98 protein-coding genes (1 of these 98 running past the window's edge) are annotated in these 115,343 nt (G+C 67.9%); 44 read left to right on the forward strand and 54 right to left on the reverse strand.

The window, feature by feature from the left end; translation table 11 throughout:
• From FZ983_RS13505 to FZ983_RS13525, 5 genes are all read right to left on the reverse strand, one after another.
• The coding region (locus FZ983_RS13505; protein ID WP_247883743.1) for an aldolase/citrate lyase family protein at positions 1-205 on the reverse strand (205 nt) is incomplete at its 3' end.
• A 17-nt stretch (positions 206-222) separates the two neighbouring features.
• Positions 223-1,503 carry a glycerate kinase gene (locus FZ983_RS13510; RefSeq protein WP_149224055.1) on the reverse strand — a complete coding sequence of 427 codons (1,281 nt, stop codon included), beginning with the start codon at positions 1,501-1,503 and terminating at the stop codon, positions 223-225.
• A 28-nt stretch (positions 1,504-1,531) separates the two neighbouring features.
• Complete coding sequence (gene glxR, locus FZ983_RS13515; RefSeq protein WP_149224056.1) at positions 1,532-2,422, reverse strand: 2-hydroxy-3-oxopropionate reductase; 891 nt, start codon at positions 2,420-2,422, stop codon at positions 1,532-1,534.
• 59 nt (positions 2,423-2,481) lie between these two features.
• Positions 2,482-3,540, reverse strand: a complete 1,059-nt coding sequence (locus tag FZ983_RS13520; protein WP_149224057.1) for a mannonate dehydratase — start codon at positions 3,538-3,540, stop codon at positions 2,482-2,484.
• A 47-nt stretch (positions 3,541-3,587) separates the two neighbouring features.
• Positions 3,588-4,949, reverse strand: a complete 1,362-nt coding sequence (locus FZ983_RS13525; protein WP_149224058.1) for an MFS transporter — start codon at positions 4,947-4,949, stop codon at positions 3,588-3,590.
• Between the two features lie 365 nt (positions 4,950-5,314).
• On the opposite strand from FZ983_RS13525, the gene FZ983_RS13530 reads away from it, so the two are divergent.
• Positions 5,315-6,400 (forward strand): LacI family DNA-binding transcriptional regulator, encoded by a 1,086-nt coding sequence (locus FZ983_RS13530; protein WP_149224059.1) that lies wholly within the window; start codon positions 5,315-5,317, stop codon positions 6,398-6,400.
• 57 nt (positions 6,401-6,457) lie between these two features.
• On the opposite strand, the gene FZ983_RS13535 is transcribed toward FZ983_RS13530, so the two are convergent.
• The 4 genes from FZ983_RS13535 to FZ983_RS13550 are packed head-to-tail and all read right to left on the reverse strand — an operon-like array spanning position 6,458 to position 10,268.
• Positions 6,458-7,222 carry an HpcH/HpaI aldolase/citrate lyase family protein gene (locus tag FZ983_RS13535; RefSeq protein ID WP_149224060.1) on the reverse strand — a complete coding sequence of 255 codons (765 nt, stop codon included), beginning with the start codon at positions 7,220-7,222 and terminating at the stop codon, positions 6,458-6,460.
• Between the two features lie 44 nt (positions 7,223-7,266).
• Positions 7,267-8,766, reverse strand: coding sequence for a tripartite tricarboxylate transporter permease (locus FZ983_RS13540; protein ID WP_149224061.1), 1,500 nt, complete (start codon positions 8,764-8,766; stop codon positions 7,267-7,269).
• Between the two features lie 16 nt (positions 8,767-8,782).
• Positions 8,783-9,268, reverse strand: a complete 486-nt coding sequence (locus FZ983_RS13545; protein ID WP_211102899.1) for a tripartite tricarboxylate transporter TctB family protein — start codon at positions 9,266-9,268, stop codon at positions 8,783-8,785.
• 22 nt (positions 9,269-9,290) lie between these two features.
• Positions 9,291-10,268, reverse strand: a complete 978-nt coding sequence (locus FZ983_RS13550; protein WP_149224062.1) for a tripartite tricarboxylate transporter substrate binding protein — start codon at positions 10,266-10,268, stop codon at positions 9,291-9,293.
• Positions 10,269-10,283: 15 nt separating this feature from the next.
• On the opposite strand from FZ983_RS13550, the gene FZ983_RS13555 reads away from it, so the two are divergent.
• Positions 10,284-11,354: a LysR substrate-binding domain-containing protein gene (locus FZ983_RS13555; RefSeq protein WP_247883744.1), complete on the forward strand. Its 1,071-nt coding sequence runs from the start codon at positions 10,284-10,286 to the stop codon at positions 11,352-11,354.
• A gap of 22 nt (positions 11,355-11,376) precedes the next feature.
• On the opposite strand, the gene FZ983_RS13560 is transcribed toward FZ983_RS13555, so the two are convergent.
• The 10 genes from FZ983_RS13560 to FZ983_RS13610 form a co-directional block, all read right to left on the reverse strand.
• The gene (locus FZ983_RS13560) at positions 11,377-11,955 is read right to left on the reverse strand and encodes a hemerythrin domain-containing protein (RefSeq protein ID WP_149224063.1); all 579 of its coding nucleotides are present in this window, start codon (positions 11,953-11,955) and stop codon (positions 11,377-11,379) included.
• A 34-nt stretch (positions 11,956-11,989) separates the two neighbouring features.
• The gene (locus FZ983_RS13565) at positions 11,990-12,508 is read right to left on the reverse strand and encodes a flavin reductase (RefSeq protein WP_149224064.1); all 519 of its coding nucleotides are present in this window, start codon (positions 12,506-12,508) and stop codon (positions 11,990-11,992) included.
• A gap of 17 nt (positions 12,509-12,525) precedes the next feature.
• Complete coding sequence (locus FZ983_RS13570; RefSeq protein WP_149224065.1) at positions 12,526-13,488, reverse strand: PDR/VanB family oxidoreductase; 963 nt, start codon at positions 13,486-13,488, stop codon at positions 12,526-12,528.
• 12 nt (positions 13,489-13,500) lie between these two features.
• Positions 13,501-14,241, reverse strand: coding sequence for an SDR family NAD(P)-dependent oxidoreductase (locus FZ983_RS13575; RefSeq protein WP_149224066.1), 741 nt, complete (start codon positions 14,239-14,241; stop codon positions 13,501-13,503).
• Positions 14,242-14,256: 15 nt separating this feature from the next.
• Entirely contained in the window at positions 14,257-14,733 is a 477-nt protein-coding gene (locus tag FZ983_RS13580) for an aromatic-ring-hydroxylating dioxygenase subunit beta (RefSeq protein ID WP_149224067.1), read from the reverse strand.
• A gap of 186 nt (positions 14,734-14,919) precedes the next feature.
• A complete protein-coding gene (locus tag FZ983_RS13590) occupies positions 14,920-16,197 on the reverse strand; it encodes a Rieske 2Fe-2S domain-containing protein (protein ID WP_149224069.1) in 1,278 nt (425 codons plus the stop codon).
• A gap of 53 nt (positions 16,198-16,250) precedes the next feature.
• Entirely contained in the window at positions 16,251-16,778 is a 528-nt protein-coding gene (locus FZ983_RS13595) for a nuclear transport factor 2 family protein (protein WP_149224070.1), read from the reverse strand.
• Complete coding sequence (locus tag FZ983_RS13600; RefSeq protein ID WP_149224071.1) at positions 16,775-17,134, reverse strand: IacB protein; 360 nt, start codon at positions 17,132-17,134, stop codon at positions 16,775-16,777. Before FZ983_RS13600 ends, FZ983_RS13595 begins: the two co-directional genes overlap by 4 nt.
• 21 nt (positions 17,135-17,155) lie before the next feature.
• Complete coding sequence (locus tag FZ983_RS13605) at positions 17,156-18,322, reverse strand: acyl-CoA dehydrogenase family protein (protein WP_149224072.1); 1,167 nt, start codon at positions 18,320-18,322, stop codon at positions 17,156-17,158.
• Positions 18,323-18,436: 114 nt separating this feature from the next.
• Positions 18,437-19,573: an amidase gene (locus tag FZ983_RS13610; protein WP_149224073.1), complete on the reverse strand. Its 1,137-nt coding sequence runs from the start codon at positions 19,571-19,573 to the stop codon at positions 18,437-18,439.
• An 830-nt stretch (positions 19,574-20,403) separates the two neighbouring features.
• On the opposite strand from FZ983_RS13610, the gene FZ983_RS13615 reads away from it, so the two are divergent.
• The 8 genes from FZ983_RS13615 (at position 20,404) to FZ983_RS13650 (ending at position 28,945) form a co-directional block, all read left to right on the forward strand.
• Entirely contained in the window at positions 20,404-21,558 is a 1,155-nt protein-coding gene (locus FZ983_RS13615; RefSeq protein ID WP_211102900.1) for an ABC transporter substrate-binding protein, read from the forward strand.
• A 103-nt stretch (positions 21,559-21,661) separates the two neighbouring features.
• The gene (locus FZ983_RS13620; protein WP_149224075.1) at positions 21,662-22,699 is read left to right on the forward strand and encodes a branched-chain amino acid ABC transporter permease; all 1,038 of its coding nucleotides are present in this window, start codon (positions 21,662-21,664) and stop codon (positions 22,697-22,699) included.
• Positions 22,696-24,573, forward strand: a complete 1,878-nt coding sequence (locus tag FZ983_RS13625; protein WP_149224076.1) for a branched-chain amino acid ABC transporter ATP-binding protein/permease — start codon at positions 22,696-22,698, stop codon at positions 24,571-24,573. The genes FZ983_RS13620 and FZ983_RS13625 overlap by 4 nt, the downstream gene beginning before the upstream one ends.
• Positions 24,570-25,319: an ABC transporter ATP-binding protein gene (locus tag FZ983_RS13630; protein ID WP_149224077.1), complete on the forward strand. Its 750-nt coding sequence runs from the start codon at positions 24,570-24,572 to the stop codon at positions 25,317-25,319. Before FZ983_RS13625 ends, FZ983_RS13630 begins: the two co-directional genes overlap by 4 nt.
• A complete protein-coding gene (locus tag FZ983_RS13635; protein ID WP_149224078.1) occupies positions 25,316-26,341 on the forward strand; it encodes a 2-dehydropantoate 2-reductase in 1,026 nt (341 codons plus the stop codon). The genes FZ983_RS13630 and FZ983_RS13635 overlap by 4 nt, the downstream gene beginning before the upstream one ends.
• Before the next feature lie 26 nt (positions 26,342-26,367).
• Complete coding sequence (locus FZ983_RS13640) at positions 26,368-27,156, forward strand: class II aldolase/adducin family protein (protein ID WP_247883745.1); 789 nt, start codon at positions 26,368-26,370, stop codon at positions 27,154-27,156.
• A 94-nt stretch (positions 27,157-27,250) separates the two neighbouring features.
• Positions 27,251-27,724, forward strand: a complete 474-nt coding sequence (locus FZ983_RS13645) for a MarR family transcriptional regulator (RefSeq protein WP_149224079.1) — start codon at positions 27,251-27,253, stop codon at positions 27,722-27,724.
• A gap of 183 nt (positions 27,725-27,907) precedes the next feature.
• Entirely contained in the window at positions 27,908-28,945 is a 1,038-nt protein-coding gene (locus FZ983_RS13650) for an aliphatic amidase (protein WP_149224080.1), read from the forward strand.
• Between the two features lie 55 nt (positions 28,946-29,000).
• Here the strand turns inward: FZ983_RS13650 and FZ983_RS13655 are convergent, their stop codons facing one another.
• Together FZ983_RS13655 and FZ983_RS13660 are read right to left on the reverse strand one after the other, a co-directional pair.
• Positions 29,001-29,966, reverse strand: a complete 966-nt coding sequence (locus FZ983_RS13655; protein WP_149224081.1) for a response regulator transcription factor — start codon at positions 29,964-29,966, stop codon at positions 29,001-29,003.
• Positions 29,935-33,363, reverse strand: coding sequence for an ATP-binding protein (locus FZ983_RS13660; protein WP_149224082.1), 3,429 nt, complete (start codon positions 33,361-33,363; stop codon positions 29,935-29,937). Before FZ983_RS13660 ends, FZ983_RS13655 begins: the two co-directional genes overlap by 32 nt.
• Positions 33,364-33,781: 418 nt before the next feature.
• Here FZ983_RS13660 and urtA point away from each other — a divergent pair, with 418 nt between their 5' ends.
• The 7 genes from urtA to FZ983_RS13695 all read left to right on the forward strand — a co-directional run bounded on the left by urtA (position 33,782) and on the right by FZ983_RS13695 (position 40,420).
• Positions 33,782-35,056, forward strand: a complete 1,275-nt coding sequence (gene urtA, locus FZ983_RS13665) for an urea ABC transporter substrate-binding protein (RefSeq protein ID WP_247883746.1) — start codon at positions 33,782-33,784, stop codon at positions 35,054-35,056.
• 142 nt (positions 35,057-35,198) lie between these two features.
• A complete protein-coding gene (gene urtB, locus FZ983_RS13670) occupies positions 35,199-36,125 on the forward strand; it encodes an urea ABC transporter permease subunit UrtB (RefSeq protein WP_149224083.1) in 927 nt (308 codons plus the stop codon).
• Between the two features lie 13 nt (positions 36,126-36,138).
• On the forward strand, positions 36,139-37,293 hold the full coding sequence (gene urtC, locus FZ983_RS13675) for an urea ABC transporter permease subunit UrtC (RefSeq protein ID WP_149224084.1): 1,155 nt from the start codon (positions 36,139-36,141) through the stop codon (positions 37,291-37,293).
• Positions 37,294-37,308: 15 nt separating this feature from the next.
• A complete protein-coding gene (gene urtD, locus FZ983_RS13680) occupies positions 37,309-38,055 on the forward strand; it encodes an urea ABC transporter ATP-binding protein UrtD (RefSeq protein ID WP_149224085.1) in 747 nt (248 codons plus the stop codon).
• Positions 38,056-38,070: 15 nt separating this feature from the next.
• Positions 38,071-38,760, forward strand: a complete 690-nt coding sequence (urtE, locus tag FZ983_RS13685) for an urea ABC transporter ATP-binding subunit UrtE (protein WP_149224086.1) — start codon at positions 38,071-38,073, stop codon at positions 38,758-38,760.
• A 55-nt stretch (positions 38,761-38,815) separates the two neighbouring features.
• On the forward strand, positions 38,816-40,048 hold the full coding sequence (gene fmdA, locus FZ983_RS13690; protein WP_149224087.1) for a formamidase: 1,233 nt from the start codon (positions 38,816-38,818) through the stop codon (positions 40,046-40,048).
• Positions 40,049-40,072: 24 nt separating this feature from the next.
• On the forward strand, positions 40,073-40,420 hold the full coding sequence (locus FZ983_RS13695; protein WP_149224088.1) for a zinc ribbon domain-containing protein: 348 nt from the start codon (positions 40,073-40,075) through the stop codon (positions 40,418-40,420).
• A 120-nt stretch (positions 40,421-40,540) separates the two neighbouring features.
• On the opposite strand, the gene FZ983_RS13700 is transcribed toward FZ983_RS13695, so the two are convergent.
• The 9 genes from FZ983_RS13700 to FZ983_RS13740 all read right to left on the reverse strand — a co-directional run bounded on the left by FZ983_RS13700 (position 40,541) and on the right by FZ983_RS13740 (position 53,263).
• Entirely contained in the window at positions 40,541-42,229 is a 1,689-nt protein-coding gene (locus tag FZ983_RS13700; RefSeq protein ID WP_149224399.1) for an AMP-binding protein, read from the reverse strand.
• A gap of 282 nt (positions 42,230-42,511) precedes the next feature.
• Positions 42,512-43,402: a sugar phosphate isomerase/epimerase family protein gene (locus tag FZ983_RS13705; protein WP_149224400.1), complete on the reverse strand. Its 891-nt coding sequence runs from the start codon at positions 43,400-43,402 to the stop codon at positions 42,512-42,514.
• A complete protein-coding gene (locus FZ983_RS13710) occupies positions 43,402-44,697 on the reverse strand; it encodes a DUF6005 family protein (protein WP_149224401.1) in 1,296 nt (431 codons plus the stop codon). Before FZ983_RS13710 ends, FZ983_RS13705 begins: the two co-directional genes overlap by 1 nt.
• An 8-nt stretch (positions 44,698-44,705) precedes the next feature.
• On the reverse strand, positions 44,706-45,953 hold the full coding sequence (locus tag FZ983_RS13715; RefSeq protein WP_149224089.1) for an AMP-binding protein: 1,248 nt from the start codon (positions 45,951-45,953) through the stop codon (positions 44,706-44,708).
• Entirely contained in the window at positions 45,950-47,695 is a 1,746-nt protein-coding gene (locus tag FZ983_RS13720; RefSeq protein ID WP_247883748.1) for an IucA/IucC family protein, read from the reverse strand. Before FZ983_RS13720 ends, FZ983_RS13715 begins: the two co-directional genes overlap by 4 nt.
• Positions 47,679-49,466, reverse strand: coding sequence for an IucA/IucC family protein (locus FZ983_RS13725; RefSeq protein WP_149224090.1), 1,788 nt, complete (start codon positions 49,464-49,466; stop codon positions 47,679-47,681). Before FZ983_RS13725 ends, FZ983_RS13720 begins: the two co-directional genes overlap by 17 nt.
• Positions 49,467-49,518: 52 nt before the next feature.
• Positions 49,519-49,803, reverse strand: a complete 285-nt coding sequence (locus FZ983_RS13730) for a DUF2218 domain-containing protein (RefSeq protein ID WP_149224091.1) — start codon at positions 49,801-49,803, stop codon at positions 49,519-49,521.
• Between the two features lie 30 nt (positions 49,804-49,833).
• Entirely contained in the window at positions 49,834-52,053 is a 2,220-nt protein-coding gene (locus FZ983_RS13735; RefSeq protein ID WP_149224092.1) for a TonB-dependent receptor, read from the reverse strand.
• 217 nt (positions 52,054-52,270) lie between these two features.
• A complete protein-coding gene (locus FZ983_RS13740) occupies positions 52,271-53,263 on the reverse strand; it encodes a FecR family protein (protein WP_149224093.1) in 993 nt (330 codons plus the stop codon).
• Between the two features lie 241 nt (positions 53,264-53,504).
• On the opposite strand from FZ983_RS13740, the gene FZ983_RS13745 reads away from it, so the two are divergent.
• The 5 genes from FZ983_RS13745 (at position 53,505) to FZ983_RS13765 (ending at position 61,780) form a co-directional block, all read left to right on the forward strand.
• Positions 53,505-54,020: a sigma-70 family RNA polymerase sigma factor gene (locus FZ983_RS13745; RefSeq protein WP_149224094.1), complete on the forward strand. Its 516-nt coding sequence runs from the start codon at positions 53,505-53,507 to the stop codon at positions 54,018-54,020.
• A gap of 148 nt (positions 54,021-54,168) precedes the next feature.
• Positions 54,169-54,543, forward strand: a complete 375-nt coding sequence (locus FZ983_RS13750; RefSeq protein WP_149224095.1) for a response regulator — start codon at positions 54,169-54,171, stop codon at positions 54,541-54,543.
• Positions 54,544-54,582: 39 nt separating this feature from the next.
• Positions 54,583-59,631 carry an AAA family ATPase gene (locus FZ983_RS13755; protein ID WP_149224096.1) on the forward strand — a complete coding sequence of 1,683 codons (5,049 nt, stop codon included), beginning with the start codon at positions 54,583-54,585 and terminating at the stop codon, positions 59,629-59,631.
• On the forward strand, positions 59,628-61,139 hold the full coding sequence (locus tag FZ983_RS13760; protein WP_149224097.1) for a response regulator: 1,512 nt from the start codon (positions 59,628-59,630) through the stop codon (positions 61,137-61,139). The genes FZ983_RS13755 and FZ983_RS13760 overlap by 4 nt, the downstream gene beginning before the upstream one ends.
• Entirely contained in the window at positions 61,139-61,780 is a 642-nt protein-coding gene (locus tag FZ983_RS13765) for a response regulator (protein WP_149224098.1), read from the forward strand. Before FZ983_RS13760 ends, FZ983_RS13765 begins: the two co-directional genes overlap by 1 nt.
• 33 nt (positions 61,781-61,813) lie before the next feature.
• Here the strand turns inward: FZ983_RS13765 and FZ983_RS13770 are convergent, their stop codons facing one another.
• From FZ983_RS13770 to FZ983_RS13815, 10 genes are all read right to left on the reverse strand, one after another.
• Positions 61,814-62,245 carry a DoxX family protein gene (locus FZ983_RS13770; RefSeq protein ID WP_149224099.1) on the reverse strand — a complete coding sequence of 144 codons (432 nt, stop codon included), beginning with the start codon at positions 62,243-62,245 and terminating at the stop codon, positions 61,814-61,816.
• A 197-nt stretch (positions 62,246-62,442) separates the two neighbouring features.
• Positions 62,443-64,440, reverse strand: coding sequence for an amidohydrolase (locus tag FZ983_RS13775; protein WP_149224100.1), 1,998 nt, complete (start codon positions 64,438-64,440; stop codon positions 62,443-62,445).
• On the reverse strand, positions 64,437-64,712 hold the full coding sequence (locus FZ983_RS13780; protein ID WP_149224101.1) for a XapX domain-containing protein: 276 nt from the start codon (positions 64,710-64,712) through the stop codon (positions 64,437-64,439). Before FZ983_RS13780 ends, FZ983_RS13775 begins: the two co-directional genes overlap by 4 nt.
• Positions 64,713-64,806: 94 nt before the next feature.
• Complete coding sequence (locus FZ983_RS13785) at positions 64,807-65,493, reverse strand: hydrolase (protein WP_149224102.1); 687 nt, start codon at positions 65,491-65,493, stop codon at positions 64,807-64,809.
• A 156-nt stretch (positions 65,494-65,649) separates the two neighbouring features.
• Positions 65,650-66,486, reverse strand: coding sequence for an alpha/beta hydrolase (locus tag FZ983_RS13790; protein WP_348771053.1), 837 nt, complete (start codon positions 66,484-66,486; stop codon positions 65,650-65,652).
• Positions 66,487-66,863: 377 nt separating this feature from the next.
• Positions 66,864-68,036 (reverse strand): Gfo/Idh/MocA family oxidoreductase, encoded by a 1,173-nt coding sequence (locus FZ983_RS13795; protein ID WP_188092321.1) that lies wholly within the window; start codon positions 68,034-68,036, stop codon positions 66,864-66,866.
• The gene (locus FZ983_RS13800; RefSeq protein WP_149224104.1) at positions 68,033-69,100 is read right to left on the reverse strand and encodes a sugar phosphate isomerase/epimerase; all 1,068 of its coding nucleotides are present in this window, start codon (positions 69,098-69,100) and stop codon (positions 68,033-68,035) included. Before FZ983_RS13800 ends, FZ983_RS13795 begins: the two co-directional genes overlap by 4 nt.
• A 185-nt stretch (positions 69,101-69,285) precedes the next feature.
• Positions 69,286-70,278 carry a substrate-binding domain-containing protein gene (locus tag FZ983_RS13805; protein WP_211102902.1) on the reverse strand — a complete coding sequence of 331 codons (993 nt, stop codon included), beginning with the start codon at positions 70,276-70,278 and terminating at the stop codon, positions 69,286-69,288.
• A 23-nt stretch (positions 70,279-70,301) separates the two neighbouring features.
• Positions 70,302-71,321, reverse strand: coding sequence for an ABC transporter permease (locus tag FZ983_RS13810; RefSeq protein WP_149224105.1), 1,020 nt, complete (start codon positions 71,319-71,321; stop codon positions 70,302-70,304).
• Entirely contained in the window at positions 71,293-72,783 is a 1,491-nt protein-coding gene (locus tag FZ983_RS13815) for a sugar ABC transporter ATP-binding protein (RefSeq protein ID WP_149224106.1), read from the reverse strand. Before FZ983_RS13815 ends, FZ983_RS13810 begins: the two co-directional genes overlap by 29 nt.
• A gap of 373 nt (positions 72,784-73,156) precedes the next feature.
• Between FZ983_RS13815 and FZ983_RS13820 the strand changes: the two genes are divergently transcribed.
• On the forward strand, positions 73,157-74,374 hold the full coding sequence (locus FZ983_RS13820; RefSeq protein ID WP_149224107.1) for an ROK family protein: 1,218 nt from the start codon (positions 73,157-73,159) through the stop codon (positions 74,372-74,374).
• 55 nt (positions 74,375-74,429) lie between these two features.
• On the opposite strand, the gene FZ983_RS13825 is transcribed toward FZ983_RS13820, so the two are convergent.
• The 3 genes from FZ983_RS13825 to ptsP all read right to left on the reverse strand — a co-directional run bounded on the left by FZ983_RS13825 (position 74,430) and on the right by ptsP (position 79,672).
• Positions 74,430-76,532 (reverse strand): methyl-accepting chemotaxis protein, encoded by a 2,103-nt coding sequence (locus FZ983_RS13825; protein WP_149224108.1) that lies wholly within the window; start codon positions 76,530-76,532, stop codon positions 74,430-74,432.
• A 280-nt stretch (positions 76,533-76,812) separates the two neighbouring features.
• Positions 76,813-76,977 carry a hypothetical protein gene (locus FZ983_RS34065; protein WP_188092322.1) on the reverse strand — a complete coding sequence of 55 codons (165 nt, stop codon included), beginning with the start codon at positions 76,975-76,977 and terminating at the stop codon, positions 76,813-76,815.
• A gap of 115 nt (positions 76,978-77,092) precedes the next feature.
• Positions 77,093-79,672 carry a phosphoenolpyruvate--protein phosphotransferase gene (gene ptsP, locus FZ983_RS13830; RefSeq protein ID WP_149224109.1) on the reverse strand — a complete coding sequence of 860 codons (2,580 nt, stop codon included), beginning with the start codon at positions 79,670-79,672 and terminating at the stop codon, positions 77,093-77,095.
• A 333-nt stretch (positions 79,673-80,005) separates the two neighbouring features.
• Here ptsP and ptsG point away from each other — a divergent pair, with 333 nt between their 5' ends.
• The 3 genes from ptsG to nagA all read left to right on the forward strand — a co-directional run bounded on the left by ptsG (position 80,006) and on the right by nagA (position 84,182).
• Positions 80,006-81,796 carry a PTS glucose transporter subunit IIBC gene (gene ptsG, locus FZ983_RS13835; protein WP_149224110.1) on the forward strand — a complete coding sequence of 597 codons (1,791 nt, stop codon included), beginning with the start codon at positions 80,006-80,008 and terminating at the stop codon, positions 81,794-81,796.
• A 179-nt stretch (positions 81,797-81,975) separates the two neighbouring features.
• A complete protein-coding gene (locus FZ983_RS13840; protein WP_149224111.1) occupies positions 81,976-83,022 on the forward strand; it encodes an SIS domain-containing protein in 1,047 nt (348 codons plus the stop codon).
• A complete protein-coding gene (nagA, locus tag FZ983_RS13845) occupies positions 83,022-84,182 on the forward strand; it encodes an N-acetylglucosamine-6-phosphate deacetylase (RefSeq protein WP_149224112.1) in 1,161 nt (386 codons plus the stop codon). The genes FZ983_RS13840 and nagA overlap by 1 nt, the downstream gene beginning before the upstream one ends.
• Positions 84,183-84,206: 24 nt before the next feature.
• On the opposite strand, the gene FZ983_RS13850 is transcribed toward nagA, so the two are convergent.
• Positions 84,207-84,875 (reverse strand): HAD family hydrolase, encoded by a 669-nt coding sequence (locus FZ983_RS13850; protein WP_149224113.1) that lies wholly within the window; start codon positions 84,873-84,875, stop codon positions 84,207-84,209.
• A 343-nt stretch (positions 84,876-85,218) separates the two neighbouring features.
• Positions 85,219-85,971 carry a GntR family transcriptional regulator gene (locus tag FZ983_RS13860; RefSeq protein ID WP_149224114.1) on the reverse strand — a complete coding sequence of 251 codons (753 nt, stop codon included), beginning with the start codon at positions 85,969-85,971 and terminating at the stop codon, positions 85,219-85,221.
• A gap of 292 nt (positions 85,972-86,263) precedes the next feature.
• Here FZ983_RS13860 and FZ983_RS13865 point away from each other — a divergent pair, with 292 nt between their 5' ends.
• From FZ983_RS13865 to FZ983_RS13885, 5 genes are all read left to right on the forward strand, one after another.
• On the forward strand, positions 86,264-87,268 hold the full coding sequence (locus FZ983_RS13865) for an ABC transporter ATP-binding protein (protein WP_149224115.1): 1,005 nt from the start codon (positions 86,264-86,266) through the stop codon (positions 87,266-87,268).
• 56 nt (positions 87,269-87,324) lie between these two features.
• Entirely contained in the window at positions 87,325-88,629 is a 1,305-nt protein-coding gene (locus FZ983_RS13870; protein WP_149224116.1) for a PotD/PotF family extracellular solute-binding protein, read from the forward strand.
• 161 nt (positions 88,630-88,790) lie between these two features.
• Complete coding sequence (locus FZ983_RS13875) at positions 88,791-89,708, forward strand: ABC transporter permease (RefSeq protein ID WP_149224117.1); 918 nt, start codon at positions 88,791-88,793, stop codon at positions 89,706-89,708.
• A gap of 3 nt (positions 89,709-89,711) precedes the next feature.
• Complete coding sequence (locus FZ983_RS13880; RefSeq protein WP_149224118.1) at positions 89,712-90,539, forward strand: ABC transporter permease; 828 nt, start codon at positions 89,712-89,714, stop codon at positions 90,537-90,539.
• Between the two features lie 14 nt (positions 90,540-90,553).
• Positions 90,554-91,258 carry an aspartate/glutamate racemase family protein gene (locus FZ983_RS13885; RefSeq protein WP_149224119.1) on the forward strand — a complete coding sequence of 235 codons (705 nt, stop codon included), beginning with the start codon at positions 90,554-90,556 and terminating at the stop codon, positions 91,256-91,258.
• An 11-nt stretch (positions 91,259-91,269) separates the two neighbouring features.
• Here FZ983_RS13885 and FZ983_RS13890 read toward each other — a convergent pair whose 3' ends face one another.
• Entirely contained in the window at positions 91,270-92,811 is a 1,542-nt protein-coding gene (locus FZ983_RS13890) for an FAD/NAD(P)-binding protein (RefSeq protein WP_149224120.1), read from the reverse strand.
• 580 nt (positions 92,812-93,391) lie between these two features.
• Here FZ983_RS13890 and FZ983_RS13895 point away from each other — a divergent pair.
• On the forward strand, positions 93,392-94,495 hold the full coding sequence (locus FZ983_RS13895; RefSeq protein ID WP_247883771.1) for an amidase family protein: 1,104 nt from the start codon (positions 93,392-93,394) through the stop codon (positions 94,493-94,495).
• A 23-nt stretch (positions 94,496-94,518) separates the two neighbouring features.
• Here the strand turns inward: FZ983_RS13895 and FZ983_RS13900 are convergent, their stop codons facing one another.
• Positions 94,519-94,899, reverse strand: a complete 381-nt coding sequence (locus tag FZ983_RS13900; RefSeq protein WP_149224121.1) for a hypothetical protein — start codon at positions 94,897-94,899, stop codon at positions 94,519-94,521.
• A gap of 260 nt (positions 94,900-95,159) precedes the next feature.
• Here FZ983_RS13900 and FZ983_RS13905 point away from each other — a divergent pair, with 260 nt between their 5' ends.
• Positions 95,160-95,543, forward strand: coding sequence for a nuclear transport factor 2 family protein (locus tag FZ983_RS13905; RefSeq protein WP_149224122.1), 384 nt, complete (start codon positions 95,160-95,162; stop codon positions 95,541-95,543).
• Positions 95,544-95,560: 17 nt separating this feature from the next.
• On the opposite strand, the gene FZ983_RS13910 is transcribed toward FZ983_RS13905, so the two are convergent.
• The gene (locus tag FZ983_RS13910; protein ID WP_149224405.1) at positions 95,561-96,040 is read right to left on the reverse strand and encodes an Lrp/AsnC family transcriptional regulator; all 480 of its coding nucleotides are present in this window, start codon (positions 96,038-96,040) and stop codon (positions 95,561-95,563) included.
• Between the two features lie 141 nt (positions 96,041-96,181).
• On the opposite strand from FZ983_RS13910, the gene FZ983_RS13915 reads away from it, so the two are divergent.
• Positions 96,182-97,198, forward strand: coding sequence for a 1-aminocyclopropane-1-carboxylate deaminase (locus tag FZ983_RS13915; RefSeq protein WP_149224123.1), 1,017 nt, complete (start codon positions 96,182-96,184; stop codon positions 97,196-97,198).
• Positions 97,199-97,339: 141 nt separating this feature from the next.
• Positions 97,340-98,113: a 2-oxo-tetronate isomerase gene (gene otnI, locus FZ983_RS13920; protein WP_149224124.1), complete on the forward strand. Its 774-nt coding sequence runs from the start codon at positions 97,340-97,342 to the stop codon at positions 98,111-98,113.
• Between the two features lie 7 nt (positions 98,114-98,120).
• Here the strand turns inward: otnI and FZ983_RS13925 are convergent, their stop codons facing one another.
• A complete protein-coding gene (locus FZ983_RS13925) occupies positions 98,121-99,479 on the reverse strand; it encodes an Nramp family divalent metal transporter (protein WP_149224125.1) in 1,359 nt (452 codons plus the stop codon).
• A gap of 244 nt (positions 99,480-99,723) precedes the next feature.
• Between FZ983_RS13925 and mntR the strand changes: the two genes are divergently transcribed.
• On the forward strand, positions 99,724-100,203 hold the full coding sequence (gene mntR, locus FZ983_RS13930; RefSeq protein ID WP_211102903.1) for a manganese-binding transcriptional regulator MntR: 480 nt from the start codon (positions 99,724-99,726) through the stop codon (positions 100,201-100,203).
• A gap of 13 nt (positions 100,204-100,216) precedes the next feature.
• Here mntR and FZ983_RS13935 read toward each other — a convergent pair whose 3' ends face one another.
• Genes FZ983_RS13935 through FZ983_RS13945 form a run of 3 tightly spaced genes read right to left on the reverse strand, consistent with a single transcriptional unit; the run spans position 100,217 to position 102,766 of the window.
• Positions 100,217-100,438 carry a hypothetical protein gene (locus FZ983_RS13935; protein WP_149224126.1) on the reverse strand — a complete coding sequence of 74 codons (222 nt, stop codon included), beginning with the start codon at positions 100,436-100,438 and terminating at the stop codon, positions 100,217-100,219.
• A gap of 3 nt (positions 100,439-100,441) precedes the next feature.
• Positions 100,442-102,352 (reverse strand): ferrous iron transporter B, encoded by a 1,911-nt coding sequence (locus tag FZ983_RS13940; RefSeq protein WP_149224127.1) that lies wholly within the window; start codon positions 102,350-102,352, stop codon positions 100,442-100,444.
• Between the two features lie 36 nt (positions 102,353-102,388).
• Positions 102,389-102,766, reverse strand: coding sequence for a FeoA family protein (locus FZ983_RS13945; RefSeq protein WP_149224128.1), 378 nt, complete (start codon positions 102,764-102,766; stop codon positions 102,389-102,391).
• Between the two features lie 772 nt (positions 102,767-103,538).
• Here FZ983_RS13945 and FZ983_RS13950 point away from each other — a divergent pair.
• The 8 genes from FZ983_RS13950 to kduD all read left to right on the forward strand — a co-directional run bounded on the left by FZ983_RS13950 (position 103,539) and on the right by kduD (position 113,150).
• Positions 103,539-105,074, forward strand: coding sequence for an MFS transporter (locus FZ983_RS13950; RefSeq protein WP_149224129.1), 1,536 nt, complete (start codon positions 103,539-103,541; stop codon positions 105,072-105,074).
• Positions 105,075-105,145: 71 nt separating this feature from the next.
• A complete protein-coding gene (locus FZ983_RS13955; RefSeq protein WP_149224130.1) occupies positions 105,146-106,303 on the forward strand; it encodes an alpha/beta hydrolase in 1,158 nt (385 codons plus the stop codon).
• 11 nt (positions 106,304-106,314) lie between these two features.
• Entirely contained in the window at positions 106,315-106,917 is a 603-nt protein-coding gene (locus FZ983_RS13960; protein ID WP_149224131.1) for a histidine phosphatase family protein, read from the forward strand.
• Between the two features lie 87 nt (positions 106,918-107,004).
• Positions 107,005-108,681 carry a methyl-accepting chemotaxis protein gene (locus FZ983_RS13965; protein ID WP_149224132.1) on the forward strand — a complete coding sequence of 559 codons (1,677 nt, stop codon included), beginning with the start codon at positions 107,005-107,007 and terminating at the stop codon, positions 108,679-108,681.
• A gap of 385 nt (positions 108,682-109,066) precedes the next feature.
• Positions 109,067-110,191, forward strand: coding sequence for a malate/lactate/ureidoglycolate dehydrogenase (locus FZ983_RS13970; RefSeq protein ID WP_149224133.1), 1,125 nt, complete (start codon positions 109,067-109,069; stop codon positions 110,189-110,191).
• Positions 110,192-110,421: 230 nt separating this feature from the next.
• A complete protein-coding gene (gene kdgT, locus FZ983_RS13975; RefSeq protein ID WP_149224134.1) occupies positions 110,422-111,438 on the forward strand; it encodes a 2-keto-3-deoxygluconate transporter in 1,017 nt (338 codons plus the stop codon).
• A gap of 102 nt (positions 111,439-111,540) precedes the next feature.
• On the forward strand, positions 111,541-112,377 hold the full coding sequence (gene kduI / locus FZ983_RS13980; RefSeq protein WP_149224135.1) for a 5-dehydro-4-deoxy-D-glucuronate isomerase: 837 nt from the start codon (positions 111,541-111,543) through the stop codon (positions 112,375-112,377).
• A gap of 14 nt (positions 112,378-112,391) precedes the next feature.
• Complete coding sequence (kduD, locus tag FZ983_RS13985; RefSeq protein WP_149224136.1) at positions 112,392-113,150, forward strand: 2-dehydro-3-deoxy-D-gluconate 5-dehydrogenase KduD; 759 nt, start codon at positions 112,392-112,394, stop codon at positions 113,148-113,150.
• Between the two features lie 49 nt (positions 113,151-113,199).
• Here the strand turns inward: kduD and FZ983_RS13990 are convergent, their stop codons facing one another.
• On the reverse strand, positions 113,200-114,375 hold the full coding sequence (locus FZ983_RS13990) for a hypothetical protein (protein WP_149224137.1): 1,176 nt from the start codon (positions 114,373-114,375) through the stop codon (positions 113,200-113,202).
• Between the two features lie 8 nt (positions 114,376-114,383).
• Positions 114,384-115,343 carry the 3' portion of a polysaccharide pyruvyl transferase family protein gene (locus tag FZ983_RS13995; protein WP_149224138.1) on the reverse strand. Its footprint extends 282 nt past the window's final position, so only the last 960 of its 1,242 coding nucleotides appear in the window; its start codon lies off the right edge, out of view; it ends in the stop codon at positions 114,384-114,386.

Below are 115,343 nucleotides of genomic sequence, written 5' to 3' on the forward strand. Positions count from 1 at the left end.
CCCGCCCGCCGGCGGCGCCCGCCTGCAGCTGGCTGTAGACCATCGGCAGCTCGTTGGGCGAATGCTCGGTGTCCAGCACCAGCCAGTCGAAGCCGGAGCCGGCGATGATCTCCACCGTCACATGGCTCGACAGGATCGACCACAGGCCGATCTGCAGGCGGCCGGCGTCCAGCGCGCGCTTGAAGGAATTCTGGGGAATGGTCATGGCTTTACCTCGTGGCTCTACATGCGTCGATCGGGCGCGCCGATCAGGATCGCGCGGAAATCGTTGACGTTGGTCAGGGTCGGGCCGGTCACCACGCCGTCGCCCAACGCCTCGAAGAAGCCGTGGCCGTCGTTGTCGGCCAGGCTGTCGCGCGGCTTCAGCCCCAGGGTCCAGGCCCGCGCCAGCGTGTCGGGGGTGATGATGGCGCCGGCGATCTCCTCCTGCCCGTCCACCCCGTCGGTATCGCCGGCGATGGCGTGGATGGCCGCATGGCCGTCCAGCGCGATGGCGAGCGACAGCAGGAACTCCACGTTGCGCCCGCCGCGGCCCGATCCGCGCACCGTCACCGTGGTCTCGCCGCCCGACAGCAGGATGCAGGGCGCGGTGAAGGGCTGGGCGCGGTCGGCCACCTGCAGGGCGAGCCCGCCCAGCACCGTGCCGACGTCGCGCGCCTCGCCTTCGATGCGGTCGCTCAGGACGTGCACCGGGTAGCCGGCCTCGCGGGCGACGGCGGCGGCGGCCTCCAGCGCCATCTGCGGCGTGGCGATCAGGCGGGCCTCGCACCCCGCCAGCCGCGGGTCGTCCGGCTTGACGCTCTCGCCGCGTCCGCTTTCCAGCAGTTCCCGCACCGCGGGCGGCAGGTCGATGCCGTAGCGGCGGAGGATGGCGAGCGCGTCGGCGCAGCCGGTGGGATCGCCGACGGTGGGGCCCGACGCGATGTCCATCGGGTTGTCGCCCGGCACGTCGGACAGCAGCAGGGTCAGCACCCGGGCCGGAGCGCAGGCGGCGGCGAGCCGGCCGCCCTTCACCGCCGACAGGTGGCGGCGCACGCAGTTCATCTCGGAAATCGTGGCGCCGGAGGCGAGCAGGGCGCGGTTGACCGCCTGCTTGTCCTCCAGCGTCACGCCGTCGAGCGGCAGCGCCAGCAGCGCCGAGCCGCCGCCGGAGATCAGGCACAGCACCAGATCGTCCGCGCCGAGGCCGGAGACCAGGGCGCGGATGCGCTCGGCCGCCGCCAGCCCGGCGGCGTCGGGCACCGGGTGGGCGGCCTCGACGATCCCGATGCGCCCGCACGGCACCGCATAGCCGTAGCGGGTGACCACCAGCCCGGAGAGCTCTCCCGGCCAATGGTCCTCGACCGCCCGCGCCATCGCCGCCGAAGCCTTGCCGGCGCCGATCACCACCAGCCGGCCTTTGGGGGGCTCAGGCAGGTTGGCCGGCACGCACAGCGCCGGCTGGGCGGCGGCGATTGCGGCCTCGAACATCTGGCGCAGCAGGTCGCGCGGAATGGTCGACATGGAACGAGCCTCCTCAAACCTCTCGGGTTCAGGCCTTCTGGCCGATCTCGAAGTTGGCGAGCATTTCCAGCGCGCGGACCATGCCGGAATGGTCCCAGGCCTTGCCGCCGTTGGCGGCGCAGGCGTTGAACAGCTCCTGGGCGGTTGCGGTGTTGGGCAGGCTGACGCCGAGCGAGCGGGCGGTGGCGAGCGCGAGGTTGAGGTCCTTCTGGTGCAGCTCGATGCGGAAGCCCGGATCGAAGCTGCGCTTGACCATGCGCTCGCCATGGACCTCCAGGATGCGGGAGTTGGCGAAGCCGCCCATCAGGGCCTGCCGGACCTTGGCGGGATCGGCGCCGGCCTTGGCGGCGAGCAGCAGGGCCTCGCCGACCGCCTCGATGGTCAGTGCGACGATGATCTGGTTGGCGACCTTGGTGGTCTGGCCGTCGCCGTTGCCGCCGACCAGCGTGATGTTCTTGCCCATCAGCTCGAACAGCGGGTGGACGGTGCCGAAGGCCTTCTCGGGCCCGCCGACCATGATGGTGAGCGAGGCGGCCTTGGCGCCGACCTCGCCGCCGGAGACGGGCGCGTCTAGATAGTCGCAGCCGAGTTCGTTGACGCGGCGGGCGAAGTCCTTGGTGGCGACCGGGGAGATGGAGGACATGTCCACCACGATCTTGCCGGCGCTGAGCCCCTCGGCGACGCCGCCGGCGCCGAACAGGACCTTTTCGACGTCGGGGGTGTCGGGGACCATGATGAAGACGATCTCGGCCTGTTCCGCCACCTCCTTGCCGGAACCGCAGGTCACGGCGCCGCCGACGGTCAGGGCGTCGGGCACCGGGCCGACGGTGTGGACGAACAGCGCGTGGCCCGCCGCCTGCAGGTGGCCCGCCATCGGCGCGCCCATGATCCCCAACCCGATAAAGCCGATCTTGCTCATGATGTCTCCAATCCTATGTATTTGCGACTGAACGTGTTTTTCAGCTGCCGATGCCGGGATCAGGCTGCCTGGAGCAGGGCCTGCGTGTATCCCAGGCAGAAGGAGAAGAAGCGCTCGCGGTCCGGATCCACGTCGGAGAAGGGGACGTGGTCCGGACAGAGGACGCCCTTGTACCCGACCTCGCGGTAGGCGCGGATGCAGGCCGCCATGTCCACCGACCCCTCATCCGGCATCGCTTCGCGGAAGTCGAGATAGCCGCCCCGGATGTTGCGGAAATGGACCATGAAGATGCGGTTCTGCGGACCGAAGGTGCGGATGGCTTCCAGCACCGTTTCGGTCGGGTTCCGCGACATCTCGGCGATGGTTCCCTGGCAGAAGTTGAAGCCGAGCGACTTGCTTTCCGGCGCCAGTGCGATGAAGCGCCTGAGCCCATCCAGCGAGCCCAGCACATGGTGTACGCCGTTCAGGCCGCCCGGCGGATAGGCCGGGTCGTGCGGGTGGCAGGCGAGCTTGACGCCCGCCTTTTCGGCGATTGGAAGCAGCGCCTCCACCAGATACTGGATGGCCCGCCAGCCGTCCGCTTCGGAGATGCCGCCGGCCTGCGAGGCCATCACCTGACCGCAGGTTTCGGCAGCGCCGCCGGCACGCGCATCCTCGTCGTCCGGCAGCACGGTGCCCCAGTAGGAGAAGCGGGCGTCGTTCTCCGCCTTGTACTCGTCGGCCTTGAAGGTCGAGCAGCGCATGCCGCCGCGCCCCTCCACTTCGCCGGTGCGGGTGATGCCGACCATGGCGACCGTGTATTTCACCATGTCCACGCCGCCGTCCGCGGCGGCCTGGATGTTGTGGCGCAGCTCCTTCGCTTTGGCCGCTGCCTTTTCCGGCGCGCGCAGGCTGTCGAGCAGGATGGAGCCGACATCCAGCGCCATGCCTTCCAGGCGCATGCCGAGGCTTTCGATCGACCGGCGCTGCGCCGCGACCTTGCCCGCGTCCCACAGGCCGTCCTCGCCGATCACCGCGTTGTTGGGGCGGGTGTCGATGACGATGCCCTTGCAGCCGAGCTGGGCGGACAGGCGCAGGCGGCTGTCGGTCGGGTTGATCAACTGTTCGCCGATATACATCGGGAAATCCTCTCGAATGCGTCTTCAGCGGGGGATGACGGAGCCGGTCACTTCCTGAGTTCCATGCGCTTGATCTCGCCGACGACGACCAGATAGCTGACCGCGGCGATCAGGGCGTTGGCGCCGACGAACAGCAGGGCGCCGTTGAAGGAACCCGACGTCTGGATGATGTAGCCGATGATGATCGGCGTGCTGATCGACGAGATGTTGCCGCACATGTTGAAGACGCCGCCCGACAGGCCGGTGATCTCCTTGGGCGCGCAGTCCGACATGACGGCCCAGCCCAGCGCGCCGATGCCCTTGCCGAAGAAGGCCAGCGCCATGAAGCCGACCACGATCCATTGCACGTCGGTGTAGTTGCAGGCGATCATGCTCATCGACAGCAGCATGCCGAGCACGATCGGTGTCTTGCGCGCCGCGGTCAGCGAGAAGCCCTTGCGCAGCATGGCGTCCGAAAGCACGCCGCCCAGGATACCGCCGGCAAAGCCGCAGATGGCGGGGATCGAGGCGACGAAGCCGGCGCTCAGCACCGACATGCCGCGGGCCTGCACCAGATAGACCGGGAACCAGGTGATGAAGAAATAGGTGATCGCGTTGATGCAGAACTGGCCGAGGAAGATGCCGGCCATCATCCGGCTGGCGAACAACTGGCGGATGTAATCCCACTTGGCGCCGCCGGCCGCATCGGTCTTCTTCTTCGCGGCGTCGTCCATGTTGACCAGACCGCCGCCCGCGGCGATGTAGTCAATCTCCGCCTGATTGATCTTCGGGTGGTCGACCGGGCTGTAGACGGTCTTCAGCCAGATGCCGGAAACCAGGAGGCCGAGTGTGCCCATGAAGCCGAAGGCCCAGGGCCAGCCGAAGGAGTGGGTGAGCCAGCCCATCAGCGGGGCGAAGATCACCGTGGCGAAATACTGGGCCGAGTTGAAGATGGCCGAGGCCGTGGCGCGCTCATGGCCGGGGAACCAGGCGGCGACCACGCGGCTGTTGCCGGGGAAGGAAGGAGCTTCCGCAAGGCCGACTGCGAAGCGCAACGCGAACAGGGCCGTCACCGCCGCGGCGCCGGTCAGGAAGCCGACGAAGCCCTGGAACAGGGTGAACACCGACCATGTGAAAATGCTCGCCGCATACACCCACTTCGAGCCGAAGCGGTCGAGCAGCCAGCCGCCCGGCAGTTGGCCGATGACGTAGGACCAGCCGAAGGCGGAGAAGATGAAGCCCATCTGCGCGGCATTGATGCCGAGATCCTTCGACAGAACCGGGCCGGCGATGGCCAGAACGGCGCGGTCGGCGTAGTTGATTGCTGTCACGACGAACAGCATAACAACGATCGTCCACCGGATACGTGTTTTTGTTGCCGCTGCCGCGCCTGCGACAGAGCTGTGATCCATCACTGTGTTGACACTCATGTGGCGCCTCCATTCCCGATGCTGCGCTGCCGTTTGTTATTTTCTAAGGCGCGCTTATCGGAAGAAAGATTCTGGTGTGAGCGCTCTCTTATGGTTGGAAGAGCGCTTGATGTCTCTTGTTACCGCTCACAATAGCGCTGTGACTCCTAAACTCAACATCGGGCCGGCGCAAGAGCCTGCGGCGCTTTGCCACGATTTTTTCCGTTGGCCCAACCATCGAGGTAGCCGCCGGGGGGATCGGCCGAGGCAGCCGCCGGTACGTCCGCGGTCAACCCCCCGGCTCGGACACGCCGCCAATCCGCCGGACGTCCTTGCGTCGAACCGTCGCAAGCCGTATTTAACCTCTACATCCTGGGGTTTACGCCGTGTCCGACACACCAGTTATTCGCCCGCGTCAGGGTGCAGCCAAGAAAGACGCCATCCCGGCGAAGACGGCCGGAAGCCGCGGCACTCGTCCGACCAGCGGCAAGGCGACGCTGGAAACCGTGGCGACGCTGGCCGGTGTTTCCAGGATGACGGTCTCCCGCGTGATCAATCATCCCGAATCGGTGACCCCGGAGCTGCGGGAGATCGTTCTCAAGGCCATCTCCGAAACCGGCTATGTTCCCAACCTGCTGGCCGGCGGGCTGGCATCGAGCCGGACCAAGCTGGTCGCCGCGGTCGTGCCGACGCTGACGCATGTGCTGTTCTCCGGAGCGATCCAGGCCTTCACCGACCGGCTGGCGCTGGACGGCTACCAGATGCTGCTGGGCCTGTCCGGCTATCCGACCGAGCGGGAGGGCGAACTGCTGCAGGCCATCCTCAGCCGCCGTCCGGACGCCCTGTATCTCACCGGCACCAGCCATCTGGCACAGACGCGCCGTCAACTGCGCGCGGCCAACATTCCGATCGTCGAAACCTGGGACCTCTCGCACAAGGCCGTGGACATGGCCGTGGGCTTCTCCCATGAGGCGGTCGGCCGTGGAGTGGCGGAGTATTTTTATTCCAAGGGGTACCGGCAGTTTGCCGCGTTCAGCGCCGACGATGGACGCGCCCAGCTGCGCAGCAGGGAGTACGTCGCGACCCTGGCAGCGCACGGGATCGGCGACGTCACCTGCATCACCACGCCGGCCCCAAGCACGATGGCGATGGGACGCGAGGCTTTGGGCCAACTACTGGCCGATGGGAACTGGCGGGGGGCCATACAATGCAGCTCCGATGCAATGGCGCATGGGGTGGTGCTCGAGGCGCAAGCCCGTGGCTTGTCGGTGCCGGGGGACATCGCCGTGATCGGCTTCGGCGATTTGGATTTCGCCGCCTACATGTCGCCCCCGTTGAGCACCGTGCGCATCGACCGCTTCGCGATCGGCCGCTTGGCCGCCGAGGCCCTGCTGACCCGCTTGGCAGGCGGACGCGTGGCTCGGAAGGTGGTGGATGTCGGTTTTGAGATCATCGAACGGGCCACCTCCTGATCCGGTGGACTTGCTGCGGAGGCCGGAGCGAGCGTCCTGCACCGGCGCCGGCTTTCCTCAGTCCCTGAACTTCCTGGCGATCGCCTCGGTGGTGCGGGCGAGCAGGCCGGTATCGATGCCGACGGCGGTGTAGACGCAGCCGGCGGCCATGTAGCGGCGCGCCAGAGTCTCGTCGGCGGTGAGGATGCCCGCCCGGCTGCCGGCGGCGACGATCCGGCCGATGGTCTTCTCGATCAGCTCGACGATCTCCGGGTTGCCCTGGTCGCCGAGATAGCCGAGATCGGACGACAGGTCGCCCGGACCGATGAACAGCCCGTCGATGCCCGGCACCGCGGCGATGGCCTCCAGATTGTCGAGGCCCTTGCGCGTCTCGATCTGTACCAGGATGCAGATATCCTCGTGGGCGCGGCGGTGATAGTCCTTCACCCGGCCGAAGCGCGAAGCCCGGCTGGCCCCGGCGAAGCCGCGGATGCCGTTCGGGGGAAAGCGCGTGGCGGCGACCGCGGCCTCGGCCTCCTCCACCGTCTCCATCATCGGGATCAGGAAGGACTGCACGCCGATGTCGAGATAGCGCTTGATGACGATCGGATCGTTGTCCGGAATGCGGACGACCGGATGCGTCGCGTTCTCCATCATCGCCTGCAGCTGCGCCAGGATGCCCGGCACGTCGTTGGGCGCGTGTTCGGCGTCGAGCAGCAGCCAGTCGAAGCCGGAGCCCGCCAGGATCTCGGTGGCGGTGGGGCTGGCCATGCTGTTCCAGAAACCGATCTGCTTGTGGCCGGCCTGGATGGCGCGCTTGAAGGAATTGGTGCGGAGGTCCACGGGACGGCGTGCCTTTCGATGGAGGGTTGACGGGTTTGCCTGCCCTATTCCGCCAGCGCCTGGGCACGCTTGCGCAGGACGGCGGGGGAGAGCATGGCGAGCAGCAGGACCGCGACGACGGCGAGCAGCACGGCGCTGATCGGGCGGGTGAGGAAGACCGACGGGTCGCCGTCGGACAGCTGCATGGCGCGGCGGAAATTCTCCTCCAGCTGCGGGCCGAGCACGAGGCCGAGCAGCAGCGGCGCGGGCTCCACGCCCACCTTGATGAAGAAGTAGCCCACCACGGCACAGCCCAGCATGAGCCAGACGTTGAAGACGCTGTTGGAGATGCCGTAGGTGCCGATGCAGCAGAACAGGACGATGGCCGGGAACAGCAGGCGGTAGGGGATCTTCAGCATCGACACCCACAGTCCGACCAGCGGCAGGTTGATGATCAGCAGCATCAGGTTGCCGGTCCACATGCTGGCGATGACGCCCCAGACCAGCGCGGGCTGTTCGGTCATCACCTGCGGGCCGGGCTGGATGCCCTGCATCATCAAGGCACCGATCATCAGCGCCATCAGCGCGTTGGCGGGAATGCCGAGGGTCAGCAGCGGGATGAAACTGGTCTGCGCCCCGGCGTTGTTCGCCGCCTCCGGCCCGGCGACGCCTTCGATGGCGCCCTTGCCGAAACGCCGGGGATCGCGGGCGATCTTCTTCTCCAGCGCATAGGCGGTGAAGGGTGGCAGCGCCGCGCCCCCGCCCGGCAGCACGCCCAATGCGGAGCCGATGGCGGTGCCGCGAACCATGGCTGGGAAGGCGGCCTTGAGGTCGGCGCGTGTCGGCACGAGGTCGCGCAGCTTCTGGCTGACCACCTGCCGGACCTCGTTGCGCTCCAGGTTCGCCATGATCTCGGCCAGCCCGAACATGCCCATCGCCACCGGGACGAAATCGAGCCCGTCGGACAGCGCCGGGATGCCGAAGGTCATGCGCGCCGCACCGGAATTCACGTCGATCCCGACGGTGCCCAGCAGAAGGCCGAGGAACACCATCGCCAGTGACTTCGACACCGAGCCGTGCGCCAGGATCACAGCGGCGAGCAGGCCGAGGACCAGCAGGCTGAAATACTCCACCGCGGTGAATTTCAGCGCCAATGCTGCCAGCGGCAGGCTGAGGAGCGCGATGACGACAGTGGCGACGGTCCCGGCGAAGAAGGACGACACGGCGGCGATCGCCAGCGCCGGACCCGCCCGCCCGTGGCGCGCCATCGCGTGCCCGTCCAGGCAGGTGACGACCGAGGACGTCTCGCCCGGCACATTGACCAGGATGGCCGTGGTGGAGCCGCCATACTGCGCGCCGTAGAAGATGCCCGCGAGCATGATCAGCGCCGATTCCGGCGGCAGCCCGAAGGTGAAGGGCAGAAGCAGAGCCACCGTCGGGATGGGACCGATGCCGGGCAGCACGCCGATGGCCGTGCCGATGACGACGCCAATCAGGCAATAGAGCAGGTGGTTGAATTGCAGGGCCGTGGAAAGGCCGAGCAGGAGATTGTCGAACAGCTCCATGGGGCGCCTCCCCGAGCTAGATGGACCAGGGCCAGATCGGCACCGGCAGGGCGAGAGCCTTCACGAACAGAAGGACCGCCCCGGCGGTGACGGACAGGCCGAACAGGATGACTTCGAACAGGCGGCTTTCGCGGCTGGCCGCGGCGGCCAGCAGGACCGCCGAGAAGGAGGCTGCCACCAGACCGGCGTCCTCGATCAGGAGCGCGAAGGCGCCGACGGCGACGGCGATTCCCAATATCGGCCGCGTCTGCACCCGCTCGATGCCGGCATGTCCCCGCGCCAGGCCGCGGCCGGCGAAGAACAGGCCGAAGCCGAGAAGGATCAGCGCGATGGCGCGCGGCATGTAGCCGGGCCCCATATCGGCCGCGGAGCCGCCGGAGAGCCTCGACGTCGCGGCGAAGGCGCCTGCCGACACCGCGATCAGGAAAACGCCGAACAGAAGGTCGGGCCAGTCGAGCCGCCGCCCCTGCGGCCGGAGCTGGGACATGTCGAAATGGGGCATGGCGAATGTCCGGGGAAGCTGGTCAGTTGGTCTTGATGTCCGCGGCGCGGACGATGCCGCCCCAGGACTCGATGTTGGTGGCGAGCCATGCCTTGACCTCGTCCGGCGTGCCGGGGCGCACCATGCCGCCCTGTTCCGCGACCTTTTCCTTGATCTCCGGCATTGCAAGGATCTTCTGAAGCTCGGCATTCAGCTTGGAGATCACCTCCGGCGGCGCCTTGCCGGTGGTCAGAATGGCCTGCCACGTCCCGGCATCGGCCAGCGGGAGCCCGGCCTCCTTGAAGGTCTGCGCGTCCGGCAGGGTGGGCAGCCGGGCATCGCCGGTCACGGCGATGCCGACGAGCTGCTTGGATGTCACGAAGGGCAGCGTCGCGGTGGCGCCGTTGATGATCACCGTGCTTTCGCCCGACACGACCGCGCGCGACGCCGCGGCGCCGCCCTTGTAGGGCACGGCCTTCCACTCGATGCCGAGATCGTGGGCCAGCGCCACCGACGTGATGTGGTTGAGCGCGCCGACGCCGGAGTTGGCGACGGCCAGCTTGCCGGGGTTGGCCTTGGCGTAGGCCACCAGTTCCGGAACGGTCTTGGCCGGCACGGACGGATGCACCGCCATCACATAGGGGCCGAACATCACCATTCCGACCGGCGCCAGATCCTTCTGCACGTCGTAGGACAGGTCCGGGAACAGGCTGGGAGCCACCGCCAGCGAGCCGATGTCCATCAGCAGAAGCGTGTGCCCGTCCGGCCGGGCCTTCGCCACGGCATCGGCGCCAATGTTGCCCGCGGCACCCGGCTTGTTCTCCACCACCACCGGCTGGCCGACCGCTTCGGACAGCTTGGGGCCGATGAGGCGGGCGAGAATGTCGGACGTGCCGCCGGGTGCGAAGGGTACCACGATGCGCACCGGGCGGTCGAACGACTGTGCCTGCACGAGGGTGGGAATGATGGCGCTGCACAGCGCCAGGGCAGCGACAGCCGCCCCCAGACGACGAAACTTCATCGACGTTTCCTCCACTTGGCGATTTTTCGCGCGTGTCGTGCCTGTGGTCGGCGGCACATTTTTGTTCGCAGCGTTGAAGGTATGTTACACGGACTGTCGTTGCTTAATGAGTTGTTCTGCGCATCGATCGATGCCATTTTTGGATCGATGTTCGAACTCAGCCATCTTCGATGCTTCGTCGCGGTTGCCGAGGAACTGCATTTCGGCCGGGCCGCCGCGCGCCTGAACCTCACGCAATCGCCGCTCAGCCGTCAGATACAGCTGCTGGAACATGCGCTGGACGTTCGGCTTCTGGACCGCACCAGCCGTTCCGTCACCCTGACGCGGGCGGGGCATAACTTCCTGCCGGAAGCGCGCCGGCTTCTTCGCCTCGCGGAGGGCGCCGCCCTGGCCGCCCGGCGGACGGCGATCGGCGAGGAGGGCACGGTGACGCTGGGCTTTACCGCGGCCTCCGGATATGAATTCCTGCCGCGGCTGATCCAGACGCTGCGGGAGACGGCGCCGGGGATCGATCTGGACCTGAAGGAGATGGTGTCGGCCGACCAACTGGACTCGCTGACGGCCGGGCGAATCGACATCGGCCTGATCCGTCCGTCCTACAACCGCCGTGAATTCGACTCGCTGTGCGTGGTGCGCGAACCGCTGGTGCTGGCCGCACCGGAAGGCCATCCCTTGGCCACGTTTCCGGAGGTGTCGATCACCGACCTCGACCACCAGCCGATGGTGGCCTATTCACCGTATGAGGCGCGATACTTCTACGACCTGCTCGCCACCCTCTTCACCAGCGCCGGGGTCCGCCCGCGCTATGCGCAGCACATCAGCCAGATCCACACGATCCTGGGGCTGGTGAAGGCGGGAATCGGGCTGGCGCTGGTGCCGCGCGCGGCGCTCAATCTGCGTTTCCAGGGGGTGGTGCTGCGGCCGCTTGCGGGCGATGCGCATCCGATCGTGGAACTGCACGCGGTCTGGCGTCCGAGAAACGCCAATCCTGCGGTGGCGACGGTGCAGACGGTCCTGCGCGAGATCGCCGGCGAACGCCGGACGCGCGGACAATCGCCCGTTTGCTCACCATCGGCCGCCGGATGAAGTTTCCAATTCTGAGCCCGGTCTAACCGCCCTGGCGTCCGTAGCCGATCGGCGGCGGGGCCAGATCCAGAATGCGCCGGTAGAGCCGCTCCGCCTCCTCCTTCGGCTTGATGCCGAACAGGGGATTGTCGTTCTCGCGGAAGGCGTCGTCTATCCCGCGCCAATCCTCCTCCGTCAGCACCCGTTCGGCCAGCGGCAGCAGCTGTTCCTCCTCGGTCTGGAGATGGGCGTATTCCAAGGTGGCGTAGCGTTCGGCCGTGGCGAAGAAATCCTCCGCCGCGCCGTCGTCGCCGGCCTCGAAACAAACCAGCTGGCGTTTCAGCGTCTCGATCATCGGATAGCCCAGCGCGTGTTCGCGCTCCAGCTTGCCGAGCAGGGCTTCGGCTTCCGGCGCGCGGCGGCGGACGGCGGCGAAGAGGAATCGGTCCTCCTTCGGGTGGTGCCAGTGGTCGGGATAGCTGACGATGTAGTCGAGGATGGCGCGCAGCAGGGAGAAGTCGGGGGAGGCCCCGCCGCGGATGGCGCGGATCTGGTGGCGCAGGGCGTGCAGCACCGCGGCGATGGCGAAATGCTCGTCCTTGATGATGCGGATGGCGTCCATGCTGGGTCGGTCTCCCCGATCTGGGTGGTGAGGATCAGGGCAGCGCACGCGAGGCGTCGCCCAGCCGGTGGTAGGCGCGGTTGAAGTAGACGAGGCCGCCGTCGGGCCTGCCTTCGGGTCCCGCGTCGCGCTGGCGGATGTCGACGACCTGACAGTAGAAGACGCTGTGGGTGCCGACGCTGTGGGTGTCGACGATGCGGCAGTCGAAGTTGACCAGCGCGCCGGCCAGCGCCGGGCTGCCGGTCTCCAGGCTGGTCCAGTCGGCATGGGCAAAGCGTTCGTCGGCCGACAGGGCGCGGTTGGAGAAGACCTCCGACAGCGACTGCTGCGCCCCGCACAGCGGGTTGACGCACAGCACCCCATTCTCCGTGAAGGCCCGATGCACGAAGGAGGACTGGTTCAGGCAGACCAGCAGGGTCGGCGGCTGGTCGGTCACGCTGCACACCGCAGTGGCGGTGAAGCCGGCCCGGCCGCCCGGTCCGGCGGTGGTGATGATGTTCACGGCACCGGTCAGCATCGACATGCCGTTGCGGAAGCGGGAAACCTCAACCATTGGGGGAGTCCTTGGTCTCAGATGTCGAGGACGAGCGTGTCGGTGCGGGCGCGCGAACAGCAGAGCAGGATCTGGTCGTTGTCGGCCTTCTCCTCGTCGGTCAGGAAGACGTCGCGGTGGTCCGGAATGCCCTCCAGCACGGTGCACAGGCAGGTGCCGCAGACGCCCTGTTCGCAGGACATCTGCACCTTGATGCCGATGCGGCCGAGCGCCTGGACGATCGTTTCGTCCTCCGCCACCTGCACGGTCTTGCCGCTGCGCTTCGCCACCACCTCGAAGGCACCGCCGCCGGTGGCGACCTCCGCCTGGAAATATTCGCGGTGGATGTGCTCGGCGGGCAGGCCGAGGCGGGTCGCCTCGCCGATCACCCAGTCCATGAAGCCGGTCGGGCCGCAGACATAGAGGTGCGTGCCGGCGGGCGCGCTGCCGAGCAGGTCGGGCAGGTCGAGGCGCTGGCCGGCCGGGCCGTCGTCGAGATGCAGCGCGCTGCGGTCGCGGAACGCCGCTTCGGCCAGTTCGCCCAGGAAGGCGCAGGCGTCACGGCTGCGGCCGCAGTAGTGCAGCTCGAAACTGCCGCCCGCCGTCGCCAGGGCGTGGGCCATGGCGATCATCGGGGTGATGCCGATGCCGCCGCCGATCAGGATGGAATGGGCCGCCTCCGCCGCCAGCGGGAACAGGTTGCGCGGCAGGCCGACCGCGACCTCCGTCCCCTCCTGCAAGCCCTCATGCGCTGCGACCGAGCCGCCGCGCGAGGCGGGATCGCGCAGGATGCCCAGCCGGTAGCGGCTGCGGTCGGCCGGGTCGCCGCACAGCGAATATTGCCGGACCAGCCCCGGCGCCAGATGGAGGTCGACATGCGCCCCGGCCTCGAAGGGCGGCAGCGGGTTGCCGGTCCTGTCGATAAGGTCCAGCAGCAGCACCCCGTTCCCTTCGACCCGGCGGCGGGCCACCGTCAGCGTCAGCGTGTCTTGCGTCGTCATGACCGTCTTTCCTCAGCGCATGAAGATGCCGCCGTTGATGTCCCAGGCCGCACCGGTGGTGAAATCCGCATCCGGCGAGGCCAGCTCCACCGCCATCCTCGCGACGAAGGCGGGGTTGCCCAGCCGTTTCACCGGGATCATGCCGATCAGCGTTTCCAGCCGCTCCGGCGGGACGGAGGCGCGGACCGACGGCAGTTCCATCGGGCCGGGGGCGATGGCGTTAACGGTGACGTTGCTGGCCGCCAGTTCGCGGGCGAAGATCTTGGTCAGCGTCAGGATGCCGGCCTTGGAGGAGGCATAATGCGCCCCCGACGCCGTGCCGCCATTCTGCCCAGCCAGCGAGGCGATGTTGACGATGCGGCCGTAGCCGGCCTTCGCCAGATGGGCGCCGAAGACCTGACAGCCGAGGAAAGTGCCGCGCAGGTTGACGGTCAGCACCGCGTCGAATTCCTCCGGCGTGATCTGCATGACCGGGGTCATCGGCGTCATCGCGGCGTTGTTGACCGCCACATGCAGCGCCCCCCAGCGGGCCAGCGCGGCATCGAGCGCCGTGGAGAAATCCGCCTTGCGGGTGACGTCGAGCACCAGCGGCAGCACCGCCTTGCCCAACGGATCCAGGCTTGCCGCCGCATCATTCACCGCGTCCTCGGCGACGTCGGTCAGGGCGACGCAGTAGCCGGCGGCGAGGAACTGTTCGGCGATGACCCGGCCCAGCCCCTGGGCCGCGCCGGTGACGAGAGCGACCTGTGCCATCCCGTGGGCTCCTTGTCAGAGGATGTAGCCGATGCTGTGCAGTGCGTCGGTGGAGTTCACCAGCCGGACGATCTTGCTCTTCAGCCGGAAACCGTCGCCGCTGCGGGCCAGCTCGTAGGTGACGTCGGCGGTGTAGTCGCGCAGCGTCTCCTTGCGGAACTCGCGCAGATGCTGGGCGGCGCGGACGGTGACGGTGGCGCCGTCGTCGGCCAGGATGCGGAAGCGCGACAGCGAGCGCACGGTGCGCGAGGCCGGCTGGGTCGAGACGGACTCGCCGCCGGTCAGGCGGGCGACGCGCTTGGCCCGCATGTCGGCGTCGTCATAGGCGTAGTTCAGCCGGTCGGCGAGGTCCGTTGCCTCGGGATCGATCGGCACGATGTAGAGGCCGTCGGCGGTCCATTGCGCCAGCCAGTCCTGATACTCGCGGTGGTCGAGCATGTCGGCCTCCTGCCAGAGGAAGGCACCGACCTCGGTGAGGAGTTGGGTGTTCATAGAGTGTGTCTCCGGGGGGAGTGGTGTGGCGGCGGGGGAGTGTTGCCCCCTCCCTAACCCTCCCCCTCTTCGAGGGAGAGGGGACTGCCGCTGTTCAGCAAATCTTCCCCTCTCCCGCGAAGCGGGGGAGGGAGGGACCCGCGGCGCAGCCGTGGGAGGGAGGGGGCACGAGGGGGATTCGCACCCTCACTCCGTCATCAGCTTCTTCCACTGCTGATAGGCGGCGCGCATGCCGGTCTCGGCGCTGACGTCGCCGGCGCGGCCGTCTTCGGTGATGCGCTCGCCGGGTAGGCCGCGGTTCAGCAGGATCCACAAATCGTTGCCGGCCTGGGCGCCCTTCTGCACCCGCTCCCAAGCTTCGGAGTCATCCGGGGTGCCGAAGCCCATCGGACCCTGGAAATGCTCGTGCAGGCGAAGGCGGGCGCGGTTGGCGGCGGCGGGGCCGCCGTCCATGGTGATGACGGCGTGGTGGATCTCCGTCTCGTTCACCGACACCGGGCGCAGCACGCGGAAGAAGGCCATCGAACAGGCGATGTTGGGGAACAGGTTCAGGTTGAAGCCCGACCCGCCGACGGTGCGGACGATGCGCCGCACCTTGGCCTCGTCATGGCCCTCACGGCGCAGTTCCTCAGCCAGCTCCGCGAAGCGGGCGGGGACGGGGGCGTCGAGATTCTCCTCCAGGTCCACCAGTTCGGGGATCATCACCATGACGCTGTGACCGTTGCCGAGATCCTCGACGAAGCCGGGGCCGTTGACGAAGTCCAGCATGCGCTCGGTCTGCTCGTCGACCGAGGACAGGAAGGACTTGTGGACGACCGGGAAATGATAGCCGTCGGTGGTGTTCTCCAGCTGGATCTTCCAGTTGCCGGGGAAGCGGAAGCGGTGCTCGCCGGCCACCTTGATCGGGTAGCCGCCGCCCTGCTTCATGAACAGGTCCATCCACTTCTTCGCCGGGCCGAGCCAGTCGGCGAGCGGCTCGATGTCCTCGCGGAAGCTGGCGAAGACCATGCCGGCATATTCCTCGACCCGCAGGCTCTTCAGCGGATACTCGCCCTTGTCGAGGCACTGGCCGTAGCTTTCCGGATGGGGCACGCCGCGCAGACTGCCGTCCAGGCCGTAGCTCCAGCCGTGATAGGGGCAGACGAAGCTGTTGGTTCGGCCCTTCTTCTCTTCGCAGACCGTGGCGGCGCGGTGGCGGCAGCGGTTCAGCAGGACATGGATCTTCTGCTTGCGGTCGCGCACCACCACCACCGGCTGGCGGCCGACATAGGTGGACTTGTAGTCGCCGGCCTCCTTCACTTCGCTGACATGGGCGACCCAGACCCAGCAGTTGGCGAAGATGCGGTCCATCTCCTGCTCGAAGATCGCCGGGTCGGTGTAGAGCGAGGTGTGGGCGCGGTCGGCGCGCACGAGGTCGGCAAGGTCGCGGCTTGCAGCCGGCGGGGCTTTGAGATCGATGGCCATGGCTATGGTCTTTCCGTCTTAAGGGCGGAGAAGGGGAGCGGAGAGGAGGGGGGTCACTCCGGGACCGGAACCGGGTCGGGACGGTTCCAGCTGTCGACCGGGCGGCTAAACAGGTTTTCGGTGCGGAAATGGCTCATGCGCCAGGCGCTCTCTTCCAGGCGGAAATCCACCGTCAGCCGGGCGGCGTTCAGGTGCGATCCGCCGGCGGCGAAGGTCGAGGTCTGCAACATGATCCAAGTGCCTTCCGCCGTGTCTGGACTGGTTGTCCGGATCAGCTCGGAGGTCAGGAAATGGACGTTCAGCGCGAAGTGGGAGGGTTCGACCATGTATTTGGCGAACATCTCCCGCAGGGCCGCACGGCCGGTAATCCGGCCGAAGGTCTTTGCGTATTTTTCGCCGATGCCCTCCCACACCGCGTCGCGCGTGAACAGGCCGGCAAGCTCGTCCAACGGCGTCGCCGGGGTCAGTGCGTCGCACAGCGCCATGTAGCGGACCATGCAGGCGCGGACGGCGGCCTCCGCCTCGAAGCGGGCGAGGCGTGCCGCCAGTTCGCCGGGATCGGCGGGGAGGGCGGCGGTCATTGCGGGATCACCAACTCGCGGCCGACGCGGGCCTCGACGCGGCAGTATTTCCACAGCTTGAAGGTGCCGTCGCCGACGGGCGTGACGCGGAACAGGTTGCAGGCGGCGGTCACCGTCTCGATGTCCGGCACGTCGGCCAGCACATAGGTGGTCCAGGGCCAGTTGGTGGACGGGCCGACCATGATCTGGTCGTCGTCCAGGTTGCCCAGCACGTTGACGCCCGGCAGCTCGCCGATGCCGCGCATCATGGCGGAAAAGGCGCCCCAGACCTGCTTGGCCTCTTCCGCCGTCGCGTCGAAGAAGTTCTGGTTGACGCCGATGCAGAACAGAACGCGCAGGGGCTTCTTGTCGCTCATGGAAGGTCTCCGGGGTGGGGGTCAGAGATAGCCGGGCAGGGGGGAGAGGCCGAACAGCATGGCGCCGGCGTTCTGGTAGGTGACGTCGCCGAGGAAGGCATGCTGGGTGATCATCTGCACGTCGCGGACCTGCCGCGCGATCGGGCAGCGCTCATAGACGCCGGCCATGCCGGTCAGCATCTGCGCCCGGCGCGTCACCTCGGCGGCGGTGCGGGTGGCGTGAGTGGCCGACAGGCGCAGCATGCTGACCTGATCCGGCGCCGGATCGTCGCCGGCCAGCAGGCATTGCCAAACCTCGTCGATGGCGCCATAGAACCAGGAGCGGGCGGCGCGCAGTTCGGCCTCCAGCTTCGCGGTCTCCAGCTGGGAGGCGACGCGCTCCCCCAGCTTCGGCGCGCCAGTGACCGAGGCGCGGGATCCCATGGAGCGGAGTTCGTCCAAAGCGGCGCGGGCGATGCCGAGCGAGACGACCGACAGAACCTGTGCCGCGAAGGCCAGCGTGGGATAACGGTAGAGCGGTTCGTCCAGCGCCGATTTGCCGCCGCGTACGAAGGTCCATTCCTCCGGCACCACCACGTCGTCGACCACGAGGTCGTGGCTGCCGGTGCCGAGCAGTCCGACGACATCCCAGTTGCGTTCGATCTTGACCGCGCTGCGCGGCATCACCGCCATGCGCGGCAGACCGCCGGTGCCGTCGCTGTTCTTCGGCGCGATGCCGACGCCGACGATATCGGCGCCCATGCAGCCGCTGGCCCAACTCCACCGGCCCTTCACCTTCAGGCCGCCATCGACGAAGACCGCCGGCTGCGGCGGGAAGATGCCGCCGGCGAAAACGAGGTCGGGTCCGCGGGCATAGAGGCTGCGCAACGTGTCGAGCGGCAGGGCCGACAGATAGACCGCCCCGATGCCGAAGCTGGCGACCCAGCCGGCCGATCCGTCGGCCTCGGCGATGCGCTCCACCAGCCGGCAGAACTCGGCCGGGGAGCGTTCGTCGCCGCCGAAGCGGCGGGCGACAAGGGCGCGGTAGACGCCGAGCGCGCGGTAGCGTTCGACGATGTCCTGGGAGATGAACTGCTGCTGTTCGAATTCGGCGCGTCGGCCGCGGATCTCGGTCAGAAGCTCCGCAAGCAGAGCGTCGTCGAAGCTCCGGCCGCCGTCCTGTGTCTGCGCGGGCAGAGTCACCAACATCGGGATCTCCATGGCAGGCGATGGGGCAGGCTATGGAGGAAAGGCGCGCGTCCGCATTCGGAGCGCGGCTCCGTCCATGGCATCGGGGGGAATGGGGTGTTGGTCTTGAAGCGGTTAGGCTGGACCGGGCAATCGCTCGGCGATGTGGGCCGCGACCGCGCACAGCAGCTCGTCCGCGCCCTTGGCGGCGACCAGCTGCAGGCTGGCCGGTGCGCCGCCAACGGGGGCGAGCGGGATGGCGATGGCCGGGTGGCCGGACAGGTTGAAGGGGCGGACCAGCGTGGTCATGCGGACCAGCCGGCTGGTGTCGCCGGCATCCGCCACCAGTGGCGGCGGCCCGGCCATGGTCGGCAGGGCGACGACCGCAACCCGCGCCAGCAGCGCATCGACCTCCGCGGTGAAGGCGGTGCGCACAGCCTCGGCGCGTGCCACATCCTCGACCGTGGTACGGGCGGCGTTGCGCAGGCGGACCGCCACGTCCTCGCCGACCAGACCGGTTTCCACCAGTGCCGCGCAGGCCGCCCAGGTTTCGACATTGATGACCGAAAGCCCGGCCTCGAAGGCGGCGTGCATGCCGGTCAGGGCGACGGATTCCACCGGGAGACCGGCGGCTTCGACCGTGGCCCGCACGGCGGCGGCGATGGCGTCGTCGGCGTCGGTTTCCAGCAGGCCGATGGCTACGCCATCAATGGGCGGCAGCGGTCCGAAGGTCGGATCGATGCCCGCCATGCAGGCGATCAGCCGGTCCATATCCGGGGCGAAGGGGCCGACGCAGTCCAGCGTGCTCCGGGCCGGCATCACGCCGCGGCGGCTGACCCGCCCGAAGGTCGGCTTCAGCCCGAACACGCCGCAGCAGGCGGCGGGGATGCGTACGGAACCGCCGGTATCGGTGCCGATGGCGGCATCGACAAGGCCCGCGGCGACCGCGGCGGCCGAGCCGCTGGACGACCCGCCGGGCACGAAGTCGGGGTATTTCAGGTTCGGCGCGGTGCCGGCCCAGCGATTGATGCCGGTGGTACCGAAGGCCAGCTCGTGCATCGTGGTCTTGCCGGTGATCCGCCAGCCGGCGGCGAGCAGATTGTCCACGATTTCAGCGTTTTCCGCGGCCGGCGGAGCGTCGTCCAGAGACCGGCTGCCGGCGCGTGTCGGCGTTCCGGCGATGTCGATGCTGTCCTTGATCGCCACCGTGGGCGCCGCGTCGCGGTGGGTGGCGTCGCCGGCGAGGTCGAGCGATTGAACGAAGATTGTCATGGGCAATGCCTTCCCCGGTCTGACCGGCTTCCCCACGGATTCAGACGACACCGGGCTTGTCTTTCGTCGCCGGGATCGGAGCCGTTCGGGGTGGATGGGATGACCGAAGCCTAATGGCGAGAAACGTGAATAGTCAATTGACTTTGGAAAAATAGTTTTTGGCAGCGAAGCACAAAATCCGAGCAGTGCTTTGGCGGCGACGCGGGCGGAGAAGCGGAACGAGATCTAGGCCTGCTGTTATTCATCGTTCTGATAAAGAAAGGTTTTCCAGGATCTTCGTACTTTCCGGATACGGCCTCATTCCAAAGTACCTGATCGCCGCGCTTGGTGGGAGTTCGCCTGCAAAGCATGCATTCGAGTGCCAAAAAATGGGCAGTTTTTCTTGAAAATTCGATTGCGGATTCACGGAACTCTGGCTTAATGGGCGGCAAGAGCGACCGGCACCGGACGTGACCACCACAGGATTTCACCGGTGGTGCGTGGTGTCGCCGCCATCGAACCCCCAAAAGAACAAAGCTGCCGGGAAATATTGGCCGGCGTGATGCGGAAGCGTCTTTGTTTTCTCGTGTCCTTCCGGTCTTCGTACCGGCGGGATCCTCGTTAAATGTTCGCGTCTTCTATTGTCGCTGTATTGGGTGATTGATGCGGCGGCGGCGCCGCTTTCATTGGCGCGGTCTTTGCTTTGTTCCTTTCAGCAGAACAAGAGGTTGGGCGGCAGGGGGCTCCTTCGGGAACCGGCCGCACCGGCCCGGCGGGTCCGGCGGCGAAAAGTCCGTCGGACCGGGACAGACGGCAACACGAAATGGCGGCAACACGAAATGGAGGGTGTGGTGATTGCAAAGAAACTGGCGGTCTCGCTGCTGTTCGGGGCGTTCGCGGTGGGCGCCGCCCTGCCGGCCGACGCGCAGGTGAAGGTCGGCGTGGTGACCTCCTCGACCGGCCCCATCGCGCTGGTCGGCATTCCGCAGAAGAACAGCGTGCCGTTGCTGCCGGCCACGGTCGGCGGCCAGACGGTGCAGTACATCACGCTTGATGACGGCAGCGACCCGACGGCCACCGTCGCCGCCTTCAAGAAGCTGATCACCGAGGAGAAGGTGGACGCCATCATCGGCCCCTCCGGCTCGCCCAACGCCATGGGGGTGATCCAGTTCGCGGCCGAGTCCGGCGTGCCGATGCTGGCCCCGGTGGGCACCGCCGCCGTGGTGCTGCCGATGACCGAGCAGAAGAAATGGGTGTTCAAGACCACTCAGAACGACGACCTTATCGCCGAGGCGCTGCTGGAGCACATGGCGAAGGCCGGCATCAAGTCGGTCGGCTTCATCGGCACCGCCGATCCCTATGGCGACAACTGGCAGAAGGTGTTCGGCGAGGGTGCGGCCAAGCGCGGCATCAAGCTGCTGGCGAGCGAGCGCTTCCAGCGGCAGGACACCTCGCTGACCGCGCAGGGTCTGAAGATCCTGTCGGCCTCGCCCGACGCGGTGCTGATCGCCGCCCCCGGCAGTTCCTCGGTGCTGCCGCAGACGACGCTGTTCGACCAGGGATATCGCGGCAAAATCTATCAGACGCATGGTGCGGCGCTGCCCGACTTCCTGAAGCTCGGCGGCAAGAAGGTGGAGGGCACGATCCTGGCTGCCAGCCTGATGCTGGTGCTGGACCAGGTGCCCGACAGCCATCCATCGAAGAAGATCGCCAGCGACTATGTCGCCGCCTATGAGAAGCAGAACGGCTCCAAGCCCGCCACCTTCGGCGCCAACGTCTATGACGCCGGCCTGCTGCTGGAGCGCGCCATCCCCGTCGCCTTGAAGGGCGGGGAGCCGGGATCGGCCGCCTTCCGCACCGCGCTGCGCGACGCGCTGGAACAGGTGAAGGAGCTGCCGGCGACGCAGGGCGTCTACAACCTGACCGCCGCCGACCACAGCGGCTTCGACGAGCGCGGTCGCGAGCTGATCACCGTGTCCGGCGGCAAGTGGACGCTGGTGAAGTGAGCCGTGTGACGCATTGCCCGTGAAATGACCTCGTGAAGTGATCCGGCGGCGGCGACCCAGAATCCATTTTCCGGGCCGCCGCCGGAGCGAAGGGATACCGGTCATGAATCTCCAGATCGTCATGCTGCTGGGCCAGGACGGGATCACCAACGGCGCCATCTATGCGCTGTTGGCGCTGTCGATCCTGCTGGTCTTTACGGTGACCCGAATCCTTCTGATTCCGCAGGGCGAATTCGTCGCCTTCGCCGCCCTGACCATGGCCGCGATGCAGGGCGGAACCCCGGTCCGTCTGGGCTGGCTGCTGCTGGCGCTGGCCGCCGCCGCCCTGGTCATGGACAGTCATGCCGCATGGCGGCGCGACGGCCGCATCGCGGTGCGGCGCGGGCCGGCGCTGGGCGTCGCCTATGCCGCCGGACTGACCGCGCTGACCACGCTGGTGCCGCTGGCCGAAGCCGGCGTCGCGCTGCAGGCGCTGGTCACCATGGCATTGATCGTGCCGTTGGGGCTGGCGCTCTACCGTGTCTTCTACCAGCCGATCGCCGCGGCGCACCCGCTGGTGCTGCTGATTGTCTCCATCGCCGTGCATGTCGTGCTGGTCGGCGTCGGGCTGCTGATGTTCGGTCCGGAGGGCGCGCGGACGGAGCCGTTCTCCGACGGCGGCCTCAGGCTGGGCATGGTGATGCTGAACAGCCAGACCATCTGGGTGGTCGCGGTGTCGCTGGCCCTGATCCTGGGGCTGTACCTGTTCTTCGAGCGCAGCCTGTACGGCAAGGCGCTGCGCGCCGCCGCGGTCAACCGGCTGGGGGCAGAGCTGGTCGGCATCTCGCCGGAACTGGCGGGCAAGGCCAGCTTCGCGCTGGCGGCGCTGATCGGAAGCCTGTCCGGCATCCTGATCGCGCCCATCACCACGATCTATTACGACAGCGGCTTCATCATCAGCCTGAAGGGCTTCGTCGGCGCCATCATCGGCGGGCTGGCGAGCTACCCGGTCGCTGCACTGGGCGCCCTGCTGATCGGGCAGGCCGAATCCTTCTCCACCTTCTGGGCCAGCAGCTACAAGGAGGTGATCGTGTTCACGCTGATCCTTCCGGTACTGGTCTGGCGCTCCCTCTCCCACCATGGCGCGGAGGACGAGGAATGAAGCCCGGCGTGCTTTCCAAGACTCCGACCGTAAAACCGGCCGTCCCGATGCCCAAGCTGTCGCCGTCCGCCTGGATCCTGCTGGCCCTGCTGCCGGTGCTGGCTGTCGCACCGCTGGTCCTGCCGACTTATCAGGTCACGCTGGCCAACAACATCGGCATCTTCGCGCTGGCGACGCTGGGCCTCGTCCTGCTGACTGGCGTCGCCGGAATGACCAGCTTCGGACAGGCCGCATTCATCGGCGTCAGCGCCTATGCCACCGCCTATCTCGCCACCGTGTCCGCCGCCGACCTGCCGGGGCCGCTCGCCTGGATGGCGGGGTCGCCGCTGGCCGGGCTCGCGGTCGGGCTGGTGCTGACGTTCGCCGTCGCCACGGTGCTGGGGGCGGTGACACTGCGGCTGTCGGGGCATTACCTGCCGCTCGGCACCATCGCCTGGGGGCTGTCGCTGTTCTACTTGTTCGGCAATCTCGAGTTCCTCGGCGGCCACACCGGCCTGTCGGGCATCCCGGCGCTGAGCCTGTTCGGCATCGCCTTCGACCGGGCGGAGGCACTGTTCTACCTGATCTGGGCGATCCTGCTGCTGGCGGTGGTGGCGACGCTGAACCTGCTGGACTCCCGCGTCGGCCGCGCCATCCGGGCGCTGCGCGGCGGGCAGCGCATGTCTGAATCGATGGGCGTCGACAGCTTCCGCGCCAAGATGACCGCCTTCCTGGTCGCCGCTCTCTATGCCGGGCTGGCCGGCTGGCTCTATGCCTACACCCAACGCTTCGTCAGCCCGGCCCCCTTCAGCCTGCAGGCAGGCATCGACTTCCTGTTCATGGCGCTGATCGGCGGGGTCGGACAGGTCTGGGGCGCGGTGATCGGCGCGGCCGGCGTCACCTTCGCCAAGCAATGGCTGCAGGATCTGCTGCCGCACCTGCTGGGCCGTACCGGCAACTTCGAAGCCATCGTCTTCGGGCTGTTGATCGTGCTGCTGATGCAGCGCCTGCCCGGCGGCGTTGCCGGCTGGATCGCCAAGGTGTTCGAGCGGCGGAGGCATCGGCCGACCGGGGCGGTGGACGACGTGGATCTGCCCGCGGCCGAACCGCTCCCCCGCCGGGAGATGCCGGCCAAGGGCGAAGTGGTGCTGGAAGCCAAGGGGGTGACCCGCCGCTTCGGCGGGCTGGTCGCCAACCGCGACATCAGCTTCACCGTGCGGGCCGGCGAGATCCTGGCGGTTATCGGTCCGAACGGCGCCGGCAAGAGCACGCTGTTCAACCAGCTCTCCTGCGTCGACCATCCGACCTCTGGCGAGATTCTGTTCCGCGGCGAGCGCATCGACGGCCGCACCGCCCGCGCCATGGCCGGCGCCGGCCTCAGCCGCAGCTTCCAGCACGTCAAGCTGCTCCCCACCATGTCCGTGCTGGAGAATGTCGCCATCGGCGCCCATCTGCGCGGCTCCAAGGGCGTTGCCGCCGCAGCATTGCGGCTGGACCGGGCGGAGGAGGCGCGGCTGCTGGACGAGGCGCGGCGCCAGCTGATCCGCGTTGGGCTCGGCCAATACCTGCATGTCGAGGCGGGCAGCCTCGCGCTCGGCCAGCAGCGCATCCTGGAGATCGCCCGCGCGCTGTGCGCCGATCCCTGCCTGCTGCTGCTGGACGAGCCGGCCGCCGGCCTGCGTTTCCTGGAAAAGCAGGCGCTGGCCGAGCTGCTGGTTAAGCTGCGGTCGGAGGGGATGGCGATCCTGTTGGTCGAACATGACATGGACTTCGTCATGGGGCTGGTCGACCGCGTTTATGTGATGGAGTTCGGCGAGCGCATCGCCGAGGGACCACCCGAGACGATCCAGACCAATCCGGCCGTTCTCGAAGCCTATCTGGGAGGTGTCGAATGAGCGCGCCACTGCTGGAGGTCACCGACCTCTGCGTCTCCTACGGCAAGATCGAGGCGCTGAGCAACGCCAGCCTGCGGGTAGGCGAGGGGCAGATCGTCACCGTCATCGGCCCGAATGGCGCCGGCAAGACCACGCTTCTGTCCGCCATCATGGGCGTGCTGCCGTCGCGCGGCCGGGTCAGCTTCCTTGGCCATGACGGGCAGTCGCCGGCCATTCAGGACATGGTGGCGCGCGGCATGAGCCTCGTGCCGGAAAAGCGCGCCTTGTTCGCCACCATGAGCGTGGAGGACAATCTGCGGCTCGGCGGCTTCCGTTTCCATTCGCGGTCGAAGCGCGAGCAGGACGCGGCGATGGAGGAACTCTACTCCCTGTTCCCGCGGCTGAAGGAGCGGCGCGGCCAGATGGCGGCGACGCTGTCGGGTGGCGAGCGGCAGATGCTGGCGCTGGCGCGCGCTCTGATGGGCGGGCCGAAGCTGCTGATGCTGGACGAACCGTCGCTGGGATTGGCGCCGCTGATCGTGCGCGAGGTCTTCCGCATCATCGCCGAACTGCGGAGCAAAGGCGTGTCGATCCTGCTGATCGAACAGAACGCACGGGCGGCGCTGCGCGTTGCCGACTATGCCTATGTGCTGGAGCTGGGGCGCATCGCCATGGAGGGGCCGGCGTCGCAACTGGCCCACGATCCGCGCGTGGTGGCGGCCTATCTCGGCATGGCCGGTAAGCATCAGGAGATGCTCGCCTCATGACGGAGCCGGACTGGCGAGAGGGTTCAAAAGAGGGGCGCTGGCATGTCGGGATCGCCGGGGCGGGGGCGATCGGCACCACGCTGGCGGTTCGCATCGCCCGCGCCGGCCACCGCGTCGGCGTGCTGGCCCGCGGCGCGACGCTGGAGGTCATCCGGCAGGACGGGCTGCACCTGACCGACCGCGAGGGCGAGCATCATGTGCGGGTGGCGGCCGGGCCGGCGGAGGAACTGGGGCAACCGGACCTGCTGTTCCTCTGCGCCAAGGCGCAGGACCTGCTGCCGCTGGTGCGCGCCGCCCGGCCGATGATCGGGCCGGACACCCTGGTCGTCCCGGTGGTGAACGGTATTCCCTGGTGGTATTTCGAGGGGGAGGGCGGACGCCACCAGGGCCGCGCCGTCCGCGCCGTCGATCCCGACGGGGCGCTGAAGGATCTGGTGCCGCTCGACCGCGTGATCGGCGCCATCGCCTACATCACGGCGGAGCGGATGGCCCCCGGCGTCGCCCGCAGCTTCAACCCGCTGAAGCTGATCCTGGGGGAGATCGACCATCGCCCCAGCGAGCGCCTCGCGCGCGTCGTCGCCATGCTGACCGCCTGCGGCATCCACACCCAGGCGAGCGGGCGGGTGCGCGATCCCTTGTGGACCAAGGTGATCGCCAATCTCTCCTCCAACCCGCTGTCGGTGGTGTCGGGGGCGACGCTGCAGGACATTTATGGCGACCCGTCGCTGTCGCAGATCGCCCGGCAGATGCTGTCGGAAGCGCTGTTGACCGCCGCCGCCTATGGCGCGCGGATCGAGCTGGACCCGGAATCGCTGCTGGCGATGGGGGCCGGGATGGGGCCGGTGAAGACCTCCATGCTCCAGGATTTCGAGAAAGGGCTGCCGCTGGAACTCTCCGCCATCTGCGAGGCCGTCATCGAACTGGCCGAGCTGCAGGGGCTGTCCATGCCGCTGACCCGCAACATCGCCATTCTCGCCCGCTTCAAGAGCGACAGCGCGCTGCGCGCCGCCGCGGGCCTGTAACCTCCATCCGAAGAGGACCGCAAATCATGATGACCGCCACTGCCCCGAAGCTCGGCCACAACAGCATCGTGAAGCCCGATCACATCGGCGAGGAGGAGTGGGCGCTGCGCTGCCAGTTGGCCGACTGCTATCACCTCGTCGACTTCATGGGCTGGACCGAGACGATCTTCAACCACATCTCCGCCCGGCTGCCGGGGCCGGCGCACCATTATCTGGTGAACCCCTTCGGCCTCAACTACACCGAGGTGACGCCGGCCAACCTGCTGAAGGTCGGACTGGACGGCGAGAAGCTGGAGCCGTCGCCCTATGACGCCAACCCGGCCGGCTTCGCCCTGCACAGCGCCATCCACGAGGCGCGCGACGACATCCATTGCGTGATCCACACCCACACGACCGAGGTGTCGGCCATCGTGCAGAAGAAGCAGGCCTTCTCGCACAATGACTTCTATGGCGCCCAGCTCTATGGCCGCGTCGGCTACCATGCCTTCGAGGGCATCACGCTGTTCGCCGACGAGAAGCCGCGCATGCTGGAAAGCCTGGGCGACAAGCATATCCTGGTGCTGCGCAACCACGGCATCGCGGTGGGTGAGTCCAGTATCGCCAAGACCTTCTTCCTGCTGTGGACGGTGCAGCGCGCCGCCGAGATCCAGACCCTGGCCGATAGCATGCGCGGAGAGGATGTGGAGTTGTCCACCGAGGTCCGGCAGAAATGCAGCGACCTGACCGCCATGCTGATCCGCGACAGCGGCTTCGCCGTGAAATTCTTCGACGCCATGGTGCGCAAGATGCGGGCGGAGCGCGGACCGGGCTGGTGAGCGGTCGCGCCGCCGCAAGGCGTTTGGCAAGCCAACCGGCGATTGGTACAACAGGGCCCCGGCCTCGCCAAACGCTGGATAGACATTGGGCATCATGGCCATTACGAAAAAACTTCGCCGCTACATCCCGTCGGACCCCGAATTCAAGGTCGAGGAATTCCCCTTCTATTGGCTTGCCCGTGTCCAGGGCATCTACACCCAGAAGATGGAAACGGCGCTGAAACGGATCGGCACCGATATCCCGACCTGGCGGGTGCTGTTCATTCTGAAGACGCACGGCACGTCGAGCATTTCAGAGATCTCGACCCACGCCATCGTCAAGCTGTCGACCATGACCCGCATCGTCTACCGCATGAAGGCGGAAGGGTTGGTGGACACCGGCACCAACGCCGATGATGGCCGCGTCACCGAGGTGACGATGACCCCGGCCGGCCATGCGCTGGTCGAACGCATCCAGGAGGCGACGGAAAGGCTGTTCGCCCGCAGCTTCGACGGGATGTCGGAATCGCAGATCGGCAAGCTGAACGCGACCCTGCAGCAGCTCTACGGCAATCTGGCGGAGGATTGAGCGACTTGTCGCGGCGTTGAGCCCCTCGACTGGCTCATACGGGGAATCGCGTATTCCCGTCGGCCTGCCGCGCCCCGATGATGGATCGAGACAAACAAGGGTGCGCAAACGATGCGGAAGCCGGATACTCACCCCGCTTTCCGTGCGCGCCGTCTCATGCCCCCGTCATGCAGGGAGACTGAAATGATCCACGGCGATATCACCAGCAGCAACGACACCGTCGGCGTCGCTGTCGTCAATTACAAGATGCCGCGCCTTCACACCAAGGCGGAGGTGCTGGAGAACGCGCAGAAGATCGCCGACATGCTGGTCGGCATGAAGACGGGCCTGCCCGGCCTCGACCTCGTGATCTTCCCCGAATACTCGACGCACGGAATCATGTACGATTCCAAGGAGATGTTCGAAACCGCCGCCACCATTCCCGGCGACGAAACCGAGATCTTCGCCGCCGCCTGCCGCAAGGCGAAGGTATGGGGCGTCTTCTCCCTCACCGGCGAGCGGCACGAGGAGCATCCGCACAAGGTGCCCTACAACACGCTGATCCTGATGAACGACAAGGGCGAGATCGTACAGAAGTACCGCAAGATCATGCCCTGGGTGCCGATCGAAGGCTGGTATCCCGGCAACAGCACCTATGTGTCGGACGGGCCTAAGGGGCTGAAGGTCAGCCTGATCATCTGCGACGACGGCAATTACCCCGAGATCTGGCGCGACTGCGCCATGAAGGGGGCCGAGTTGATCGTGCGCTGCCAGGGCTACATGTATCCGGCCAAGGACCAGCAGGTGCTGATGGCGAAGGCGATGGCCTGGGCCAACAACGTTTATGTCGCGGTGGCGAATGCCGCCGGCTTCGACGGGGTCTATTCCTATTTCGGCCATTCCGCCATCGTCGGCTTCGACGGCCGGACGCTGGGCGAATGCGGCGAGGAGGAGTACGGCATCCAGTACGCCCAGCTGTCCAAGACGCTGATCCGCGACTTCCGTAGGAACGGGCAGTCGGAGAACCACCTCTTCAAGCTGGTTCATCGCGGTTATACCGGCATGATCAACTCCGGCGACGGCGAGAAGGGCGAAGCGGCCTGCCCCTACGACTTCTATCGCCAGTGGGTGAACGACCCGGAGGGCACGCGGGCGAAGGTGGAGGCCCTCACCCGGCCGACGGTCGGCACGCCCGAATGCCCGATGGAGGGCATTCCGACGAAGGAACCGGTCTACGGCTGATCGGGCGTCGCGGGAGCGGGGCTTCCCTCTCTCCCGCTTCCCGGGGCCGGGACGGCTACCGCCCGTTCAGCGTACGCACCGCCAGCGCGGCGGCGGCGGCGCGGTTCTCGACGCCGAGTTTCGAATAGATCTGTTCCAGATGTTTGTCGACCGTGCGGGGGCTGAGGCCCAGGATCTCGGCGATGTCGCGGTTGGGCTTGCCGTTGGCGATCCACATCAGCACCTCCGCCTCCCGTGCGGTCAGCGACAGCTTGTCCTTCAGCAGGGCGTCGTCGCCGGCGCCGTTCTCCTCCACCAGCTGCAGCAGGATTTCGTCGGGACCGGTCTGGCCGACCGGGCTGAGGCGCAGGATGCGGCCGTCCGTCCCAGTGGCGATCACCACGCTGTCCGCCTTGCGTCCTGATCCACTGCCAGAACCTCTGCCAGATGGCCCGCCAACCTGCCGCTCGGCCAGCCAGCGCCGCGCCTCCTCCGGCAGGGATACCCCGTTTCCCGTATCGGCGCCGAAGGCGGACTCCAGCATGCGGGTGGTCTGCGGCGTGCACCACAGAACCTCGCCCTTGTGGTTGGCGGCCAGCAGGGTGCGGCCGGTCACGTCGAGCGCCGCCCGCGTGCTCTGCGCCACGCGGGCGTTGGCGAGATGGGCGTACATGCGGGCGATCAGCGTTTCGGCGACGATGGGTTTTGTGACGTAATCGACCCCACCGGCGGCGAAGCCCTTCAGGATATGTTCGGTTTCGGTCAGGCCGGTCATGAAGATGACCGGAACATGGGCGACCTGGCTGCTGCGCTTCAGCTGTCGGCAGGTCTCGAAGCCGTCCAGCCCCGGCATGATCGCGTCCATCAGGATCACGTCGGGCGTCACCTGCTCCAGCAGGGCCAACGCCTTGCGGCCGTCCAGTGCCACCAGAACGGTCACGCCGGCCTCCTCCAACGCATCGGTCAGGAAGCTGAGGGCTTCGGGCGAATCGTCAACGACGAGGACGACGTCACGCGGTCTGGTTGCGGATTTCATCGTCATGGCTGGGTTCGTCATGGCTGTCATCGCGGTAAACCGCCTCCAGCGCGGCCATATACTGGTTCAGATCGTAGTTGCTGACGAGCGTGCGCATGCGGCCGACGAAGCGGTCCAGCTCCGGATGGGCGGCGGCGATCTCGGCCAGCTTGGCCTGCATGCCGCGGACATAGCCGATGCGGCCGAGATGGATCAGCTCGGCGATGTGGTGCTGTGGCGGCAGCTCCGACGCGGCGAAGACCGGCGGGCCGTCGTCGCTGCCGGCCGTCGTCTCATACTCCCACTCGATGCCGCGCAGCTGGCCGATGCAGGCCAGCAGCTTCGGGATGGACACCGGCTTGGCGACGAAGCCGTCATGCGGCTGGCCGGGAGCGGGGGCGGAGCGGTCCTCCCGCGTGTCGGCCGAGACAAGGACGATGGTGGTCTCACTGTGGCCGGTGGCGCGCAGGTGCCGGGCGACGTCCAGCCCGTTCATGCCGGGCATCGAGATGTCGAGCAGCAGAATGTCCGGTCGGTGCAGCTCCGCCATGGCGACGCAGTTCGGGCCGTCGGTCGCCTTGAACACGGTGAAGCCCAGCTCGGCCAGCAGGTCGGCCAGCAGGTTGCGGTGGGCGAGGTCGTCGTCGGTGACCAGCACGGTCAAACGGGCCCCGCGATAGCCGCGGATCGGATGGTCGGGCTGGGCGGCGGCGGTGGACAGCATCGCCGCCGACATCATCAGCCGCACCCGGAACAGGCTGCCCTTGCCGGGTGTGCTGGTCACGGTGATCTCGCCGCCCATCACCTCGGTCAGCAGCTTGGTGATGGTCAGGCCGAGACCCATGCCCGGCACCATCGGGTTGGCGGCCGACCCGCGCTCGAACGGCTGGAAGATCCGCTCGCGGTCCTCGGGAGCGATGCCGGGGCCGGTGTCCTCCACCTCGAACTCCGCGATCTGGCTGCGGTGGCGCACGCGCAGGCAGACCGTGCCGGCGTCGGTGAATTTGATGGCGTTGGACAGCAGGTTGATGAGGATCTGGCGGATGCGGCCTTCGTCGGTGAAGACGACCGGCGGCAGATCCTCCGGCGCCTCGAAGCGGAAGGCGATGCCCTTGGCCTCCGCCTGCAGGTGGAACATGCCGACGAGCTGGTCGAGCAGCTCGCCGAAGCGGACCTCCGCCCGGTTCAGCTGCAACCGGCCGCTTTCGATCTTCGACACATCCAGCAGCCCGTCGAGCAGGCCGGACAGATGCTCGGCGCTGCGCCGGATGACGCGGACGGCGTCGACGCGGTGCGGCGGCATGGCGGGGTCGCGCTCCAGCATCTGCGAATAGCCGAAGATGGCGCTCAACGGCGTGCGGAACTCGTGGCCGATGCCGACCAAGTAACGGCTCTTGGCGAGGTTCGCCGCCTCCGACGCCTCCTTCGCCTTCTGAAGCTGGGCATCGGTGCGTTCATGGGCCTCGATCTCCTGCATCAGCAGGTCGGTCTGCTTGCGCGTTTCCTCCTGCGCCACCTTGCGGCTTTCGCGGGCCAGCACGAACAGCCAGGTGGCGACGCCGGCCACGATCATCAGGATGAAGAAGACCTTCCACAGCGTGCTGCGGATCAACGCCTGCGCCTCCGCGTTCACGGACGCGACCTCGACATAGACCAGCGACAGCACGGCGCCGACCGCCAGCCCCAACATCAACAGCACCGCCAGGTAATGGCCCAGCCGCGCCTTCAGTGCCGTCGCGGCCCTCGCCGGCAGGACGGCGTCGAGCGCGTGGCGCAGTTGCACGCCCAGACGGGCGTCGCTCTTGCAGCCGTCGCCGCAGCGGGCGTCCAGCGAACAGCAGAGCGAGCAGATCGCCCCGGCATAGACCGGGCAGAAGGCCATGTCGTCCGGCTCGAAGGCATGCTGGCAGATGCGGCAGCGGATCGCCTCCTCCCCGTTCCAGCTGTCGAAAGGACGACGCGCGATGTAATACTCGCCGCGGGTCGCCCAGGCGATGACGGGTGCCGCGATGAACGCGGTGGCGAAGGCGAGGAAGGGCGCGCAGACCTTCAGCGTCGGCCCCAGCGCGCCGAGGAAAGCCAGCATCGACAGGATCGTCGCCAACAGCATGGCGCCGACGCCCACGGGATTGATGTCGTAGAGGTGGGCGCGCTTGAACTCGACATGACGCGGGCTGAGGCCCAACGGCTTGTTCACCACCAGATCGGCCACCAGCGCGCCGATCCACGACGCGGCGACGCTGGAATAGAGCCCCAGCACCGGTTCCAGCGTCTTGTAGATGCCCAATTCCATCAGCATCAGGCCGATGACGACGTTGAACACCACCCACACCACCCGGCCGGGATGGCTGTGGGTGAGGCGTGAGAAGAAGTTCGACCAGGCGATGGAGCCGGCATAGGTGTTGGTGACGTTGATCTTCAGCTGCGACAGCACGACGAACAGGCCGGTCAGACCCAGCGCAAGCTGCGGCGACGGCGTCACATACTGGAAGGCGACGAGGTACATCCGCGTCGGCTCCGCCGCCAGTTCCAGCGGGACGGCGTTCTGCAGAGCCAGCACCACCAGGAAGGATCCCAGCAGCAGCTTGATCGTGCCGATGACGATCCAGCCCGGACCGGCCGCCACCAGCGCCGCCCACCAGTACAGCCGCTTGCGTCCCCGGGCATCGGGGTCGTAAGGCAGGAAGCGGATGAAATCGACCTGTTCGCCGATCTGTGCCAGCAGCGAGAACACCACCGACGCCGCGGCACCGAACAGCATCAGGTCGAAACCGCCGCCGCCAGCTTCCGCCGCCCGGCCGGTGAAGCCGGTCCAGGCGGTGAAGGCGTCGCCGTCCTGGATGGCGATGAACAGGAAGGGCAGGGCGTGCAGCGTCAGCCACAGCGGCTGTGTCCACAGCTGGATACGGCTGATGACCGTGAAGCCGTAGGCGACCAGCGGGATCACCACGAGCGAACTGACCACATAGCCGGCGGCCAGCGGCAGGCCGACCACCATCTCCAGCGCGGTCGCCATGATCGCCGCCTCGATGGCGAAGAAGATGAACGTGAAGGAGGCGTAGATCAGCGACGTGATGGTGGAGCCGATATAGCCGAAGCCGGCGCCGCGCGTCAGCAGATCCATGTCCACGCCGTATTTGCTGGCGTAGTAGCTGATCGGCAGCGCGCTGGCGAAGATCAGGAGGGCGCCGGCCAGGATGGCGAGCACCGCGTTGGTGAAGCCGTAGCCGAGCGTGATCGATCCGCCGATGGCCTCCAGCGCCAGGAAGGAGATCGAGCCCAACGCGGTGTTGGCGACCCGCGACGGCGACCAGCGCCGCGCCTTGCGCGCGGTGAAGCGCAGCGCGTAATCCTCCAGCGTCTGGTTGGCGACCCACCTGTTGTAGGTCCGCCGGACCGCGACCACCCTCTGGCGCCCCGCCATCGGCCCCATTCACCCTCCCGACAGATTGTTCGCAAGACGGATTGTTTCTTCCTGCTTCTCCGGCTCTGTTCGGCAGTAAATTCCTTGATGCGCCCAGTCTGACAAAACGAAATCGGAAGAACAACAAAACGAAAGAGTGCAGATCTTCTGCGCGAGTACGCGGGCCGTCCACTCGCTTCTCGGTGGTTGCGAGCGCCCGGCCGTCGTCAGACTGACGTCAGTGTATAACCATTTGCCGCCCGGCACCCCTATACGCAAATCCACGTATTGCTGCGCCGCACCGATCGGTCAACCATCGGACCGTCCAGTCGCGGATCGTTCCGCCAACTCCCCCAAAAAATACCGCCTTTCAAAAAGGGCCGCGCTCGATGGCCGGCGACCTTTTGCAAGGCGATAACGGCCAACATCAGGAGGTTTCATGTCCTCTGACAAGATGGATGCGGACAAGCTCAATGGCGGCATTCCGTCGCCGCTCCGCCGCAAGCTCCTCCTCGGCATGGCGGCGCTGCCCGCCGTCGGACTGCTGCCGCGCGGCGCGCTGGCCCAGGCGCTGCCCACCAGCGCCGTCAACACGACGAAGCTGGCGGTCACCGATGGCACGGTGAAGGTCGGCATCCTGCACTCCACCACCGGCACCATGGCCATCTCCGAAACCGGCTCGGTGCAGGCCGAAAAACTGGCCATCGCCCAGATCAACGAGATGGGCGGCGTACTCGGCCGCAAGATCGAGGTGATCCAGGAGGACGGAGCCAGCGACTGGCCGACCTTCGCCGAAAAGGCACGCAAGCTGCTGGTGGAAGACAAGGTGGCGGCGGTGTTCGGCTGCTGGACCTCGGCTTCGCGCAAGGCGGTGCTGCCGGTGTTCGAGCAGTACAACGGCATGCTCTATTACCCGACCTTCTACGAAGGGCTGGAGCAGTCGAAGAACGTCATCTACACCGGCCAGGAAGCGACGCAGCAGATCCTCGCCGGGCTGGACTGGGTAACGAAGGAGAAGGGGGCCAAGTCCTTCTTCCTGATCGGCTCCGACTACATCTGGCCGCGCACCTCCAACAAGATCGCCCGCAAGCATATCGAGATGAAGGGCCAGAAGGTGGTGGGCGAGGAGTATTTCCCGCTTGGCCACACCCAGTTCAACTCGGTCATCAACAAGATCAAGCTGACCAAGCCGGACGTCATCTACGCCTCGGTCGTCGGCGGGTCGAACGTCGCCTTCTACAAGCAGATGAAGGCCGCGGGCATCGACCTGAACAAGCAGACGCTGATGACCATCTCCGTCACCGAGGACGAGATGCTGGGCATCGGCGGCGAGAACATCGCCGGCGCCTATGCCTGCATGAAGTATTTCCAGTCGCTGAAGAACCCCAACAACGAAAAGTTCGTCGCCGCCTTCAAGAAGATGTGGGGCGGGGAGAGCGTCATCGGCGACGTGACCCAGGCGGGCTATCTCGGCCCCTGGCTGTGGAAGCTGACGGCGGAGAAGGCGCAGAGCTTCGACATCGACAAGATCGCCGCCGCGTCGGCCGGCATCGAGTTCACCGGCGCGCCGGAAGGCTATGTCCGCGTCCACGAGAACCATCACCTGTGGAGCAAGACCCGCGTCGGCCGCGCCCGCACCGACGGCCAGTTCGACGTGGTCTACGAGACGGCGGACCTGATCGAGCCGAACCCGTTCCCGAAGGGCTACCAGTAAGGGGAGTTAGACCCCCACCCTAACCCTCCCCCGCTTCGCAGGGGAGGGAACTGCCGCCGAACGCCGACAAAGCTCCTGTCCCCCTCCCCCGCGAGAGCGGGGGAGGGTTGGGGTGGGGGCAAGTGTGACGGGAGTTCCCATCATGTTCGAGGGCTACAGCCTGGCCGAGCTCGGGTCGATCTTTGCGATGCAGGGATTCGCGGGGCTCATCCTGTTTTCCGTTTTCGTGCTGATGGCGCTGGGCCTCGCCATCATCTTCGGGCAGATGGGCGTCATCAACATGGCGCATGGGGAGTTCATGATCCTCGGCGCCTATGTGACCTATCTCTGCTCCACCTTCATTTCCAATTACGCGCCGGCCCTGTTCCCGGCCTATTTCTTCGTCGCCATGATCCTGGCCTTCTTCGCCAGCGGGGCGCTGGGGATGCTGGTGGAATGGGGGATGATCCGCTTCCTCTACCGCCGGCCGCTCGACACGCTACTGGCGACCTGGGGATTGAGCCTGATCCTTCAGCAGATCTTCCGCTCCGTCTTCGGTGCGCGGGAGGTCGGCGTGGTGCTGCCGGACTGGCTCATGGGGTCGGTCGCCGTCACCGACACCATCGAGGTGCCGATCAACGGCCTGTTCGTGATGGGCCTGACCATCGCCATCACCGTCGTGATCTACGCCGTGATGTTCCGCTCCCGCTGGGGTCAGGGCGTGCGGGCGGTGATGCAGAACCGGGTGATGGCCGGCGCCGTCGGCATCAACACCGAGAAGGTCGACCGCTACACCTTCGGGCTCGGCTGCGGCATCGCCGGGGTGGCGGGCAGCGCCTTCACCATGGTGGGCTCGACCGGTCCGACCTCCGGCCAGCTCTATATCGTCGACACCTTCCTGGTGGTGGTGTTCGGCGGCGCCCAGAGCCTGATCGGCACCATTGCGTCCGCCTTCACCATCAGCCAGGCGCAGTCGACGATGGAGTTCTTCCTCAGCGGCTCGACCGCCAAGGTGCTGACGCTTCTGACTGTCGTCGTGATCCTGATGCTGCGCCCGCAGGGCCTGTTCGTCCTCAAAGTCCGCCGCTGAGGAGCCATTGACCATGACGCGCACCCCTCAAACCAGCTTTCTCGGACGCATCGACGGCGACATCGCGGGCATCCTGCTGCTGGCCGCCCTGCTGATCGTCATCCTGCCGCTGGGGCTCGACATCTTCCGGCTGAACATGGTCGGCAAATACCTGACCTATGCCTTCGTGGCGCTCGGGCTCGTGCTGTGCTGGGGCAGCGCCGGCATCCTGTCGCTGGGGCAGGGGATCTTCTTCGGCATCGGCGGCTACTGCATGGCGATGTTCCTGAAGCTGGAGGCCTCCAGCCCGGAGGCGACCAAGATCCAGTCCACCCCCGGTATTCCCGACTTCATGGACTGGAACCAGCTGAAGGAACTGCCCTGGTTCTGGGAGCCGTTCCACAGCCTGACCTTCGCCACCGTCGCAGTGGTCGCGGTCCCGGCGCTGCTCGCCTTCATCGTCGGGCTGGCGATGTTCAAGCGGCGGGTCGGCGGCGTCTATTTCGCCATCATCACCCAGGCCTTCGCCGCCATCCTGACCATCCTGATCGTCGGACAGCAGGGCTACACCGGCGGCATCAACGGTATCACCGACCTGCGCACCCTGAAGGGATGGGACATCCGCACCGACGAGGCGAAGCTGGTGCTGTACTTCGTCAATGCGGCCCTGCTGATCGGCTGTATCCTGTTGTGCCTCTACGTCCGCCGCTCCAAGCTGGGCCGCATCCTGGTGGCGCTTCGCGACAAGGAGGACCGGGTCCGCTTCTCCGGCTACGACGTCGCCAGCTTCAAGATCTTCGTCTTCTGCTTCGCCGCGGCGCTGTCGGCGGTGGGGGGCGCCATGTTCACGCTCCAGGTCGGCTTCATGTCGCCGTCCTTCGTGGGCATCGTGCCGTCGATCGAGATGGTCATCTACTGCGCGGTCGGCGGCCGGCTGTCGCTGCTGGGCGCAGTTTACGGCACTCTGCTGGTCAACTGGGCCAAGACGATGCTGTCGGAGAGCTTTCCGGAGCTGTGGCTGTTCGCCATGGGCGCCCTGTTCATCGGTGTGGTGATGGTGTTCCCCAACGGTCTGGCCGGACTCTACCAGCAGTTCATCGCGCCTAAGCTGCGCCGGCTGACCACCCGCCGCACGGATGCCCCGGTTGCCGGCGCACCGATCATCCCGCCCCACACCGCCGCCGATTGAGGAGGGCGCAGAGCCATGGTGAACCCCACCGATTACCTGCTTGCGGTCGAAGGGCTGACCGTGTCCTTCGACGGGTTCAAGGCGGTCAACGACCTGTCCTTCTACGTCGACAGCAACGAGATCCACGTCATCATCGGCCCGAACGGCGCCGGCAAGACCACGGTGCTCGACCTCATCTGCGGACGGACCAAGGCGTCCGGCGGCTCCATCAAGTTCCGCAACCGGGAACTGACGGCGATGAAGGAGCACCAGATCGTCAAGGCCGGCGTCGGCCGCAAGTTCCAGAACCCGTCGATCTACGACGACCTGACGGTGTTCGAGAATCTGGAGATCTCCTATCCCCGCGGCCGCACGGTGTTCGGCGCACTCGCCTTCAAGCGCGACGCCGCGGTGCGCGAGCGGGTGGCGGAGATCGCCGAGATGATCTTCCTGGCCGACCATCTCGACCAGCGCGCCGAATATCTCAGCCATGGGCAGAAGCAGTGGCTGGAGATCGGCATGCTGCTGATCCAGGACCCCGAACTGCTGATGCTGGACGAGCCGGTCGCCGGCATGAGCGTGAACGAGCGCAAGAAGACCGCCGAACTGCTGAACCGCATCATCCGCAACCGCTCGGTGCTGGTGATCGAGCACGACATGAAGTTCGTCGAGGACATCGCCCACCGCGTCACCGTGCTGCACCAGGGAAAAATCCTGTCGGAGGGCAGCATGGAGCGGGTGAAGAACGACCCCAAGGTCGTCGAAGTCTATCTGGGCCACTGAGCGGGGGATCAACAGATGCTGTCCGTCAATCAACTCCGCGTGTCCTACGGCGAGAGCGAGGTCCTGCACGGGCTGGACTTCTCGGTGGCGCCCAATGAGATCGTCGCCGTCATGGGCCGCAACGGCATGGGCAAGACCACGCTGATGAAGTCGCTGATGGGAATCGTGCCGGCGCGCTCCGGCGCCATCCGCATCGGCGACAGCGAGATCACCGGGCTGAAAAGCTACGAGCGGGTGGCGAAGGGCGTCGCCTATGTCCCGCAGGGCCGCATGATCTTTCCGACCATGACGGTGCAGGAGAACATCGAGACGGGGCTCGGCGTCCATGGCGGGCGCAGCGTTCCCGGCGACCTGTACGAACTGTTTCCCGTACTGCTGGAGATGAAGGGCCGGCGCGGCGGCAACCTGTCGGGCGGGCAGCAGCAGCAGCTCGCCATCGCCCGCGCGCTGGCGACCAAGCCGAAAGTTCTGCTGCTGGACGAGCCGACCGAAGGCATTCAGCCCTCGATCATCCGCGAGATGGCCCGCACGCTCCGCCGCATCCGCGACGAGAAGGGCCTCAGCATCATCGTGTCGGAACAGGTGCTGAGCTTCGCGCTCGACATCGCCGACCGGGTGCTGGTGATCGAAAACGGCGAGATCGTGCACGAAGATACCCGCGACCAGGTCGACGAGGCCAAGGTCGCCCGGCTGCTGTCGGTGTGACGCGCCGAAGCCCCCATTCCCTTGAAATCAGTCCACCAATAAGGAAGAGCAAGCCATGGCTGACACCCTGATCAAGGTCGACCTGTCGCAGACCCCTTATGAAAACGACATGATCCACAACCGCTGGCACCCGGACATCCCGATGGCGGTGACGGTGAAGCCGGGCGATGACTTCATCCTGGAATGCTACGACTGGACCGGCGGCCAGATCAAAAACGACGACGATGCCGCCGACGTGCGCGATGTCGATCTCAGCCAGGTCCATTTCCTCAGCGGCCCGGTCGGGGTCGAGGGGGCGGAGCCGGGCGACCTGCTGGTGGTGGACCTGCTGGACATCGGCGCCTTCCCGCAGCAGCAATGGGGCTTCAACGGCTTCTTCTCCAAGCAGAATGGCGGCGGCTTCCTGACCGAGCATTTCCCGCTGGCCCAGAAATCGATCTGGGATTTCGAGGGCATGTTCACCAAGTCGCGCCATATTCCCGGCGTGCGCTTCGCCGGGCTGATCCACCCCGGCCTGATCGGCTGCTTGCCCTCGCATGACCTGCTTGCCAAGTGGAACAAGCGCGAGCAGGCGCTGATCGACACCAACCCGACCCGTGTTCCCGGCCTCGCCAACCCGCCCTATGCGCCGACCGCCCATATGGGCCGGCTGAAGGGCGACGCCCGCGACAAGGCGGCTGCGGAAGGCGCGCGCACCGTGCCGCCCCGCGAACATGGCGGCAACTGCGACATCAAGGACCTGTCGCGCGGCTCGCGCATCTATTTCCCGGTCTATGTGAAGGGCGCCGGCCTGTCGATGGGCGACCTGCATTTCAGCCAGGGCGACGGCGAGATCACCTTCTGCGGCGCCATCGAAATGGCCGGCTGGGCGCATCTGAAGGTCAACCTGATCAAGGACGGCATGGCGAAATACGGCATCAAAAACCCGATCTTCAAGCCGAGCCCGATCGTCCCGACCTACAACGACTACCTGATCTTCGAGGGCATCTCGGTCGACGAAGCGGGCGAGCAGCATTACCTGGACGTCCATGTCGCCTATCGCCAAGCCTGCCTGAACGCCATCGAATATCTGAAGAAGTTCGGCTATTCCGGCGCCCAGGCCTATTCGATCCTCGGCACCGCACCGGTGCAGGGCCACATCAGCGGCGTGGTCGACGTGCCAAACGCCTGCGCCACCCTGTTCCTGCCGACGCAGATCTTCGACTTCGACATCACGCCGAATGCCGACGGCCCTACCAAGTTCATCAGCGGCGACGTCGACATGCCCATCGCGCCGGACCGCGTGTAACCGGCAGGAGAAGGAGGCCACGCCATGCCGATGTACGACTATGAATGCCCGACCTGCGGCGACTTCACGGAAATGCGGCCGATGGCGGAATGCAGCCTGCCGCAGCTCTGTCCCCATTGCGAGACGCCGTCGCCGCGGGTGATCCGCATGGCGCCGGCCTTCTCCGGCGTGTCCGCCGCGACGCGGGCGGCGCACGCCACCAACGAACGCAGCGCCGACCGGCCGAGCCTGCTGTCGGAAACCGGGCCGAAGCACAAGCATGGCCCCGGTTGCGGTTGTTGCGGTGGTGGCGGAAAGGGGCGGTCGGTGCTGCGCACCGCCGACGGCGCGAAGGGCTTCCCTACCGCAAGGCCGTGGATGATCAGCCACTGACGCATGGGGGCCGGACGATCGAGGTGATGGGGCGGACGCGGCCGGCCAGGGGCCAGGGGGGGGCGGGTGTCGCGCCCCCCTGGGCTTCTTCTCCATGTTCGGCGACAGGATGACATGCTCTTATGCAGTCCTGTCCTGGGAGAGGTTGAGTTCCTCGATCATCGTCTGGCGCATCACGAACTTCTGGATCTTGCCGGTCACCGTCATCGGGAACTCGTCGACGAAGCGGATGTATTTCGGGATCTTGTAGTGGGCGATGGCGCCATGGCAGAAGGCGGTGACCTGCTGTTCGGTCAGCGCTGCCCCCGGCTTCGGCCGGATCCAGGCGCAGAGCTGTTCGCCGAACTGCTGGTCCGGCACGCCGAACACCTGCACGTCGGCGATGTCGGGGTGGGTGTAGAGGAATTCCTCGACCTCGCGCGGGTAGATGTTCTCGCCGCCGCGGATCACCATGTCCTTCAGCCGGCCGACGATGTTGCAATAGCCCTCGGCATCGATGGTGGCGAGGTCGCCGGTGTGCATCCAGCCGGCCTCGTCGATGGCCCGCGCCGTCTGCTCCGCGTCGGCCCAATAGCCGCGCATCACCGAATAGCCGCGGGTCAGCAGTTCCCCCGGCGTGCCTGGCGGAACGATGCGGCCCTCGGCATCGACGACCTTCACCTCCAGATGCGGCTGGATGCGCCCCACGGTGGACACGCGCCGCTCCAGCGGATCGTCTGTGGAGCTTTGGAAGCTGACCGGGCTGGTCTCGGTCATGCCGTAGGCGATGGTGATCTCGCGCTGGTTCATTTCAGACACCACGCGCTTCATCACCTCGATCGGGCAGGGCGAGCCCGCCATGATGCCGGTGCGCAGGCTCGACAGGTCGTAACGGGCGAAGTCCGGGTGGTCGAGCAGCGCGATGAACATCGTCGGCACGCCGTGCAGGCCGGTGCAGCGCTCCTCCTGTACCGCGGACAGTACGGCGACGGGGTCGAAGCCCTCGCCCGGAATCACCATGCAGGCGCGGTGGGTGACGCAGGCGAGGTTGCCCAGCACCATGCCGAAGCAGTGATAGAAGGGCACCGGGATGCACAGCCGGTCCTCCTCCGTCAGGCGCATCGCCTCGCCGACGAAGAAGCCGTTGTTCAGGATGTTGTGGTGGGTCAGCGTGGCGCCCTTCGGGCTGCCGGTGGTGCCGCTGGTGAACTGGATGTTCACGGGATCGTCGAACTGCAGGATGCCGGCCAGCCGGCCCAACTCCGCCACGTCGGCCGGGCGGGCCAGCGCCGGCAGATCGTCGAAGTTCAGCATGCCCGGCGTCTTTTCCGTGCCCAGCCGGATCAGGTGGCGCAGGCTCGGCAGCCGTTGCGGGGATAGGGGCCGGTCGACGGCCGACTGATCCAGTTCCGGCGCCAACTTGGCGATCATGCCGATATAGTCGCTCGACTTGAAGGACGGCGACAGGATCAGCGCGGCGCAACCGACCTTGTTGATGGCGTATTCGAGCTCGTGCAGGCGGTAGGCCGGGTTGATGTTGACCAGGATCAGGCCGGCCTTGGCAGTGGCGAACTGCGTCACCACCCATTCGGCGTTGTTCTGCGACCAGATGCCGATGCGCTCGCCCGGCTTCAGCCCCAGCGCGACCAGCCCCGCCGCCACCCGGTCGACCGTGCGCTTGAACTCCGCATAGGTCCAGCGGACGTTCTGGTGCCGGACGATCAGGGCGGGCCGGTCGGGCGACAGCGCCGCCATACGGTCGAGATGCGCGCCGATGGTCTCGCCCAGCAGCGGGGTGCGGCTGGCGCCGTGGACATAGCTCTGGGTCAGCGACGTGGTGTCCGTATGCAAGGCTGCTTTCCTTCCCCGGATGATTTATCGGCCGTTGGCCGTTCATGGGCACTACCCCGCGGGCGGGACGGCGCAGTGCCCTAATGAACCCGCAAGGGGAGCGGTCTGTCGATCCCCCGTTCGGTTAATGGCCCCTGCCGATAAGGAACGGTCGGGTGGGGTGCGAGCGAATGGACGAGGGCACAAAGCCAACGCCGCGTCGGAACGGACTGCGGATTGGGGCGCAGCGTTGCGCGCCGTATTCGCGACAGTGGGGGGGCGCTACGCCGTACCGTGCCGGGTTCCGGCGACACGGCGAGGCAGGGGGCGGGGTAGGGCGCGGGGCAGGGTGCCCGCGATGGGGGCCAGCGCCGCCTCGACGTCCGCGCGGTCGCGGCGCAGCACCGTGTAGCAATCGTCGCCGAACCACTCCAGCGAGCCTTCCGCCGCCGGATCGTCCGCCAGTTCTGCAAGGAAGCGGCGATAGTCCACCACCCCGTCGAACAGCGGTACCATGCCGTCGCGCCGTCCGGCCGCGGCATAGACGTTGGCCGGCTCGAACACAGGCAGGTCGTCGCGGGCGCGGATGTTCTTCAGGTGGTAGTGACCGATGTGCGGACGCAGCGCCCGCCGGGCGGCCACCGGATCGTCGCCGCCCTCCCAGACATGCAGCACGTCGAAATTGACCTTCAGCGCCGGGTGGCCGACCGCGGCGATCAGCGCGCGGGTGGCCGTCAGGCTATCGGCCAGCGTGCCGGGGTGGGTCTCCACCAGCAGCGACAGCCCATGGTCGGCGGCCAGCCCGCAAAGCGTGCGCAGCCGCTCCGCGATGAAGATCCGGCGCTCCGGCGAGGTCTCGGCACTGCCGGTGCTGCCGGCGAAGGTCCGGATCTTGGGCGCGCCCCAGCGTTGCGCCAGCCGGCAGAGGTCCAGCGTCTTGCGCATCAGCGCGTCGGGGTCGCCGTCCAGCGGCAGATAGTCGCTGACCATCGGTACCGACAGGCCGAACTCCGCCAGCCAATCGCCGCCGCGGTCGGACACCGCTGCCATGTTGCGGGCATGCGCGCCCCAAAGCTCAATCCCCTGGAAGCCGTTGCCGGCGGCCCAGACGGCGAGTTCCTCCAGCGATACCAGATGGTGCCGGAAGCTGATGGTGCAGAGCGACAGTCTCATCATGCCACCTTGGAAGAAAGGGGGGCGGAAAGGGCGTGTGTAGCGGCGGCGGCGCGCCATTGCCGGAAGACAGCGCCGAGCTCGCGCTTCAAGGCCGTCTCCTGCCGGTCCAGCAGGTCGAGCCGCGCGAACAGGTCAGGGGCGAGCCCCGTGTCGCCGGTCTGGGCGAGGCGGAGGATCGCGTATTGCAGCGCCTTGAAGCCCTGGAACAGCTCCTCGATCTCGTCGCAGCGGGCGAGGAAGCTGTCGTCGGGCAGGCGCAGCGCCCGCCAGAAGAAGGCGAAGCCGTGCTCGTAGGCGTATTTGCGGATGGCGAACACCGGCAGTTCGCGCAGCGCATGCGAAAGGCCGGCCGGCGACAGCCCGTCGGTTCCGTCCAGATGCGCCGTCAGGATGCCGCGCACCGCGGCGGTCAGCGGGTTGGCGTCGGGCAGGAAGCAGGCTTCGAAATAGGCGGCGATGTCGGCGGGCCGGGCGGGGCGCAGCTCGCGCCGGTCGAACAGATAACCGCCGGCGACGCTGGGCTGGAGGAAGGCGGTGGCGATGCGGTCCCGCGCGATCTCCCCTTCCCAACGGAAATCGGGGTCGCGGACCATGAAGACCGCGGGATTGCTGCCGGTCTCCAGCATCAGGTAATGCGGGAATGGGTTCTGGTTGAACTTGTTCTCCCGCTCCGGCAGGTGGAACAGATCGATCATCGCCATGATGGAAAGGCTGTCCGACCGCCGCTCCACCAGATCGGCCAGCAGGGCGAGGTTGTCCTCCTTGCTCCGGCCATGGTCGTACCATTGCCGCACCTCCGCCCCGTAGAGGCGGTGGTACCAATCGCGGAAGACGTCGTGGCTGACGGTCGGCCCATGATAGCGCAGCACCCGGTCGGCCCCAACCTCGAACCCGGCGTCCCAGACCCCGAAATAGAAGGGGCGATGGTCGATCCCCGCCCGCTTCAGCGCGTCGCAGACGCAGCTGACGAAGCAGTGGATCTTGAGGTCCTTATACTCCTCGCCATGGACGCTGCCGGGGGGAAGCGCCTCTTCCGCGGCGGCCGGGCGGGTGCCGGCGAACAGGCCGGCCACGTCGGCCACCGTCGCCAGATCGCGCGAGGTGATGAGTTCGTCCGGCGCCTCCAGCCCGAAGGACAGCTCCAGCTGCAGGAACAGCTCCATCATCAGCACGGAGTCGAGGTAGAGATCCTCGTTCAGCCGCGCGTCAGGGCCGAAGCGGTCGAGATGCCGGTTCTGCAGATGGTCGCGCAGGACGGTATGGATCGCGTCGACAACCTCATGCTCGGTCATGGCCGGTCTCATTCCGCGGCCTCCGCATAGCGGGCGGCGACCTCGCGACGGCTGATCTTGCCGTTGGCCATGCGGGGCAGGGCATCGGCGCGGATCAGTTCGCCCGGCTGCTGGTGGGCGGCCAGATTCTCCCGGCACCAGTCGCGCAGCGCAGTGTCGGTCACCTCGGCGGCGGCGGAGAACAGCAGGGCGACCCGTTCGCCGGCGAAGCGGTCGGTGCGGCGGAAGGCCACGGCGTCGGTGACGCCGGGCATCGCCATCGCCACGTCCTCCACCTCCTGCGGATAGACGTTGAGGCCGGCGACGTTGATGGTGTCGTCCAGCCGCGACATGAACATCAGCATGCCGTCGTCGCGCAGATAGCCCAGGTCGCGGGTGCGGATCTCGCCATCCGCAACGGACAGCACGATCTCCGCCGGGGCGTCGGCGGTGCCGGCGGACAGGCGGTGGTGGGGCAGCACGCGGCCCAATTCGGCGCTGCCCGCCATGTCCGGATTGATCGCGATGCAGCCGGCTTCCGAGCAGCCATATTGCTGGAACATGTGGGTGGTCTTGCCGCGGATCCGCTCGAACCAGGGTTCCGGCAGCAGCGTGCCGGAGGTCATCGCCGCATGGATGCGCTCGCCTTCCGGCATCAGCCGGGCCAGCGTGTGCAGGATGACGGGGGAGGAGTAGAGCAGCGGCCGTTCGATCTGCCGCAGCGCCTTCAGCAGGAATTTCGGGTTGGTGGTGTCGAGGATCACCGGCTCCGCCCCGCGGCGCAGCCCGACCAGAAGGCCGCAGATCAGGCCGTAGGAATGGGTGGTCGGGCAGGCGATCACCGGGGTCATGCCGGCCGGCTCGGTGAAGAAGCCGACATAGCTTTCGATCTCGCGGTCGATTTCCGACCAGCTGCGCGCGATGCGCTTGGGCGCGCCGGTGGTGCCGGAACTCATCTGCAGGAGCTGTCCCGGCCCAGGATCCGCCGGCAGGGGGGCGATCTCCTCCGCCGTCAGGCTGTTGTGGTAGAGCGCATGGCAGCCGGCCTCGCGCGCCAGCCGCCGCGCCGCCTCCAGCGGGGTGGAGGGGTGCAGCGGCAACAGGCTGCCGCCCGCCGCGCGGATGGCGAAGAACAGGGCCAGCCAGTCGATGGTGTCGGTGAAGCAGACGGCGAAGCGGGCACCGGGCCGGTCGGACAGGCGGGCCCGCCCGGCATGGGCGGCGGTCAGCGATTCCAGCTCGGCCTGCGAATAGGATCGGTCGTCGATGCGGATCATCGGGAGCCCTCAAGTGCGAAGCGCGCGAAGATGTTGGGAACGGTGTGGTGAATCTCCTCCCGCGCGCACAGCAGCTTTCCGCGCAGCAGGGATTCGGTGAGGATCTCGGGTGCGGCGTGGCCGACGCGGCGGTGCCGCTCCTCCAGCCCGTGGCGGCTGGCGTGGGCCTCCAGCAGATCGTGGACCCGCCGCCAGAACTCCGGCTCGGGCAGCCCGTGCTTCAGGGCCAGCAGGTCGGACACGTCGGTCAAGTTGAAGACGAACAGCGTATCCATTGCCAGTTCGCGCAGCGCATCGATCCCGCCGGCCCAGTAATAGCGGTCCGGCGGCGCGTCGCGGTAGGCCGGGTGCAGGTTGGGGAAATCGGGCAGCAAGCCGGGATCCGCCACGAAGTCCGGGGTGTATTCCACGCTGTCGTGGAAGTCGCGCAGGATCAGTCGCACCGGCCAGCCGTCGCGGTGGACCAGCACCATGTTCTGGCCGTGCGCCTCCACCGCGATGCCGTGGCGGACCAGCAGGTGCCAGACCGGCAGAACCGCCACCTCCAGCAGCCGGTCCAGCCAGGGCAGCAGCCCGTACCGCTCGATCCAGGGTGCCGCAAAGGCGGAGCCGTCGGCCTCCGTCACCATCAGCATGTTGAAGGGGATGGCAGATTCGCCTTCGCCCAGGGTGGATTGCACGCTACGCCGCCACAGTGCCGCCATCTGTCCGGCCAGCGGGCCGTCGCGGTCGGCGATGATCCCCACATATTCCGGCAGCAGGGTCAGCGGATAGCGGTCGCTGAAGTCGGTATCGCCCGCCACCACGGCCGTCAGCCATTCGGAAATGGCCGGGCCGGTGCAAACCGAATGCGGGTCGATGATGCGGCGGGAGGCGGTGTTGACGATGTTCAGCGCCAGCTTCACGTCGGCCTTGCGCGGGTCGTCGGCGTTCATCACTGTGCGGACCGACTGACTGGCCCGGTAATGGTCGCCCAGCGGCCCCAGGCAGACGGCGCGGCCGTCGGCCAGCCAGGGCCGCAGCCAGGACGCCCCCTCCCCCTCGCGCAGGTCCCACCATTGCCAGGGGTGCAGCGGCAACAGGCAATAGTCGGTCGCGGGCAGGTTCAGCTCCTCCCGGCGCCGTTCGATCTCCGCCCAGGCGGCGGGGCCGAGTTCCGACTGCCAAAACTCCTCCTCCTCGCCGGGGATCGCCAGATGCAGGCAGGAGCGGGCGACCAGCAGCCAGACCAGTTGGAAGCGCTGACCGACCTCCGGCCCGAAGGCGGCATGGTCGGCCTCGTCGAAGCCCAGCCGCGCCTTGAAGCAGGGATGATAGGGATGCCCCTCTTCCAGCCGGCATTCCAGGTCGGGAAAGGACAGGCCGCGGCGCGGAGTGGCCGGCAGGTTGGCGGCGTTCCAGCGGCAGAGCGACACCGTGCGCTCCAGTTCGGCCAGCAGGCCGGCGAGATGCGGTTCCGGAGCGTTCAGCCCGGCGACCATCCGGTCGAGGGTGGCGGCGCGCCAGTTGCCGTCCTCGCCCCGCATCTCGACCGATCCCGGCCGGATGCGTGGGCGTCCGAACGGCCCGGCGGAGGCGAGGCAGCGGAATTCCCGCCCGCCGGACCGCCAGACGAGCCGGCGCTCTCCCCCATCCACCCCGGCCGCGGCCGGTTCGACGATCCCCTCGAACAGCAGGGCGGCGGCAAGCTGGCGGACCACCCGCTCCTCCGGGCGGCCGGGCAGGTCACGCGGAAAGGGCATGGCGTCCCCGCTCCGCTGCTGCGGCGCCGGTCCGGCACAGCGGGTTGGGCCATTGGGCGTAAAGATCGGCCTCGTTGGCGGCCTGAAGCTCGTCGATGTTCAGCAGGCGGGTCGTCAGGTTCAGCTTGGCCCCGATGGTCGGGCTGTCCAGCACCCCTTCGGCGAAGCGCCGTCCGGCCTGGGTCAGCGACAGGGCCAGCAGCTCCAGCCGGGCGCGCAGGATGCGCAGCAGGTCCTCCTCTGCCGCCAGCCGGTCCTTTCCCATGCGGGCGATCACCGAGAAGATCTGGTTGACGATCACGTAGTAGGAGAAGCGCCGGTTGATCTCCCCCTCCTCGTAATAGAGCGAGCGGATATTGTCGGCCTCCGGGATCAGCCGGCGCAGCCGGTCGCGGTAGGCGGCCGACAAATAGAAGCCCTGGTTGTCGCGGTAGAGGAAGCGGGCGGGCATCCCGTCCCGCAATTCGAGCAGCCCGTTCTGCTGGTGCGCCTCCAGTGCCACGCCGTGCGTGTCGTACAGGCGCAGCACGGGATCGAGCGCACAGTCGAGATAGGCATCGAACCAGCGCCGCGCCGCCTCCGCCACACCGCCGTTCCGTTCCATCGCGACGCGGCGGACGATCCGCTCCAGCCGGGATGGACGGCCGGGAAGCGGATCGGCGGCCAGCGCCGCGATGGTGGCGACGCCGCGCTGGCGCCCTCCGGCGAAGGGGTTCTCGCGCAGGATCACTTCGAACCCGCTCTCGCCGCCGTCGGGCTGGTCCAGCGTGATGTAGGCGGGGTCGAGCACGAAGCCGAAGCGGGGGCTCAACTCCCTTCCGATGGCGCCGATCAGCTTGGCCATGATGACGCCGGCGTCCAGTTCGTGGCGGCGGTTGACGCGGATGGAGTTGGTGATGCGCACCGGCAGCGAGAATTTCAGCATCCACGGGCTGTCCGGGCTGTAGACCGTCCGCACCGACGAAGTGGCGGTGAATTCCGGTCCGGCATCGCCCAGCGCCCGCAGCGTGCCGCGCTCCAGCATCGCCTGCACCGCCGGGTCGAGCGCCAGCGCCTCGGCCTGGAGCGGATGCATCGGGATCAGCAGTTCGTCCTCGCGGGGGGCGAGCCGGGATAGGGAGTCGCCCAGAATGGCGGCGATCATCTCCGGCGCCGACTGGCGGACGGCAGAGCGGTGGCTGACCCGCGCCGCCGGGGCGGCAAACCAGCGCAGCCGGAACCGCCCGCCCAGTTCCGGCGCATAGGCCGGCTGCTGCCATGGCGTCATCCCCTGGAGGCTCTTGGGCGTGGGGTGCAGCCAATGGCCGAAGACCAGCGACTGTTCGGCGGCGATGAACTCGTCCTCGTCGCCGTCCGTGGCCGGGGTGGCGTCGAGATAGCGCTGGACCGACTGGTAGCTTTGCAGGACGCGCAGCAGCAGTTCCAGCTCGCTGCCGCGCAGGTCGGCCCCGGCGCCTTTCCCCTCCATCCGGCGATAGCTCTCGCCGGCCAGACAGCAGAGCGCGGTGAAAGGTTCGGTCTGCTGCCAGGAGGTGTCTGGCAGGGCGCGCTTCCAAATGCGTCCGAAGCCGCAGGGGCCGCACAGCGAGCGTGAGACAATCTCCGCCCGCAATGCTGCCCGCTGCGACGGCAGCAGCCATTCGACGCACTCGACACCGGGTCCGGCCTCCGTGCCGTGCCGGGTGGTCCGGCCGGCGTCGATCTCCCGCCAATAGCAGTTGGCGAAATTCTGGAAGGTCGCGTGCTCGGCGATCTGTTGGGTGGAACGCATGGTTTGCCGATCCTGAAGGGCTTCGGGCAAGGCGGTAGCGGTCGGGCCGGCCTTACACCGCCCAGTCGAGCTGCCGGTCGCCCTCGCGGAAGGCGAAGCGCAGCAGGTGCCTCTCCACCACTGACTGAAGCTCGGCCAACTCCTCCGCAGTGGGGGCGGTGGCCTCGATGATCAGCCGGTCGGGTGCCGCCCGCAGCCGGGCGGTGCCGATTGAGAACCGGCACTCCCCGCCCTCCTCGGTCTCCACCGTTTCGATCTTGTGGGCGAAGTGGCGGCAGAGCTGGGTGGCGTAGCGTTTGCCGTGCTCCGTCTCGAAATGGGCGGTCGACTGCAGCATGCGGGGAGGCTCCCGGTTTCGGTGTGGAGGTCAGAAGCTCGCCGAGGCGGTCAGCAGGAAGGTCCGGCCCGGCTGGTAGAGCGGGGTGACGGTGCCGAACTCCTGCCCGTAGGTGGCGCGGTCGGCATAGGTCTCGTCGAACAGGTTGCGGACGTCGGCGCGCAGGGTCAGGTTGGAATATTGCGGGATCTTGTGCTCGACGAAGAGGTTGACGGTTTCGTACCCCTTCAGCGGGCGCTGGCCGGCCTGGACCTTGTTGTAATCCAGCACGATCTCGACATCGGCGCCGAAGGTCAGATCCCATTTCGGGATCGTGTGGCCGCCGCCGAGGGTATAGACGCGGCCCATCGGGGTGGCGATGTAGGTGCCGGTGTCGGAATCAGCGGGCAGACCGTCGATGGTCACGTCGATGTCGGCATATTTGGCGCGGACGAAGCCGGTGTCCCAGGCATAGCCGACGCCGAGTTCGTAGCCCTTCGACCGCACGTCGCGGGTCAGCGTGCCGCTGCCGGCGGCGAAGCGCGGGGCGCGGACGTCGTCCAGGTCGGTGCGGAAGACGCGGCCCTCGGCGGTGAAGCCCTGGTAGCGGCCGACCAGCCCGGCGGTCAGGTTGCGGGCGGTCACCGGCTGCGGACCGGCACCATAGCGCCAGGCCGGGTTCATGACGAAGTTCTCGGCCAGCTGGACGCCGCCCCAGCTGCGCGACCAGCCGGCCTTGGCGGTCAGATATTCGGGCAGGATGTCGACCTCGCCCGAAACATTGTGGCTGACACCGCTGTTCGTCCAATCCTGGCCGGTGGTGCCTTCGAACCACTGCCGGTCGGCGCGCATGCCGAAGGACAGGCGGACCCGTTCCACCGGGGACAGCCGCGCCTGTCCATAGACCCCGACGTTGCGGGCCTTCTCGAGCGCCGTCATCGTCTGGTCTTCATAATGGGCGCGGTCGACGTAGAAGTCGCTGCCGGCGGTGATGGTGCCCATGCCGACGTTGAAGACGTTCTCCAGCTTGCCGTTCAGCGAGCTGGTGGCACCCTGGCCGGGATAGCTGCCGGGGACCGTGCTGCTCCCCACCGGACGGGTGTAGATCGGCGTCTCCACGTCGGTCCGGCCATAGGCGACCACCAGCTTGGGGTTCCAGAGGTCGGTCGGCAGGCTGTCGGTATAGGTGAAGACGAGGTTCTGGCGGTCCAGCGTATAGTCGCGCACCCGCGGCTCCCACGCCGGGCGGCCGGAAATGGAGCCGACATTGGCGCGGAACGGGCGCGGGGCGTCGTCATAGACCCGCTCGTAGCTGACCTGGAAACGGTGGCCGGCATCCGTCTCGTAGGCGACCTTGCCGAGGCCGCTCCTCAGGTCGGTCTTGGTCCCCTCGACCTTGCGGCCGTCGCCGGATTCGAAGCGGGCGCCCTTGCCATAGGTGAAATAACCCAGCCCCTCCAGCCCCTTGTGGCGGCCGAAGCCGGCGGCGCTGTTGGTGAAGACGGAGCCGTTGGTGCCGAAGCTGGATTTGACGAAGGCGCCGATGCCGTCGCCGCTCAGGAAGTCGCGGGCATCCTTGGTCTCGTAGGCGATGGAGCCGGCCAGCGCGCCCGGCCCGGCATCGGCGGGCGCCACGCCGGCATCGACGCGGGCGGTCTTCAGGAAGACCGGGTCGATCAGGGTGGTGCCGTTGTGGTGGAAGACCTTGTTGTTCTGCCGGCTGCCGTCGATGCTGACGGACAGATTGGTCTCCTCCACGCCGTTGACGTAGACCTTCTGCGACATCGGTACCGAACTGCCGACGCGGATGCCAGGCTCACCGGCGAAGACGTCGCGGATGTCGCTGGGGTTTTTGCGGTCCAGCTCCTCCTTCCCGATCACGATCTGCGCCGGGCCGCCCGGCGCCGGGGCGGCGGCGGAGACCGAAACCGGACCCAGTGCCATCGTGTCGCCGCCGGACGATGCGACGGGGGCCGGGGCCAGCGTGGCGGTGGCCGGGCCGGTCAGGCGATAGGTGACGCCGGTGCCGGCCAGCAGGGTTTCAAGCGCACGCGCCGGCGGCATGGAGCCGCCGACGGGGCGGGAGGTGCGGCCGTCGGTCAGCGTGCCGGGATAGCCGATCTGCCAGCCGGTCTGCCGGCTGAAGGCGTCCAGCGCGCTGCGCAGCGGCTGCGCCGGCAGCGAGAAGGTCGCGGCGGCATCGGCCGGCGCCATCTGTTGCGCCGCGGCGGGAAGCGCCGTCAGCGTGGCGCCGAGCGCCGTGGAGGTCATCAATGCGGCAAACAAATGCCCGGCGAACCGGGAACGGTTGAAATCTGCAACTTTGACTATCGATGCCGTGCGGCGGACCATGTCCTGCAACTCCCGTCTCAAGCTGGCGCGGGGGGCTCAATCGCAGGCAGACAAGCCTAACCCCCTGTTCGCCAGACGTACGGGATCGCCGACCCTCACAAAAAAAGTTGCGAGCGATTCTCAAAATTATCTGCGGTCAGCGCAGGACGAGGATGCCGCCCGGCAGGCTGCTGATCCGGGCGCCGACCATCCCGGCCAGCGCCTTCAGCGCGCCGGCCGGATCGTCAAGCCGGTAGTTGCCGCTGACGCGCGTCATACCGATGCGGTCGTCCAGCAGCAGGATCGGTGCGGCGTGGTAGCGGCGCAGGGTATCCACCACGGTGTCGAAGCGCTCGTTGTGGAAGGCATAGCGGCCGTCGCGCCAGGACAGCGCCTCGGCCGGATCGGGGCGGGGCTGCATGGTCAGGCCGCGCGCCGTCGCGGTCAGCCGGTCGCCGGGGGCAAGCGTCACCGGCCGGCCGGGATCGTCCAGCCGGCTGACGGTCACCCGTCCGCGCTCCAGGAAGACGGAGTCGCCGCGGTCGTCCGACTGCACGCTGAAGGCGGTCCCCGTCACCTCGACCGTGCTGAAGCCGGCCACCACGCGGAAGGGGCGGGCGGTGTCCCGCACCACGTCGAACCACGCCCGGCCGCGCAGCAGCGCCACCCGGCGTTCCTCCCCGCCGAAGGCCAGGGCCACCGCGCTGTCGCTGTCCAGGACCAGCCGGGAGCCGTCCGGCAGCGCCACCTCCCGCCGTTCGCCGACGGCGGTGCGGTGGTCCGCGCTCCATCGGGTCTTCAGATCGGGATAGAGATGCGTCCCGACCACGGCCAGCAGCCCCGTCGCCGCAATCGCGCCCATCCAGGCGCGCCGTGAGTGTCCCGGCCGCCGCATCGGCACCGGGTTCGCCGGCACATGCGCCAGGGTGGCGCTGTGCAGCTCCGCCATGCCGCCGACCTCGGTCAGCCGGTCGAACGCCTGTGCATGGCGCGCATCGCTCTGCCGCCATGCCCGATAGGCGGCCAGCGTCGTCGGATCGGCCGGAGCGTCGAGCAGCCGGACGAACCAGTCGAGAGCCGCATCGGTCACCGGATCGGCATGGCGGTAGCCGGGTTCCGCCTTCTTTCCGCTGGACCTGTCCTGCCTCACCCGCGTTGCCCATCCTCTGTCAGCATGCACCCGCATCTTAGACGTTCGACGTGCGGGACGGCCACAAATTGCACCGGTAGGATTTACGCGGGGATTGCCGAAAGCCCTTCGCGGACGGGAAAGCCCGGATCGTCGAACCATCCCGCCGACGATCCGAGGCCCGGCTTGACAGTAGCGACTGCGAATCATTATCAATCTCTGACGACCCCGAGGAAGCGCCCGCGCGACGGATAGACCGACCATGCCCGCAAGTCTGACCGCCATCTATCTGGATCACCGCCAGTCCCTGCTCGGTCGGGCCTTGCGCATCGTGCGCGACGTGCCGACGGCGGAGGACGTGATCCAGGAAAGCTATCTCAGGGCCTGCAACGCGGTGCAGAAGGGCCCGATCGACAATATCGGCGCCTTCCTTCACCGCACCGTGCACAACCTTGCCCTCGACCAGATCCGCCGCCGCCGCACCCAGGAACGGTTCGAGGCGCCGGCTTCCGACACCGCCGATCCGCTGGAGGTCGCCTGCGGCAGCCCTTCGGTGGAGGACCGGCTTCTTCACCGCGAGCGTCTGGCCCAGTTCATGGGCGCGATGGAAGCCCTGCCGGACCGCGCCCGCCGGGTCTGGGTGCTGAACCGGGTGGAGGGGATGTCCTATCCGCAGATCGCCGCCCATCTCGGCGTGTCGCAGGGGACGGTCTTCAACGACATGAAGCTGGCGATGGGCCATTTCGTGGACGCCCTGTCGCGCGCCGACCGCGGCTGACCGCGGGGCTGCGGTACGGGCTGACCTCCGCCTCATTCCAGGCCGCCTCTTTCTAGACCTAGGTGTGGTATCCCGCTTTCCCCCCGTCCGGATAGGATGCGCGTGGCGCCAGGGACCGGCGCCCTTCATTCGGTCGAGGCATCGCGACGTGTCCAATGCACCCCTGATAGCTGTGGTTGACGACGACGAGGCGATCCGCGAGGCGTTGGACGACCTGCTGCGGTCCGCCGGCTTCCGCTGCCGGCCCTTCGTCTCGGCCGAGGATTTCCTGGCCCATGCGGACCGGGCGGACATCGCCTGCATCATCCTGGACGTGCGCATGCCCGGCCTGTCCGGTCTCGATTTGCAGGAGCGGCTGAACGCCGACGGCGGCGGGCACCCTCCGATCCTCTTCATGACTTCCTATGCCGACGATGCCACGCGGATTCGGGCGCTGAGCGGCGGCGCCCGCGACGTGCTGGGCAAGCCGGTGGACGGCCACGTCCTGATCGCTTCCCTGAACAGCGCCATGGCGGCAGGATAGGACGGCAGGGTAGGGATTGCGGGTGGGAAAGGCCGGTACATGGAGCTCAGTTTCGATCACCTGACGGCGACCGGCTCCGGCGGCCATGTCCTGGGCAGCGACGGGGAAAGCCGGCTGCTGCGGGTGATGCGGCCGGGCCAGCCCTTTCCGATCCTGGTCCGCATGGCGCTGACGCTTGCGAAGGATCCGGGCGGCCGGTCCGATGCGGCGCTCGACCGGCTGCGACGGGAGCATGAACTGTCGCGCCGGCTGCACCCGGCCTGGGCGGTCAAGCCGCTCGACCTGCTGCAGCATGACATGGTCCCGGTGCTGACCCTCGCCGATCCGGGCGGACAGCCGCTGTCGGCCCTGCCGGTGCCGGCGATGCCCTTCCGCCAGCGGCTGTCGCTGGCCATCCGCATTGCCGAGGCCGCGGCGCAACTGCATCGCCGCGGACTGCTGCACGGCGACCTGCGGCCCTTCAACCTGCTGGTCGGCGATGACGGATCGGTGCGTCTGACCGGCTTCGGCCGGGCCAGCCCCTTGCCGGTCCCTACCCCCGATGCCGCAGCAGAGCGGCCGGACGCGCTGCTGCCCTACATGGCGCCGGAGCAGTCGGGGCGGATGAACCGTCCGGTCGACCGCCGCAGCGACCTCTATGCCCTGGGCGTCACGCTGTACGAGCTGTTCACCGGCGAGCTGCCCTTCGCCGCGCGCGATGCGATGGAATGGGTGCACAGCCATCTCGCTCGCGCCCCGATCCCGCCGGCCCACCATGCGCCCGACCTGCCGGCGGCCATCGCGGACATCCTGCTGCGGCTGCTCGCCAAGACGGCGGAGGACCGCTACCAGACCGCCGACGGCCTCACGCGCGACCTTATCCAGGCCCTTCGGACCTGGGATGTCGAAGGCCGCATCCCCGCCTTTCCGGTCGGTCGGCGCGACATGCCGGAGGGGCTGGTCGCGCCGCCGGACCTTTATGGGCGGGACGAGCCGGTCGCCGCCCTTCAGGCCGCCTTCGATCGGGTCGCCGCCGGTGGCCGGATGAGCGTCGTCCTGATCGCCGGACGGTCCGGCGTCGGCAAGTCGGCGGTCGTCCAGGCGCTGGAGGACCAACTGGTGCCGCCGCACGGCCTGTTCGCCGCCGGCAAGTTCGACCAGGGCAAGCGCGACCTGCCCTATGCCAGTCTGGCGGAGGCCTTCCGTGCGCTGGTCACCCGCATCCTGGCGCTGCCGGTTTTGCATCGCGACCAGTGGCGCCGCGCTCTGGCGGAGGCGGTTGGCGACGGCGGCGCGCTGATGACCGCCCTGATCCCCAATCTGGCCCTGCTGATCGGCGAGCAGCCCGCCGTGCCGCCCCTGCCGCCGCGGGAGGCGCAGAACCGCTTCGACCTGTTGTTCCGGCGCGTTCTGCAGACCTTCGCCCGTCCCGACCACCCGCTGGTCCTGTTCCTGGACGACCTGCAATGGCTGGATCGCGCCACGCTGGACCTGCTGGACCGGCTGGTTGCCGATGGCGGCATCGGCCATCTGCTGCTGGTCGGCGCCTACCGCAGCGACGAGGTCGGCGCCGGCCATCCGCTGCAGGCGTTGATGAGTCGTATCCGGGATGCCTGCGACGGTGCTGCCGGCGAAGCGATCGATTGCGAGGAAATCGCGCTGGGGCCGCTGTCGCCGGACGATCTGCGCCACATGGTCGCCGACAGCCTGGACCGCAAGCCGGACGAGGTGGCGGCGCTCGTCGCCCTCCTGCAGGAGCGCACCGGCGGCAACGCCTTCTTCGCGGTGCAGCTGCTGACTGCGCTGGAACGTTCCGGCCGCCTGTGGTTCGACCGTGAAGCAATGCGCTGGGATTGGGATCTGGAGGCGGTGGAGCAGGCTCCATGGGGCGCCGGCATCGCCACGCTGATGACGGAACGGCTTGGCCGTTTCCCGGCGCAAACGCGCGACCTTCTGTCCCGCCATGCCGCGCTCGGCGCCGCCGTCCGGCTGTCGACCCTGGCCTTCGCCGCCGGCTTGGCGGAGGAGGAAACGGAGCGCCATCTGGAACCGGTGCTGGCCGAGGGGCTGATCCTGCGCAGCGAGGATGGCTTCCGCTTCCTCCACGACCGGGTGCAGGAAGGGGCCTATGCCCTGGTGGCGGCGGAATCGCGCGGCGCGCTCCACCTCGACATCGCCCGCGCGCTGCGCCGCGGCTTTGCCGCCGACCTGACGGGGGAGCGGCTGTTCACGCTGGTCGGCCAGTATGACCGCTGCCTTCCGCTGATCCAGGATGGGCCGGAGCGGGCGGAGGTGGCGACGCTTCATCTCGCCGCCGGTCATCAGGCCAAGGCCGCCAGCGCCCACGGCTCGGCGTTGGCCTATGCGCTGGGCGGCCTGCGCCTGCTGGAAGGCGGCGACATCGAGCGGCGGCACAGGCTGGCCTTCGCGCTGGAACATCTGCAGGCGGAATGCGAGTTCCTCTGCGGCGACCTGCAGCAGGCGGAGCGGCGGTTGCTCGGCCTTGCGGGACGGGCCGAATGCCCAGCGGACCGCGCCGCCATCACGGCGCTGCTCGTCACCGTCTACACCGCCATCGACCGCAGCGACCGCGCCATCGACGCCTGTCTGGCTTATCTGAAGGGCGTCGGCATCGACTGGGCGGCCCATCCGCCGGCAGCCTTGGCGCAGGAGGAATACGCGCGGCTGCGAACGGCCATCGGCGGGCGGCCCATCGCCTCGCTGGCATCGATGTCCGCCGTCGCCGACCCCGACAGCCGGGTGACGCTGGACGTGCTGGCCGCGGCATTGCCGCCGGCCTTCTTCAGCGACCGCAACCTCGTCTGCCTGATCCTGTGCCGGATGGCGAACCTGACGCTGCGGAACGGGCGCAGCGACGCGTCCGCCCTGGGCTTCGCCTATCTCGGCATGATGGCGGGCCCCTATTTCGGCGACTATGCCGCCGGCTACGAGTTCGGCCGGCTCGGCTACGATCTGGCGGAGCGGCAGGGGCCGACGCGCTACCGGGCGCGGGTGCTGATGACCTTCGCCTATCATGTCGTCCCCTGGACCCGCGACATCCGCAGCGAGCGCGCCCTGCTGCTGCGGGCTTTCGAAGAGGCGCGGGAGGCCGGCGACGTCACCTATGGCGGCTTCACCAGTGTCACCCTGGTCACCAGCATGCTGGCCGCGGGCGATCCGCTGGCGACGGTGCAGCGCACGGCGGAGGCGCGGCTGTCCTATGTCCGGCAGGTGAAGTTCGGACTGTGCGCCGACATCCTGACGACCCAGCTTCAACTGTTGCGCGCCCTGCGCGGGCAGACCGACGCCATCGGCTGCTTCGACGGGCAGGGCTTCGACAATGCCGCCTTCGAGGTGCGGCTGCTGGCCAATCCCAGCCTGGATATAGCCACCTGCTGGCATTGGATCCGCACCCTCCAGCTCCGCTGCATCGCCGGCGAGATGGCGGCGGCGGTCGAGGCGGCGGAGCGGGCGGAAGGGCTGCTGTGGACCACGTCCGGCCATTGGGAGATGGCGGAGTTCCATTTCCACGCGGCATTGGCGCGGGCAGGCGCAATGGACGACGTCCGGCCGGACCAACGCGCCCGCCACGCCGCCGCGCTCGCCCGCCATCTCGACCAGCTGCGCGACTGGGCGGGCCACAGCCCCGACAGCTTCGATGCCCGCTTCGCCCTCGCCGAGGCGGAGGCGGCCCGGACGCAAGCGCGGACGGAGGATGCCATGCGCGGCTATGACCGCGCGGTCCAGGCGGCGCGGCGCACCGCTCTGCCCCATGTGGAGGCGCTGGCCCATGAATGCGCCGCCGGCCTCTATCGCCGGCTGGGTGTGCCGACGCTGGAACTCGCCTGCATCCGCGACGCCGCCGGCTGTTATGCGCGCTGGGGGGGCACGGCCAAGGTCGCGCAGCTCGCCCGGCACTACCCCTCCCTCGGCCTGGATGCGGCGGAGCCGGCATTGCCGGAGGCGCCGCGCGGCTTCGACGGCATCGATCTGGCCGCCCTTCTCGGCACGCTGCGCACGGTGTCCGACCAGGCGAGCGTGGAGCAGCTCACCACCACACTGCTGACCCTGGTGCTGGAACATGCCGGAGCCAGCCGCGGCATGCTGATCCTCGCCCGCGGCGACCGGCTGCGGGTGGAGGCGGAGGCGACGACCGGGCTCTATGGCGTGTCGGTGCGGCTGGTGCAGGAGGATGCCGACCGCATCCCGCTGCCCCATGCCATCGTCCACGGCGCGATCCGCGACCAGGAGGCGGTGATCGTCGACGACACCCGCGCCCCCGGCCCCTTCTCCGCCGATCCTTATCTGCGCGAGACGGAGGCGCGCTCCATCCTGTGCATGCCGCTGGTCCGCCGCCGCCGCGTCGTCGGGCTGCTGCATCTGGAGAACGCATTGGCGACCCATGCCTTCACGCCGCAGCGGGTCAACATCCTGACGCTGCTCGGTGCCCAGGCGGCGGCGTCGCTGGAGACCGCGACGCTGGAGGAGAAGGAGGCGCTGCTGAAGGAAATCCACCACCGGGTGAAGAACAACCTTCAGTTGGTTACCAGCCTCCTCAACCTCCAGGCCCGCCGCATCGAGGACGAGGCCGTCGCCGCCCTGTTCGCCGACAGCCGCGACCGGGTGCGGTCGATGGCGCTGGTGCACGAAAACCTCTACCGGCTCGGCAATTTCGCCCGCGTGCCGATGCGCGAGCATCTGGAATCGGTGTGCGCCCATCTGCTGCGCGCCTATTCCCGGCCGGCCGGCGCGGTGCGGCTGGACACCGACATGGACGACCTGAAGCTCGACCTCGACCGGGCGGTGCCCTGCGGCCTGATCGTCAACGAGCTGGTCTCCAACGCGCTGAAACACGCCTTTCCGGGCGGGCGGGGCGGGGTGCTCAGCGTGGGGCTGGCGTCGGACGGGCGGGAGTACCGGCTATCCGTTCGTGATGACGGCGTGGGCTTGCCCGAAGGGTACGATCCCGATAGGATGGATACGGTCGGTTTTCAGCTGATCGCCGACCTGACCAGCCAGTTGCACGGCTCGTTGAAATACAGTTCCACCACAGGGACGGAGTTCATTGTCATCTTTCCTTTGAAAGGGCGTAACCGGGGAAGTGAATGATCGCGGCACGGATCCTGATCGTCGAAGACGACCGTATCGTCGCGCGCGATATTCAGCATCAACTGTCCCGGATGGGGCATGTCGTGGTCGGCATGTCGGCCAGCGGCGAGGAAGCGGTCCGGCGGGCCGGCAGCCATCAGCCCGATCTGGTCCTGATGGATATCCGCCTGGAAGGGGAGATGGACGGGATCGAGGCGGCGCGCCGGATCCGCGACGCCCAGCGCATCCCCGTCGTCTTCCTCACGGCTTACGCCAATGACGAGGTGGTGCAGCGCGCCAGCCTGACGGAGCCCTTCGGCTATCTGCTGAAGCCCTTCGAAGAGCCGCAGATGCGCACCGTCATCCAGATGGCGCTCTACAAGCACGCTAGCGACGCCAAGCTTCGGATGAGCGAGCGGCGCTATGCCGCCACGCTCGCCAGCATCCGCGACGGCGTCATCCTGTGCGATCCCCAGGGCCGCGTCGACTTCATGAACCGGGTGGCGGAGACGATGACCGGCTGGACGGCGGCGGAGGCGGCCGGACAGCCGCTTGCCTCCGTCTTTGTCGCGGTGGACGAGGAAACACACGAACCGCTGGAGGATTTCTCCGCCGTCGTCCTGCGCAGCGGCGCCTTCGCCCCGCCGGAACGGCTGTCGCGGCTGCTGCCCCGCGGGGGGGCCGCTCCGGCTGGGATCGTGGTGGAGGAGCGCTGCTCCGCCATCATCGACGACCGCGGCGAACTGGTCGGCTCCATCCTGGTATTCAGCGACCTGACCCAGCGCCGCCAGATCGCGGAGGCCTTGCGCAAGGCCCAGGCCGACCTTGCCCATATCGGCCGGCTGACCATGATGGGGGAACTGGCCGCCGCCGTCGCGCATGAGGTCAACCAGCCGCTGATGGCGATCATCACCAACGCCGGCACCTGCCTTCAGCACCTGTCGCAGCCGCATCCCGACTTGGCCAAGACCCGCGTCGTGGTGGAACGGATCGTGCGCGATGCCCAGCGGGCCGGCGACGTGGTCCGCAGCATCCATGCGCTGGCCCGCCGGACCCCGGCCGATCCCGGATGGGTGGACATGAGCGCGCTGATCGCCGACACGCTGGCGCTGGTGCGGGCGGAACTGCGCCGCGCCCGCATTATGGTGGAGACCGATCTCCAGGCCGGATCGCCCTGGGTCCATGGCGACCGGGTGCAGTTGCAGCAGCTCGTCCTCAATCTGGTGATGAACGCGGTCGAAGCGATGGCGGACCCGGACTTGCCGGAACGGCGCCTGCGCATCGTCACCGCCAGCGAGGACGGCTGGATCCGGGTCCGGGTCGAGGACAGTGGAACGGGCATCGCGGACGCCGATGTCGACGCCATCTTCCGGGCCCTGTACACCACCAAGCCGGACGGGCTGGGCATGGGCCTGTCGATCAGCCGGTCGATCGTGGAACTGCATGGCGGACGGCTGACCGCCACGCCGGGCACCCCTTGTGGGAGCGTGTTCGACTTCGTGCTGCCGGTATCGTCCGGAGGGGTGTGATGAGGGGCAAGGCCGAAACCGCCGCGGCCGTGGTGACCGTGGTGATCATCGACGACGACGAAGCCGTCCGCGAAGCGCTGGAAGGGCTGCTCGAGTCCGTCGGGCTGCAGGTGAAGAGCTTCGGGTCGGTGCAGCAATACATCGACCAACGCCCGGCCATCGATGTCGGCTGCATGGTGCTGGACGTGCGGCTGCCGGGGCGCAGCGGGCTGGATTTCCAGGCGGAGCTGGCGCGTTGCGGCAACAGCCTGCCGGTGATCTTCATCAGCGGGCATGCCGATGTGCCGATGTCGGTGCGCGCGATGAAGGCGGGGGCCTTCGAATTCCTGACCAAGCCGGTGCATCACCAGGAACTGCTGGACGCCATCCACGCCGCCATCGCCCGGCATGGCGAGCAGCGCGACCAGGAGCGGGGACTCGTCACCCAGCGCGCCCGCTTCGACACGCTGACCCCGCGCGAGCGCGAGATCACGATGATGGTGGTGTCCGGCCTGCGCAACAAGCAGATCGCCGACGACCTCGGACTCAGCGAGGCGACGGTGAAGCTGCACCGCGGTCAGGCCATGCGCAAGATGGAGGCGCGGTCGGTGGTGGAGTTGGTGCGGATCGTCGACAGTCTGATGACCTGCCGCGCCCACTGATCCCGTCGGTTGGCGGGGGCGGGCGGGCAGCCCTCAAAGGTGCCGGGAGCGTCGGCGCAGCCGCGACAGCATGGCGGCCAGCGCAAAGCCGCCGACCAGTCCGAGATGCTCGAAGAAGGCATTGGTCGCCATGAAGCGTTCATGGCCGACCATCGTCCAGAAATCGTTGGCGATCAGTGCCGCCAGCACGGTGAACACGCCGAGCGCCCCGGCCCCCAGCCACAGCGCGCGGTCCAGCAGGATCAGCAGCGGCCCGACAAGCTCGACCAGGATGGTCAGCGCCGCCCACAGCGCCGGAGGATGCAGGCCGAAATGCGCCTGCTCCGCCACCGCGCCCGGCCAGTCGGTCAGCTTCACCAGCCCGCCCAGCAGATAGGCACCCACCAACGCGAGCCGGGCCAGAAACCATGTGCCGTCCCAGTCGAGGATGCGGTCGATGGGGCGTTCCAGATCGCGGAAGGTCATGGCGGGGGCCGTTTCGTGTTTTTGGGGGGCGAAAATCCCCCTCTCCCCCCCGGGGAGAGGGTCGGGGTGAGGGGGATGCATCGAGTGGAATTGGTGGGGAGCGGAGAGCGCGATTCTTGAAGATCCTCGCCGCGCGACCCCCTCACCCTAACCCTCTCCCCGGGGGGGAGAGGGGACCCGCTTTAGCGGAAGGAAGGTCACACCGCCCAGCAGCCGCAGCCGAGCGCGCCCCAGAAGGACTGCACGTCGGCGGCCGGGACGTCGGCGGCGTAGGCGGCGGCATGGTCATGGCCGTGAACGCCGCAGCCAGTGGCGCAGCCGCAGGCCGATGCCAGCGCCTTCCGCTGGTCGCCCGCAGCGCCGTCGGCCGCCTTGTAATAGCCGCCAAAGGTGCGCACGGGCGACCAGTCCGGCATCGGCTTGGGCAATTGCGGCGCCAGCGGGCTGTAATCGCCCTCGCCATGCACCACGGCACCGCCGAGCATGGTCAGGACCGAGTTCAGATGGGCGATGCGGTCTTCGGAGATCGAGAAGAAGTCGTCGGACAGCACGGCGAGGTCGGCCAACTGACCGGCCTTGATCTGCCCCTTCTTCCCCTGTTCGTTGGAGAACCAGGTGTTGGCTTCCGTCCACAGCCGCAGCGCCGTTTCGCGGTCCATCCGGTTGGCCTGGGGATAGAGGCTGAGACCGCCGACCGTCCTGCCCGTCACCAGCCAGGACAGCGAGACCCACGGGTTGTAGCTGGCGACGCGGGTGGCGTCGGTGCCGGCGCCGACCGGCAGGCCGGCCGCCATCATTTTCGCGATGGGCGGGGTCCGTTCCGCCGCCTTCGCGCCGTAGCGCTCGACGAAATACTCGCCCTGATAGGCCATGCGGTGCTGGACGGCGATGCCGCCGCCGAGTGCGGCGATGCGGTCGATGTTACGGTCGCTGATCGTCTCCGCATGGTCGAAGAACCAGTGCAGCCCGTCGAAGGGGATGTCGCGATTGACCTTCTCGAACACGTCCAGCGCGCGGCTGATCGTCTGGTCGTAGGTGGCGTGCAGACGCCAGGGCCAGCGGTTCTCGGCCAGCAGGCGGATCACCGGCTCCAGATCGCCTTCCATGTTCGGCGGCATGTCGGGGCGGGCGACGCGGAAATCCTCGAAATCGGCGGCGGAATAGACCAGCATCTCGCCGGCGCCGTTGTGGCGATAGCTGTCGTCGCCATCACCGGGCTTCACCTTCGACGCCCAGCCGGCGAAGTCGGCAAGCTCCTCCTTCGGCTTCTGGGTGAACAGGTTGTAGCTGATGCGCAGGGTCAGCTCGCCATCGGCATGCAGCTTTTCGATGATGGCGTAATCGTCGGGATAGTTCTGGTAACCGCCGCCGGCGTCGATCACTCCGGTCACGCCCAGCCGGTTCATCTCGCGCATGAAATGGCGGGTGGAGTTCAGCTGGTACTCGGGCGGCAGCTTCGGCCCCTTGGCCAGCGTGGAATAGAGGATCGTCGCGTTGGGCTGCGCCAGCAGCAGGCCGGTCGGGTTGCCGGCAGCATCGCGGACGATCTCGCCGCCCGGCGGGTTCGGCGTGTCCCTGGTATAGCCGACGGCGCGCAGGGCCGCGGCGTTCAGCAGGGCGCGGTCGTAGAGGTGCAGGATGAAGACCGGCGTGTCGGGAGCGGCGGCGTTCAGCTCCTCGATGGTCGGCAGGCGCTTTTCGGCGAACTGGTGCTCGGTGAAGCCGCCGACCACCCGGACCCACTGCGGCGGCGGCGTGATGGCCGCCTGCTGCTTCAGCATCGCCATGGCGTCGGCGAGGCTCGGCACGCCGTCCCAGCGCAGCTCCATGTTGTAGTTCAGGCCGCCTCGGATGATGTGCATGTGGCTGTCGATCAGCCCGGGGATCACCCGCCGGCCCTTGGCATCGATCACCGTCGCTTGCGGCGCGGCGGCGCGCACCTCCGCCTCGGTGCCGACGGCGAGGAAGCGGCCGTCGCGGATGGCGATGGCGCTGGCCTGTGGGTTGGCGCGGTCCAGCGTCGTGACCTTGGCGTTGACGAGGATCACGTCGCCGGTGGTGGCGGTGTTGGGCATGGCGGCATTCCCGGTTCTGGACGCGAGGGTGGACATCAGCGGCGAGGCGAGCAGGGTCGCGGCGGCGGTCCCGGCAATCGCCTTGCGGCGGCTAATCGCGGGCGGGGTTGGGGGCGTCATGCCTTCTCTTCCTTCCCAACCGGGTCGGCCGGCGTCCTGTCGGCTCCGGCCTGCGGGCCCAGCACATGGCGGGCGCAGTCGGTCTGGATGAAGGCGACGACCGGCTCGCCGGCGATCAGGCGCTTGACGACCGGCACCACCTGCTCGCCGACAAGCATGCCAAGCAGTCCGATCAGGGCGATGGTAGGCGGTGCCGGCGAACGGACGCCGATCAACGCATAGATGATGCCGACCAGGATGCCGGCGCCGGCCGATAGGAGATAAGGCATCATGGTTCCGGGCTCCCGGTCTGGAAAGCTGGTCTGTCGAATGACAACCTGCGCCCGGCCGAAGCCGGACGCAGGGACGCAGGATCAGGCGTGCCGGTTACGCATGTTCGTGCGCGGCTGCGCCGGTCACCTTGTGCGGGTGCTCGCCGCGCTGCGGGGCCTTGTGGACCATGGTGTAGGCGTAATCGACACCCATCCCGTAGGCGCCGAAATGCTCGCGGACGATGTTCATCACGCCGTCATAGGTTCCGCGCTTGGCCCAATCGCGCTGCAGTTCCAGCAGGACGTTGACCGAGGTGATGGAATGGGCGCCGGCCTGCTCCATGCGCCGGATGGCGGCGTCGTGGGCCTCCTGCGAGGTGCCGCCCGAAGCGTCGGTGACGATGTAGACCTCGAAGCCTTCCTCGATGGCGCACAGCGTCGGGAACAGCAGACAAGCCTCGGTCCACAATGCTGCGATGACCAGCTTCTTCTTGCCGGTCGCCTTGACGGCAGCCACCAGTTCCTCCGAATCCCAGCTGTTCATCGAGGTGCGCTCGATGGGATCCTGCTGCAGCACGTCCATCAGTTCCGGCCAGATGTAGCCGGAGAAGCTCTCGGTCTCCACCGCGGTCACGATGGTCGAGGCACCGAACAGCTTGGCGGTCTTCGCCAGCGCGATGGTGTTGTTCTTCAACTGCTGGCGGTCGATGTTGACGACGCCGAAGGACATCTGCGGCTGGTGATCGATGAAGATGAAGACGGTGTCGTCGGCGTTGATGAGCGACTTGGCCGGGAAAGTCATGATCGTTTCCTGTTCCGTGTGGATTTTTAAGGGATTGGCTGCCGATTTCGTCGGCGCCACCGTCTGAAAGGACAATGGCATGGTCAGAAAGTCGGGACAATCGAACCTGTTGGAACATAACTGTTGCTTAAATTGGCACAATGCCCCGATTTCCGCTCAGGCCTGGATGAAGGCCAGCAGTTCCTCGTTCACGATGTCCTTGTGCGTGGTGCAGATGCCGTGCGGCGCACCGGCGACCACCTTGAGCGTGCCCTTCGGCAGAAGTGTCACGGCGGCCTTGGCGGAGGTGGCGATCGGGACGATCTGGTCGTCGTCGCCGTGCAGGACCAGGGTCGGGACGATCATCTTCTTCAGGTCTTCGCGCTGGTCGGTCTCGGAGAAGGCCTTGACGCACTCGTACTCGGCCAGCAGGCCTCCCATCATGCCCTGCATCCAGAAGCTGTCGATGACGCCCTGCGAAACCTTGGCGCCCGGACGGTTGTAGCCGTAGAAGGGGATCGTCAGATCCTTGAAGAACTGCGAACGGTCGGCCTTCACGCCGGCGCGGATGCCGTCGAACACCTCCATCGGCACGCCGTCGGGGTTCCAGTCGGTCTTCACCATGATCGGCGGGATGGCGCCGATCAGCACCGCCTTGGCGACGCGCGACACACCGTGGCGGCCGATGTAGCGCGCAACCTCGCCGCCGCCGGTGGAATGGCCGACATGGACGGCGTTCTTCAACTCCAGCGCCTCGATCACCGCGGCCAGATCGTCGGCGTAATGGTCGAGATCGTTGCCGAAGCCGGGCTGCGACGACCGGCCATGGCCGCGGCGGTCATGGGCGATGGTGCGATAGCCGTGCTGGGCCAGAAACATCATCTGGTCTTCGAAGGCGTCGCCGGTCAGCGGCCAGCCATGGCTGAAGACCACCGGCTGGCCGGTCAGCGGCCCCCACTGCTTGACGTAGATCTGGACGCCGTCCTTGGTGGTGACGTAGCTGCCCTGGAGCATGGGTCTGGTTCCTTTGGTCGGGTCTTGGCGGATGGCCGTCTTTTCGGCCGCGGCGACGGGGCCGGCGACCGCAGTGAGCAGGCCGCCGCCCGCAACGGCGAGGGCGGCGCTACCGGAGAGGACCGTCCGACGCGACGGATGGAATTCGTGGGAGGTCATGCAAAGTCCGTTCGGGACCGTGTCGGCCGGCTGGACCGGCTCCGGCTGTCTTGATGAACGGATGGTACGGAAAGGGCCGAAAGGGTGATTGCCTCTTCGGAACGGATTTTGCCGGTTCTGCGCATTGCGCTCGCCCGAACGCAATAAGCCGGCCCTCCCAGGAGAGGACCGGCTTTTCGGGGACGGTTACACTCCCTCTCCCGCCCCGGGAGAGGGGGTTAATCAGCCAACAAAACCCACGCGGCGTTGCGGCGGCTGGAGTCCACTGCGCCATGGATGAAGCGTACGCCACGCACCCCATCCTCCACTGTCGGGAGCGGCACATCGGCGGGCGCCGGGCGGCCGTCGATCCGGGCGGCGATGAGGTCGGCGGCGTCGCGGTAGATTTGGGCGAAACCTTCCAGATAGCCTTCCGGATGGCCGGCGGGAGTGCGCGAGATGGCGCTGGCGGCCGGCAGGCTTCCCGCACCGGCGCGCAGCAGGGTGCGTGTCGGCTCGCCCAGCGGGGTGAAGCGCAGCTCGTTGGGCTGCTCCTGCTGCCATTCCAGCCCGCCGGCCTCGCCGAAGACGCGCAGGCGCAGGCCGTTGGTGGTGCCGGGGCAGACCTGGCTCGCCCACAGCATGCCGCGGGCGCCGTCGGCAAAGCGCATCATGATGTGGGCGTTGTCGTCCAGCCGCCGGTTGGGCACGAAGGTGGTCAGGTCGGCGGCGAGATCGGTGCAGCGGAGGCCGGTCACGAACTCCGCCAGATGGAAGGCGTGGGTGCCGATGTCGCCGATACAGCCGGCAATGCCGCTCTGCGCCGGGTCGGTGCGCCACGACGCTTGCTTCTGGCCGCTGGCTTCCAGGTCGGTCGCCAGCCAGTCCTGGGCATATTCGACCTGCACCACACGGATTTTGCCCAGCGTCCCGGCCGCGACCATGGCGCGCGCCTGCCGGATCATCGGATAGCCGCTGTAATTGTGGGTCAGCACGAAGACGAGGCCGCGGCTGTGCACCAGTTCGGCCAGTTCCTCCGCCTCCTCCACCGTATGGACCAGCGGCTTGTCGCAGATGACGTGGATGCCGGCCTCGAGGAAGGCCTTGGCGGCGGGGTAATGCAGGTGGTTGGGCGTGACGATGGCGACCGCGTCGATGCCGTCGGACCGCGCCGCCTCAGCCTCAGCCATCCTGCGGAAGTCGTCGTAGCAGCGGTCGGGCGCCAGAAAAAGCTCCGCTCCGCTGGCCCGCGCCCGCTCAGGATTGGAGGACAGGGCGCCGGCTACCAGTTCATAGCGGTCGTCGATCCGGGCGGCGATGCGGTGGACGGCGCCGATGAAGGCGCCCTGACCGCCGCCGACCATGCCCAGCCTCAAGCGTCTGGCGGCCGCGGGTGTCTGATCCGCGCTCATGATGTCCCTTTCCCCAAACCCAGGATCCGGCGGTTGGCCGCCTCGTCGGTTCCGGCATCGGCGAAATCGTCGAAGGCGCGGTCGGTGACGCGGATGATGTGGTCCTGGATGAAGCGGGCGCCCTCGGCGGCTCCCTGCTCCGGATGCTTGATGCAGCATTCCCATTCCAGCACCGCCCAGCCGTCGAAGCCGTACTGGGTCAGTTTGGAGAAGATGCCGCGGAAATCGACCTGCCCGTCGCCCAGCGAGCGGAAACGCCCGGCCCGGTCCTTCCATGGCGCATAGCCGGAATAGACGCCCTGCCAAGGGGTGGGATTGAACTCCGCATCCTTGACGTGGAACATGCGGATACGGTCGTGGAAGACATCGATGTAGCCGAGATAGTCCAGCTGCTGCAGGACGAAATGGCTGGGATCGAACAGGATGTTGCAGCGCCTGTGCCCGTCCACCCGGTCGAGGAACATCTGGAAGGTGGTTCCGTCGAACAGGTCTTCGCCGGGGTGGATCTCATAGCAGAGGTCGCAGCCGGCCTCGTCGAAGGCGTCGAGGATCGGGCGCCAGCGCTTCGCCAGCTCGTCGAAGGCGGTCTCGATCAGGCCGGGCGGACGCTGCGGCCAGGGATAGAGGTAGGGCCAGGCCAGCGCGCCGGAGAAGGTGGCGTGGGCGGTCAGGCCGAGGTTGGCGGACGCCTTGGCGGCGAGGTGCAGCTGTTCCACCGCCCAGGCCTGCCGCGCGTCGGGACGGCCATGGACCTCCGCCGGGGCGAAGCCGTCATAGAGCGCGTCGTAGGCGGGATGGACGGCGACGAGCTGGCCCTGGAGGTGGGTGGACAGTTCGGTCAACTCGACGCCGGCATCGGCGAGCGTGCCCTTGACCTCGTCGCAGTAGGCGCGGCTGGTGGCGGCCTTCTGCAGGTCGAACAGGCGGCGGTCCCAGCTGGGGATCTGCACGCCCTTGAAGCCGAGGCCGGCGGCCCAGCGGGCGATGCCGTCCAGCGAGTTGAAGGGTGCGGCGTCGCCCGCGAACTGGGCGAGGAAGATCGCCGGGCCTTTGATGGTCTTCATGGGTTTGGGCTCCCCGGTTGACGGGAGGTGTCGGTTGGCGGTTGCCCCCTCCCTAACCCTCCCCCGCTGACGCGGGAGAGGGGACTGCCGCCGCTTCGCATAAGGCACCCTCTTCCTCGATCGGACCGGCCTTCGGCCGGCCGAGGGCGGGGGAGGGTCGGGGAGGGGGCAAGCGGTGCCAAGGATCAGTACGGCGAATCCGCGAAGTAGAACTCCTTCGCGTTCTCCTTGGTGATCAGCGCCGACGGGATGATGTAAGTCGCCGGCAGCTTGTCGCCCTTCAGGCGGGCTTCGGCGGTCATCTTGATGGCGTCGTAGATGAACTTCGGCGAATAGGACACGTCGGCGTGCAGCAGCGGGTTGGAGCCGTCCATGATGGTCTTCACCATCGTCTTGGAGCCCGCGCCGCCGAACACCTCCTTGATGTCGGTGCGCTTGGCCTGCTCGATCGCCTTCAGCACGCCGAAGGCCATGTCGTCGTCGGCGGCCCAGATGACGTCGATTTCCTTGAAGCGGGTCAGGAAGTCCTGCGTCACCTTGAAGGCGTCGTCGCGGTTCCAGTTGGCGTATTTGGCGTCGAGGATCTTGATGTCCGGGTGCTGCTTCATCACCGCGGTGAACGCCTCCCACCGCTCGTTGTCGAGCGTGGTCGGGATGCCGCGCAGCGCCACGATGTTGGCCTTGCCGTTGTACTTCTTCGCAATGTATTCGGCCGGGATGCGGCCGAAGGCGGTGTTGTCGCCGGCGATGTAGGCGTCCTGCGCGCTGGGATCCGTCAGGCCGCGGTCGACGACGGTGACGTAGACGTTCTTCTTCTTCGCCTGCATCACCGGCTGGGTCAGGGCGGCGGATTCGAAGGGGAAGATGACCAGCGAGTCGATCTTGGTGACGGTCACCAGATCCTGAAGCTGGTTCGCCTGTTCCGGCGCGCCGCTGGCGGTCTTGACGGTGATCTTCAGGTTGGGATGGGCCTTCTCCAGCTCCGCCTTCGCCTGATTGGCCCACCAGACGATGCCGCCGGTGAAGCCGTGGGTGGCGGCCGGGATGCTGACGCCCAGCTTCACCGCATCGGCCGCGAAAGCGACGCCGCCAAGGGCGCTACCGAGGGCGACCGTCGCGGTCATGGCCAGACCGGCGCCCATGACAAGACGGCGGGAATAACGCGCAACTTCCGACATGACGATTCTCCTCCTTATCGTTCTTAAGGGCGCCGGCGCTGCAGGAAGGCGACGGCGATGATGACGCAGCCCTGGACCGCCGCGTTCAGATAGACGCTGATGATGCTGGTCAGGTTCAGGATGTTGCTGATGACCGACAGCAGCACCGCACCGATCACCGTGCCGGCGATTCGCCCCTCGCCCCCCTTGAAGGAGGTGCCGCCGACGATCACCGCGGCAATCGCTTCAAGCTCCCACAGCAGTCCAGTGGTGGGGGAGGCGGAGCCCAGACGCGGCACATACAGCACCGTGGCGATGCCGACGCACACGCCGAGCAGCCCATAGGTCAGCAGCTTCACCCGGTCGACATCGACCGCAGCGAAGCGCGCCACCTGCTCGTTGGAGCCAATCGCCTGGACATAACGGCCGAAGGCGGTGCGGTTCAGCAGCACGGCACCGGCCACCGACACCGCCAGGAAGACCCAGACCGGCACCGGAATGCCGAGCAGGCTGCCGTAATAGACCGGGCCGTAGGCCTCCGACAGATCGTTGTCCAGCGTGATGGCGCCGCCATCGGCCAGCCATGTCAGCACGGCGCGGAAGATGCCGAGCGTGCCCAGCGTGACGATGAAGGGCTCGATCCGGCCGCGCGTGATTAGATAGCCGTGCGCCAGCCCGAACCCGCCGCCCAGCAGCAGCGCGAACAGCATTCCGAGCCCCACCACCGCGACCGGCGAGGCGACCGATGCGGCCAGCGCGTTCATCAGCAGGATCATGCCGCCGGCGATCAGCGCCGCCATCGATCCTACCGACAGGTCGATCCCGCCGGAGATGATGACGAAGCACATGCCGATGGAAATGATCCCGATGAAGGCCGTGCGGGTCAGCACGTTCATCAGGTTGTCCCAGGTCGCGAAATCCGGGTTCAGCGCCGTGCCGACGATCAGCAGCAACACCAGCCCGACGACCGGGCCGAAGCGGCGCGGATCGAAGCGGCGGCTCGGCTTGCGCGGGGCCGCACCGTCCTGCCGGACGTCAGTGACGGGTGTGGGTGCCGATGGCATGGGCAATCAACTCCTCTTCGCTGAGCCGGTCGGCGGGCACGGTCGCGGTCACCCGGCGCCCGCGCATCACGATCACCCGGTGGCAGAGCCCGATCAGTTCGATCAGTTCGGATGAGATCACGATCACGCCGCGCCCTTCGGCGGCCAGCTTCGCGATCAGGAAATAGATGTCCCGCTTGGCGCCGACATCGACGCCGCGTGTCGGCTCGTCCAGCACGAAGACGCGGGGGTCGGGCTCCAGGAACTTGGCGATGGCCAACTTCTGCTGGTTGCCACCGGACAATGATGCGGCGGTGCCCTGCGGATTGCCGCGGATGCCGAAGGACGCGACCGCGTGCTCCAGCGCCCTGTCCTCCGAGGCCGGCGACAGCAGCGGCTGGGCGTGGTGGCGTAGCGTCATCAGGGTCAGGTTGTCGCGCAACCCCATCTTGACGTGCAGGCCCTTGCCCTTGCGGTCCTCGCTGAGATAGGTGAGGCCATTGCGCATCGCCTCGCGCGGGGTGCGCAAGGAGACCGGGCGGCCTTCGATCTCGATTGTGCCGGCGCTGCGCGGGCGCAGGCCCAGGATGCCCTCGAAAAGTTCGGTGCGGCCGGCGCCGACCAGACCGGCGAAGCCCAGGATTTCGCCGGGATGGAGGTCGAAGCTGACATCCTCCGCCCAGCCGGGCACGGTCAGGCCGCGCACCGCCATCAGCGGCTTGCCGAGCGCGGGCATGTGCTTGTCGGGGAACATGTCGGTCAGGTCGCGCCCGACCATCAGCGTCGCCATGCGTTGGCGCGGCGTTTCGGCGGTGGGTGCGCGGGCGACGAAGCGGCCGTCGCGCATCACGATCACCTCGTCGGTGATGCGCTCCACCTCGTCCAGCTTGTGGGAGATGTAGACGATGGTGACGCCGTCCTGCCGCAGCCGGTCGATCAGCCCGAAAAGCCGGTCGCATTCGGACGGAGTCAGGCTGGCCGTCGGCTCGTCCATGATCAGCAGCCGGGCGTTGCGCAGCTGCGCCTTTGCGATCTCCACCAGCTGTTTCTCGGCGACGATCAGGTCGCGCACCTTGGTGTCGGGATCACGTTCGAAGCCGACCTGATGCAGGGCGTTGGCCGCCTGTTCGCGCATGGCGCGGTCGTCCAGCAGCCAGCCGCGCTTTATCTCGTGGCCGAGGAACATGTTCTGGGCGACGGTGAGGTCATCGGCCAGGCTGAGTTCCTGGTGGATCAGCACGATCCCGCGCTTTTCCGCATCGCGGGAGCTTTTGAACGTCACCGCTTCGCCATCTATGCGCAGCGTGCCGGCGGTCGGCGCGTGATAGCCAGCGAGGATCTTCATCAGCGTCGATTTGCCGGCGCCATTCTCGCCCAGCAGCCCGTGCACCCGGCCCGGATGCAGGTCGAAGCTGACGCCGTGCAGCACGCGCACGGGACCGAATTCCTTGGTGATGCCGTCGAAGGCGACATGCAGGCTCATGGCTCCGCACCCCCTGACGGCCTTTCCACCGGCCACGTTGTGGCGGGGCGGATGCCGTCCATGACGTTTCTCCCATTGCGGAGCGTGCCGTCCCGGAAGACGCCGCTTCGTCTGTTAAGCGGATGGTAAGCTCGTCGCTTTGGACAGACAATGGCCGACTTCGAACATAATTTGGCAAAAGTGGGGTGGATGTGGTAGGGAGGTGAGGTGGGGCGTCGTCAGGTGGCCCCTCCCTACCCCTCCCCAGCTTCGCGGGAGAGGGAACTGCCGCCGTCTTGCACTCAAGTTACGCGGACAAGGCTCCTACCCCCTCTCCCGCGAAGCGGGGGAGGGATGGGGAGGGGGCAGAACCAGTTCGGGAAGGCATTCGTCGATGGTTGACTGGCAACGTCTGTCGGATGGCGAGCGCGCCATGCTGGAGCGGCTGTTCTGGTCGGGCGGGCTGTCGCGCGGCGAATTGGCCTCGTCCGTCGACTTCTCCAAGAGCAAGGCCAACCTCGCGATATCCAGCCTGATCGGGCGTGAACTGATCGAAGAGGGCGGGGTGCAGCCCTCGTCCGGCGGGCGGCGGGCGGAGGTGCTGCGGCTGAGCCACCGCATGGGAGTGCTGGCGGGGATCGACATCGGCGCCACCAGCGTCGACGTCGCACTGCTGGCGCCGGACATGACGGTGCTGGACCACCGGTCGGAACCGGCCGATGTCCGCGACGGCCCGGCCGCCCTGTTCGCACGCGTGCGAGATCTGCTGCGGGACGCGCGGGAGCGCTGCGGCATCGGCGCTGCGCAGGTGCTGGGGATCGGCGTCGGCGTGCCGGGGCCGGTCGCCTTCGACAGCGGCATGCTGGTCAATCCGCCGCTGCTGCCGGGGTGGGAGAGCTTCTCGATCCGCGATTGTCTTGCCGAGGAGTATGCCGCTCCGGTCTTCGTCGACAACGACGTGAACATCATGGCGCTGGGCACCCATTGGCGCCTGCGCGGCCAGATTCAGAACTTCCTGGTTATCAAGATCGGCACCGGCATCGGCTGCGGCATCATCTGCCACGGCATGGTCTATCGCGGACGGGACGGTTCGGCCGGCGACGTCGGGCACATCTGCGTCGATCCGCAGGGACCGCTCTGCCGTTGCGGCAATGCCGGCTGTGTCGAGGCGATGGCGGCCGGCCCGGCCATCGCCCGCATGGCGGAAGAGGCCGCCCGTGCCGGGGAAAGCCCCCGGCTGATGGACCTGCTGGAACGGAACGGCGCGCTCACCACAGTCGATCTCGGCAATGCCAGCCGGGCGGGCGACGCAGCCGCCAACGCCATCGTCCAGCGGGCCGGCGCCCATATCGGTCGGATGCTGGCCGCGGTGGTCAATTTCTTCAACCCGTCGCACATCTTCATCGGCGGCGGCGTCGCCCGGATCGGCCCGCTTCTGCTGGCCTCTATCCGGCAGAGCGTCTATCAGCGCTCGCTCGCCCTCTCCACCCGGCATCTCGACATCCAGTATGTGCCAGAGGTGGAGAGTGCCGCGGTGATCGGGGCGGCGGTGATGGCGGTGCAGGAAACCATGCTGGCGGGGGCGGGCAGGGAGCGGGCCAGCCGCCCCTGATACCGCCCCTAATACCGCCCCTAATACCGCCCATGACCCGCCTTGGCAGGAAGGGTTACGCCGCGCGCACCGCGGTGATGAAGGACGTGACCTCGCCGCGCAGGGTTTCCGCTTCGCGGGCAAGGCTGCTGGCGGCGTCCAGAACCTCGGTGGCGGCGGAGCCGGTTTCCAGCACCGCATGGTTGACGCCGACGATGGTGGAGGAGACCGACGTGGTGCCGCGCGCTGCCTCCGTCACGTTGCCGGCGATGTCGCGGGTAGCGGCACCCTGCTCCTCGATGGCGGCGGCGATGGTGGTGGTGATCCCGCTGATGCGGCCGATGGTCTGGCCGATGCCCTGGATCGCCGCCTGCGCGCCGCCGGTGGCGAGCTGGATCTCCCGCACCTTGGCCTGGATTTCATCGGTGGCGCGGGCGGTCTGGCTGGCCAGCGCCTTCACCTCGCCGGCCACGACGGCAAAACCTTTGCCGGCCTCGCCGGCGCGGGCGGCCTCGATGGTGGCGTTCAGCGCCAGCAGGTTGGTTTGCGCTGCGATGGTGTTGATCATCTCCACCACATGGCCGATCTGGTCGGCCGCCTCCACCAGGACGCGCATGGTGGCGTCGGTCTGTTCGGCCTGGGTCACCGCTTCGCCCGAGATGCGGGTGGAGGCGGCGATCTGCCGGCCGATCTCCAGGATGGAGGCCGACAGTTCCTCCGTCGCCGAGGCCACCGTCTGGACGTTGGCGGATGCCTGTTCGGACGCCGCGGCGACGGCGGTCGCCTGCTCGCTGGCCTGGGAGGCGGTGGTGGACATGGCCCCGGCGGTGCCCTGCATCTCGGTGGCAGCGGACGCGACGGTCTCCACGATGTGCATCGCCTTGGCGTCGAAGTCGCGCATCAGCGCTTCCAGATGGGCCGCGCGCTTCTCCTTGGCGGCCTGTTCGCGCGCCTGCTCGGCGGCGAGCCGGTCGGCAGTGATCATGCTGTCGCGGAACACGGTGACGGCCGCGGCCATGCCGCCGATCTCGTCGCTGCGGTCCAATCCGGGGATCGCCACCGCCAAATCGCGGTCGGCCAGACGGCGCATCGCATCGGTCATGGAGCGGATCGGGTCGCTCACCCGGCGCTTGGCGACGACCAGCCCCACGATGGTCAGCACGATGGCAGCCACCACCAGCAGGCCGGCAATGACGGCGTCGCGCGTGGCATGTGCCGCCTGCGTATCGGCACGGGCGACCATCCGGTCCACCGCGGCCAGCGCGGCGTCGACGATGTAGCCCTGGCTGGTGGTGTCCTGCTGGCGCATCGTGCCGATCTCCACCGGCGACTTGCGTCCTTCGGCGAGTGCTGCGAGGACCGCCTTGCGCTGTTCGACCAGCGGGCCTTCGAAATTCACCTTGGCCTTCTCGACCGCGCTGCGGATGGCGTCCGGCGTGTCGGTGCGGGCGGCGGCCTCCGTCACCAGGGTCCAGGCCTGGGCGGTGCGGCCGATGGCCTCCGCCACCGCCTGCGCGTCTGCCGGGGTCCAGGCCTGACCGGTGGCGACCGCGGTCTGGATGCGCAGTGCCATGCCGCCGGCATTCAGCCGGGTGTTCCAGGCGGCGCGCTTGATGCCCAGCAGGTGATCGACCATCGGGTCGGCCAGCTTCAGCGACGCGTCCAGCAGGTCGGTGGCGGCGGTCAGCGCGTCGAGATAGGCGACCGGGGCCGTCGCCCACGCTGCGGCCACCGCCGGATCACGTGCCGATCTGCCCTGCCGGAGGGCGTTATCGGCCTGCCGGCGCAGGGCGGAAAGCGTATCGTGAGCGCTACGCAGCTTTTCCGTTGCAGCCGGCAGGCCGGGAAGGTCGAGCCCGCCCAGCTTGGCGGCGATGGCGGCGTAGCCGGCCTCCGCCGTCTCGCGGTTCGCGGCGATCTCGCGGAGTTCGGTGTCGCCGGCTTGCCCTTCGGCACCCAGCGCCGGTCCGACCAGCCCGCGCTCCAGCCGGATGGCCAGCAGCGTGCGCAGCAATTCGCGGCTGGTCTCGCTGAGCGTGGCGACCCTGTCGGCGGTGCGCGTCCGGTTCACCACGTCGATCATCGTGTAGGTGCTGGTGGCGATCAGCAGCAGGCCCAGCGCGGCGACGACAAGGCCAAGCGTGGCGCGGATCGACAGCCGCGGAAGGAGCGTGATCATGATCAGGTCCTGTCTATGCGAAGAGTTCCGGCCCGTGCGGAGGGAGCGGCCATAACGCCGGCCGACATGAGCCCGGAAGGTGGCCGGGCCCGAGCGGTCGGGGAATTTCGACGTGGTCCATGGCCCAAACCAAAGACAACAAAGGAAGCCGAGCGTTCGACCCGGCTCAGCCCTTATTGAAAATTGGACTCTTCCCTCTGCGGGGGCATTCCTTCGACGTTGATATACTAGTATGTTAACGCAGATAATTTCGAGAATGCAGACATATCAAATGTGTGGATCAAAATGCCGCAGCAGGCTCTGCGACGAAGGTCAGCAGATTTTGCGGCAATTTCGAATAAAGGAGCAAAGAACAGGCCGCGATGCCTTCAGTCACTTTCAAAAGGTCGCTAACGCAATCCGAGATTGCTGACTGGCGCTGTAGAGCTTCAGCGAACTCCGCCACCGGCACCGCCGTGACCACTGCCGTGGCCGAAGCCGCTGCCGGGTGCCCTGGCCGGTCCGCCCGGGAAGGGGCGGCCGGCCTTTCGGTTGCAGACCTATCGAGCACAAGTCCGGCGTCAGATCGCCGGCCAGGTCTCCGCCACCAGCCGGCGGACCTCGTCGGCGCTGTCGGTGGCCAGCGCCGCTTCGGCGACGCGGCGGCAGTCCTCCATGCGCAGGGTGCGGATGAAGGCCTTCAGGTCGGCGATCACCGCCGGGGTGGCCGACAGTTCCGTCACGCCAAGCCCGATCAACAACGGCGCCGCCATCGGGTCGGAGGCGGAGCCGCCGCAGACCGCGACCGTCCGGTCGTAGGTCTTGGCCCCCATCACGGCAAGGCGGATCAGCCGCAGCACGCCCGGATGCAGGGCGTCCAGCTGGGCCGCCACATGCGGGTTGCCGCGATCCATCGCCAGCACATACTGGGTCAGGTCGTTGGTGCCGATGGACAGGAAATCGGCCACCGCGCTGATGCGGTCGGCGATCAGCGCCGCGGCCGGAACCTCGATCATGGCGCCAAGCTCGATCGGTTCCGCACGGCCGAGCCTCTCGCGCTCCTCGTCCACCATTCTGCGCACCGCCAGCAGTTCCGACGGCGAGGCGATCATCGGCACCATGATGCGGCAGGCACCCGCCGGCTTCACCCGCAGGATGGCGCGGATCTGCGCACGCAGAAGCTCCGGTTCGCGCAAGCCCACGCGGACGCCGCGCAGGCCCAGCACCGGGTTCTCCTCCTTCGGCAGCGGCAGGTAGGACAGGGGCTTGTCGCCGCCGACGTCCAATGTGCGGATCACCAGCGGACGGCCTTCCAGCGCGTCAGCGATCTGCTGGTACTGCCGGTGCTGCTCGTCCTCGGTGGGTGCGGACTGGCGTTCCAGGAACAGGAATTCGGTGCGCAGAAGGCCGCAGCCCTCAGCCCCCTCGACCACCGCGCCGGGGGCGTCGCTGACCCGGCCCAGATTGGCGAACACCTCGATCCGCGTGCCGTCGGCCATGCGGCACTCCTCGCCGGCGGTGCGGCGGTTCTCCTCGCGCCGCGCGGCGCGGGCGGCGACGGCGGTCCGGGTGGTCTCCAGCATATCTTCCGGCGGGAAGACCAGAAGTTCGCCGCGGTTGCCGTCGATCACGACGGGGGCGCCGTCCGGCACCCGTTCCGCCTGCCGGCCGAGCGCCACCACGGTCGGAACGCCGAGCGCCGCGGCCAGGATGACGGCGTGGGAGGTCGGGCCGCCATGCGCCATGCCAATGCCCGCCAGCCGCCCCGCCGGGACGCCGGCAAGGTCGGAGGGGAGGATTTCGTCGGCCAGCACGATGCTGCCGGCCGGCAGCTCCGCCAGACCGACGCTCGGCGCCTTGCCTGCCAACGCGGTCAGCACCTGCTGTTCCAGGTCGCGCAGGTCGGCCGCCCGCTCCGCCATGCGCGGGTCGGCCAGCGCCGCCAGCGCATCGGCCTGCAGCCGCGCCGTCCGCTGCCAGGCCCATTCCGCGCTCTTGCCGGCGCGGATGTCGGCGAGCGCGGCGTCCAGCAGTTCCGGGTCGTCCAGCAGTTCGCGGTGGGCCTGGAAGATGGCGGCGTGTTCCGGCATCCGCTCGGCCGACCGGCCCAGCTCCGCGATCACGCTGTCCAGCGCCCGATGCAGCCGCGGCTCTTCCACCGCCGGTCCGGCGCCCTCCTCCGCCACGTGCACGGCGCTGCGGAAGCGGCGTACGACGGATCCCACCGCCTGTCCCGGCACGGCGATGGTGCCTTTCAGCAGCACCTCCTCGCCGGGGGCGAAGGGCGGGCCGACCTCCTCCTCCGCCGGTTGGGCCGCAGGGGCGGCCGTTGGGGCGGCGGGTGTGGCGGCAACCGGCGCGGCCGGTGCCGCGGCACCGTCGACGACCGGATCGCCCAGCCCGCCTTCGATCAGCACGGCGATGCTCTCCGCCATGTCCTGGGCGCCGGGGCCCGCGGCGCGCACGGTCAGCCGGTCGCCCAGCACGGTGCCTAGCCCCATCAGGGCGACGACGCTCTTGGCATTCGCGCTGCGGTCGCGGCAGAGGATGCTGACGGTCCCGGGATAGGCCTTGGTGGCGGCGACCAGCGCTGCAGCCGGACGGGCATGCAGGCCGTTGGCGATGGGCAGGACGACTCCGCGCTCGCCCGTTTCGTCCGAGTCGGGAGCGGCGGCGGAGGAGGGCGCCACGGTATCGGCGCCGCTGCCGCCGTGGATGGTCATCGCCGGCTCGCCCACCGCGATCTCGCGGTTGACGGACTGGCCGTCGACGGTGAAGCCGTCATTCACGACGACCATCATGCTGACCAGGCTCTGCGCCCGGCTTCCCACCAGATCCATGTCGAAGCTGATCAGCGGATCGCCGGCCTTTACCGCCTGCCCGTCGCGGACATGGGCGGTGAAGCCTTCGCCGTTCAGCCCGACGGTGTCGACGCCCAGATGCAGCAGCACCTCCGCACCGCTGGCGGCGCGCACGGTACAGGCGTGGCGCGCGCGGTGAACCGACAGCACGACGCCGTCGCAGGGGCTGCGCAACTCGTTCACGGTCGGGTCGATGGCCATGCCGGTCCCGACGAGCCCCTGGGCGAAGGCGGGGTCGGGAACCTCGGTCAGCGGCATGGCCCATCCGGCCAGCGGTGCTGCAAGCGTGATCGCGGTCATGATTGGTTGGTCCTCATTCTTAACGCATCGACCCCTGCGGGCGCCTTCGCGTCGGACGGCCGTCATCGTCTCACGGCTACCGGATCGTTTGTATGCGCGCAGACGCCGCATAGCCCAAGCGCAATTCCCGCTATAGATTATCGAAACTTCCTGTCCGGAAAAGGCGGAAGCCTACGGCCAATCCGCGCCCGGCCTTGCGCATCCGGGATAAGCCTCAAGCCTTGCCTGACAAGCTATGTCGCCTATGTCGTGAAACCTGTCCCCCTTGCGGGTTGTATTCCCGTCCGGGGATGACGATGTTGCCGCCGCCGGACAAATTGCGGGAGAGCCGCCATGGCCTTGAACCCCTTTGCGTTTCTACAGAAGATCGGCAAATCGCTGATGCTGCCGGTGGCGGTGCTTCCCGTCGCCGGCCTGCTGCTGGGCATCGGCGCGGCGAATTTCGAGTGGATGCCGCCGCTGCTGTCGATGCTGATGAAGAATTCGGGCGACGTGATCTTCGGGAATCTCCCGTTGATCTTCGCCATCGGCGTCGCGCTCGGCTATACCGAGAATGACGGCGTGTCGGCCATCGCCGCCACCATCGGCTATATCGTGATGCTGGCCACGCTGGGCGTGATGACCGGGGTCTGGGGGATGGAGCCCAAGACCATCATGGGCATCAAGTCCATGGAAACCGGCGTGTTCGGCGGCATTCTGGCCGGCGGCTTGGCGGCGGCGATGTTCAACCGCTTCTACAAGATCGCTCTCCCGGCCTATCTCGGCTTCTTCGCCGGCAAGCGCTTCGTGCCGATCATCACCGCGCTGGCCGCCATCGTGCTGGGCGTCGTGCTGTCGGTGATCTGGCCGCCGATCCAGGGCGGCATCAACAGCTTCTCGCACTGGGCGGCGGTGAACGATCCGCGTCTGGCGGCGACCATCTACGGCTTCGTCGAACGCCTGCTGATCCCCTTCGGCCTGCATCATATCTGGAACGTGCCCTTCTTCTTCGAGATCGGGTCCTTCCAGAATGCCGACGGCCAGATCGTCCATGGCGACATCGCCCGCTATTTCGCCGGCGACCCCACCGCCGGCATCCTGTCCGGCGCCTTCCTGTTCAAGATGTTCGGCCTGCCCGCCGCGGCCATCGCCATGTGGCATGCCGCCAAGCCGGAGAACCGGGTGCGCGTCGGCGGCATCATGATCTCCGCGGCGCTCACCTCCTTTCTTACCGGCATCACGGAACCGATCGAATTCTCGTTCCTGTTCCTGGCGCCGGTGCTGTACCTGATCCATGCGGTGCTGGCGGCTACCTCGCAGTTCATCATGAACTCGCTGGGCGCCCATATGGGCTTCACCTTCTCCCAGGGCGGCATCGACTTCGTGCTGTTCAACGTGCTCAGCCCCTATTCGCAGAAATGGTGGCTGGTGCTGATCCTGGGTCCGGTCTATGCGGCGATCTACTATGTGGTGTTCCGCTACACCATCCAGGCGCTGAACCTGAAGACCCCCGGCCGCGAGGATGCGACGGAGGGTGGCGCCATGGCCGCCACCGGCACCGAGCGGGCGCGCGACCTGGTGTTGGCCTTTGGCGGGCGCGGCAACATCTCCAACCTGGATGCCTGCATCACCCGCCTGCGCGTGGTGGTCCAGGACCCGGCCCGCGTCGACGAGGGCAAGCTGCGCAGCATGGGCGCTTCCGGCATCCTGCGGGTGCGCGACAGCGTGCAGGCGGTGTTCGGCACCTTGTCGGAGAATCTGAAGACGGAGATGCAGGAGTATCTGCGCACGGCCGGATCGGAAGCCGACGGTCCGGCCGTCGGCGCGGCGTCTGTTTCCGCCACGCCGGTAACCGCGCCCACCGCGGCGGCGGCACCGCTGCCGACCGACCGCGCCGCCCGCATCGCCGAGGCGCTGGGCGGCACCGGCAACATCAAGACGCTTGCCGCCTTCGCCACCACCCGTCTGCGGATCGAACTGACCGATGCCGGCAAGGCGAATGCCGAGGCGCTGAAGCGGGCCGGCGTCCGTGCCGTGATGGGGTTGGGCGCCAACGGCCTCGACCTGATCGTCGGCAACGACGCCGACGCGCTGGCCGGCGCGCTGACCGGCCTGCTGCCGGGCGGGCGCCGCGCCGCCGAATAGTGCGCGTCGCATCTGGTATTCGACTGGTTCCGTCATGCGGCGCGGCCCTTCCAGGTCGCGCCGCTTTTCTGTCGCTTAATGCGATTGGGGGCAGAGATGCGATTCCGCCAAGGGACGCTGGCCCCCGGTCCAAGAAGGTCTTACATCGGTATCCATGCCAGTCAATCGCGAGCGCCGACATGACAGAGCAGAAGCCGCCCCGAACTCCCCCTCTGATGGCAACGGAAGCGGCAGAGGCGCCCGCCGCGGTGGCCCGGCAGATCGAAAGTTGCGGCGCCGGCTTCGCCGAACTGGGGGAGCGGCTGCGCCGTCATCCGCCGCGCTTCGTCGTTACCTGCGCGCGCGGCAGTTCGGACCATGCGTCGGCCTACGGCAAATACCTGATCGAAACGCGCATGGGCCGGGCGGTGGCTTCCATCGGGCCGTCCATCGCCTCGGTCTATGGCGGGCAGCTCAGCCTGGAGGGCGCGCTGTTCGTCGCGGTCTCGCAATCCGGCCGTAGCCCGGACCTGCTGCGGCTGGTGGAATCGGCGAAGGCCGGCGGGGCATTGGTGGTCGGCTTCGTTAATGCGGAGGACTCGCCGCTGGCGGGCCTGTGCGACCATTGCCTGCCGCTGTCGGCCGGGCCGGAGCGCAGCGTCGCCGCGACCAAATCCTGCATTGCCTCGCTCGCCGCCTATCTGCAACTGGTCGCCCATTGGCAGGGCGACCCGGCGCTGAAATCCACACTGGCCGGTCTGCCGGAAACGCTTGAGGCGGCGAAGGCGCTGGACTGGAAACCGGCGCTGATGCCGCTCGTCGATGCGCGGAACCTCTATGTGCTGGGGCGCGGCGTCGGCTTCGGAGCGGCGCTGGAGATGGCGCTGAAATTCAAGGAAACCTGCCGCCTGCATGCGGAGGCCTTCAGCGCGGCGGAGGTCGTCCACGGCCCGCTGGCGCTGGTCGGTCCGGGATTCCCCGTGCTGGCGCTGACCCAGGCCGACGCGGCGGAGCCGCACACCCGCGCGGTGGTGGAACGCATCGTCGGGCTGGGAGCCGCCGTCGCCACGACGGAAAGCGGCATTGCCGGAACCACGCTGCTGCCCAGCCTGCCGGATCTGGTGCCGGAGGCCGCGCCGTTGGCGGCGTTGCAGAGCTTCTACGGCGCGGTCTATGAACTGGCGCTGGCCCGCGGCATCGATCCCGACAGCCCGCCCAACCTCGCCAAAGTGACGAAGACCGTCTGATGCGACAACTCCTGACCGGCGCCCGAATTTTCACGGGCGAGACCATTCTCGACGGCCGCAGCCTGCTGGTCGGGGATGGCCGCATCCTCGACATCGTCGCCCCCGGCCGCATTCCGCCCGACATTGACGGGACGGTGACGCTGGAGGCCGGCGACCTGCTGGCTCCCGGCTTCATCGACATCCAGGTCAATGGCGGCGGCGGCGTGCTGTTCAACGAGCGGCCGACGCCGGAGGCGACGCTCGCCATCGCCGCCGCGCACCGGCGGTTCGGCACCACCGGCCTGCTGCCGACCATCATCACCGACACGCCCGAATGTCACCGCGCCGCCGCCGAGGCAGCGGTTACGGCGGTGGCGCAGCCGGGCAGCGGAGTTTTGGGCATCCATTTCGAGGGGCCCTTCATCAGCCCGCAGCGGGTGGGCGCCCATGATCCGCGATTCGTCCGTGCACCGGACGGGGCCGATCTGGACTTCATCGGCGGCCTGCCGGCGCGCATGCCGGGCGGCCGGGTGCTGCTGACCCTGGCGCCGGAATGCGTGGAGGATGCCGCCCTGTCGCAGTTGATGGCTGCCGGGGTGATCCTGTCGGTCGGGCACACCATGGCGAGTGCGGAACGGGTGGTGGCGGCCTTCGACCTCGGCGTGCGCGGGGTGACCCACCTCTACAATGCCATGCCCGGCATCGCCAACCGCCAGCCCGGCCCGGCCGGCGCGGCGCTGGCCGACCGGCGGCCCTGGTGCGGGCTGATCGCCGACGGGCATCACGTCCATCCGCTGATGATGCGCGCGGCGCTGACGGCCCGGCCGCGCGGGCGGATGATGCTGGTGACCGATGCCATGCCGCCGACGGGCACCGACGCGGATCGCTTCGAACTGAACGGCCGGACGATCTACCGGCGGGATGGGCGGCTGGTGCTGGCCGACGGCACGCTGGCGGGCGCCGATCTGGATATGGCGACGGCGGTGCGCAATGCGGTGACACTGATAGGACTGCCGCTGGAGGAATCCCTGCGCATGGCCTCGCTCTATCCGGCGGAGTTTCTGGGGATGGCTGGCGAGCGTGGGCGGATCGCGCCGGGCTGGCGGGCGGATCTGGTGCTGCTGCGGCCGGACCTGACGGTGCGCGGGACCTGGGTGGAGGGGGAGTGGCGGGGGGCTTGAGGTGGGGGTCTAACGCCGCAAGGATCACCCACCCACCGCCACGATCTCCAACCCATCCTCGTCCACCCGCACCCGCAGCGCCGTCAGATCGGGCAGGCACAAATTCTCGCCCAATTCATGCGCCGGCAGCGTGGTGGTCAGCCCGATCACCCGCGCACCGGCCGCGTTGCCAGCTTCCAGGCCGGCCGGGGCGTCTTCGAACACAACGGTCTCGCGCGGGTCGAAGCCGAGCTTTTCGGCGGCGGTGCGGTAGCCTTCGGGGTGGGGCTTGCCATGGGTGACGTTGTCGGCGCCGATCAGCAGGTCGGGCAGGGGCAGGCCGGCTTGAGCAATCCGCTGTCTCGCCATGCCCTGCGGTGCGGAGGTCACCACCGCCCAGCGATGGCGGGGCAGCGATTGCAGAAGCTCCAGAGCGCCGGGAACGGCACGCACGCCTTCGGTGTCGCTGATGTAGCACTCCTCCACCAGACGCACCTCCTCGTCGATGTCGGAACCGGCGGGGGCGAAGCGTCGGACGGTCTCGATGCTGCGGACGCCGTGGCAGACGGCCAGGATGGCGTCGGGATCCAGCCCGTGCCGGGCGGCCCATCTGCGCCAGGAGCGCTCCACGGGACCCCTGGTATCGATCAGGGTGCCGTCCATGTCGAATAGGATGGCGCGGACACGGAACGGGGTATCAAGGGCAGGCTTCATCGCGCGCTCTCGTCAGGATTTTTCTGCGTGGGAGGGAATGATCCGCAGGGATCAGGCCAGCGACAGCTCCACGACGAAGTCATAGGCGTCGCCGCGGTAGTGGGAACGGACGAACTCCAGCGGAGTTCCGTTCTCCAGGAGGGTGCGGCCCGCTGGCACCGGCGGTGGACATCAGCAACCACTCCAGTGCTCCGGGGCCGGCATGATACCACTGAAAGGCCAATCGTCCAGGATACGCTGAACCTGTCGGCCGGCATGCGGGTTTGATTGGAGGTTGCCGGGCAATCGCTTGAAGCCCGGCAAGGGGAGAGGGGCTCTTTCGCGTTTCCTGACCTGGGCTCCGTCAGGCCGGCTCATGCTCGTCGGCGAAGATCGCCTTCAGGTCGATCCGGGTGTCGGCCTTGGCTTCCAGATCCAACTGACGCTCGACCTCGTCGAGGTGGTCTATCATCAGCGCGGTCGCCTCGCCCGGCGCGTTGCCGATCAGGGCGGCGATCAGGCGGCGGTGATCGTCGGCGGAGCAGGTATGCGACGACCGCCGTTCGAAGGCCGCGATGGCGAGGCTGGACCGGTCGATCAGGTCGGCCAGGATCCCCGTCAGCGTCGCGTTGCCGGCGAATTCCGCCAACAGCAGGTGGAACTGGCCGGACAGCCGGATCATCGCCTTTCGGTCGGCCGCAAGTTCCGCAGCATCCTCCAGCGCGCCATGGCCGCGCAGCTTATCCAACACATCGTCGGGCAAGGGGCGCGGCATCCGCTCCAACCGTTCCATGATCGCGCGTTCGATCACCCGGCGGGCCTCGAACACCTCGCGTGCCTCTTTCGGTGTCGGCTTGGCGACGAAGGCGCCGCGGTTGGGGATCAGCGTCACCACCCGCCGCTGCGCCAGCAGAAGCAGGACCTTGCGCACCCGTTCCCGGCTGACCCCGAAGGCCTCCGCCAGGCTTTCCTCGGTCAGCTTGGTGCCGGGCGGCAGGCGGCGGTCGGCAATCGCCTCGCCGATGCTGCGGACGATACGGGATTCGGCGCTGGCTCGGGCACCGGTGCGGGCGCGGGGCGTGCGGCGGGCTGGCTTGGCGGGGGAGGTGGTCGTCATCGGGGGGGTGAAGTGCTTTTGTCGGTGTGCGGGAAACGCACCACAGATTGTGCACAAAGCGGGCCAGAAGTGGAATCGCAATCGACCATGCGGGGCAACGATGACCTGCGCGGTTCACTTTGCCCAAAACAACGCCACTGCGGCAAGCCCGTGCACAAATGCCGATCTTTTGCGCAATGGAGCGGTCGGGGATCGACCGATTTCCGCCATCGGATCGCTGGCACGCGACATGCAAAAGGCGAACAGGTCACAAACGACCGCGCAGATTGTGCACAATTGTGGAGGCGCTCCGATGACGGCAGGTTCGACGGTCGAACTCGTGAAGCTGCGCAAGGCCTATGGCGCGACCGTGGCGGTGGACGGCATCGATCTGCGGATCGCCGCCGGATCCTACTGCTGCCTGCTGGGGCCGAGCGGCTGCGGCAAGACCTCCACCCTGCGGATGATCGCCGGGCATGAGGACATCACCGACGGCGACCTTCTGATCGGCGACAGCGTGGTCAACGACGACCCGCCGGCCAAGCGCGGCACGGCGATGATGTTCCAGAGCTACGCTCTGTTCCCCCATCTGGACTGCACCGACAACGTCGCCTTCAGCCTGAAGATGAAGGGCGTCGCCAAGGAGGAGCGGCGCCGCCGGGCGCGCGAGATGCTGGACCTCGTCGACATGAGCAGATACGCCGGCCGCCTGCCCTCGCAGCTGTCGGGCGGACAGCAGCAGCGCGTCGCGCTGGCCCGCGCGCTGATCACCCAGCCGGGCGTGCTTCTGCTGGACGAGCCGCTGTCGGCACTCGACCCCTTCCTGCGCGTGCGCATGCGGGAGGAGCTGAAGCGCCTGCACCGCGACATCGGCATCACCTTCATCCACGTCACCCACAGCCAGACGGAAGCGATGGCGCTGGCCGACCTCGCCGTGGTGATGAACCAGGGGCGGATCGAACAGGCTGGCCCACCGCGCGAGCTGTTCAACCATCCGCGCACCGCCTTCGTCGCCCGCTTCATCGGCGGACACAATGTCATCGAAGGCGGGGGCGTCGGCGATGCCGGCCGCTGCGCCGTGCGCGCCGACCGCATCCAATTGGGCGGTGCCGATCTGCCGACCGAGATCCAGGTTGAGGGCACGGTGCGCTCGCTGGAGTATCACGGCGCCTCCGTCCATCTCAGCCTCGACATTCCCGGTGCCGACGAGTTCGCAGTGGTGCTGGACGAGGCCCGCTATTTCGATGCGCCGGTCGGCGTGGGCGACCGCGTGCGCGCCGGCTGGAGCCGGCGGGACGTCCACCCGCTGGCGGCCTGACCCTTTTCAAAAGCGCTACCAAAAAACAACACGACGAACAGACTGGAGGCTCAGCGATGACCGACACCCGTACTCCTTCGAACCTCTCGACCGGCGTCAGCCGCCGCACCCTGCTGAAGGGCACTGCTGCCGTGGCGGGCGCCGCCATCGGCTCCGGCGCGATCACCGGCTTCCCGACCATCTGGGCGCAGAACATCAAGAACGTCACGCTGCGCCAGTTCGGCACCGGCGTGTCGAACCTGAACGCCGTCGCCGACAAGGTGAAGGAGGATCTGGGCTTCACCCTGCAGATGACGGCGCTCGATTCCGACGCGGTGACCCAGCGCGCGGTGACGCAGCCGAAGTCCTACGACATCGCCGACATCGAATACTGGATCTGCAAGAAGGTGTTCCCGGCCGGCGTCATGCAGCCGATGGACGTTTCCAAGATCAAGAATTTCGACAAGATCGTCCCGATCTTCGTCACCGGCAAGCTGACGCCGGACAGCGCCATCGCCCAGGGCACCGCTCCCCACACCGTGGGCTTCGTCGAGGGCAAGGACAGCACAAAGTTCGCCAAGTCGCCGACCCAGTGGATGACGCTGATCCCGACCATCTACAACGCCGACACGCTGGGCATCCGCCCCGATCTGGTCGGGCGGCCGATCTCCAGCTGGAAGGATTTGCTCGACCCCGCCTTCAAGGGCAAGGCGTCGCTGCTGAACATCCCGTCCATCGGCATCATGGACGCGGCCATGGTCTGCGAGGCAATGGGCGAGGTCAAATATGGCGACAAGGGCAACATGACCAAGGAGGAGATCGACAAGACCCTCAAGATCATGACCGAGGCCAAGAAGGCCGGCCAGTTCCGCGCCTTCTGGAAGACCTTCGACGAAAGCGTGAACCTGATGTCGTCGGGTGAGGTCATCATCCAGTCGATGTGGTCGCCCGCCGTCGCCGCCGTGCGCGCCAAGGGCATTCAGTGCGTCTACCAGCCGCTGAAGGAGGGCTATCGCGCCTGGGGCGGCGGACTCGGCATCGCCAAGCATCTGAGCGGACTGGAGCTTGAGGCGGCCTATGAATACATCAACTGGTATCTGTCGGGCTGGGTCGGCGCCTATCTGAACCGCCAGGGCTATTATTCGGCCGTGCTCGACACCGCCAAGCAGCACATGACGCCGGAGGAATGGGCCTTCTGGATGGAGGGTCAGCCGGCCAAGACCGACATCCTCAGCCCCGAAGGCAAGGTGATGGAAAAGGCCGGCGCGGTGCGTGACGGCGGGTCGTTCCAGGACCGCATGGGCCGCGTCGCCTGCTGGAACGCGGTGATGGACGAGGACCGCTACATGGTCCGCAAGTGGAACGAGTTCATCGCGGCTTAGTCGTCGGTTTTGCCCCCTCCCTAACCCTCCCCCTCTTCGAGGGAGAGGGGACTGCCGCTTCCTGTCCCTCCACCGCCGAAGGCGGGGGAGGGAGGGACCCGCGAAGCGGGAGGGAGGGGGCAGAGCACTGATCCTATCTTTGAATTGCAGGACCCCCGCCCATGACCCTGACCGCCGAAACGCCTCGACCGACCGTCACGGCCGCCGCCGGCAGGGCGCGGCGCCCACGACTGCTGCCGCGTGTCGCCCCCTATCTCCAGGCCGCGCCGCTGACCGTCGCGCTGCTGCTGTTCCTGCTGGTGCCGATCCTGACCATCGTCGCGGTCAGCTTCTGGGATTACGACAGTGTGCGCATCTACCCGGACTTCGTGCTGACCAACTACACCGAGCTGCTGACCTCGCCGGTCACCTGGAAGACCTATCTGAACACCCTGAAATACGCGGCGCTGACCTGGGCGATCACGCTCGGCATCGGCTTCACGGTCGCCTATTTCCTGGCCTTCCATATCCGGTCCACCACTTGGCAGATGGTGCTGTTCCTGCTCTGCACCATCCCGTTCTGGACCTCCAACATCATCCGCATGATCTCGTGGATCCCGTTCCTGGGACGCAACGGGCTGCTGAATTCCGGCCTGATCTCCGCCGGGATCATCGACCAGCCGCTGGAGTTCCTGCTGTTCTCCGACTTCTCGGTCGTGCTGGCCTTCGTCCACCTCTATGCCCTGTTCATGGTGGTGCCGATCTTCAATTCGATGATGCGCATCGACCGCGCGCTGATCGAGGCGGCGCGCGACGGCGGCGCCAGTGCGGCGCAGACCCTTTGGAACGTCATCCTGCCGCTGACCAAGCCCGGGATCGCCATCGGTTCCATCTTCGTCGTCACGCTGGTGATGGGCGACTTCATCACTGTGCGGCTGATGAGCGGCGGGCAGAGCGCCTCCATCGGGCTGATGATCGCCAACGAGATCTCGCTTCTGCAATACCCGGCCGCCGCCGCCAACGCAGTGGTTCTGCTGGCCGTCGTCCTCATCATGGTGGTGGCGATGCTGCGCGTCGTCGATATCCGCAAGGAGCTGTGAGAGATGAACACCTCCCGCCGCGGCCTGTCCTTTTATCTGCTGGCCGGCTTCTTCGCGCTGTTCGTGCTGTTCCTCTACGGCCCGACGGCGACCATCCTGATCCTGTCCTTCCAGGGACCGGAGGGCGGACTGACCTTCCCGATGAACGGCGTCTCGCTGCACTGGTTCCGCAACCTGTTCGAACAGCAGGCGGTGGGCGATTTCGGCGGGTCCTTCCGCCGCTCCATCGCGCTGGGGCTGATGGTGATGGTGCTGACCGTGCTGTTCTCGGTCCTGGCCGGCTTCGCCTTCCGCCGCCGTTTCCGGGGCAGCGGGGCGCTGTTCTATCTCGCCGTCGCCAGCCTGATCGTGCCGTCGATCCTGGTCAGCCTGGGGATCGGCCTGTTCTTCAACATCCTGGGGCTGGAGCCGGCCTGGTACAGCTCGGCGCTGGGCGCGCATCTGACCTGGACGCTGCCCTTCGGCCTGCTGATCGTCTTCGCCATCTTCAACCGCTTCAACCCGGCCTATGAGGAGGCGGCGCGCGACCTCGGCGCCTCCCCCTGGCAGACGGTGCGCCATGTCGTGCTGCCGATCCTGCTGCCCAGCCTGATCGGCGTCGGGCTGTTCGGCTTCACCCTGTCCTATGACGAGTTCGCCCGCACGCTGATGACCGCCGGCAGCTTCAACACGCTGCCGCTGGAGATCTACGGCATGACCACCAACGTCACGACGCCGGTGCTCTATGCGCTGGGATCGCTGACGACGGTCTTCTCCTTCACCGTGATCGGCGTGGCCCTGCTGGGCCTGATCGCGCTGCGCCGCCACCGCCTGCGCCGAAGCGGCATTTGAGGATCCCCACAACCATGCGCATCCTTGTCGTCAACCCGAACAGCACCGCCTCCATGACCGAGCGGATCGCCGCCGCCGCCGGCAAGGTCGCGGCGCCGGGCACCGAGATCCTCGCCACCAACCCGCCGACCGGCCCTGCCAGCATCGAGGGCTTTTACGACGAGGCGCTGGCCGTCCCCGGCCTGCTGGCTGAAATCGACCGGCACCAGCGCGGGAGCAACATCGCCGGCACCGTGATCGCCTGCTTCGACGATGTCGGGCTGGATGCCGCGCGCAGCCTCGCCATCGCGCCGGTGATCGGCATCTGCGAGGCGGCGATGCAGACTGCCGGGCTGCTCGGCGGCCGCTTCAGCGTGGTGACGACGCTGCCCCGCTCGATCCCGGCGCTGGAGCGTCTGGCCCAGCGCTACGGCATGGCCGGCCGCTGCACCATCCGCGCGGCGGGCGTGGCCGTCCTGGCGCTGGAGGACCCGTCATCCGGCGCCGTCGACCGTGTGCGCGCCGAAATCCGCCGGGCCATGGAGCAGGACGGAGCCGAGACCATCGTGCTGGGTTGCGCCGGCATGGCCGACCTCGCCCGCTCGCTGAGCGAGGAGATGGGGCTGCCGGTGATCGACGGCGTCAGCGCAGCCGTGAAGCTGGTGGAAGGGCTGGCGGCGCTCGGACTGCGCACCAGCAAGGCCGGCGGCTATGCACCGCCGCTGCCCAAGGCGCGGTGACCCCGCCCCTTTTAACGCACCCGCGGCGGATCGGGACACTCCAGCGTCGGCATCACTGGCAGCGCCCCTTGGCTGGCCGCCGCGCCGCCGGTCAGGCCGTCCAGTATCCGGCGGGCCGCGTCGGCGCATTGGCTGCGCAGTTCGGGCACGGCGGTCATTTCCCAGAAGGGCGCCTTGGCGACTGGGCCGAAGGCCAGCAGACGCGGCGCCGGGGTGCCGTCGGCAGCAATCACCGCACCGCCTTCGGTCACGTCCAGCCCCAGCCGCAGCGGGTCCGGCCGCGCAAGGCCGCGGTCCAGCAATGAGCGCACCAGCGGATGGCGGATGCGGGTGTAGTCGCAGTTGGTGCCGGTCGCGTTGATCAGCGCACCCGCAGCCAGCACCCGCGTCGCTCCGCCACCGCGTTCGACGATGTGCAGGTCCAACCCGTCCGTGGTCAATGCCGCATCCTTCAGCCGGCCCGGCAGGATCGACAGCTGGCCGCCGGCACGGGCGGCGGCGATGCGGTCAGCCACCTGGGGGGCCATGCGGTGGCGGTGCACCTCCCAGAAGGGGCGGGCGTGACGGAGGAAGCGGCGGCGCTCCTCCATCGGCAGATGCGACCAGATGCGGTGATGGTGCGGACGCAACGCGTCGAAAGCCGACCGCCAGTCATAGCCGGCCGCCGCCGCCCGCCGCGCATCGGCCTTCAGCGCTATCAGCACGTCCAGAACCGTGCTGGGCAGCACGTCGGGATGCAGGAAGGAGCTGTAGGGCCGCGTCTCCTCATGGCGCAGCGGCAGCAGGCCGCGGCGCGACACGGCGGTGATCGGGCCGCGATGCCCCTGGTCGAGCAGCGACAGCACCGTGTCCACCATGGTCAGGCCGGTGCCGAGGATGGCGACGGGGGCGTCCTGGTCGATGCGGCCGATGGCGGCAGCATCCCACGGGTCGCCGATGAAGCGGTCGGACGCGAAGGCCTCCGCCGCCGTCGGCGAAGACAGGCAGGGAGCGGAGGGCGGGAAGTTGCCGATGCAGAGCGCAGCGGTGTCGGCGCTGACCACGCGGCCGTCGCCGAGGCGCACATGCACGGCGCGCTTGCCGTCGGCCGGGTCCTCGGTGCGGACGTCCACCGCCTCGCCTCGGATCAGGTTGAGGCGCGCGTGGGCGGGGGCCTCCGCCTGCGCTTCCGCCAGAACGTCCTGGATGTAGGCGCCGTACAGGGCGCGCGACACGAAGGCGTGGCCGCTGGGCGGCACCGGCTGTTCCGGCGTCGGCCCCTCCGCCCGGCTCCACAGCCAGCGCAGGAAATGGCGCGGGTCGTCCGGATAGGCGCTCATGTTATAGGCGCGGACGTTCAGCACATGGGCGCCGTTGGGGGTGGAGTAGGCGACGCCGGTTCCCGGTCTGCTGCCATATTCGATCAGATGGACCACCAGGGGCGCCCGCGCACCGCGCAGCAGGTGGGCCGCCAGCAGGCTGCCGGTGAACCCTGCGCCGACGATGGCGATGTGGCGCTCAAGAAGCCCCAGGGGGGTGCCGCCGGGCGGATGGAAGTGAGGCGTTGCAGGCATCGGAGTCCGTCCTTCCGTGAGTCATTCCGGAAAAGGCCGGCCGTTGGCGATCAATCCCCCGGCTTCGAAACTGCAAAGGCAGTGCTGGGGGCGGAGACTCGCGTCGGCCGTGTGTCTGCTCGGTCCGCGTCATTCTCTCCTGATTATCACACGCTGTGGGTACGCGCTATCGGCCGAAGGGCAAACACCCTGACGAAAGTAGAGATCAGAACGTTTTCACAAAGAAAAATGCGAAAAATGTGAAGTGGCCGAAGGACTTTGTCGATTTCGAGCGCCGCCCGCATCTCACGCTGCTGCCGGTTCCGTCGACCGCATGATCCCGGTCGCCAAGCCGACGCCGATATGGCACATGCGATGGCAGGTTCCGCTATAGTCCGATCCGCCCCATGACCTGCCAGGAATCCGACATGCCCGTGTCCGCCGTCCCACATCTGTCCGCGTCCGACCGGCTTGAGGCGGCGCTCGCCCGCATCGCCGATCCGGAACGGCAGGGCGCGATGGTCTTCACCGACGTCTATGCCGACGAGGCGCGGGCCGGCCGCTGGGGCCGCTCGACGGCCGGATCGTCTCGGTCAAGGCGCTGTTCGACGTGGCGGGCGACACCACCGCGGCGGGCTCCGCCATTCTGCGTGGCCGGCCCGCCGCCCGGCGGGATGCTCATGCCGTGGCGCAGCTGCGTGCCGCCGGCGCCGTCATCGTCGGCCGCACCCACATGACGGAATTCGCCTTCTCTGCTGTCGGCATCAACCCCCATTACGGCAATCCCGGCAACCCGCGCGACCGGTCGCGGGTGCCCGGCGGCTCCTCCTCCGGTGCGGTGATCTCGGTGGTTGACGGCATGGCGGAGATCGCGGTCGGCAGCGACACCGGCGGTTCGCTGCGCATTCCGGCGGCGCTGTCCGGCGCTGTGGGGTTCAAGCCGACCTCCGGCCGCCTGTCGGCCGAGGGCGCCTTCCCGCTGTCGCCGTCGCTGGATGTGATCGGCCCCGTCGCCGCGACCGTCGCCGACGCCGCCTTGCTCGATTCGGTTCTGGGAGACGGCGATCCGGCACCGCTGGCCCCTCTGCCGGTCGCCGGCCAATCTTTTCTGGTGCCGCGGTGGCGGTTGTTCGACGGAATCGAGCCGGCGGTCGCCGCTGCTTTCGAGGCGTCGCTGGACCGCCTGCGGGCCGCCGGGGCTCACATCGTCGAGGGCTCCATCGACGCCGAACTGGACGCCCTGGCCGAACTGGACCGCATCGGCGTCTTCACCGCCATCGAGCTTGCGGCGACGCTGGCGGAGCTTGGTATCGCGGAGCTCGACGGCATCGATCCCAAGACCCGCGCCCGCATTGAGGCCGGCGGTAGGGCGCCCGCCGCCGATTACGTCCGCATGCAGCGCCGCCGCGCCGACCTGATCCGTCTGATGGACGAGCGGCTCGCCCGGCACCCCGTGCTGCTGCTGCCCACCGTTCCGCTGACCGCCCCTGCCATCGCCGATGTGCTGGACGATGCCGGCTTCCACCGCGTCAACCTGCTGCTGCTGCGCAACACCCGCATCGCCAACCTGTTCGACGTGCCGGCGATCTCGCTGCCGGTGCCGTCCGCCGGACTGCCGGTCGGGCTGATGGCGATGGGTCGCCGGGGCAGCGACCGCAGCCTGCTGGGCATCGCCGCCGGGCTGGAGGCCGCGTTGGCGGCTTGAGCCCCGGTTGCCCCAGCCTTCCCTCAGGCGACCGGCGAGCGCCAGAGCCAGACCAGCCCCGCGACCGCCCCGGCCACGAGAAGGACCAGCGCCAGGATGATGGCAAGGGCGGTGCGGCGGTCCTTCGCCTCGCGCTGCTCCGCCTCGCGCCGCTTCTTCAGCAGATATTGCTGTTCGGGGCTGAGGAATCGTCCGGCGGCGGCATCGGGCGTGGCGGCGAAGCTCGGCCTGCGCCCCTTGGTGGCGGTCTGCGCCGTCGCCCTGGTTGCCGTCCCTCTCACCGCCGTGGTGAGGCCGCCGGGCGACGGCCGGCCCGTGCTGATCGTGTCCGCCGCCGTCCCGCGGGCGGCGGTCACCTGCCTGCCCTTGCGCTTGCGCGGTAGCTTGCGCCGTCTGGTCGCCATTCCCGTCCCCTTGCTGTCCATCCCTCGAGTCGCGGCGGGGAGCATACCCGTCCCGGCCGCCCGGCGCAGCCGATCACAAGAGGATCTGCGGAAAGTTACATAGGACGGCCTGCACGTCGCCATCCGGCCCGCTTCCACCCTCTGCGGCGAACCGGCGCACGTCCCCTTGGGGGTCTGGAACCCCAATGCATACTAGTATACTAATCTGTGACCCGTTCCGCTCCGGGCGGGCATGACAGTAATCGATTGGGAGGGTCACCATGCTCAGGAACGACGACGACCATCAGCTGGTGGCGAAGGCGGTGAATGCGCTGCGCGACGCCATGCTGGCCGGCGACGGCGCCACGCTGCAGGCGATGACGATGGACCAGCTGACCTACGGCCACTCCAACAGCCGGCTGGAAGACAAGGCGGAGTTCGTCGGCAGCCTGGACGGCAAGAACGCCTTCAAGGCGCTGGACCTCGGCGACCATGTGATCCAGGTGGTCGGCGACGTCGCCATCGCCCGTCACACCTTCGATTGCGTCAACAATCTGGCCGACGGCAAGACCAGCACCGCCCACATCAAAGTGCTGCAGGTCTGGAAGAAGGTCGACGGCAGCTGGAAGCTGCTGGCCCGTCAGGCTTCGCCGCTGCCGGTCTGACCGGATCGGCGCTTTGCTCAGAAATCCAGCAGGGCGTTGTCGATCACCTCCTTCATGACGAAGAAGGTCCGCGTCTGCCGCACGCCGGGCAGGGCGATAAGCTGTTGCCCGTGCAGTTCGTTGAAGTCGGCGATGTCGCTGACGCGGATCTTTAGGAAGAAGTCGAAGTCGCCGGCGACCAGATGGCAATCCAGCACGAAGGGCAGCTTGCGGATCGCCTTTTCGAAGTCGCCGAAGCTTTCCGGCGTCGAGCGGTCCAGCACGACCCCGACGATCACCAGCGTCCCGCGGTCCACCTTCGCCGGCGCGATTTCCGCCCGCACGGACCGGATGTACCCCTCCTCGAACAGGCGTTGCGTGCGCCGGTGGCAGGTCGCCGGGCTGACATGGACGGCAGCGGCGACATCCGCGTTGGTCATCCGGCCATCCCTTTGAAGATGTTGTAGAATCCGGCGATCCACCGCATCGAGCTTCTCAGTCATGAAAGACTCTTCCATTTTTCCGCTGAAAATGAGGCTACATGCGTCATCGAGGACGGACAATGCCAGCATTGCAGGAAATCTGCGGCCGGTATATGGAAGCACCTTTCAAAAATGTGGTGATACCGTTGCTCCACCTCACCATTGGAGCATGCCGCGATGCGCCTCGATCGTTTCGAACGCTACCCGCTCACCTTCGGCCCGACCCCGATCGAATTTCTGCCGCGCCTCACCGACGCGCTCGGCGGCAAGGTCGAGATCTACGCCAAGCGCGACGACTGCAATTCCGGCCTTGCCATGGGCGGCAACAAGCTGCGCAAGCTGGAATACATCGTTCCGGACGCGATCGCGTCGGGGGCCGACACGCTGGTGTCGATCGGCGGCGTGCAGTCCAACCACACCCGGATGGTGGCGGCGACGGCGGCGAAGATCGGCATGAAATGCGTGGTGGTGCAGGAAAGCTGGGTCCCGCACGAGGATGCGGTCTATGACCGCGTCGGCAACATCCTGCTGACCCGCCTGATGGGGGCGGACAGCCGCATCGTTCCGGACGGCTTCGACATCGGCATCCGCAAGAGCTGGGAAGAGGCGATCCAGTCGGTCAAGGATGCCGGCGGCAAGCCCTACGGCATTCCGGCCGGCGCGTCGGTGCACAAATATGGCGGGCTCGGCTATGTCGGCTTCGCCGAGGAAGTGCGCAAGCAGGAGGCCGAACTCGGCTTCAAGTTCGACTATATCGTCGTCTGCGTGGTGACCGGTTCGACCCAGGCCGGCATGATCGTCGGCTTCGCCGCCGACGGCCGGGGCGACCGCGTGATCGGCATCGACGCCTCCGGCACGCCGGAACAGACCCGCACACAGGTCCGCCAGATCGTCGACCGCACGGCCGAACTGGTCGAACTCGGCCGCGAGGTCCGCGACGACGAGATCGTCATCCTGGAGGACTACGCCTATCCCGCCTATGGCGTGCCGAGCGCCGAGACCAACGAGGCCATCCGCCTTGCCGCCCGCACCGAGGCGATGATCACCGACCCGGTGTATGAGGGCAAGTCGATGCAGGGCATGATCGACCTCGTCAGGAGGGGCTGGTTCCCGGAGGGCTCCAAGGTGCTCTACGCCCATCTTGGTGGGGCGCCGGCGATCAACGGCTACAGCTACACCTACCGCAACGGGTGAGTCCGGCCGGCAGGACTGTGCAGGCGGGCTTGACCAGTTGGGACGACTTGTCTTGAATCCCGCGCGTGGTGCGGCTGGACGTCCGGCCGCATCCGCCGGGGCCGTCCCCGGACATTCCTCCCGCCAAGGTCGGTCCGCGCCATGCCCCGTTTCGCCGCAAACCTGACGATGATGTTCACGGAGCGGCCGTTCCTCGACCGCTTCGACGTCGCGGCGGATGCGGGCTTCCGCGCCGTGGAGTATCTGTTCCCCTACGACCATGCGCCGGACGAGATCGCCGGGCGCCTTCAGCGCAATCGCCTGACCCAGGCCCTGTTCAACATGCCGCCCGGCGACTGGGCGGCGGGGGAGCGCGGGCTGGCCGCTCTGCCCGGCCGCTTTGGGGAGGTGAAGGCCGGCGTCGCCACCGCGCTGCGCTATGCCGAGGCGACGGGCTGCCGCCGGCTGCACCTGATGGCCGGGCTGGCCGATCCCGGCGATCCGGCGGCGGCTGCGCGGTATCGCGACGCTGTGCTGTATGCCGCCGATGCGCTGGGCGAGCGCGGCATCGAACTGATGCTGGAACCGATCAACGGCCGCGACATGCCCGGTTATTTCCTGAACGGATTCGCTGCCGCCGAAAGCCTGATCGCCGGCATCGGTCTGCCGAATGTCCGGCTGCAGTTCGACATCTACCACCGGCAGATCCTCCATGGCGACGTCACCATGGCGCTGCGCCGGTTGATGCCGATGATCGGCCATATCCAGATCGCCTCGGTCCCCTCCCGCCAGGAACCGGACGGGGAGGAGCTGAACTGGCCCTTCCTGTTCGCCGAGTTGGACCGGCTGGGCTACGGCGGGTTCGTCGGCTGCGAATACCGTCCGCGGGGCCGGACCGAGGACGGACTTGGCTGGTTCAGCCCTTATCGCGACTGAACGGCCGTCACGCCAGGACGGTGTCGTACAGCAGCTTCAGGTTCAGCACGACGATCACCGTGGCGACGATCCAGGACAGGGTGGCGACCCAGCCGGGGACGACGAATTTGCCCATCTTGCCGCGGTCGGTGACGAAACGGACCAGCGGGATCACCGCGAAGGGAAGCTGCATCGACAGCACCACCTGGCTGAACACCAGAAGCTGCGCCGTGCCGCGTTCGCCATAGATCGCCGTCACCACCACGACGGGGATGATGGCAAGCCCGCGGGTCAGCAGCCGGCGCGCCCAGTGGGGCAGGCGCAGCCGCAGAAAACCCTCCATAACGATCTGGCCGGCCAGCGTCGCCGTCACCGTGGAATTCAAGCCGGAGGCCAGCAATGCCACCGCGAACAGCGTGGAAGCGATGCCGAGGCCGAGCAGGGGCGACAGCAGCTCGAACGCCTGTCCGATCTCTGCCACCTCGGTATGGCCGCTGCCGTGGAAGACGCTGGCTGCCAGGATCAGAATGGCGGCATTGACGAACAGGGCCAGCATCAGCGCGATGGTGCTGTCGGCGGTGGCCCAGGTGATGGCGTCGCGCCGCCCCTCCTCGGTCCGCGGATATGCGCGCGTCTGCACGATGGAGGAATGGAGGTACAGGTTGTGCGGCATCACCGTCGCCCCCAGGATGCCGATGGCGATGTAGAGCATCTCGGGGTTGGTGACGATCTCCGCCGACGGCACGAAGCCGTGCAGAACGGCGGCCACCGGCGGCGCCGCGGCGGCGATCTGCACGATGAAGCAGCCGGCGATGACCACCAGCAGCGCGATGACGAAGGCTTCGAGATAACGGAACCCCCGCTGCATCAGCAGCAGGACCAGGAAGGCGTCCAACGCGGTGATCAGCGCGCCGCCGATCAGCGGGATGCCGAACAGCAGGTTCAGCGCGATGGCGGTGCCGATCACCTCGGCAAGGTCGCAGGCGATGATCGCCGCCTCGCACGCTACCCACAGCACCAGGTTGATCGGACGCGGGTAATGGTCGCGGCAGGCCTGGGCCAGATCGCGCCCGGTGACGATGCCGAGCCTTGCGGCCAGCGACTGCAGCAGAATCGCCATCAGGTTCGACAGCATGATGACGGCCAACAGCGTGTAGCCGAACTGCGACCCGCCGGCAAGGTCGGTCGCCCAGTTGCCGGGGTCCATATAGCCGACCGACACCATGTAGCCCGGCCCGGCGAAGGCCAGCATCCGGCGCAGCCACAGGCCGCCCTGCGGCACCGCGACGGAGGCATGGACCTCCGGCAGGCTGAGCCGCGTCTCTCCGTCCGGGCTGGAGTATTTCCAGGCCTTCGGGGTCGGCAGGGCGGCTTCGGCTTCCGACATCGGCGAGACTCCTGGCCGAGTTGCGAATTGGTATCAGTCAAGTATGTACCGGGACAACGAGTATGCAAGGTGCTATACTTTCCGGACCGCAACTTTTTGCCGGAATCGCCACTCACCCCCGAAGGATGCGGCTCCTGAAGGATGGGACCGGTCGGATCGATGGTGGGCTTGACGGCCGGCGGCTGGCGTCGGAGGGTGGGGCGCTACCGTTTGGGCATGACTTTCAGAGGAGTCGACGCGCGCGATGGCCGAATCCCGGAAGTCGCCTGATTGGGAAGAGGGTGGGGCCGTGTCGGCCGAGTCTGCGCTGCCCGATGCCGAATTGCATGCCGAGGGATTCCGCCGCACGCGGGAGGCGCAGCGCTCCGCCCTGGCCGAGGATTATGTGGAACTGATCGCCGACCTGATCGAAAGCGGGCAGGAGGCGCGGCAGGTCGACATCGCCGCGAGGTTGGGCGTGGCGCAGCCCACCGTCGCCCGAATGCTCGACCGGCTGGCGGCGGAGGGGCTGGTCACCCGCAAGCCCTACCGGGCGGTGTTCCTGACCGACGCCGGCCGCCGGATCGCCGAGGAAAGCCGGGAGCGCCACCAGACGGTGGAGGCCTTCCTGCGCTCCCTCGGCGTCAGCGCTGACACGGCACGCATCGACGCCGAGGGAATCGAGCACCATGTCAGCGCGGAGACGCTGGACGCCTTCCGCCGCGCGCTGGCGCGGGGCGGCTGAGCGTCACCCGGCCTCAATGGTTGCCGCAGGAGCCGCCGTGGCGTCGCGCTGGCTTCGGTCCCGCCGCTGCGCAGCCGCAGCAGCCTCCACCGCAGCCGCCCTTCGGTGAGGATGGAACGGGGAGTCCGACCAGACGGCGCAGGCGGTCGCGGGCAGCGGCCGGCAGCAGGATGGTCCAGGCCACCCAGGCGAAGGCCAGTGCGACGATCAGGCCGACGGCGAGTGATTCCATCATCGCTCACCCTCCCAGCAGGGCGCTGGACAGCCGGAAGGTGACGAAGGCGGCACCGTAGGCGAGCAGCGTCATGTAGGCGATCATCACCAGCATCCAGAACCAGGAGTTGGTCTCCCGCTTTACCACCGACAGGGTGGAGACGCATTGCGGGGCGAACACGAACCACGCCAGCAGCGACAGCGCGGTCGGCAGGCTCCAGTCCGCCGCCAGTACGCCGGACAGCGAACCCGACAGCGCGTCCCCCGTCTCGCTCAGCGCATAGACGGTGCCGAGTGCCGCCACCGCCACCTCGCGCGCCGCCATGCCCGGAACCAGCGCGATGGCGATCTGCCAGGTGAAGCCGATGGGCGCCAGCAGCGGCGCCAGCGCGTGGCCCAGCATTCCGGCGAAGCTGTAGTCGATCGCCGGACCGGTGGCGCCCTCGGGCGCTCCGGGGAAGGTGCCGAGGAACCACAGCAGGATCATGATGGCGAAGATCACCGTGCCGGCGCGGGCCAGGAAGATGCGGGCACGTTCCAGCAGGCCGATCAGGAGGTCGCGCGGGCTGGGCAGCCGGTAGGCCGGCAGTTCCATCAGCAGCGGCTCCCGCGCGCCCTTGAAGATCGTCCGCTTCAGCACGAAGGCGACCGCCAGCGCCGACAGGATGCCCGCAGCATAGAGCGTGAACATCACCAGACCCTGCAGCCCGATCATGCCGCCGGCCACCGTCCGTTCGGGGACGAAGGCGGCGATGATCAGCGTATAGACCGGCAGCCGGGCCGAGCAGGTCATCAGCGGCGCGATCATGATGGTCGCCAGCCGGTCGGCGCGGTTCTCGATGGTGCGGGCAGCCATGATGCCGGGCACGGCGCAGGCGAAGCTGGACAGCAGCGGGATGAAAGCCCGGCCGTGCAGGCCGACGCCCCCCATCAGCCGGTCGAGCAGGAAGGCCGCCCGTGCCATGTAGCCGGTGGATTCCAGGATCAGGATGAAGAGGAACAGCACCAGGATCTGGGGCAGGAAGATCACCACGCTGCCCACCCCGGCGATGATGCCGTCGGTGATCAGGCTCTTCAGCATGCCCTCGGGAAGGGCGGCACCGGCCGCGGCCTGCACCCATCCCAGCCCCTGGTCGATCATGTCCATCGGCAGGGCTGCCCAGGCGAACACTGCCTGGAACATCAGGAACAGCACCAGGAACAGGAAGGGCAGACCGATGGCCGGGTGCAGCAGGGCCGCGTCGATGCGCTGCGTGGCGAGCGACGGCTTGCCGGCATCGCGCAGCGCCGCGGCCAGGATCGCCTCGACCTCCTGATGGTAGGCGCGCAGGTCCCGTGCCGACGGCTCGCTCCATCCGCAGGGCGCCGGGGGGCCGTCGGCCGCCATCACCATCATGCTGCGGTCGATCTGGTCGAGCAGACCGACCACGCCGGTGCGCTTGATCGCCACCGTCGGCACCACAGGCACGCCGAGCGCCGCCGACAGGGCCGATGCATCGACGCGGCAGCCGCGCGCCTCGGCGACATCCATCATATTGAGCGCCAGGATGATGGGGCGGCCGAGCTTCTTCAACTCCAGCACCAGCCGCAGATGCAGGCGCAGGTTGGTGGCGTCGGCGACGCAGACCATCACGTCCGGCGGCGTTTCATGCTCGAACCGGCCGAGCACGACGTCGCGCGTCACCTCCTCGTCGGGGGAGCGGGCGCGCAGGCTGTAGGTGCCGGGCAGGTCGATCACCTGGACGCGGGCGCCGGCAGGGCTCAGGAACTCGCCGACCTTGCGCTCCACCGTGACGCCGGGATAGTTGGCGACCTTCTGGCGGGCACCGGTCAGGGCGTTGAACAGGGCGGTCTTGCCGCAGTTCGGGTTGCCGACCAGCGCGATGCGCGGCGGTGCGACCAAAACGGGTGCGGCCAAAACGGCAGAATCAGACATCGCGGAAATCCTTTCCGCAGGAAGGGGAGGCGACGCTCAGCCGAGCGTCACCAGAACGGCGTGCGCCTCTGCCCGGCGCATGGCCAGGGTATGGTCGTTGATGCGCACGGCAAGCGGATCGGAGCCCGGGAATCCTTCATGCAGGATCTCCACGCGGGCACCTTCGATCAGGCCCATCTCGATCATGCGGCGTTCCAGTTCGCCGGGCGGCAGCGGGGTGGCGACCGCACTCTCGTCGAGACCGGTCACCACCGCGCGCTGGCCCTTGCGCAACGAGCCGAGACGGCAGCCGTCACCAACGGGCGGCGGGTCGGAGGAGGTGCCGGGCGCCGGACCGGGCGTCATGCGGGCAACGGGAGAGGGAACGGCGGCGGAAGCGGGTCCGGACATCGAACCCGACACGGGGGCAGTCATTGGGGATCACCTTTCGGCTGCACGGCACCGACAGGGCGTGCAATTCGGCGGCACCGGGCCGCGGGAGCCATAATGATGCGAATCACTCTTAACAGCGATGTGGCGAAGCGTCGCAAAGCCCTGCTATGGGCATGCCGAAAAAGGGATGCGCGCCGGGAGCGTGGTCATAGGTCTTTTTTTCCTGCAATTTTGGTATGCAGGCGTGGTGCGAATTGCCACGCACGAATGGGTGGTGGACCCACTTTGCGTGGAGGCGCTGGTTAAGCCCCAATCTGAAATAGTGGCGAAAGGCCCATGCTGCACTGCAACCAACATTTGTCCTTAGCCAATGAGGATCGCGGTTGCTTTGGTATGTGCTGTAACGCTGACAAGAAAACGGTCGCTATTCACATAATTAGGCAGTTGTTCCCCATCTCCACGAGTATCCGTCAGCATTTTACCAAAGATCGTCAGTATCAGTGATCTGAACAAACTGCATACACGGATATGCAACAATCCGGAGGGAACTTTTATTTCCAATGCAATTTCGGTTTACCAATTCTTTGGAGTTACGATTTAGCCTCCAACCCACTTCCTGAAAGCGGTTGTGTGTCTGGAGCTGCCTATGCAACCAAATTCGGTCGCACGTCCGCGCGTGACTCTGCCTGTCATCACAGCAATTAGTCTCTTCACCCTATCTCTTCTGGTTTGCGCTAAATTTTATGCAAACTTTACCTCGACAATTCAGTTCGATGCCGCACAGGTTGTGCTCGGTGCCGTTCGCGATCGCTTGATGACGGTAGCCGCCGTGGTTTCGGCTGTGGTGGCGCTGTTGGCTCTGTGGGCGCCGGCCCTGTCGCGCGCGGCCGGAGCCACGCCCTTGCGCGCCATCATGATGGTGACGACGGCACTGATCGCCTTCACTGCCGGGGTGCTGCCGCAGTTGACCTCCGTGCTGCCGGCCGAGTCGCTGCGCGGCGTCCTCTATGACGGCGCCGTTCTGCTGCTCGTTTCGCTTCTGCTGGTGTTCGAGGCTCTGCTCCTGCTTGCCGCGGCGCCGCGCCGCCCGGCACCGGCATCAGCATCGGCACCGGAACCCGCATCGGCGGTGGCGGGAATGCGCGCCGCGCTGTTCCTGTTCATGCTGGCGGAAGAGCTGTCGCGCTCCTTCCTGCCGCTCTACACGCGCGAGCTTTACACGCCGGTGTCCGGCCTGTCGGAAACCCTGATGATGGGCCTGCCGATCGGGCTGTTCATGGCGCTGGTTGCGGTCTTCACCCCCTTTGCCGGCGCCTGGGCCGACCGGTTCGGCAGCCGCCGCACCCTGCTGCTGGGAACCCTGCCGGCGGTCGCCGGGTTCGCCGGGACGGCGCTGGCCGGCTCGCTGGCCGAACTGCTGCTGTGGCGTAGCGCCTGTGCGCTCGGCTATGCGGTGATGTTCATCGGCGCACAGGGCTTCATCGCACGCAACACCCCGGCCGGACAGCGGGCGCGCGGCATGGCGCAGTTCGTCGCCGCCGTGGTCGTCGCCGGGCTGTGCGGTGCGCCGCTGGGCGGCATCCTCGCCGACCTTCTCGGCTACCGCGCCACCTTCGCGGCCTCGGCGCTGCTGGCATTGGCCGCCGCCGTCGCCGCCGCGGTCCTGCTGCCGGCCGACCGGGGGGAGCGGGTGCAGAACCGCGGCTTCCGCCTGGGCGACGTGGGCGGCCTGCTCGCCAACCCGCGCTTCGTCGCCCTGCTGCTGTTCTCGTCGGTGCCGACGAAGCTGATGCTGACCGGCTACCTCTTCTATCTGGTTCCGGTTTCCCTCCATGCGGCGGGCGAGACTCCGGCGGGGATCGGCCGGCTGATGATGACCTATGGGTTGATCATCGTGCTGCTCGGTCCCTGGGTGTCGCGGCTGGCCGACCGCACCGGCCGCCACGCCCTGTTCGCCGGGATCGGCGGGCTGGTCGGCGGGGCCGGCACGCTGGCGATCCTTCAGGACGCTGGCGTTCCCGGCATCCTGGCCGGCATCGCGGCATTGGGTGTCGCCCACGCCCTGAACAACGCCACGCAACTGGCCCTGGTGCCGGAGGTCTGCCGTACGGAATGCGCCCGTATGGGCGAGTCCAGCGTCTTCGCCGTCTACCGCCTGCTGGAGCGGGGCGGATCGGTGGCGGGCCCGCTGCTGGCCGCCGCCGTCGCCGACCGGTTCGGGACTCAGGCGGCGCTGGTGACCCTGGGTGGCCTGGGCATGCTGTGCGGCACGGCCTTCTGCGCGGTGTTCCTGCTCGCTCCGGCCGCAGCCTCCGCATCACGGACGGCCGGGGAGGGCGCAGCCCCATGACCACGGCGTCTCCCCTGTCATTTCCGCATTCATCGATCCCCCACCCATCTCTCACGGAGGCGAAGACGCCCATGCCTGACCAGATGCTCGTGGAGCCCCTTCGCGCCATGCCGGCCCTGCCGCCCCGTGGCGGACAGTTCCTTCCTGACAATGGCCGTCATGGCCGTGCGATGGAGGCGCTGCGCGCCACGCTAGATGCGCTTGGCATCGGATCGGCAGAAGAGATCAACTGGAAGACTTACGAGACGATCATGCGGGTGATCGAGCCGCTGATCGGGGCCGGCCACAGCCTGCGCCATTTCGACTACACCCACAGCGCCGAGCTGCAGCCCGGCACGGTGGAGCGGCTGCGCAGCGACTACAGCATCCGCCTCGCCTATACGGAATGGGGCAGCCCGCAGAATCCGGCGCTGATCTGCCTCGGCGGCATCGCCAACTCGGCCCGGCGCTTCGACTACATCGCCCGTGCCTTATCTCGCCATTACCATGTCCTGTGCCTGGATTGGGCGGGGCGCGGCCGCAGCGGCTGGCTGGCGGAACAGTCGGACTACAGCTTCGATGGCAACGTCGCCCAGGTGCTGGCGCTGATCCGGCACAAGCGGCTGGGATCGGTCACGCTGCTCGGCTCCTCACTCGGCGGCAATGTCGCCATGCGGGTGGCGGCCGAGGCGCCGGAGCTGGTCGACGGCCTGATCCTCAACGACATCGGCCCCTTCATCCCGAACGAGCGCCGCCGCCGCCGCGCCGAGTCGGTCGCCCGCCACTATGTCTTCCGCCATCCGGCCCAGCTGTTCCACCGCACCGGCGCCGCCCAGAAGAATGACGGGCCGGTGGACGACACCGTGCTTCTGCACAACAGCTTCCACCAGACCCGCTGGTCGGAGGAGAATGGCGGCCGCGTCTACCGCCACGACATCCGTGCGCTGCAATGTTATCGCGACGGCGCCGCCCAGGACCACGACCAGTGGGACGACTGGCAGCGCGTCGCCTGCCCGGTGCTGCTGGTGCACGGCATGATGAGCGACGCCCTGCTCGACCAGACCATCGCGCGGATGATGGAAAAGCCGCGGGTCAGCGTCGTCCATGTGCCGGACGTCGGTCATACCCCGACGCTCAGCGATCCGCTGCACATCGACACCCTGCGCCGCTGGATGGCGGCTCCCCATGGCTGGCCGGCGGAAAGCACCATCGGCTGGACCGCGGGCGCCGACCGCATCCTGTTCCGCTGAGGGGGCTGGCGATGACCGACCGCTTCCATTTCGTGCGCCACGGCCAGACCGAGGACAACCGCCGCGGCGTGCGCTGCGGCGGCGACCGGGACATCGCGCTGACCGAACAAGGCATCGAACAGGCCCGCCGGGCGGCGGAGCGCTTCCGCGCCCAGGGGCACGATTGCGGGCTCGTGATCGCCGGGCCGCTGCGGCGCACGGCGGTCACCGGCGCCCTGTTCGCCGAGGCGCTGGGCGTCCCGCTTCTCTCCCGCGACTGGCTGCGCGAGCGCCGGCTGGGGGAGTGGAACGGGCTGCCGATCGACCTGACCCGCCCCTGGTTCGCCGCCGGCGAGACCCCGCCGGGCGGGGAGAGCGAGGGTGTGTTCGCCGCGCGCGTCCTCGACGGCGTGGCGGAACTCGCCACCTCGTCTGCCGACCTGCTGGCCCGCCGGCCTTTGCTGGTCGGCAGCAAGGGGATCGGCCGCATCCTGCTGCACCGTCTGGCCAGCCGGCCGGGGGTGGAGCTGGAGAATTGCGAGGTCGTGGCCTTCACCCGCCTGTCCGCCCCGCCGGGCGGGCCGGGGCGGTGGCGTTGCGACCAGTTGGAGCTACTGGCCGGATGCGCGGCCTGAGCGAAGACGACCAACAGACCAACCGAATCGAACGATGCGTGGATGCCATGCGGTGCCGCGTGGATCAGGACTGAGGAGAAGGGCGTGATGAAGCTCAAGATTGGTACGCGGCTGATGCTGCTGGTGTTCGGCGTGGCGCTGCTCAGCACGCTTGCCGGCGCCACCGTCCACCTGACGGGAATGCGCACGAACCTGATCGAACAGCGCAAGGCCAAGGTCAAGGAGATGGTCGACGCCGCATCCTCCGTGATCGCGCTGTATGGCGAACAGGAGAAGGCCGGCAAGCTGCAGCGCTCGGAAGCGCAGGAACTCGCCCGCAACGCCGTGCGCGCCATGCGCTATGGCAACGGCGAGTACTTCTTCGTCTATGATTATTCCGGCGTCAGCCTGGTCCACGGCCTGCGGCCGCAGGTCGAAGGCAAGAACCTGCTGAACCTGAAGGATCCCGATGGCGTTCCCTTCAACGTGCAGATGACGGACGCGGCCAAGGCCGGCGGCGGTTTCGTCGCCTTCCGCCACAAGCGCACCGACACCGCCGATCCGTCGCCGAAGATCGCCTACGCCACCGGCTACCAGCCCTGGCAGTGGATGATCGGCACCGGCGTCTACACCGACGACGTCGATGCGGAATTCCAGGCCCGCGCCTTGCGTGAACTGGGCGTCACCCTGCTGCTGCTGGCGATCAGCGTCGGCATCGGCATCTGGGTCTCGCGCGGCCTGTCGCGTCCGCTGCTGGCGGTCCGCGACGTGCTGGGCCGTATCGGCGGCGGCGACCTGACCGTCACCGTGCCCCATGCCGACCGCCCGGACGAGATCGGCGACATGGCCCGCGCCGTGGCCGGCCTCGCCACCACCCTGCAGATTGCCCGCGACGAGAGCCAGCGGGCCGAACTGGACCGCGCCGCCCGCGACATCCAGCGTGAGCGCCTGTCCGCCCGCGCCGCCGAGTTCGCCCGTGCGATGGACGAGGTCGTGGCGACGCTCAGCACCACCACGGTCGCCCTGCACGAGCGGACCGCGGCCCTCAGCAACGATGCCGCCAGCACCACCGACCAGGCACATGCCGCCGCCGGCGCCGCCCAGGGTGCATCCGACAGCGTCGAGTCGGCCGCTCTCGCCAGCGAGGAGCTGCGCGGTTCCATCGCGGCGATCAGCCGTCAGGTGGAAAGCGCCGCCCAGACCGCATCTCGCGCCGTGACCGAGACCTCCAACACCACCGGCATCGTCACCGGCCTCGCATCCGCCGCCGAGCAGATCGGCGCGGTGGTGGAACTGATCAACTCCATCGCCGGCCAGACCAACCTGCTGGCGCTGAACGCGACCATCGAAGCCGCCCGCGCCGGCGAGGCCGGCAAGGGCTTCGCCGTCGTGGCGAGCGAGGTGAAGAGCCTCGCCACCCAGACCGCCAAGGCGACCGAGGACATCCAGTCGCAGGTGGGGGCGATCCGCGCCGCGACCGCCAACGCCATCGGCGCCATCGAGGGCATCGCCAGCCTGATCACCAACCTCAGCGCCCTGAACGGCGAAGTGGCGTCGGCCGTGCAGCAGCAGGAGGCGGCGACCCACCAGATCTTCGCCAACGCCCGTGCCGCCGCCGACAACTCGCGTCAGGTCACCAGCAGCGTCGGCTCGCTGTCGGCGACCATGACCACGACCAGCGAGCGGATGCGCCTGGTGTCCACCAGCGTGGAAAGCGTGTCGGAGCAGTCGGAGCGTCTGAAGGACGAGGTCCGTCGCTTCGTCGCCGAAGTCAACGCTGCCTGACCGGAGGGTGGTGCGAGCTGTCCTAGGTCCATTCCTCACCGCTCGCATATGGACTTGTTCGCCTCCAAAGCCCCTCTCCCCCTGTGGGAGAGGGGTTGGGGTGAGGGGAGGAAATCGGAGATTCCTCCGGCCTTGCGGCCGGCGGCACCCCTCAACTCAACCCGCGGGCCGGCAAAACGCCGTTGGCGTTTGGCCGATCCCGCCCCGCAAGGGGAGAAGGGCTTTGGGCGCGGAATGTCGCTTCCCCGACGCCAAATGCAATAGCTTCCGTCGATTTCTGCCCTCCCATTTCCGCCCTTGTTCCGGTTGTGAAGCCGGGACCAAATAGGGACTTGAAATGGGGCCGTCGCCCGGTGGCGGCGGTCGCCCATCGGGAAGGCAGATGATGACTGAGACTCAAAAGGATCCCTTCGCCGCGGCGGCATCCTTCAATGCCGGCGTCTATGGCACCAGCATCCGGCCGGTGCAGGCCGACAGGCTGGCCGAGGCCGTGCGCCGCCTGCTGCGGGCTGCCGGCAGCGAAGAGGAGGAGGCGCGGGTGGTGGCCGACCATCTGGTCGAGGCGAACCTGCGCGGACATGACAGCCACGGCGTCGGCATGCTCGCCATGTATATGCCGGCCATCGCCGCCGGACTGCTGCGCCCCAACCAGCATGCGACCGTTATCGGAGAGTCGGGTCCCTTCCTGTCGGTCGCCGGCGGAAGTGGCTATGGGCAGGTGATCGCGCGGGAGGCGACTGACCTCGCCATTCAGCGGGCGCGGCGGGACGGGTTGGCGGTGCTATCCCTACGCGACAGCCATCACATCGGCCGCGTCGGCTCCTATGGCGAGCAGTGCAGCGATGCGGGCCTCGTCGCCATGGCCTTCGTCAATGTCGTCACCCGCCCGGCGGTGGCGCCCCATGACGGCACCCGGCCGCGGCTGGGCACCAACCCGATCTGCATCGCCATCCCGGCCACGCAGGCGACTCCGGCCCTGATCCTGGATTTCGCCACCAGCGCCGTGGCCGTCGGCAAATGCCGCGTCGCCATGGGCAAGGGGCAGGAGATGGCCCCCGGCCTGCTGCTCGACCAGCAGGGCGAACCCACGCGCGATCCCGGCGTGATGTTCCAGGATCCCTCCGGCGCGCTGCTGCCGCTGGGCGGCCACAAGGGCTTCGGCCTGTCCCTGATGTGCGACGTGCTGGCCGGGGCGCTGGCGTCGGCGATGCCCGGCACGCCGTCGCACCAGGATTCCGGCCGGGTGATGAACAACATGTTCGCCATCGTCTTCGACCCCGCACGCGGCGGCAACGCCCAGTGGGCCGCGGATCTCGACGATCTGGTCGCCTATGTCCGCGACACGCCCACCGCGCCCGGTGCCGACTCCATCCAGATGCCGGGCGAGCCGGAAAGCCGCACCCGCGGGCAGCGGCTGGCCGACGGCATCCCGCTCGACGGCGCCACCCTGGCGATGCTGGACAGCCTGGGCCGCGAGCGCGGGTTGGACCTAACCAACCTATTGATCTGACAGGCTATTCGATCGTTAGTCTCAAGGGAGGGGGTGGTCGCCGACGGCCCCCGTTCCCCGACTGCGGCGCTCCTGAACCCCCCTCCGATCTGCAAAAACCTGAATTGATCCATATCAAGGTCTTTCGCAGCGCTGCGTACTAGTATACTAGTACACACGAACACAACGCGGCCTGCGAGCCGCGCGCTCCCGGCGCAAACCCCGAGCGGGCATTTCAGGAGCCTAGCGTCATGAACATCAAGAAGCGCATAGACAGCATCCCCGGCGGGATGATGATCGTTCCACTGTTCCTCGGTGCGTGCCTGAACACCTTCGCCCCGAACACCGGCAAGTTCTTCGGCTCCTTCACCAACGGGCTGATCACCGGCACGCTGCCGATCCTGTCGGTCTGGTTCTTCTGCATCGGCGCCAGCATCAGCCTGAAGGCCACCCCGCTGGTCCTGCGCAAGAGCGGCGTTCTGGTTTCGGTGAAGATCATCACCGCGGCGCTGGCCGGTGTCGTCGCCTCCTGGTTCATCCCGACGGAGGGCATCACCTCGGGCTTCCTGACCGGCCTGTCGGTGCTGGCGATCATCGCCGCGATGAACGACACCAACGGCGGCATGTACATGGCGCTGATGCAGCAGTACGGCACCAAGGAGGAAGCCGGCGCCTTCTGCCTGATGTGCCTGGAATCCGGCCCCTTCATGACCATGGTCACGCTGGGCATCGCCGGTCTGGCCGTCTTCCCGTGGCAGACCATGGTCGGCGCCCTGCTGCCCTTCGTCATCGGCTTTGCCCTGGGCAACCTGGACAAGGACCTGCGTGCCTTCTTCACCCAGGGCGTGGGCGTCATGGTTCCCTTCTTCGCCTTTGCGCTGGGCAACAACCTGAACTTCACGACCATCCTGAACACCGGCCTGCTCGGCATCGTCCTGGGTCTCGCCGTGATCGTCGTCACCGGCACGACGCTGGTCCTGGCCGACATCTTCCTGGCCAAGGGCAACGGCACGGCCGGCATCGGTGCCGCCTCCACCGCCGGTGCGGCCGTCACCGTCCCGCCGATCATCGCCTCGATCGAGCCGTCCTTCGCCCCGTCCGCCCCGGCCGCCACTGCCCTGGTCGCCACCAGCGTGGTCGTTACCGCCCTGCTGACGCCGCCGCTGACCGCCTGGTGGGCTCGCCGCTTCGGTGTGCTGTCGCCCCGCTACCAGGCCGCCGAAGCCGCCAAGGCCGCTCAGCCGGCGCAGGCCGTCGCCGCCGAATAAAGCTTCAGCGCGGCCCCGGCAGCGGTTCGCCGCCGCCGGGACCGACCGACTTCAAACGGGTCCGACGACAAAGTCGCCGCCCGCCTTCAGAGGAACGCCACCATGAAGATCACCACCCGGTACGACACCCATCCGGCCGACGCGCGCGGCTACGACACCCAGACCCTGCGCGACCGCTACCTGATCGACTCGATCTTCCAGGCCGACGACATCGTGCTGACCTACAGCCACGTCGACCGCGTCGTCGCCGGCGGCGCCATGCCGGTCTCCGCCCCGCTCGCCCTGGTCGCGACCAAGGAGATCGGGTCCGACACCTTCCTGGAGCGCCGTGAACTCGGCCTGTTCAACGTCGGCGGCGCCGGCCGCGTGACGGTCGACGGGACCGTCTACGATCTGGAGACCCGCGACGCCCTCTATGTCGCGATGGGCAGCGTCGACATCCGCTTCGAAAGCCTGGACAGCGGCAATCCTGCCAAGTTCTATCTGGTCAGCACCCCGGCCCATGCCCGGTTCGAGACCATGAAGATCTCGGCCGCCCAGGCCAAGCAGCGCCCGCTGGGCGAGACCGCCACCGGCAACAAGCGGGTCATCTACCAGATGATCCACCCGGACGTGGTGCGCACCGCGCAGCTGGTCATGGGCCTGACCGTTCTGGAAAACGGCAACATGTGGAACAGCATGCCGTGCCACACCCACGAGCGCCGCTGCGAGTTCTATTTCTACTTCGACCTGCCGGAAAGCGCGCGCCTGTTCCACTTCATGGGTGAGCCGACCGAGACGCGCCACATCGTGGTCGCCAACGAGCAGGCGGTGATCTCGCCCTCCTGGTCGATCCATTGCGGCGTCGGCACCCACAGCTACTCGTTCATCTGGGCGATGGGCGGCGACAATCAGACCTTCGACGACATGGACCAGGTTCCCCTGGCCTCGATGCGCTAACGGAGACGCGAGACATGACCAAGCCTTTCGATCTGACCGGTAAGGTGGCCCTGGTCACCGGCGCCAACACCGGCATCGGCCAGGGCATCGCCGTGGCCCTGGCCCAGGCCGGCGCCGACATCGCCGCCGTCGACGTCGTCTCGCTCGACGAGACCAAGGGCCTCGTCGAGGCCGCCGGCCGCAAGTTCCACGGCATCCACGCCGACCTGACCAGCATCGCCCCGGTCCAGGGGCTGGTTGAGGAGACGGTCGGCTCCTTCGGCCAGTTGGACATTCTGGTGAACAATGCCGGCCTGATCCGTCGTGCCGACGCGGTGGACTTCACCGAGGCCGACTGGGACCTGGTGATGAACATCAACATCAAGACGGTGTTCTTCCTCTGCCAGGCCTTCGGCCGCTATGCGATCGACAACGGCCGCAAGGGCAAGATCGTCAACATCGCGTCCATGCTGTCCTTCCAGGGCGGCATCCGCGTGCCCTCCTACACCGCGTCGAAGAGCGGCGTCGCCGGCATCACCAAGCTGCTGGCCTGCGAATGGGCGGGCAAGGGCATCAACGTGAACGCCATCGCGCCGGGCTATGTCGCCACCAACAACACCGCCGCCCTGCGCGCCGACGAGAAGCGGAACGCCGAGATCCTCGGCCGTATCCCGGCCGGCCGCTGGAGCGTGCCGTCCGACATCGGCGGCCCGGCGGTGTTCCTGGCCTCCGACGCGGCCGACTACATCCATGGCACCATCCTGCCGGTCGACGGCGGCTGGCTGGCGCGCTGATCGGTTCTTCCACGGCCTGCATTCCGGGTCCTCCCCGGGATGCAGGCCGTCAGCGTCTATGGGGAGTGATCTCCACCGGCATGCGGACGAGGTCGCGGTTCCAGGTGATCTTGCACCCGGTCAGGTTCAGCCGGGTCATGTAGAGATAGGCGGTTCCGCCGACATCCTCGAAATTGCGGCTCTCGCTGCCGGGGTCGAGCAGGGCGGGGTAGTCGAAGGCAGCGGCATCGCCGCAGCCGTAGCGGAACAGCAGCGGCGCCGCCCACAGCAATTGCGGCTTCGACCAGTTGAGCAGGTCCGGAGAGGTGGTGGCCCACATGCCGGTCTGTCCGTCGCGGGTCATCGCAAGCGTGGCGATGAACTGGCCGCTCGGCCGGTGGCGGACGATGCTGCGGACGGTGCCTTGCAGTGTGCCGGGCGCCACCGGGGCGCAGAGATGGCCTTCCGGCGCATCGCTGGTCTGGCCGTCGCGGACGAAGCGGACCTTGAAGGCTTTCCCATCCCAGCCGCGCCAGGATTGCGGATCCGCGAGGTTGTCCGTCCGCATCAGGCAGGCGCCGCGCTTCTGCGCGCCAAATCGCTCGGCCCACAGGAAAGCGTACCAGTGGTCGCCATGGCGGACGATGTTGCTGGGCGCGAAGTAGCCGGTGCGTTTGCCGGCGTCGCCGCTGTAGGCATAGGGCAGCGTCGCGACGGTGTGGTCTGGCGGCGCCGCGCTCAGCCGGAAGCTCGCCCCGCCGTCGGTGGAGATTGCCGCGGTGATGCTGTTGCGCCAGCAGCGCATGTAGTCGCCGGACGGGCAGAGCGCCCGCCGCTTCTGGGCATGGAACTCGTTGCTGACCAGCGCGAACACCGTGCCGCCGTCCAGCGTGTAGAAGGACGAGATCCAGCTGCGGTCATCGTGAAGGCGCGGGTCGTCCTGCCCGTGGCCCTCGAAGATGACGGCGCAGTTGGGGCGCACGGTATCCAGCGATGGGCCGGTGAGGGCCCGCGCGGTGGAGTGCGAGGCGATCAGGTGGACGGTGCCGCCGGCATCGCGGAAGGCGCGCGCCGGGGTGTCCGGCGCGTCGCTCTTCGCGCAGGCGTCGCGCTGCCAAGAGGTGACGGTTTCCGGCTCTCCGGCCTTTGTGACCGTCGGCGCCTGCGCTCCCGCGGTCCCGGACACCAAGGTGATGCCCAGGGACAGCGCGAGCGCCGCGGTCCGGCGGCGCGCGAGCGCAGGCACTGGCGGCGTCACTTGCCGGCGGCGATGGACTTCAGGAAGGGGGCCGGCTGCAGCCGGTTGGCGACCAGGAAGTCCAGGTAGCGGGTGGCCGACTCCGCACGGTGGCGGTCGTAGGCGTCGGGGTCGAAGCTGATCAGCGACTTCAGGCGGTTGCGGGTCAGCGGCGCCGTCAGGTCGGCGGCGTCGACATAGGGAACGCCGGTGTTCTCGCACAGCTCGCGCGTGCGGGAGTCGATGGTCACCGTCAGGCCCATCCGCTCCGCCTGGATCGCCAGGGCGACACCGTGATACCGGCAGCCGATGGTCAGGTCCTGCTGGCGCAGGGTATCCATCCAGGCCGGCACGTCATAGTAGGAGCGCATGTAGTTCCGGCACCAGGCCTTGAACTCCTCGAAGGAGTAGTGCGGCACGGTGTGGCGGTGGATTTCCTTCAGCGCATGCGCGTCGATGCCGTCGAACAGCCCGCGCGAGGCCTTGATCATCTCGCCCATCGACTGGACGATGTACTGGCCCGGCGCGATGGGGTCCATCATCAGGGCGATCAACTGGTGTTCGATCTCCCGCGTCTTGACCCAGGCCTGATGGCCGCCGGCCACCGTGATCGAGCGCGGCAGGTCGAGAGCCGACCAGTTCGCATGGATCTTGCGGCCCAGGCCCGGCGCCTGGTTCAGGAAATGCGACGGGCAGCCGCCCGGCAGGGAGCCGGTGATGCCGAGCTTGTCCAACTGCGCCGTGGTGTAGGCGCCGCGGGTGTAGATGTTGGGGGAGGTGGCGGAGGACGGGTTCGACGCCGCGATCACCTGGGCCCAGCGCAGCGTGCCGGGGCTGAGTTCGATGTCGTGGTCATAGCTGTTCGCCTGGGCGCCGAGGCCGATGGCGACGATCGGCAGGCCCGACTTTTCCAGATTCTCCGCCATCTGCCCGTAATCGGTGTGGCGGCCCAGCTGGTTGGCGCAGGGGATGACGAT

This window comes from Azospirillum sp. B21 (assembly GCF_008364825.1).
GTDB lineage: Bacteria > Pseudomonadota > Alphaproteobacteria > Azospirillales > Azospirillaceae > Azospirillum.

Excerpts from the sequence above, each read along its gene's own strand:
- FZ983_RS13595 (WP_149224070.1), bottom strand. The coding sequence starts at position 16,778 with ATGACCGCCGCCCTCCCCGCCGATCCCGGCGAACTGGCGGCACGCCTC.
- FZ983_RS13965 (WP_149224132.1), top strand. The coding sequence starts at position 107,005 with ATGAAGCTCAAGATTGGTACGCGGCTGATGCTGCTGGTGTTCGGCGTG.
- FZ983_RS13960 (WP_149224131.1), top strand. The coding sequence starts at position 106,315 with ATGACCGACCGCTTCCATTTCGTGCGCCACGGCCAGACCGAGGACAAC.
- FZ983_RS13815 (WP_149224106.1), bottom strand. The coding sequence starts at position 72,783 with ATGAGCCTGCATGTCGCCTTCGACGGCATCACCAAGGAATTCGGTCCC.
- FZ983_RS13755 (WP_149224096.1), top strand. The coding sequence starts at position 54,583 with ATGGAGCTCAGTTTCGATCACCTGACGGCGACCGGCTCCGGCGGCCAT.
- FZ983_RS13590 (WP_149224069.1), bottom strand. The coding sequence starts at position 16,197 with ATGGCCATCGATCTCAAAGCCCCGCCGGCTGCAAGCCGCGACCTTGCC.
- ptsP (WP_149224109.1), bottom strand. The coding sequence starts at position 79,672 with ATGACCGCGATCACGCTTGCAGCACCGCTGGCCGGATGGGCCATGCCG.
- FZ983_RS13735 (WP_149224092.1), bottom strand. The coding sequence starts at position 52,053 with ATGACCTCCACGGCGCTCGGCGCCACGCTGACGGCGCTTCCCGCCGCG.
- FZ983_RS13880 (WP_149224118.1), top strand. The coding sequence starts at position 89,712 with ATGAACACCTCCCGCCGCGGCCTGTCCTTTTATCTGCTGGCCGGCTTC.
- FZ983_RS13570 (WP_149224065.1), bottom strand. The coding sequence starts at position 13,488 with ATGACGACGCAAGACACGCTGACGCTGACGGTGGCCCGCCGCCGGGTC.
- FZ983_RS13850 (WP_149224113.1), bottom strand. The coding sequence starts at position 84,875 with ATGAAGCCTGCCCTTGATACCCCGTTCCGTGTCCGCGCCATCCTATTC.
- FZ983_RS13695 (WP_149224088.1), top strand. The coding sequence starts at position 40,073 with ATGCCGATGTACGACTATGAATGCCCGACCTGCGGCGACTTCACGGAA.
- urtE (WP_149224086.1), top strand. The coding sequence starts at position 38,071 with ATGCTGTCCGTCAATCAACTCCGCGTGTCCTACGGCGAGAGCGAGGTC.
- FZ983_RS13760 (WP_149224097.1), top strand. The coding sequence starts at position 59,628 with ATGATCGCGGCACGGATCCTGATCGTCGAAGACGACCGTATCGTCGCG.
- FZ983_RS13900 (WP_149224121.1), bottom strand. The coding sequence starts at position 94,899 with ATGGCGACCAGACGGCGCAAGCTACCGCGCAAGCGCAAGGGCAGGCAG.
- FZ983_RS13620 (WP_149224075.1), top strand. The coding sequence starts at position 21,662 with ATGAATCTCCAGATCGTCATGCTGCTGGGCCAGGACGGGATCACCAAC.
- FZ983_RS13610 (WP_149224073.1), bottom strand. The coding sequence starts at position 19,573 with ATGACAATCTTCGTTCAATCGCTCGACCTCGCCGGCGACGCCACCCAC.
- FZ983_RS13705 (WP_149224400.1), bottom strand. The coding sequence starts at position 43,402 with ATGAGACTGTCGCTCTGCACCATCAGCTTCCGGCACCATCTGGTATCG.
- FZ983_RS13640 (WP_247883745.1), top strand. The coding sequence starts at position 26,368 with ATGATGACCGCCACTGCCCCGAAGCTCGGCCACAACAGCATCGTGAAG.
- FZ983_RS13660 (WP_149224082.1), bottom strand. The coding sequence starts at position 33,363 with ATGGCGGGGCGCCAGAGGGTGGTCGCGGTCCGGCGGACCTACAACAGG.
- FZ983_RS13870 (WP_149224116.1), top strand. The coding sequence starts at position 87,325 with ATGACCGACACCCGTACTCCTTCGAACCTCTCGACCGGCGTCAGCCGC.
- FZ983_RS13725 (WP_149224090.1), bottom strand. The coding sequence starts at position 49,466 with ATGCGTTCCACCCAACAGATCGCCGAGCACGCGACCTTCCAGAATTTC.
- FZ983_RS13545 (WP_211102899.1), bottom strand. The coding sequence starts at position 9,268 with ATGCCCCATTTCGACATGTCCCAGCTCCGGCCGCAGGGGCGGCGGCTC.
- FZ983_RS13805 (WP_211102902.1), bottom strand. The coding sequence starts at position 70,278 with ATGTCGGAAGTTGCGCGTTATTCCCGCCGTCTTGTCATGGGCGCCGGT.
- nagA (WP_149224112.1), top strand. The coding sequence starts at position 83,022 with ATGCGACAACTCCTGACCGGCGCCCGAATTTTCACGGGCGAGACCATT.
- FZ983_RS13550 (WP_149224062.1), bottom strand. The coding sequence starts at position 10,268 with ATGAAGTTTCGTCGTCTGGGGGCGGCTGTCGCTGCCCTGGCGCTGTGC.
- FZ983_RS13840 (WP_149224111.1), top strand. The coding sequence starts at position 81,976 with ATGACAGAGCAGAAGCCGCCCCGAACTCCCCCTCTGATGGCAACGGAA.
- FZ983_RS13775 (WP_149224100.1), bottom strand. The coding sequence starts at position 64,440 with ATGACGCCCCCAACCCCGCCCGCGATTAGCCGCCGCAAGGCGATTGCC.
- FZ983_RS13825 (WP_149224108.1), bottom strand. The coding sequence starts at position 76,532 with ATGATCACGCTCCTTCCGCGGCTGTCGATCCGCGCCACGCTTGGCCTT.
- fmdA (WP_149224087.1), top strand. The coding sequence starts at position 38,816 with ATGGCTGACACCCTGATCAAGGTCGACCTGTCGCAGACCCCTTATGAA.
- FZ983_RS13730 (WP_149224091.1), bottom strand. The coding sequence starts at position 49,803 with ATGCTGCAGTCGACCGCCCATTTCGAGACGGAGCACGGCAAACGCTAC.
- FZ983_RS13915 (WP_149224123.1), top strand. The coding sequence starts at position 96,182 with ATGCGCCTCGATCGTTTCGAACGCTACCCGCTCACCTTCGGCCCGACC.
- kdgT (WP_149224134.1), top strand. The coding sequence starts at position 110,422 with ATGAACATCAAGAAGCGCATAGACAGCATCCCCGGCGGGATGATGATC.
- FZ983_RS13715 (WP_149224089.1), bottom strand. The coding sequence starts at position 45,953 with ATGATCCGCATCGACGACCGATCCTATTCGCAGGCCGAGCTGGAATCG.
- FZ983_RS13865 (WP_149224115.1), top strand. The coding sequence starts at position 86,264 with ATGACGGCAGGTTCGACGGTCGAACTCGTGAAGCTGCGCAAGGCCTAT.
- FZ983_RS13720 (WP_247883748.1), bottom strand. The coding sequence starts at position 47,695 with ATGCCCTTTCCGCGTGACCTGCCCGGCCGCCCGGAGGAGCGGGTGGTC.
- FZ983_RS13875 (WP_149224117.1), top strand. The coding sequence starts at position 88,791 with ATGACCCTGACCGCCGAAACGCCTCGACCGACCGTCACGGCCGCCGCC.
- FZ983_RS13885 (WP_149224119.1), top strand. The coding sequence starts at position 90,554 with ATGCGCATCCTTGTCGTCAACCCGAACAGCACCGCCTCCATGACCGAG.
- FZ983_RS13820 (WP_149224107.1), top strand. The coding sequence starts at position 73,157 with ATGGTTGACTGGCAACGTCTGTCGGATGGCGAGCGCGCCATGCTGGAG.
- FZ983_RS13580 (WP_149224067.1), bottom strand. The coding sequence starts at position 14,733 with ATGAACACCCAACTCCTCACCGAGGTCGGTGCCTTCCTCTGGCAGGAG.
- glxR (WP_149224056.1), bottom strand. The coding sequence starts at position 2,422 with ATGAGCAAGATCGGCTTTATCGGGTTGGGGATCATGGGCGCGCCGATG.
- FZ983_RS13575 (WP_149224066.1), bottom strand. The coding sequence starts at position 14,241 with ATGGCACAGGTCGCTCTCGTCACCGGCGCGGCCCAGGGGCTGGGCCGG.
- FZ983_RS13560 (WP_149224063.1), bottom strand. The coding sequence starts at position 11,955 with ATGGACGCCATCCGCATCATCAAGGACGAGCATTTCGCCATCGCCGCG.
- ptsG (WP_149224110.1), top strand. The coding sequence starts at position 80,006 with ATGGCCTTGAACCCCTTTGCGTTTCTACAGAAGATCGGCAAATCGCTG.
- urtA (WP_247883746.1), top strand. The coding sequence starts at position 33,782 with ATGTCCTCTGACAAGATGGATGCGGACAAGCTCAATGGCGGCATTCCG.
- mntR (WP_211102903.1), top strand. The coding sequence starts at position 99,724 with ATGGCCGAATCCCGGAAGTCGCCTGATTGGGAAGAGGGTGGGGCCGTG.
- FZ983_RS13635 (WP_149224078.1), top strand. The coding sequence starts at position 25,316 with ATGACGGAGCCGGACTGGCGAGAGGGTTCAAAAGAGGGGCGCTGGCAT.
- FZ983_RS13565 (WP_149224064.1), bottom strand. The coding sequence starts at position 12,508 with ATGGTTGAGGTTTCCCGCTTCCGCAACGGCATGTCGATGCTGACCGGT.
- FZ983_RS13910 (WP_149224405.1), bottom strand. The coding sequence starts at position 96,040 with ATGGAAGAGTCTTTCATGACTGAGAAGCTCGATGCGGTGGATCGCCGG.
- urtC (WP_149224084.1), top strand. The coding sequence starts at position 36,139 with ATGACGCGCACCCCTCAAACCAGCTTTCTCGGACGCATCGACGGCGAC.
- FZ983_RS13950 (WP_149224129.1), top strand. The coding sequence starts at position 103,539 with ATGACGGTAGCCGCCGTGGTTTCGGCTGTGGTGGCGCTGTTGGCTCTG.
- FZ983_RS13890 (WP_149224120.1), bottom strand. The coding sequence starts at position 92,811 with ATGCCTGCAACGCCTCACTTCCATCCGCCCGGCGGCACCCCCCTGGGG.
- FZ983_RS13745 (WP_149224094.1), top strand. The coding sequence starts at position 53,505 with ATGCCCGCAAGTCTGACCGCCATCTATCTGGATCACCGCCAGTCCCTG.
- FZ983_RS13770 (WP_149224099.1), bottom strand. The coding sequence starts at position 62,245 with ATGACCTTCCGCGATCTGGAACGCCCCATCGACCGCATCCTCGACTGG.
- FZ983_RS13630 (WP_149224077.1), top strand. The coding sequence starts at position 24,570 with ATGAGCGCGCCACTGCTGGAGGTCACCGACCTCTGCGTCTCCTACGGC.
- kduD (WP_149224136.1), top strand. The coding sequence starts at position 112,392 with ATGACCAAGCCTTTCGATCTGACCGGTAAGGTGGCCCTGGTCACCGGC.
- FZ983_RS13780 (WP_149224101.1), bottom strand. The coding sequence starts at position 64,712 with ATGATGCCTTATCTCCTATCGGCCGGCGCCGGCATCCTGGTCGGCATC.
- FZ983_RS13765 (WP_149224098.1), top strand. The coding sequence starts at position 61,139 with ATGAGGGGCAAGGCCGAAACCGCCGCGGCCGTGGTGACCGTGGTGATC.
- FZ983_RS13905 (WP_149224122.1), top strand. The coding sequence starts at position 95,160 with ATGCTCAGGAACGACGACGACCATCAGCTGGTGGCGAAGGCGGTGAAT.
- FZ983_RS13525 (WP_149224058.1), bottom strand. The coding sequence starts at position 4,949 with ATGAGTGTCAACACAGTGATGGATCACAGCTCTGTCGCAGGCGCGGCA.
- FZ983_RS13810 (WP_149224105.1), bottom strand. The coding sequence starts at position 71,321 with ATGCCATCGGCACCCACACCCGTCACTGACGTCCGGCAGGACGGTGCG.
- FZ983_RS13655 (WP_149224081.1), bottom strand. The coding sequence starts at position 29,966 with ATGACGATGAAATCCGCAACCAGACCGCGTGACGTCGTCCTCGTCGTT.
- FZ983_RS13800 (WP_149224104.1), bottom strand. The coding sequence starts at position 69,100 with ATGAAGACCATCAAAGGCCCGGCGATCTTCCTCGCCCAGTTCGCGGGC.
- FZ983_RS13520 (WP_149224057.1), bottom strand. The coding sequence starts at position 3,540 with ATGTATATCGGCGAACAGTTGATCAACCCGACCGACAGCCGCCTGCGC.
- FZ983_RS13540 (WP_149224061.1), bottom strand. The coding sequence starts at position 8,766 with ATGGAGCTGTTCGACAATCTCCTGCTCGGCCTTTCCACGGCCCTGCAA.
- FZ983_RS13860 (WP_149224114.1), bottom strand. The coding sequence starts at position 85,971 with ATGACGACCACCTCCCCCGCCAAGCCAGCCCGCCGCACGCCCCGCGCC.
- FZ983_RS13510 (WP_149224055.1), bottom strand. The coding sequence starts at position 1,503 with ATGTCGACCATTCCGCGCGACCTGCTGCGCCAGATGTTCGAGGCCGCA.
- FZ983_RS13650 (WP_149224080.1), top strand. The coding sequence starts at position 27,908 with ATGATCCACGGCGATATCACCAGCAGCAACGACACCGTCGGCGTCGCT.
- urtB (WP_149224083.1), top strand. The coding sequence starts at position 35,199 with ATGTTCGAGGGCTACAGCCTGGCCGAGCTCGGGTCGATCTTTGCGATG.
- FZ983_RS13970 (WP_149224133.1), top strand. The coding sequence starts at position 109,067 with ATGACTGAGACTCAAAAGGATCCCTTCGCCGCGGCGGCATCCTTCAAT.
- FZ983_RS13600 (WP_149224071.1), bottom strand. The coding sequence starts at position 17,134 with ATGAGCGACAAGAAGCCCCTGCGCGTTCTGTTCTGCATCGGCGTCAAC.
- kduI (WP_149224135.1), top strand. The coding sequence starts at position 111,541 with ATGAAGATCACCACCCGGTACGACACCCATCCGGCCGACGCGCGCGGC.
- FZ983_RS13645 (WP_149224079.1), top strand. The coding sequence starts at position 27,251 with ATGGCCATTACGAAAAAACTTCGCCGCTACATCCCGTCGGACCCCGAA.
- FZ983_RS13795 (WP_188092321.1), bottom strand. The coding sequence starts at position 68,036 with ATGAGCGCGGATCAGACACCCGCGGCCGCCAGACGCTTGAGGCTGGGC.
- FZ983_RS13935 (WP_149224126.1), bottom strand. The coding sequence starts at position 100,438 with ATGATGGAATCACTCGCCGTCGGCCTGATCGTCGCACTGGCCTTCGCC.
- FZ983_RS13940 (WP_149224127.1), bottom strand. The coding sequence starts at position 102,352 with ATGTCTGATTCTGCCGTTTTGGCCGCACCCGTTTTGGTCGCACCGCCG.
- FZ983_RS13605 (WP_149224072.1), bottom strand. The coding sequence starts at position 18,322 with ATGTTGGTGACTCTGCCCGCGCAGACACAGGACGGCGGCCGGAGCTTC.
- FZ983_RS13925 (WP_149224125.1), bottom strand. The coding sequence starts at position 99,479 with ATGTCGGAAGCCGAAGCCGCCCTGCCGACCCCGAAGGCCTGGAAATAC.
- FZ983_RS13625 (WP_149224076.1), top strand. The coding sequence starts at position 22,696 with ATGAAGCCCGGCGTGCTTTCCAAGACTCCGACCGTAAAACCGGCCGTC.
- FZ983_RS13955 (WP_149224130.1), top strand. The coding sequence starts at position 105,146 with ATGCCTGACCAGATGCTCGTGGAGCCCCTTCGCGCCATGCCGGCCCTG.
- FZ983_RS13785 (WP_149224102.1), bottom strand. The coding sequence starts at position 65,493 with ATGACTTTCCCGGCCAAGTCGCTCATCAACGCCGACGACACCGTCTTC.
- FZ983_RS13710 (WP_149224401.1), bottom strand. The coding sequence starts at position 44,697 with ATGACCGAGCATGAGGTTGTCGACGCGATCCATACCGTCCTGCGCGAC.
- urtD (WP_149224085.1), top strand. The coding sequence starts at position 37,309 with ATGGTGAACCCCACCGATTACCTGCTTGCGGTCGAAGGGCTGACCGTG.
- otnI (WP_149224124.1), top strand. The coding sequence starts at position 97,340 with ATGCCCCGTTTCGCCGCAAACCTGACGATGATGTTCACGGAGCGGCCG.
- FZ983_RS13945 (WP_149224128.1), bottom strand. The coding sequence starts at position 102,766 with ATGACTGCCCCCGTGTCGGGTTCGATGTCCGGACCCGCTTCCGCCGCC.
- FZ983_RS13790 (WP_348771053.1), bottom strand. The coding sequence starts at position 66,486 with ATGCTCCAGGGCAGCTACGTCACCACCAAGGACGGCGTCCAGATCTAC.